Annotated in this window: 100 protein-coding genes and 1 pseudogene (1 of these 101 cut by a window edge); 57 read left to right on the forward strand and 44 right to left on the reverse strand. The window is 66.8% G+C overall.

All coding sequences use genetic code 11. The features are described from left to right. Nucleotides 1–132 precede the first annotated feature (132 nt). Entirely contained in the window at nt 133–546 is a 414-nt protein-coding gene (locus tag MMB92_RS05140; protein ID WP_062910226.1) for an SgcJ/EcaC family oxidoreductase, read from the forward strand. 26 nt (nt 547–572) lie between these two features. Here the strand turns inward: MMB92_RS05140 and MMB92_RS05145 are convergent, their stop codons facing one another. Further along, on the reverse strand, nt 573–1,412 hold the full coding sequence (locus tag MMB92_RS05145; RefSeq protein ID WP_230391033.1) for an alpha/beta fold hydrolase: 840 nt from the start codon (nt 1,410–1,412) through the stop codon (nt 573–575). A 577-nt stretch (nt 1,413–1,989) separates the two neighbouring features. Here MMB92_RS05145 and MMB92_RS05150 point away from each other — a divergent pair. After that, nucleotides 1,990–2,625 (forward strand): TetR/AcrR family transcriptional regulator, encoded by a 636-nt coding sequence (locus MMB92_RS05150; protein WP_062910228.1) that lies wholly within the window; start codon nt 1,990–1,992, stop codon nt 2,623–2,625. A 39-nt stretch (nt 2,626–2,664) separates the two neighbouring features. On the opposite strand, the gene MMB92_RS05155 is transcribed toward MMB92_RS05150, so the two are convergent. From MMB92_RS05155 to MMB92_RS05175, 5 genes are all read right to left on the reverse strand, one after another. After that, complete coding sequence (locus MMB92_RS05155) at nt 2,665–3,564, reverse strand: alpha/beta fold hydrolase (protein ID WP_063822425.1); 900 nt, start codon at nt 3,562–3,564, stop codon at nt 2,665–2,667. 264 nt (nt 3,565–3,828) lie between these two features. Continuing rightward, on the reverse strand, nt 3,829–4,938 hold the full coding sequence (locus MMB92_RS05160; protein ID WP_009692210.1) for a porin: 1,110 nt from the start codon (nt 4,936–4,938) through the stop codon (nt 3,829–3,831). Nucleotides 4,939–5,609: 671 nt separating this feature from the next. Beyond that, nucleotides 5,610–6,428, reverse strand: coding sequence for an SDR family NAD(P)-dependent oxidoreductase (locus MMB92_RS05165; protein ID WP_062910230.1), 819 nt, complete (start codon nt 6,426–6,428; stop codon nt 5,610–5,612). A 48-nt stretch (nt 6,429–6,476) separates the two neighbouring features. Beyond that, nucleotides 6,477–7,949 carry an aldehyde dehydrogenase gene (locus MMB92_RS05170; protein WP_277562575.1) on the reverse strand — a complete coding sequence of 491 codons (1,473 nt, stop codon included), beginning with the start codon at nt 7,947–7,949 and terminating at the stop codon, nt 6,477–6,479. A 29-nt stretch (nt 7,950–7,978) separates the two neighbouring features. Then, nucleotides 7,979–9,418 (reverse strand): MmgE/PrpD family protein, encoded by a 1,440-nt coding sequence (locus MMB92_RS05175; protein ID WP_062910232.1) that lies wholly within the window; start codon nt 9,416–9,418, stop codon nt 7,979–7,981. A 327-nt stretch (nt 9,419–9,745) separates the two neighbouring features. Between MMB92_RS05175 and MMB92_RS05180 the strand changes: the two genes are divergently transcribed. The 6 genes from MMB92_RS05180 (at nt 9,746) to MMB92_RS05205 (ending at nt 17,871) form a co-directional block, all read left to right on the forward strand. Next, entirely contained in the window at nt 9,746–10,558 is an 813-nt protein-coding gene (locus MMB92_RS05180) for an enoyl-CoA hydratase/isomerase family protein (protein WP_277562576.1), read from the forward strand. A gap of 212 nt (nt 10,559–10,770) precedes the next feature. Continuing rightward, nucleotides 10,771–12,261, forward strand: coding sequence for an aldehyde dehydrogenase family protein (locus tag MMB92_RS05185; RefSeq protein WP_062910234.1), 1,491 nt, complete (start codon nt 10,771–10,773; stop codon nt 12,259–12,261). A gap of 39 nt (nt 12,262–12,300) precedes the next feature. Beyond that, nucleotides 12,301–13,764, forward strand: coding sequence for an aldehyde dehydrogenase family protein (locus MMB92_RS05190; RefSeq protein ID WP_062910235.1), 1,464 nt, complete (start codon nt 12,301–12,303; stop codon nt 13,762–13,764). 55 nt (nt 13,765–13,819) lie between these two features. Then, on the forward strand, nt 13,820–14,890 hold the full coding sequence (locus MMB92_RS05195; RefSeq protein ID WP_062910236.1) for a zinc-binding dehydrogenase: 1,071 nt from the start codon (nt 13,820–13,822) through the stop codon (nt 14,888–14,890). Nucleotides 14,891–14,933: 43 nt separating this feature from the next. Beyond that, nucleotides 14,934–16,388 (forward strand): MmgE/PrpD family protein, encoded by a 1,455-nt coding sequence (locus tag MMB92_RS05200; RefSeq protein WP_062910237.1) that lies wholly within the window; start codon nt 14,934–14,936, stop codon nt 16,386–16,388. A gap of 58 nt (nt 16,389–16,446) precedes the next feature. After that, a complete protein-coding gene (locus tag MMB92_RS05205; RefSeq protein ID WP_062910238.1) occupies nt 16,447–17,871 on the forward strand; it encodes an MmgE/PrpD family protein in 1,425 nt (474 codons plus the stop codon). Nucleotides 17,872–18,025: 154 nt separating this feature from the next. Here the strand turns inward: MMB92_RS05205 and MMB92_RS05210 are convergent, their stop codons facing one another. From MMB92_RS05210 to MMB92_RS05235, 6 genes are all read right to left on the reverse strand, one after another. Continuing rightward, the gene (locus MMB92_RS05210) at nt 18,026–18,886 is read right to left on the reverse strand and encodes a CoA ester lyase (protein WP_062910239.1); all 861 of its coding nucleotides are present in this window, start codon (nt 18,884–18,886) and stop codon (nt 18,026–18,028) included. A gap of 3 nt (nt 18,887–18,889) precedes the next feature. Continuing rightward, complete coding sequence (locus MMB92_RS05215) at nt 18,890–20,089, reverse strand: CaiB/BaiF CoA-transferase family protein (RefSeq protein ID WP_059518701.1); 1,200 nt, start codon at nt 20,087–20,089, stop codon at nt 18,890–18,892. A 10-nt stretch (nt 20,090–20,099) separates the two neighbouring features. Next, the gene (locus MMB92_RS05220) at nt 20,100–20,957 is read right to left on the reverse strand and encodes a MaoC family dehydratase N-terminal domain-containing protein (RefSeq protein WP_062910240.1); all 858 of its coding nucleotides are present in this window, start codon (nt 20,955–20,957) and stop codon (nt 20,100–20,102) included. A gap of 79 nt (nt 20,958–21,036) precedes the next feature. Further along, on the reverse strand, nt 21,037–21,969 hold the full coding sequence (locus tag MMB92_RS05225) for an electron transfer flavoprotein subunit alpha/FixB family protein (RefSeq protein WP_277562577.1): 933 nt from the start codon (nt 21,967–21,969) through the stop codon (nt 21,037–21,039). A 16-nt stretch (nt 21,970–21,985) separates the two neighbouring features. Beyond that, a complete protein-coding gene (locus tag MMB92_RS05230; protein WP_059686368.1) occupies nt 21,986–22,735 on the reverse strand; it encodes an electron transfer flavoprotein subunit beta/FixA family protein in 750 nt (249 codons plus the stop codon). A gap of 20 nt (nt 22,736–22,755) precedes the next feature. Further along, nucleotides 22,756–23,928: an acyl-CoA dehydrogenase family protein gene (locus tag MMB92_RS05235; protein WP_048027101.1), complete on the reverse strand. Its 1,173-nt coding sequence runs from the start codon at nt 23,926–23,928 to the stop codon at nt 22,756–22,758. Nucleotides 23,929–24,040: 112 nt separating this feature from the next. On the opposite strand from MMB92_RS05235, the gene MMB92_RS05240 reads away from it, so the two are divergent. After that, on the forward strand, nt 24,041–24,970 hold the full coding sequence (locus tag MMB92_RS05240; protein ID WP_048027099.1) for a LysR substrate-binding domain-containing protein: 930 nt from the start codon (nt 24,041–24,043) through the stop codon (nt 24,968–24,970). Between the two features lie 42 nt (nt 24,971–25,012). Here the strand turns inward: MMB92_RS05240 and MMB92_RS05245 are convergent, their stop codons facing one another. The 8 genes from MMB92_RS05245 to MMB92_RS05280 form a co-directional block, all read right to left on the reverse strand. Further along, nucleotides 25,013–26,509: a class I adenylate-forming enzyme family protein gene (locus MMB92_RS05245; RefSeq protein WP_062910243.1), complete on the reverse strand. Its 1,497-nt coding sequence runs from the start codon at nt 26,507–26,509 to the stop codon at nt 25,013–25,015. A 51-nt stretch (nt 26,510–26,560) separates the two neighbouring features. After that, the gene (locus MMB92_RS05250) at nt 26,561–27,247 is read right to left on the reverse strand and encodes a nitroreductase family protein (RefSeq protein ID WP_062910244.1); all 687 of its coding nucleotides are present in this window, start codon (nt 27,245–27,247) and stop codon (nt 26,561–26,563) included. Between the two features lie 99 nt (nt 27,248–27,346). Further along, on the reverse strand, nt 27,347–28,513 hold the full coding sequence (locus MMB92_RS05255) for a CaiB/BaiF CoA-transferase family protein (protein WP_062910245.1): 1,167 nt from the start codon (nt 28,511–28,513) through the stop codon (nt 27,347–27,349). 2 nt (nt 28,514–28,515) lie between these two features. Continuing rightward, on the reverse strand, nt 28,516–29,754 hold the full coding sequence (locus MMB92_RS05260) for a CaiB/BaiF CoA-transferase family protein (protein WP_060297690.1): 1,239 nt from the start codon (nt 29,752–29,754) through the stop codon (nt 28,516–28,518). Nucleotides 29,755–29,866: 112 nt separating this feature from the next. Then, on the reverse strand, nt 29,867–31,033 hold the full coding sequence (locus MMB92_RS05265) for an acyl-CoA dehydrogenase family protein (RefSeq protein WP_009691437.1): 1,167 nt from the start codon (nt 31,031–31,033) through the stop codon (nt 29,867–29,869). Nucleotides 31,034–31,058: 25 nt separating this feature from the next. Then, nucleotides 31,059–31,523 (reverse strand): MaoC family dehydratase, encoded by a 465-nt coding sequence (locus MMB92_RS05270; protein WP_027785836.1) that lies wholly within the window; start codon nt 31,521–31,523, stop codon nt 31,059–31,061. 31 nt (nt 31,524–31,554) lie between these two features. Continuing rightward, nucleotides 31,555–32,442 carry a CoA ester lyase gene (locus tag MMB92_RS05275; protein ID WP_277562578.1) on the reverse strand — a complete coding sequence of 296 codons (888 nt, stop codon included), beginning with the start codon at nt 32,440–32,442 and terminating at the stop codon, nt 31,555–31,557. Between the two features lie 202 nt (nt 32,443–32,644). Continuing rightward, entirely contained in the window at nt 32,645–33,265 is a 621-nt protein-coding gene (locus tag MMB92_RS05280) for a TetR/AcrR family transcriptional regulator (RefSeq protein WP_062910247.1), read from the reverse strand. Between the two features lie 329 nt (nt 33,266–33,594). On the opposite strand from MMB92_RS05280, the gene MMB92_RS05285 reads away from it, so the two are divergent. The 9 genes from MMB92_RS05285 (at nt 33,595) to MMB92_RS05325 (ending at nt 43,314) form a co-directional block, all read left to right on the forward strand. Beyond that, nucleotides 33,595–33,816, forward strand: a complete 222-nt coding sequence (locus tag MMB92_RS05285) for a hypothetical protein (RefSeq protein ID WP_062910248.1) — start codon at nt 33,595–33,597, stop codon at nt 33,814–33,816. Between the two features lie 12 nt (nt 33,817–33,828). After that, nucleotides 33,829–35,874, forward strand: coding sequence for a hydantoinase/oxoprolinase family protein (locus tag MMB92_RS05290; RefSeq protein ID WP_062910249.1), 2,046 nt, complete (start codon nt 33,829–33,831; stop codon nt 35,872–35,874). 8 nt (nt 35,875–35,882) lie between these two features. Further along, entirely contained in the window at nt 35,883–37,853 is a 1,971-nt protein-coding gene (locus tag MMB92_RS05295; protein ID WP_062911384.1) for a hydantoinase B/oxoprolinase family protein, read from the forward strand. A gap of 203 nt (nt 37,854–38,056) precedes the next feature. Next, nucleotides 38,057–38,848: a helix-turn-helix transcriptional regulator gene (locus tag MMB92_RS05300; RefSeq protein WP_140402392.1), complete on the forward strand. Its 792-nt coding sequence runs from the start codon at nt 38,057–38,059 to the stop codon at nt 38,846–38,848. A 294-nt stretch (nt 38,849–39,142) separates the two neighbouring features. Further along, complete coding sequence (locus tag MMB92_RS05305; RefSeq protein ID WP_080466847.1) at nt 39,143–40,135, forward strand: AraC family transcriptional regulator; 993 nt, start codon at nt 39,143–39,145, stop codon at nt 40,133–40,135. 66 nt (nt 40,136–40,201) lie between these two features. Then, nucleotides 40,202–40,657 (forward strand): nuclear transport factor 2 family protein, encoded by a 456-nt coding sequence (locus MMB92_RS05310; RefSeq protein ID WP_059873519.1) that lies wholly within the window; start codon nt 40,202–40,204, stop codon nt 40,655–40,657. A 149-nt stretch (nt 40,658–40,806) separates the two neighbouring features. Continuing rightward, the gene (locus MMB92_RS05315) at nt 40,807–41,136 is read left to right on the forward strand and encodes a hypothetical protein (protein WP_277562579.1); all 330 of its coding nucleotides are present in this window, start codon (nt 40,807–40,809) and stop codon (nt 41,134–41,136) included. A gap of 56 nt (nt 41,137–41,192) precedes the next feature. Beyond that, nucleotides 41,193–42,437 (forward strand): aromatic ring-hydroxylating dioxygenase subunit alpha, encoded by a 1,245-nt coding sequence (locus tag MMB92_RS05320; RefSeq protein WP_060110966.1) that lies wholly within the window; start codon nt 41,193–41,195, stop codon nt 42,435–42,437. A 46-nt stretch (nt 42,438–42,483) separates the two neighbouring features. After that, the gene (locus tag MMB92_RS05325) at nt 42,484–43,314 is read left to right on the forward strand and encodes an aspartate/glutamate racemase family protein (protein ID WP_054315118.1); all 831 of its coding nucleotides are present in this window, start codon (nt 42,484–42,486) and stop codon (nt 43,312–43,314) included. Nucleotides 43,315–43,395: 81 nt separating this feature from the next. Here the strand turns inward: MMB92_RS05325 and MMB92_RS05330 are convergent, their stop codons facing one another. Both MMB92_RS05330 and MMB92_RS05335 read right to left on the reverse strand, forming a co-directional pair. Further along, nucleotides 43,396–44,910 carry an aldehyde dehydrogenase gene (locus tag MMB92_RS05330; RefSeq protein ID WP_062910251.1) on the reverse strand — a complete coding sequence of 505 codons (1,515 nt, stop codon included), beginning with the start codon at nt 44,908–44,910 and terminating at the stop codon, nt 43,396–43,398. Nucleotides 44,911–45,030: 120 nt separating this feature from the next. Continuing rightward, the gene (locus MMB92_RS05335) at nt 45,031–45,825 is read right to left on the reverse strand and encodes an SDR family oxidoreductase (RefSeq protein WP_039224002.1); all 795 of its coding nucleotides are present in this window, start codon (nt 45,823–45,825) and stop codon (nt 45,031–45,033) included. Nucleotides 45,826–46,201: 376 nt separating this feature from the next. Between MMB92_RS05335 and MMB92_RS05340 the strand changes: the two are divergent. Further along, a pseudogene (locus MMB92_RS05340) lies at nt 46,202–47,133 on the forward strand (PDR/VanB family oxidoreductase). Between the two features lie 144 nt (nt 47,134–47,277). Here MMB92_RS05340 and MMB92_RS05345 read toward each other — a convergent pair. Beyond that, the gene (locus tag MMB92_RS05345; protein ID WP_060110964.1) at nt 47,278–48,459 is read right to left on the reverse strand and encodes a porin; all 1,182 of its coding nucleotides are present in this window, start codon (nt 48,457–48,459) and stop codon (nt 47,278–47,280) included. A gap of 344 nt (nt 48,460–48,803) precedes the next feature. After that, nucleotides 48,804–49,118, reverse strand: coding sequence for a hypothetical protein (locus MMB92_RS05350; protein WP_230391034.1), 315 nt, complete (start codon nt 49,116–49,118; stop codon nt 48,804–48,806). Between the two features lie 199 nt (nt 49,119–49,317). Between MMB92_RS05350 and MMB92_RS05355 the strand changes: the two genes are divergently transcribed. The 11 genes from MMB92_RS05355 (at nt 49,318) to MMB92_RS05405 (ending at nt 59,587) form a co-directional block, all read left to right on the forward strand. Next, nucleotides 49,318–49,590 (forward strand): hypothetical protein, encoded by a 273-nt coding sequence (locus MMB92_RS05355; RefSeq protein ID WP_146125602.1) that lies wholly within the window; start codon nt 49,318–49,320, stop codon nt 49,588–49,590. Nucleotides 49,591–49,688: 98 nt separating this feature from the next. Continuing rightward, a complete protein-coding gene (locus MMB92_RS05360) occupies nt 49,689–50,879 on the forward strand; it encodes an acetyl-CoA hydrolase/transferase C-terminal domain-containing protein (protein WP_241265337.1) in 1,191 nt (396 codons plus the stop codon). Nucleotides 50,880–51,019: 140 nt separating this feature from the next. Further along, on the forward strand, nt 51,020–52,174 hold the full coding sequence (locus MMB92_RS05365) for a CaiB/BaiF CoA-transferase family protein (RefSeq protein ID WP_062910252.1): 1,155 nt from the start codon (nt 51,020–51,022) through the stop codon (nt 52,172–52,174). Between the two features lie 12 nt (nt 52,175–52,186). Beyond that, the gene (locus tag MMB92_RS05370; RefSeq protein ID WP_154817369.1) at nt 52,187–52,432 is read left to right on the forward strand and encodes a hypothetical protein; all 246 of its coding nucleotides are present in this window, start codon (nt 52,187–52,189) and stop codon (nt 52,430–52,432) included. 46 nt (nt 52,433–52,478) lie between these two features. After that, nucleotides 52,479–53,621 (forward strand): acyl-CoA dehydrogenase family protein, encoded by a 1,143-nt coding sequence (locus MMB92_RS05375; protein ID WP_062910253.1) that lies wholly within the window; start codon nt 52,479–52,481, stop codon nt 53,619–53,621. A 79-nt stretch (nt 53,622–53,700) separates the two neighbouring features. Further along, entirely contained in the window at nt 53,701–54,198 is a 498-nt protein-coding gene (locus MMB92_RS05380) for a MaoC/PaaZ C-terminal domain-containing protein (protein ID WP_009688658.1), read from the forward strand. An 11-nt stretch (nt 54,199–54,209) separates the two neighbouring features. Then, nucleotides 54,210–55,421: a thiolase family protein gene (locus tag MMB92_RS05385; protein ID WP_062910254.1), complete on the forward strand. Its 1,212-nt coding sequence runs from the start codon at nt 54,210–54,212 to the stop codon at nt 55,419–55,421. 19 nt (nt 55,422–55,440) lie between these two features. Continuing rightward, nucleotides 55,441–55,860, forward strand: coding sequence for an OB-fold domain-containing protein (locus tag MMB92_RS05390; protein WP_062910255.1), 420 nt, complete (start codon nt 55,441–55,443; stop codon nt 55,858–55,860). A 106-nt stretch (nt 55,861–55,966) separates the two neighbouring features. Beyond that, nucleotides 55,967–57,187 carry a CoA transferase gene (locus MMB92_RS05395; RefSeq protein WP_062910256.1) on the forward strand — a complete coding sequence of 407 codons (1,221 nt, stop codon included), beginning with the start codon at nt 55,967–55,969 and terminating at the stop codon, nt 57,185–57,187. Between the two features lie 21 nt (nt 57,188–57,208). Then, nucleotides 57,209–58,357, forward strand: coding sequence for a CoA transferase (locus tag MMB92_RS05400; RefSeq protein ID WP_060232693.1), 1,149 nt, complete (start codon nt 57,209–57,211; stop codon nt 58,355–58,357). Nucleotides 58,358–58,654: 297 nt separating this feature from the next. Continuing rightward, nucleotides 58,655–59,587, forward strand: coding sequence for a LysR family transcriptional regulator (locus MMB92_RS05405; protein WP_059881704.1), 933 nt, complete (start codon nt 58,655–58,657; stop codon nt 59,585–59,587). A gap of 15 nt (nt 59,588–59,602) precedes the next feature. On the opposite strand, the gene MMB92_RS05410 is transcribed toward MMB92_RS05405, so the two are convergent. Further along, nucleotides 59,603–60,499: a LysR family transcriptional regulator gene (locus MMB92_RS05410; protein ID WP_062910259.1), complete on the reverse strand. Its 897-nt coding sequence runs from the start codon at nt 60,497–60,499 to the stop codon at nt 59,603–59,605. Between the two features lie 109 nt (nt 60,500–60,608). Here MMB92_RS05410 and MMB92_RS05415 point away from each other — a divergent pair, with 109 nt between their 5' ends. The 5 genes from MMB92_RS05415 (at nt 60,609) to MMB92_RS05435 (ending at nt 65,417) form a co-directional block, all read left to right on the forward strand. After that, a complete protein-coding gene (locus MMB92_RS05415; RefSeq protein WP_062910260.1) occupies nt 60,609–61,544 on the forward strand; it encodes an alpha/beta hydrolase in 936 nt (311 codons plus the stop codon). Between the two features lie 151 nt (nt 61,545–61,695). Next, on the forward strand, nt 61,696–61,944 hold the full coding sequence (locus MMB92_RS05420) for a hypothetical protein (protein WP_062910261.1): 249 nt from the start codon (nt 61,696–61,698) through the stop codon (nt 61,942–61,944). Between the two features lie 243 nt (nt 61,945–62,187). Next, on the forward strand, nt 62,188–63,633 hold the full coding sequence (locus tag MMB92_RS05425) for an MmgE/PrpD family protein (protein WP_062910262.1): 1,446 nt from the start codon (nt 62,188–62,190) through the stop codon (nt 63,631–63,633). Then, a complete protein-coding gene (locus MMB92_RS05430) occupies nt 63,630–64,208 on the forward strand; it encodes a DUF2889 domain-containing protein (RefSeq protein WP_062910263.1) in 579 nt (192 codons plus the stop codon). The genes MMB92_RS05425 and MMB92_RS05430 overlap by 4 nt, the downstream gene beginning before the upstream one ends. A 303-nt stretch (nt 64,209–64,511) precedes the next feature. Beyond that, nucleotides 64,512–65,417, forward strand: coding sequence for an alpha/beta hydrolase (locus MMB92_RS05435; RefSeq protein WP_277562580.1), 906 nt, complete (start codon nt 64,512–64,514; stop codon nt 65,415–65,417). On the opposite strand, the gene MMB92_RS05440 is transcribed toward MMB92_RS05435, so the two are convergent. From MMB92_RS05440 to MMB92_RS05450, 3 genes are all read right to left on the reverse strand, one after another. Next, complete coding sequence (locus tag MMB92_RS05440; RefSeq protein WP_062910265.1) at nt 65,418–67,040, reverse strand: GMC family oxidoreductase N-terminal domain-containing protein; 1,623 nt, start codon at nt 67,038–67,040, stop codon at nt 65,418–65,420. A gap of 13 nt (nt 67,041–67,053) precedes the next feature. Next, nucleotides 67,054–68,541, reverse strand: coding sequence for an aromatic acid/H+ symport family MFS transporter (locus tag MMB92_RS05445; RefSeq protein ID WP_264839409.1), 1,488 nt, complete (start codon nt 68,539–68,541; stop codon nt 67,054–67,056). A gap of 386 nt (nt 68,542–68,927) precedes the next feature. Continuing rightward, complete coding sequence (locus MMB92_RS05450) at nt 68,928–69,668, reverse strand: carboxymuconolactone decarboxylase family protein (RefSeq protein ID WP_062910268.1); 741 nt, start codon at nt 69,666–69,668, stop codon at nt 68,928–68,930. 445 nt (nt 69,669–70,113) lie between these two features. Between MMB92_RS05450 and MMB92_RS05455 the strand changes: the two genes are divergently transcribed. Beyond that, a complete protein-coding gene (locus tag MMB92_RS05455) occupies nt 70,114–71,196 on the forward strand; it encodes an alpha/beta hydrolase (protein WP_277562581.1) in 1,083 nt (360 codons plus the stop codon). Between the two features lie 39 nt (nt 71,197–71,235). Next, nucleotides 71,236–72,141: an NAD(P)-dependent oxidoreductase gene (locus MMB92_RS05460; RefSeq protein ID WP_277562582.1), complete on the forward strand. Its 906-nt coding sequence runs from the start codon at nt 71,236–71,238 to the stop codon at nt 72,139–72,141. 45 nt (nt 72,142–72,186) lie between these two features. Here the strand turns inward: MMB92_RS05460 and MMB92_RS05465 are convergent, their stop codons facing one another. The 5 genes from MMB92_RS05465 to MMB92_RS05485 all read right to left on the reverse strand — a co-directional run bounded on the left by MMB92_RS05465 (nt 72,187) and on the right by MMB92_RS05485 (nt 75,943). Next, on the reverse strand, nt 72,187–72,966 hold the full coding sequence (locus tag MMB92_RS05465) for an IclR family transcriptional regulator (RefSeq protein WP_277562583.1): 780 nt from the start codon (nt 72,964–72,966) through the stop codon (nt 72,187–72,189). A gap of 48 nt (nt 72,967–73,014) precedes the next feature. Continuing rightward, nucleotides 73,015–73,950: an IclR family transcriptional regulator gene (locus MMB92_RS05470; RefSeq protein ID WP_230391036.1), complete on the reverse strand. Its 936-nt coding sequence runs from the start codon at nt 73,948–73,950 to the stop codon at nt 73,015–73,017. Nucleotides 73,951–74,027: 77 nt separating this feature from the next. Further along, a complete protein-coding gene (locus tag MMB92_RS05475; protein WP_059881723.1) occupies nt 74,028–74,966 on the reverse strand; it encodes an alpha/beta hydrolase in 939 nt (312 codons plus the stop codon). A 155-nt stretch (nt 74,967–75,121) separates the two neighbouring features. After that, nucleotides 75,122–75,694 carry a nuclear transport factor 2 family protein gene (locus tag MMB92_RS05480; protein ID WP_035956565.1) on the reverse strand — a complete coding sequence of 191 codons (573 nt, stop codon included), beginning with the start codon at nt 75,692–75,694 and terminating at the stop codon, nt 75,122–75,124. A 57-nt stretch (nt 75,695–75,751) separates the two neighbouring features. Further along, nucleotides 75,752–75,943 carry a hypothetical protein gene (locus MMB92_RS05485; RefSeq protein WP_062910273.1) on the reverse strand — a complete coding sequence of 64 codons (192 nt, stop codon included), beginning with the start codon at nt 75,941–75,943 and terminating at the stop codon, nt 75,752–75,754. A gap of 39 nt (nt 75,944–75,982) precedes the next feature. Between MMB92_RS05485 and MMB92_RS05490 the strand changes: the two genes are divergently transcribed. The 5 genes from MMB92_RS05490 to MMB92_RS05510 all read left to right on the forward strand — a co-directional run bounded on the left by MMB92_RS05490 (nt 75,983) and on the right by MMB92_RS05510 (nt 80,750). Then, nucleotides 75,983–77,641 (forward strand): NAD(P)/FAD-dependent oxidoreductase, encoded by a 1,659-nt coding sequence (locus tag MMB92_RS05490; protein WP_277562584.1) that lies wholly within the window; start codon nt 75,983–75,985, stop codon nt 77,639–77,641. A gap of 187 nt (nt 77,642–77,828) precedes the next feature. After that, entirely contained in the window at nt 77,829–78,581 is a 753-nt protein-coding gene (locus MMB92_RS05495) for an SDR family oxidoreductase (RefSeq protein ID WP_054315096.1), read from the forward strand. 145 nt (nt 78,582–78,726) lie between these two features. Then, on the forward strand, nt 78,727–79,473 hold the full coding sequence (locus MMB92_RS05500) for an SDR family oxidoreductase (protein ID WP_062911388.1): 747 nt from the start codon (nt 78,727–78,729) through the stop codon (nt 79,471–79,473). A 30-nt stretch (nt 79,474–79,503) separates the two neighbouring features. Continuing rightward, entirely contained in the window at nt 79,504–79,887 is a 384-nt protein-coding gene (locus MMB92_RS05505; protein WP_059881733.1) for a VOC family protein, read from the forward strand. A 107-nt stretch (nt 79,888–79,994) separates the two neighbouring features. Next, nucleotides 79,995–80,750, forward strand: coding sequence for a glucose 1-dehydrogenase (locus tag MMB92_RS05510; RefSeq protein WP_062910275.1), 756 nt, complete (start codon nt 79,995–79,997; stop codon nt 80,748–80,750). Nucleotides 80,751–80,869: 119 nt separating this feature from the next. Here MMB92_RS05510 and MMB92_RS05515 read toward each other — a convergent pair whose 3' ends face one another. Next, nucleotides 80,870–82,423, reverse strand: a complete 1,554-nt coding sequence (locus MMB92_RS05515) for an MFS transporter (RefSeq protein WP_062910276.1) — start codon at nt 82,421–82,423, stop codon at nt 80,870–80,872. Between the two features lie 863 nt (nt 82,424–83,286). On the opposite strand from MMB92_RS05515, the gene MMB92_RS05520 reads away from it, so the two are divergent. Next, complete coding sequence (locus MMB92_RS05520) at nt 83,287–84,477, forward strand: M20 aminoacylase family protein (RefSeq protein ID WP_062910277.1); 1,191 nt, start codon at nt 83,287–83,289, stop codon at nt 84,475–84,477. Nucleotides 84,478–84,533: 56 nt separating this feature from the next. Next, nucleotides 84,534–85,865, forward strand: coding sequence for an MFS transporter (locus MMB92_RS05525; RefSeq protein WP_062885007.1), 1,332 nt, complete (start codon nt 84,534–84,536; stop codon nt 85,863–85,865). A gap of 41 nt (nt 85,866–85,906) precedes the next feature. Here MMB92_RS05525 and MMB92_RS05530 read toward each other — a convergent pair whose 3' ends face one another. Next, nucleotides 85,907–86,827 (reverse strand): LysR family transcriptional regulator, encoded by a 921-nt coding sequence (locus tag MMB92_RS05530; RefSeq protein ID WP_006482592.1) that lies wholly within the window; start codon nt 86,825–86,827, stop codon nt 85,907–85,909. Between the two features lie 136 nt (nt 86,828–86,963). On the opposite strand from MMB92_RS05530, the gene MMB92_RS05535 reads away from it, so the two are divergent. Then, nucleotides 86,964–87,737, forward strand: coding sequence for a transporter substrate-binding domain-containing protein (locus MMB92_RS05535; protein ID WP_034203235.1), 774 nt, complete (start codon nt 86,964–86,966; stop codon nt 87,735–87,737). Nucleotides 87,738–87,792: 55 nt separating this feature from the next. Then, entirely contained in the window at nt 87,793–88,908 is a 1,116-nt protein-coding gene (locus tag MMB92_RS05540; RefSeq protein WP_277562585.1) for a succinylglutamate desuccinylase/aspartoacylase family protein, read from the forward strand. 211 nt (nt 88,909–89,119) lie between these two features. Here MMB92_RS05540 and MMB92_RS05545 read toward each other — a convergent pair whose 3' ends face one another. Beyond that, nucleotides 89,120–89,947, reverse strand: coding sequence for an IclR family transcriptional regulator (locus tag MMB92_RS05545; RefSeq protein WP_012493585.1), 828 nt, complete (start codon nt 89,945–89,947; stop codon nt 89,120–89,122). 188 nt (nt 89,948–90,135) lie between these two features. On the opposite strand from MMB92_RS05545, the gene pcaF reads away from it, so the two are divergent. Then, complete coding sequence (pcaF, locus tag MMB92_RS05550) at nt 90,136–91,338, forward strand: 3-oxoadipyl-CoA thiolase (protein WP_277562586.1); 1,203 nt, start codon at nt 90,136–90,138, stop codon at nt 91,336–91,338. Between the two features lie 111 nt (nt 91,339–91,449). Here the strand turns inward: pcaF and MMB92_RS05555 are convergent, their stop codons facing one another. The 3 genes from MMB92_RS05555 to MMB92_RS05565 form a co-directional block, all read right to left on the reverse strand. Next, the gene (locus tag MMB92_RS05555; protein WP_277562587.1) at nt 91,450–91,977 is read right to left on the reverse strand and encodes a DUF523 domain-containing protein; all 528 of its coding nucleotides are present in this window, start codon (nt 91,975–91,977) and stop codon (nt 91,450–91,452) included. 74 nt (nt 91,978–92,051) lie between these two features. Further along, nucleotides 92,052–92,612 (reverse strand): GNAT family N-acetyltransferase, encoded by a 561-nt coding sequence (locus tag MMB92_RS05560; protein WP_006482619.1) that lies wholly within the window; start codon nt 92,610–92,612, stop codon nt 92,052–92,054. Next, the gene (locus tag MMB92_RS05565) at nt 92,609–93,466 is read right to left on the reverse strand and encodes a class I SAM-dependent methyltransferase (RefSeq protein ID WP_277562588.1); all 858 of its coding nucleotides are present in this window, start codon (nt 93,464–93,466) and stop codon (nt 92,609–92,611) included. Before MMB92_RS05565 ends, MMB92_RS05560 begins: the two co-directional genes overlap by 4 nt. Before the next feature lie 311 nt (nt 93,467–93,777). Between MMB92_RS05565 and MMB92_RS05570 the strand changes: the two genes are divergently transcribed. Together MMB92_RS05570 and MMB92_RS05575 are read left to right on the forward strand one after the other, a co-directional pair. Then, on the forward strand, nt 93,778–95,322 hold the full coding sequence (locus MMB92_RS05570; RefSeq protein WP_034203239.1) for a PAS domain-containing methyl-accepting chemotaxis protein: 1,545 nt from the start codon (nt 93,778–93,780) through the stop codon (nt 95,320–95,322). Between the two features lie 411 nt (nt 95,323–95,733). Beyond that, nucleotides 95,734–97,278 (forward strand): PAS domain-containing methyl-accepting chemotaxis protein, encoded by a 1,545-nt coding sequence (locus MMB92_RS05575; protein WP_006494226.1) that lies wholly within the window; start codon nt 95,734–95,736, stop codon nt 97,276–97,278. Between the two features lie 116 nt (nt 97,279–97,394). Here the strand turns inward: MMB92_RS05575 and gabD are convergent, their stop codons facing one another. Both gabD and MMB92_RS05585 read right to left on the reverse strand, forming a co-directional pair. Beyond that, nucleotides 97,395–98,864, reverse strand: a complete 1,470-nt coding sequence (gene gabD / locus MMB92_RS05580; protein WP_012493582.1) for an NADP-dependent succinate-semialdehyde dehydrogenase — start codon at nt 98,862–98,864, stop codon at nt 97,395–97,397. A gap of 90 nt (nt 98,865–98,954) precedes the next feature. Continuing rightward, a complete protein-coding gene (locus tag MMB92_RS05585) occupies nt 98,955–100,244 on the reverse strand; it encodes a 4-aminobutyrate--2-oxoglutarate transaminase (protein ID WP_060263351.1) in 1,290 nt (429 codons plus the stop codon). Nucleotides 100,245–100,364: 120 nt separating this feature from the next. Between MMB92_RS05585 and MMB92_RS05590 the strand changes: the two genes are divergently transcribed. Further along, nucleotides 100,365–101,873: a PLP-dependent aminotransferase family protein gene (locus tag MMB92_RS05590; RefSeq protein WP_277562589.1), complete on the forward strand. Its 1,509-nt coding sequence runs from the start codon at nt 100,365–100,367 to the stop codon at nt 101,871–101,873. Between the two features lie 160 nt (nt 101,874–102,033). Here the strand turns inward: MMB92_RS05590 and MMB92_RS05595 are convergent, their stop codons facing one another. Continuing rightward, nucleotides 102,034–102,870, reverse strand: coding sequence for a DMT family transporter (locus tag MMB92_RS05595; RefSeq protein WP_006484481.1), 837 nt, complete (start codon nt 102,868–102,870; stop codon nt 102,034–102,036). Nucleotides 102,871–102,984: 114 nt separating this feature from the next. Here MMB92_RS05595 and selD point away from each other — a divergent pair, with 114 nt between their 5' ends. The 3 genes from selD to MMB92_RS05610 all read left to right on the forward strand — a co-directional run bounded on the left by selD (nt 102,985) and on the right by MMB92_RS05610 (nt 106,034). Further along, entirely contained in the window at nt 102,985–104,049 is a 1,065-nt protein-coding gene (gene selD, locus MMB92_RS05600) for a selenide, water dikinase SelD (RefSeq protein WP_077021868.1), read from the forward strand. 81 nt (nt 104,050–104,130) lie between these two features. After that, nucleotides 104,131–104,724, forward strand: a complete 594-nt coding sequence (locus tag MMB92_RS05605; protein ID WP_006484492.1) for a LysE family transporter — start codon at nt 104,131–104,133, stop codon at nt 104,722–104,724. Nucleotides 104,725–104,954: 230 nt separating this feature from the next. Beyond that, nucleotides 104,955–106,034 carry a purine nucleoside permease gene (locus tag MMB92_RS05610; protein WP_006494232.1) on the forward strand — a complete coding sequence of 360 codons (1,080 nt, stop codon included), beginning with the start codon at nt 104,955–104,957 and terminating at the stop codon, nt 106,032–106,034. A gap of 218 nt (nt 106,035–106,252) precedes the next feature. Here the strand turns inward: MMB92_RS05610 and MMB92_RS05615 are convergent, their stop codons facing one another. Continuing rightward, nucleotides 106,253–106,546 carry a DUF4148 domain-containing protein gene (locus tag MMB92_RS05615; RefSeq protein WP_006491979.1) on the reverse strand — a complete coding sequence of 98 codons (294 nt, stop codon included), beginning with the start codon at nt 106,544–106,546 and terminating at the stop codon, nt 106,253–106,255. A 416-nt stretch (nt 106,547–106,962) separates the two neighbouring features. Next, complete coding sequence (ceoR, locus tag MMB92_RS05620; RefSeq protein ID WP_006484497.1) at nt 106,963–107,967, reverse strand: putative multidrug efflux transcriptional regulator CeoR; 1,005 nt, start codon at nt 107,965–107,967, stop codon at nt 106,963–106,965. 174 nt (nt 107,968–108,141) lie between these two features. Between ceoR and MMB92_RS05625 the strand changes: the two genes are divergently transcribed. The 4 genes in view from MMB92_RS05625 to opcM are tightly spaced (at most 45 nt apart) and all read left to right on the forward strand, a layout consistent with a single transcriptional unit that may run on beyond the window. Next, nucleotides 108,142–109,002 carry an alpha/beta hydrolase gene (locus MMB92_RS05625; protein WP_006484499.1) on the forward strand — a complete coding sequence of 287 codons (861 nt, stop codon included), beginning with the start codon at nt 108,142–108,144 and terminating at the stop codon, nt 109,000–109,002. 32 nt (nt 109,003–109,034) lie between these two features. Continuing rightward, the gene (gene ceoA / locus MMB92_RS05630; RefSeq protein ID WP_277562590.1) at nt 109,035–110,252 is read left to right on the forward strand and encodes a multidrug efflux RND transporter periplasmic adaptor subunit CeoA; all 1,218 of its coding nucleotides are present in this window, start codon (nt 109,035–109,037) and stop codon (nt 110,250–110,252) included. Between the two features lie 45 nt (nt 110,253–110,297). After that, nucleotides 110,298–113,498, forward strand: coding sequence for a multidrug efflux RND transporter permease subunit CeoB (ceoB, locus tag MMB92_RS05635; protein ID WP_006484500.1), 3,201 nt, complete (start codon nt 110,298–110,300; stop codon nt 113,496–113,498). Nucleotides 113,499–113,508: 10 nt separating this feature from the next. Further along, nucleotides 113,509–114,583: the 5' portion of a multidrug efflux transporter outer membrane subunit OpcM gene (gene opcM, locus MMB92_RS05640; RefSeq protein WP_048985336.1), read on the forward strand. Its footprint extends 461 nt past the window's final position; 1,075 of the gene's 1,536 nt are visible here — the first part of the coding sequence; it begins with the start codon at nt 113,509–113,511; its stop codon lies beyond the right edge, outside the window.

A 114,583-nucleotide genomic window follows, 5' to 3' on the forward strand; every position in this document is an offset into this window, starting at 1 on the left:
AGCTGTGATTCGAGCTTAACGGCTCGCAGGAGACACAAGCTGTGCCGTAGCCGCCAACCGGCAAAGCAGCGCGCCAAACGGCGCGCCACCACTGAAGTTTGAAGCAAATCGAAGATATAAGGAGACAACACGATGACAGGAACGAAGCCCACGCCCGGCCCCGCGCTCGCGGTCGTGCAGGCCGCATGGAACGCGGCGGCGCGCGACTGGAATGCCGATGCGCTGACCGGCGTCTACACGGCCGATGCGCTGTTCTTCGGCGGCCGGCCCGGTCACGCGGCCGGGCACGACGCGATTCGCGCGTACTTCGCGTCGTACGAAGGCGTGATCCGGTCCGCGACGCTGGAACTGGTCGAGCAGCAGTTCATCCGGTTCGGCGACGACTGCTTTCTCGCGCAGGGCTACGGCGAATTCGCGTTCGTGCTCGGCGACGGCACGACGTCGCGCTCGCGTCTGCGCACGACGCTCGTGATCGCGGCGCAGCAGCACGAATGGAAGATCCGCCAGCATCACTTCTCGGCTTCGCCGGAAACGCCGCCGATCTGAGCGGGGCGAGTCGCCGGTGCGGGCGGTCAAGTCGTGCCGACGTGACGCGCGAGAAACTGCTCGGCGGCGCGGCCGAACACGTCGTTGCGATCGCCGGCGACCATGTGTCCCGCCGCGGCGACGTTCACGTATTCGGCGTGCGGGCACAGTTGGAGAAACTCGCGCACGCCCGCTTCGCTGACCACGTCGGAACTGCCGCCGCGCACCAGCAGCGTGGGCAGCGCGAGCTTGCGCGCGCACGCGCAGAAGCGGGCATGACGGGCGGCCAGGTCGGTCGTTCCCGACAGAAAGCGCGGATCCCAGTGCCAGTGATAGCGGCCGTCGTCGCCGAGCCGGACGTTCTTCGACAGGCCGGCATGATTGCCCGAGCGCGAACGGTGCGAGCGATAGCGGCCGATCGCGTCGGCGACTTCGTCGAGCGAGCCGAATCCGTCGGGGTTCTGCTGCATGAACGAACGGATGCGCGCAACGCCGGCCGGCTCCGTGTACGGCACGATGTCGACGAGGATCAGCGCACGCGCGTCGATCTTGCGTTCGCCGATCGCGACGAGGCTCGTGCCGCCGCCGAGCGATGCGCCGATCAGCACCGGCGGGCGACGCGCGCCGAGCACGTCGACGACGTGGCGCAGATCGCGCACGAATGCATCCTGACTGTAGTCGCCGTCGGCGCTCCAGTCCGAGTCGCCGTGCCCGCGCGCGTCGAAGGCCACCGCGAAATAGCCGGCGCTGCCGAGCAGCGCACCGGTGCCGCCCCACGCATGACGCGTCTGGCCGCCGCCATGCAGCAGCACGACGAGCGGGGCGTCGGGATGCCCCCATGTGTCGGCGGCGAGCCGCACGCCGTCGGCGGTACGCCACAGATGCATGGGTTCGGGGGTGCCGGGAAGGCGGCGTCCCGGCCTGGCCGGGGTGCGCGCGACGGATTCGCTGGATGGCGTCATGGCTGACCAATGATGGAGTGGCGGAGCAGGGCGGATGCGGCGCACGGTTCGCCGCGCCTTCAAACTTCGCCGGTGCGCGCATGCGTGTCAACGCGGCCGGCTGCGGCGTTCCGTACAGTGAGCGTGCCGGCGACGCGCGCCGTTGCGGCTGCGCGCGGCCAGTCGCGCGATGTCGGCCGGCAAGCGAGAGATTCAGGCAAGCCCGCGGCCGCCGCGCCGCGCGACGGGCGTCCCGCCAGGGTTGCGGTTCGCTGGCTCGCGCCATGAAAATACGCTACCCTGTCAAACATTAGTTTTGTGTCACAGGGCGGCAGGCGAGAGGATCAGGCAGTACCCGGGAGACGAAGACACGCCGCCGGCCGCCGTCGCGCGCCGGAACGGCAACGGGGCGATCGCTCGCGCGGCGTTTTTCACTTCATCGAGATTCTTGACAACAGCGGACGGCGGATACACGAACGTGCGAAAGCGAAATGTAAATCCCAGCGCGGATACCCGGGAAACCTTGCTGCGGCTGGCCGCGCGCTCTTTTGCGACGCAGGGCTATGCCGCGACCACGATGCGCTCGATCGCGGACCAGGCCGGGATCGAGGCGGCCAGCATCTACTATCACTTCTCGTCGAAGGAAGAACTGGTCGACGTCGTGATGGAGCACGGCGCGGACAGCATCGTGCAGCACATCAACGAGCATTTCGACGCACTGCCGCCCGATGCGACGGCCGAGGCGCGCTTCAAGGCGGCGCTGCTCGGGCAGATGAGCGCGCTGATCAAGTTCGGCGACTACGCGCTCGCGCACGGCCGCCTGCTGACCCAGTTGCCCGAGAAGGTGCGGGAGCGCCAAGTCAAGCGGCGCGAACGCCATCAGCAGCTGTGGATGGCAGTGTTCGACGGCTTGCGCGCCGAAGGCCTGCTGCGCGAGGACGTCGATATCGCGCTGTGCCGCGTGTTCGTGCTCGGCTGCATCAATTCCGTCCAGACCTGGTTCGACCCGAAGAAGGGCTCGCTGGAAAAGGTCGCCGATCAACTCAGCGCGATGTTCTTCGAAGGCGTGAAGCCCGCGGCAGGCGCGAAGCCATCGGCAGCCGCGAAGCCTGCCGCGAAAGCGAAGCGAAGCACCCGCAAGAGCGAACTGGCCGCCTGATCGGGCCGGCGATCCGGCGCGACGTGCCGGCTGGCACGCTCACGCGGCGGCGCGATGCCGCAGCGCCCGGTCGCGCGGCATCCGGCGCTCGAGAAAATCGAGCACGGCATGGCCGAACAGGTCGTTGTGTTCGCCTGCGCCCGTATGGCCGGCATTCCGCACGTCCGTGTGTTCCGCATGCGGGCACAGGCTCAGGAATTCGCGCGCGCCGGCCTCGCTGACGATGTCGGAGTCGGCACCGCGCACGAGCAGCGTCGGCAGTCTCAGGCGGCGCGCGGCGGCTGCAAAGCGCGCATGGCGGCGCGTCAGGTCGCGCGGCCACGCGAGAAAATGCGGATCCCAGTGCCAGCGATATTTCCCGTCGTCGTAGCGCAGGCTGCGCGCGAGGCTTTCCTCGCTGAGCGCTTGCGGCGGATGCGCGCGATAGTGGCGGATCGCGTCGGCCGCCTCGTCCGGCGAGCCGAAACCGTCCGGCTGCCGACGCATGAACGACTGCAGGCGCAGCGCGCCGGCCGGTTCGACGAAGGGTGCGATGTTGACGAGCACGAGCGCCGCCGCGTCGACATAGCTTTCGCCGACGGCAAGCAGGCTCGTTCCTCCACCGAGCCCGGCGCCGACGAGGATCGGACGTCGGCCGTCGAACATCGCGGCCACCCGCTCGAGGTCGCGGATCATCGCGCCCTGGCTGTAGTTGCAGGTCGGCGACCAGTCGGACTCGCCATGACCGCGCGCGTCGAACGCGACTGCATGAAAGCCCGCCGCGCCGAGCAGGCGGCCCATGCCGCTCCACGCGTGCCGCGTCTGCCCGCTGCCGTGCAACAGGATGACCGGCGCGCCGTCGGGGTCGCCCCATGATCGGCCGACGAGCCGGAGCCCGTCGGTGCTCGTCCACGTATGCCGGATGCCGGTCGGCCCGGCCGCATGCGTTCGCGTCGTCATTGCGTTCTTCATGATTCGATTGCATTCGCGTCGCGGGCCGCCCTTCGTCGAGCCGCAGCGCGGCGCCCGCGATCCGTGGTCCTTGTCCACCGGCGTTCGGCTGCGACGCCGGCATGCCGTCCGTGCCGGACAGGTCTGCGCACGGTTTCGCCTACGTTCGCCGCGGCGGGCAATCGAGTCAATCGCGGCGGCCGGAATGTTCCGTACTCCGGCCGGACCAGGGCGGTGACGCACCGCTTCGCGTCACCGTCGGCGGTCGCCAGGCTAGAACCGCTTGTTGATGCCGACGATTGCGCCGACCGTCGTACCCGACACGCCGTACAGCGCGTTGTCGATCGACAGCCCGAATCGCTCGCGGCCGTGATTGTTCACCGCGCCCACCTGCATATAGAGCGAGGTCGCCTTCGACAGGAAATAGCGCGTCGTCAGCGCGCCGAGCAGCGTGTGATTGTCCGAGTCGTGCGGGTCGCGGATGTACCACAGGCCGGCGTTGATATCGAGCTGCGGCAGCGCGTAGTAGTCGAAGCCGACGTTCCAGACGTTGTTGGTGCCGCCGTTCACGACGCCGCCGGCCACCGTCGTCGGCACCTTGTAGCTCGTGAACGACCCCTTCACCGTGAAGCGGTCGAAGTGGTAGCCCGCGCCGATCATGCGGCCGAAGAACGGCTGCTGGAAGGTCGTCAGCCCGGCGGAGCCGCGGCCTGAACTCGAGTCGTACATCGCGGCGTTCACGACCAGCCCGCGAAACTCGTAGCGCGCGCTGAGCGAGTACTGCTGCCCTGCGCGATAGTCGCCCGGCACGCCGCCGAACGCATACATCGCACTGCCGGAAAACCCGGCGAACTTCGGGCTCGTATAGGTGATCGCATTCGGATTGAAGGTGCCGACGAACGTGTTGTCCGCATAGACAGAGAATGCCGTGCCGAACTGGCCCGCGTTGCGCGGATCGGACTCGTAGATCGCCAGCACGAACGGCGAATACTGCACGCCCGCCTTCAGCTCGCCGAAGTTGCCGTTGAGCGCCAGCCATGCCTGGCGGCCGAACAGATTGCCGTTGCTGTTGTCGAAGCCGCCGTTGACGACGCTGACACCGCTTTCCAGCCTGAAGCTCGCTTTCAACCCGCCGCCGAGGTCTTCCTGTCCGAACAGGCCGAAATTCGACGGTTCCAGTCCGCCGTTGATCAGGCTGAACTGCTTGCCGCGATTGGCGCCGGTCGCCGAATTGAGCGTCTTGCTGGTGAACAGCATCCCCACGTCGAGCGTGCCGTATAGCGTGACGCTACTTTGCGCCCATGACGATGCGGGCAGCAGCGCAATGCCAAGCGCGATGACTGTCTTCTTCGTGCGCAGCCCTGATGATCGGCTTACATTCATTTCGATATCCGAATTTAACGAGAGGTGGAGGAACGGTGCATATCGGGCTGCTGAAGCCTTGCAGCGATATTCAGGGCCGTCGATCGGTTCGCGATGTCCGGCGGCGGACAGGCGGTTCCGGGCTCGGCATTAATCTAACGTTCGGTAGATTGCGGTGCACGACATCGAATCTCCATTGGGTATAACCCGAGGCGAATTCGTGCTTTCGCGCGATGATCCATTGGATGAATTTCGGCGTTCCGTACTTCAACGCGTTCAAGCGAATTTGAATTTGAAAAAATCGTCCGTTCTACGGAGTAAATCGCATGGAAGCGTTTCCAGGCGGCTAACCGAAGCCGTGTTTGCGCGAGTGAAACGGGATGCCTGTGTCACCAGGCGTTTTACCCGACGGAACGATTTTTTTTCGCGCGTCTGTCGGAAACCGCAGATTCGGCGACTTGAACGGACAGGCGAATGCGCGCTGCCGGAGCGCGCGGGAATGAGGCGGGAGAGGGAATGCGGTCGGAGGCGATCCGCGGCCAGCCTGACGAGGATCAAACCGGCGATGCCCGCAGCCCGATGGTTCGTGTCGGGCAATGCCGGCGACGCAGGCGAGCGCCCGCGACGACAGCCCGGGCGGGCCGTCATCGCGAGCAGCACGAACTGCACGAAAAGCGCTTCGCGCAGCGCGCCTACTTACCCATCGGTTTTGCGAACATCATGTGCGACATGCCGCCGTCGCACGCGATCGACTGCGCGGTGATATAGCCGGCGACCGGCGACGCGAGATACACGATCAGGTCGGCGACTTCCTCCGGCTTGCCGACGCGGCTCATCGGCAGCATCGTCGCGAGTTGATCGAGAATCTCCTGCGGCACCGAGCCGCGCGCCATCGGCGTGTCGATCACGCCCGGCAACACGACGTTGACTCGCACGCCGTAGGCCGCCCATTCGTGCGCCATCTGCCGGCTGAGCGTAATGAGCGCCGCCTTGCTCGGCCCATACGCGCCGCCCTGCGAATAGCCGTGGACGCCCGCGAGCGAAGCCGTATTGACGATGGCCGCATGCGGGCTCTTCTTCAGGTGCGGCAGCGCACTGCGCGCGAGCATCAATGCGCCGTCGACGTTCACCTGGAAGCCGGCGCGCCATTCGTCGATCGGCACGTCCTCAAGCATCCCCGAGCGCACCAGCGCGGCGGTGTTGATGACGACGTCGAGCCGTCCGAAGCGCTCGACCGTGGCGGCGATGGCCGCATCGATGTCCGGCTGTTTCGACACGTCGAGACCGAGCGCGATCGCCTCGCCGTCGCTGCGCACGATCTCGCCGGCGACGCGCTCGGCGTGGCCGGCGTTCAGGTCGGCCACCGCGACGGCGCCGCCGTTCGCCGCGAACGTCTTCGCGCTGGCCTCGCCCATGCCGCTGCCCGCGCCGACCACCAGCGCGACCAGCCCCTTGATACGTGAATGGATCATCCAGTCGCTCGATGCGTCATGGCTGGATTCGGTGTTCATCGGTTGCTCCTCGTGATGTCAGGTGATGGATGGTTCGTACGCCGGCACTCAGGCGGCCGGCTGGTCCAGGACCACGGTCTTGGATTCGAGGAACGCTTCGAGGCCGCCCGTGCCGCCTTCGCGCCCGATGCCCGATTGCTTGAAGCCGCCGAAGCCGATCGAGAAATCGGTGCGCGACGCGTTGTGGCCGACCGAGCCCGCGCGCAAGCGGCGCGCAACCTGCAGCGCCCGCTCGGTGTCGTGCGTGAACACCGCGGCATTCAGGCCGAAGATCGTGTCGTTGGCCATCTCGATCGCGTGTTGCTCGCTGTCGGCCGGGATGACGGACAGCACCGGGCCGAAGAACTCGTTCTGCGCGATGCGCGAGCGGTTGTCGACGTTCGCGAACACCGTCGGTTCGAAGAAGAAGCCGCGCGTCAGACGGGCGGGACGCTTGCCGCCGATCGCGAGCCGCGCACCGTCGGACACGCCTTGCGCGACCAGTCGCTCGACCACGTCGCGCTGCGCCGCGGTCGCGAGCGGGCCCATGCTCGTCGCGTCGTCGAGCGGGTCGCCGAGCACCATGCCGCGTGCGGCCTCGACGAGCGCATCGACCATCCGATCGTGCTTCGCGCGCGGCGCGATGATGCGCGTGAGGCTGTGACAGACCTGGCCCGACAGATAACTGAAATACGGTGCGCCGAGCACCTTCGCGGCCGTTTCGACGTCGTAGTCGTCGAGTACCACGGCAGGCGATTTGCCGCCGAGTTCGAGCGTGACGCGCGCGACGCGCTCGGCCGCCACCGCGCCGATGCGCCGGCCAGCGCCGGTGGAGCCGGTGAACGTGATCTTGTCCACGCCGGGATGGCGCACGAGCGATTCGGACACGGTCCGGTCGGCCGTCAGCATGTTGACCACGCCGGGCGGCAGGCCGACCTCGTCGCAGATCTGCGCGAACAGATGGCCCGAACTCGGCGTCTCGGGCGAATTCTTGATGACGACCGTGCAGCCCGCGAGCAGGGCCGGCGCGATCTTGTAGGCAAGCAGCCCGGCCGGCCCGTTCCACGGCACGATCACCGCCACCACGCCGACCGGCTCCTGCACGCGGTAGGCCTGATGGCCCGTCACGGCGCGCGCGGGCTCGACGAACGGATAGCTGTGCGCCATTGCCGCGTACTGGCGGAACGCGCCGCTCAGGAACAGGCCGATGCGCGGCTTGGCGATCCGGTACAGCACGCCGGATTCGATGCTCCAGCCGCGCGCGAAATCGTCGTTCAACGCTTCGAGGCGGGCGGCGATCTTCTCGAGGAAGGCGCCGCGCTCGGCCGGCGACAGGTGCGGCCACGGCCCGCGATCGAAAGCATCGCGCGCGGCGCGCACGGCAGCGTCGACGTCGGCTTCGTTGGCCATCGCCGCGTGCGCGACCACGTCCTCGGTCGCGCAGTTGAGCACCGCGCAGGTGTCGGTGGAAGCAGGCGCCACCCAGCGGCCGCCGATATAGAGGCGGTCCGCGTGCGGCATGTTCAGCGAAGGATGGTTCATCGTTGACGGTTCTCCGGTTGCGTGTCGGCTTATCGGCCGGCGGCCCGCACGAACTGGCGGATCACGGTGCCGAAGTCGTCCACGTGTTCGAGGTTCAGCACGCTGTCGACGACGCGATCGACGGTCGCGGCCGGCAGCAGGCCGTCGACGAAGGTGCGGAACTTGCCGACCAGTTCTTCCGTGGTCATGTAGGTCGACGGATCCGCCGACGGCGTGCCCTTCGGGAACATCTTCTCGCCGGCGAAGACCTGGCCGCGTGCGCGCACCTCGACGCGCGACGGGCGGCTCGAAATGTCGGCCGAGATCGACTGGAAATAGGTCGGATGCGTCTTCAGCGAAACGCGGTTCATCAGCGCCATCACGGACGGGTCGAACACGACGGCCGGATCCTGCCAGCGCGGGCCCGGCGGAATGCGGTGCGCCGCAACGGCGAGCCCGTGCGAGAAACAGAACTGCGCGTCGTGCACCTCGAGAATGTCGCGGTTCGTGAAGCAGGGCAGCACATAGGCCCAGCCTTCGCCGTACGACGTGATGCTCTCGATTTCGTCGGGCTTCAGGTCGTGCTGCGTGACGATGTCGATCAGCAGGTCGAGCGGCGCGTGCATCACGCGGCAGTGCGGATAGGGCTTGAACATCTGGAAGGCGGGGAAGCGCCACGTGTCGCCGAGGTCGGCCGTGATCAGCTCGGGCGTCCAGCGATCGGTGCCGATGAAGCTCGCGTAGCCGTTGATCTCGTCGTCGAGGATGCGCAGATCGCCGCGGTGCCCGAGTTCGCCCATGTCGGCGGCTGTCAGCGCGACGTTGGTCAGGCCGCCAGCCAGCTGATACTTGATGGTTGCGGTGGGCGCGTGCGTGAACCACGCGCGCTGCGCATTCACGGGTGCCGAAGCGGCGGCGAGACCGAGCGCGTTTGCCAGCTGCGCGGCCGACAGGCGCTTGAGCTTGCCGGCCGAGGCGGTCGCGCCGAACACGGTGCTGCTGTAGCCGACGACCGACGCGGGGTTGGCGGACTTGCCGTCCTTGGTGTCGCGGTAGCCGGCCATCGCGGCGCCGAAGCGGTACGAGATCTCGTGCGACACGGCCACCGCGGCGATCAGCTCCTTGCCGGAGCGCCGGTGCACCTCGGCGGTCGCAAAGGCGCCGGGCAGCACGTACGGGCTCACGTGGCCCGGCAGCAGCACCGAGTCCGCATCGAGCGCGTTCAGCAATTCGCTGTTGGCGAACGCGGCGCCGTAGACGGTGGTACGCTCGCCGGTACCGACGATGGTCGCCTCGCCTGCGGCGCCGCCGATGCGGCGGCCCATTTCGACACCGATGCGTCCACGCGGATGATCGATACCGGCCAGTGCGACGCCCAGCGAATCGAGGATGTCGCGCTTGCATTCCTGTACGACGATGTCCGGCAGCCGCGCGGTGTCGACGCCGGCCGCGAAATCGGCCAGCTGCTGGACGATGGTGGGGGAAGTCATGTGTCTCGCTCCTCGTTCGAATGCTGTTTATGTCAGGACAAATGCGACTAGCGTTGGCTCACGTGCCGTCATGTGCAATGGCTGCGATCGAAACGTTCCGTTCTTCGAAAGTCGCGCATGGCCGCGCACGCGAGCGAATCGCCGCATGCGGGGATACCCTGATGGGAAATCGACGCATGCAAAATAGAATAACAACTGTTAGTTAGATTTGCGCAAAGACTCGATGGTCGGTAGCGCTGTTCCATTGCAGCGCGAACCGACGCACGCTTGCTTTCCCGGCGGGTCCGATGCACGCCGCCCGCCGCTCTCCCACTTCCCGGACTACGCATGAAATACGAAGATTTCCAGTTCCTCCTGTTCGATCGTCAGCCGGACGGCGTCCTGCTCGTCACGCTCAATCGTCCGGAGGTCATGAACGCGACGAACAACCGCATGCACTGGGAATTGACCAAGGTGTGGGGCGTCGCCGCCGAAGACCCGAGCGTCAAGGTCATCGTCGTGACGGGCGCGGGCGATCGCGCGTTCTCGGCGGGCGGCGATCTCGCCGTCGTCGAGGAAATGGCGGCCAGCCAGGAGGCCACGCTACGGGTGATGAAGGAAGCGTCCGACATCGTCTACAACATGCTCGCGTGCGACAAGCCGATCGTCTCCGCCATCAACGGCACGGCCGTGGGCGCCGGTCTCGTCGTCGCGCTGCTGGCCGACGTGAGCGTGATGGCGGAGGACGCGAAGCTGACCGACGGGCATGCGCGCCTCGGCGTGTCGGCCGGCGATCATGCGGCGATCGTATGGCCGCTGCTGTGCGGGATGGCCAAGGCCAAGTACTATCTGATGACGGCGGATTTCGTCGACGGCAGGGAAGCCGAGCGGATCGGGCTGGTCAGCTTCTGCACGCCGCGCGCCGACGTGCTGCCGCGCTCGCTCGCGATTGCGGCGAACCTCGCGCGCGGCAGCCAGACCGCGATTCGCGCGACCAAGAAATCGCTGAACAACTGGATGCGGCTGGCGGGCCCCATCTTCGACAACTCGCTCGCGATGGAGATGCTGTGTTTCCTCGGCGCGGACGTGAAGGAAGGCGTTGCGGCATTGCGCGGCAAACGCCAGCCCGAGTTTCCGTCGGCGCGGCTGCCGCAGTCGTAGGCGATCGAATGCCCGGGCTGCTGCCCGGCTGCTGCAGCCCTTTATCTAACTAACGATAGGTAAAAATCGCGCAAGCCGCGACCGCTTCTCGACGGCATGGCGCATACCGAAGCCGCACGCTGTTCCTGCGCATGGTGCCCGGCATTTCGAATGCGGACGCGCGGCGACGTTCCGCTGGCCTGACGAACGCTGCGATATCAACTGGAGATTTCATGACGACCGTAACTGACGCTGCACAGGCCGCGCGCGCGAAAGCGCTCGCGTGGATCGGACAAGGCACGAAGCGTCTGCTGATCGGCGGGCGATGGGTCGACGCCGCATCGGGCAAGACCTTCGAGACGATCAACCCGGCCACCGAGCAGCCGCTCTGCCGCGTCGCCGAGGCCGACAGCGCCGACGTCGACGCCGCCGTGATCGCGGCGCGCAACGCGTTCGACGCGCCGTCGTGGTCGGCGGTGTCGCCGCATGCGCGCACGCGCGCGCTGCTGAAGATCGCCGACGCGATCGAGGCCCATGTCGACGAGCTGGCCGCGATCGAATCGCTCGACAACGGCATGCCGCTGTGGTTCGCGCAGGCCGCGGCGGGCGCCACCGTGGACATCGTCCGCTACTACGCGGGCTGGTGTTCGAAGGTACTCGGCACTACGATCCCGTCGGACGGCAGCACGCTGATCTACACGCTGCGCGAGCCGCTCGGCGTGTGCGGCCAGATCATCCCGTGGAACGTGCCGATCCTGATGGCCGCGATCAAGATCGCGAACGCGCTGTGCTGCGGCAATACGGTGATCCTGAAGCCGGCCGAGCTGGCCTGCCTGACGTCGATCCGGCTCGCGGAGCTGATTCAGGACACCGACCTGCCGCCGGGCGTCGTCAACGTGCTGCCGGGCTTCGGCGCGACGGCAGGCGCGGCGCTCGCGCAGCATCCGGGCGTCGACAAGATCGCGTTCACGGGCTCGACTGCGGTCGGCAAGCAGATCGCGCGCGACGCGACGCTGAACCTGAAGAAGGTGACGCTCGAACTCGGCGGGAAGGCGCCCAACGTGGTGTTCGCCGACGCCGACCTAGAAAAGGCCGTGCAGGCCGCGGTGAAGACGTTCTGCGGCAACTCGGGCCAGGTGTGCTCGGCCGGCACGCGCCTGTTCGTGCAGGAAAGCATCCATGAGCAGGTGGCGGAGCGCGTCGCGCAGCTGGCGGCCGGGTGGAAGGCCGGCGACCCGTTCGCGGCCGACACGAAGATCGGCCCGCTGATCTCGGCGACGCAGCGCGAGCGTGTCCGCTCGTACATCGGCGTGGGCCGCGAAGGCGGTGCGACCTTGCGGCTCGGCGGCGAGCCGTGGCGCGGCGCCGGCTATTTCGTCGAGCCGACGATCTTCGACAACGTGCGCAACGGCATGCGGATCGCGCAGGAGGAGATCTTCGGGCCGGTGCTGTCGATCATCCCGTTCCGCGACGAGGACGATGCGGTGCTGCAGGCCAACGACACGACCTACGGGCTCTCTGCCGCGGTCTGGACGCGCGACGTCGCGCGCGCGCACAAGGTGGTACGCGCGCTCAAGGCCGGGCGGCTGTGGATCAACACCTTCGGCGAGTCCGATCCGGCGATGGCGTTCGGCGGATACAAGCAATCGGGCTGGGGCCGCGAATTCGGCCAGGAATCGATCGACGCCTATACGCAGACGAAGTCGATCATGCTGCGCATGTGAACTTCGGCATCCGGAACATCTTCAGGAGACACCATCAACATGAACATTCCGCATTTCGTGTCGGGCACCAAGCAGCTGCTGATCGGCGGGCAGTGGGTCGAGCCGGCCGGCGGCGAGCGCGTCGAGGCCATCAACCCGGCCACCGGCGAGGTGCTGTGCCATATCGCGCAGGGCAGCGCGCAGGACGTCGATCGCGCGGTGGCCGCGGCGCGCCGCGCGTTCGAAGGACCGTGGAGCCGCTTCACGCCGCACGAGCGGCGCAAGCTGCTGCTGCGCGTGCACGACGCGATCCTCGATCACTTCGACGAGCTCGCGCTGATCGAGACGCTCGACATGGGCGCGCCGCTCGCGCGCACGCGCGGCTACAAGGAATGGCTGTCGCAGCTGCTGCAGTTCTACGCATCGCAAACGGGCGCGGGTGCGGTGGAAACGCCGCCGATGTCGATCGCGCCGAACTTCACCGCGCTCAAGCAGCTGATGCCGGTCGGCGTGGTCGGCGGCATCATCCCGTGGAACGGCCCGCTGATGGGGATGTGGTGGATCTACGGCCCCGCGCTGGCGACCGGCTGCACGGCCGTGCTGAAGCCGGCCGAGGATGCGTCGCTGTCGTCGCTGCGCGTGTCCGAGCTGATGATGGAAGCGGGCGTGCCCGACGGCGTGATCAACGTCGTGACCGGCTACGGCAAGGACGTCGGCCAGGCGCTGGCCGAGCATCCGGACGTCGATCGCGTCGCCTTCACGGGCTCGGTCGGCACCGCGCAGGCGATCGTGCGCGCGTCGGCCGGCAACCTGAAGCGGCTGCAGCTCGAACTCGGCGGCAAGTCGCCCGACATCGTGTTCGCCGATGCCGATCTCGACAAGGCCGTGCCCGGCGCGGCGATGGGCGTGTTCACGAATACCGGCCAGGTGTGCGTGGCCGGCACGCGGATCTTCGTGCAGCGCGCGATCCACGACGAATTCGTGCAGCGCATGGCCGCGTTCGCCGGCACGATCCGCATCGGCGACGGCCGCGATCCCGACACGCAGATCGGCCCGCTGATTTCCCAGCGCCAGCTCGAACGCGTGATGCATTACGTGGACGTCGGCGGCAAGGAGGCCCGGCTCGTGCACGGCGGCGGGCGTCCGGACGGCGCGCCGGCCGGCGGGTTCTTCATCGAGCCGACGGTGTTCGCCGACGTGCGCAACGACATGACGATCGCGCGCGAGGAGATCTTCGGGCCGGTCGCCTCGGTGATTCCGTTCGACACGATCGAGGACGCGCTGCGGCTCGCGAACGATACGCCGTACGGGCTCGCCGGCGGCGTATGGACCAGCAGCCTGTCGACCGCGCACCGCGTCTCGCAGGGGATTCGCTCGGGCACCGTGTGGGTCAACTGCTATGGCGTGATCGATCCGGCGGTGGGTTTCGGCGGCACGAAGATGAGCGGCTACGGCTGGAAGGGCGGCAAGGAGCACGTCGAGAGCTTCCTGTACCCGAAGGCCACCTATATCAATCTGGTCTGAGCCGGCACGGCGCCGCGTCACGACCGCATTCCCGCAGGCACAGGAGACACAAGACATGAAAGGCGTGGTTTTCAGAGGCGAACGCAGGCTGGAAATTCTCGATTTCGACGATCCGACGCCCGGCCCCGCCGATGCCGTGATCGAAATGAAGGCGTCGGGCATGTGCGGCAGCGACCTGCATTTCTACCGCAACAAGCCGGCCGACGTGATCCGCTCGCTGGGCTTCAAGGATCTCGCGTCGCGCGGCATGTCGGAGGACACGCCGATCATCGGCGGTCACGAGCCGTGCGGGCGGATCGTCGCGGTCGGTTCGGCCGTCGATCCGCGCGCATTCAAGGTCGGCGATCGCGTCGCGGTGTTCCACTACGAAGGCTGCATGCACTGCGATCACTGCCGTACCGGCTGGACGCAGATGTGCAGCCACGGCGCGGATATCCACGGCGTGATCAAGCACGGCGGCCACGCGCACTACATGAAGGTGCCCGCGACCTCGCTGGTCCATCTGCCCGACGAAGTGTCGTACGCCACCGGCGCCGCGATTTCCTGCGGCACCGGCACGGCGTGGGGCGCGCTGCTGCGCCTCGGCATCAGCGCGCGCGACACGCTCGCGGTGTTCGGGCTGGGCCCGGTCGGCCTGTCGGCCGTGCAGCTGGCCGCAGCGATGGGCGTCGAGGTGATCGGCGTCGATATCGCGGCCGATCGCGTCGCGCGCGCGAAGGATTTCGGCGCGGCCCACGCGATCGACGGCAGCCGGCAGGACCCGATCGAGGAGATCCAGAAGCTCACCGGCGGCCTCGGCGTGACCTGCGCGATGGATTGCGCGGGCGGCGACGTGCCGAAGCAGCAGGCGGTGCGCAGCACGCGCCCGTGGGGGCGGATCGCGCTGGTGGCCGTGGGCGGCAACCTCAACGTCGACGGGATGAAGGACGTGATCGGCAAGCAGCGCACGATCCTCGGCTCCTATACGTTCTCCGAGGTCGGGATGAAGGACTGCATCCACTTCGTCGCCGATCATGGCGTGGACGTCGACAAGCTGTTCACCGATCGCTGGCAGCTCGAGCAGGCCGACGAGGCCTACCGGCAATTCGACGCGCAGGCGGGCGGCAAGGGCGTGTTCGTGTTCTGAGCGCACCGTCGCGAGACACGTCGAGAGACGAGGAGACAGAAGCATGGCGAGATTCGAACGCCAGGGGATCGAGGATCCGATGGCCACGCTGTGCCGGATGGCACTGCAGACGCAGTACGACGACCTGCCGGCCGGCGTGGCGCGCCATGCGCGGCAGACGCTGCTCGACGCGATGGGCGTGACCATCGGCGGCTCGGCGATGGAGGGCATTCCGGAGATCGTGTCGCTCGTCAAGGAGCGCGGCGGCAATCCGCAGACGCCGCTGCCGTTCTACGGCGGCCGCGTGCCGGCGCACGAGGCGGCGCTCGCGATGGGCCCGATGCCGCGCGCGATGGATTGCGGCGATCTGCACGAGGAAGCCGGGCACGTGACCGAATACGTGGTACCGACGCTGCTGGCTGCCACCGGTCTGCGCGGCAAGGTATCGGGCAAGGAATTCCTCGCGGCGATGGCCGTCGGACAGGAGATCCTGGTGCGGCTCGGCACCGCGTACAAGGTGATCAACCGCGCGATCAAGCACCACGAATGCGGCGGCCATTACATCTTCGGCGCGGTGGCGGCCGTCGGCAAGCTGCTCGGGCTGACGCAGGATCAGCTCGAAAACGCGCAAGGCATCGCGCGGACCATGACGCAGCCCAATACGATGGGCATCTATTCGCCGGCCACGCTGATGGTGCGCATGCATCACGGGCTGGTCAGCCAGGCCGCCATCACGTGCTGCCAGCTGGCCCAGCGCGGCATCACCGGGCCGCGCGCCGAGGTGCTGACCGGGCCGAAAGGGTATCTGGGCACCGCGCGCTGGGAGACCGATCCCGACTTCATCCTGCATGCGCTCGGCGAGCACTGGGAGATGGAGAACATCATCACCAAGGGTTACAGCGCGTGCTACTTCTCGCATTCGTCGATCGACGCGATTCGCGAACTGATGCACGCGCACCGCTTCGGCGCGGCGGAGATCGCCGGCATCCATATCGAGACCTCGACGCCGGGCTGGCGCGCGGTGTGCGAGCCGCAGGACAAGAAGTGGCATCCGGTCACGGTGCCGGAGTGCCAGTTCAGCTTGCCGTACGTCGTGGCCATCGCCGCATTCGACGACAAGGTGTTCCTCGAGTCGTACAGCGAAGCCGCGCGCCGACGGCCCGAGGTGCGCGAGCTGATGACGCGCATCGCGGCCGCGGAAAACCCCGAGGTGTCCGACTGGGGCGCGCGCATGACCGTGACGCTGCATGACGGGCGCGCGCTCGCGAAAGAGTGCGTGTACGTGAAGGGCCATCCGCGCAATCCGTTCACGGAGCAGGACTTCATCGCCAAGTTCAGGCTGTGCGTGCCGTACTCGGCGATCGAGCTGCCGCAGCAGACGGTCGATCGGATGATCGACGACATCCTGCATCTCGACGAGGTGGACGACGTCGCGGCGGTGTTGCTCGATCCGCTCGTGCCGTCCGGGGAGGAATCGGCGGTCCGCCCGGCTTCGCCGGACCGCACCTGCCCCGCATGATTTTTCATGGCCCGCGCGAGAGCCGGGCCATTTACCATTCATCATCCAGGAGACTTTCATGACCTTCACCCGCGAGACCCGCTCAGTCGCGCCGGACAACTGCCCGCCGCTCGAGCAAGCGGTGGTGCGTTTCATCCAGGAACTGAAATACGAGCATCTCGACGCGCGCGCGCTGGCCGGCGTCAATCGCCTGATGCGCGACCAGATCGCATTGCAGGTCGGCATTTCGAAAATGCCGTGGTCCGAGCAGCTGCTCGCCTACGCGAAGGCCGGGCAGCGTCCGGGCAAAAGCCGCGTGAGTGCGTCGGCGCTGACGATGAGCGCGGCCGATGCCGCGTTCGTCAACGGTTCGTACGGGCACGGCTTCGAGTACGACGACGCGCACGGCCCGAGCTACAGCCATCCCGGCAGCTGCGTGATTCCGGCCGCGCTCGCGATCGGCGAGGAACTCGGCGCATCGCTCGAAGAGGTGATCGTCGCGATGGTGGCCGGCTACGAAGTCTATGCGCGCATCGGCCTGCTTGCCGCGCCCGAACTGCTGCAGCGCGGCTATCACCCGCACGCGACGCTGTCCAACTTCGGCGCGGCGGCCGTGGCGGCCAAGCTGCGCGGCTTCGACGCCGAGACGACGCTGCATGCGCTGGCGATCGCGCTGAGCCACGTGTCGGGCACGACCGAATACACGTCGACCGGCGGCTCCATCAAGCGCATCCACGCGGGCATCGGCACGCGCAACGGAATGGCGGCGGCCGACATGGCGCATGCCGGCATCACGGGCCCGCGTGCGTTCCTGAGCGGCAACAAGGGCTTTTTCCGGACCTTCCTGCAGCGCACGGCCGGCGACAACGCAGAGCGGCGCTTCGACCTGGACCGTCCGTTCGAGATCGGCACCGTGTGGCTCAAGGCGTATTGCGCGTGCTACTGCACGCACGCGTACATCGACGCGCTGCGGCCGTTCGCGGCGCGCCGCGACGAAATCGCCGACATCCACCTGAAAATCACGCCGCACTTCAACGTCGTCGTCGGCACGGCCAACGTCAATGCGTATACGCCGAAGAACATCGAGCACGTGCAGTTCAGCCTGCCGATCCAGGCGGCGTTCACGCTGCTCGGCAAGGGCAACGGCTATCCGGTCCATCGCGACTACCTGGTCGGCAAGATCGACATGGCACCCGTGATCGAGATCGCGCGCAGCATCCGCATCAGCGAGGCGCCCGAGCTGGAGAAACAGTATCCCGGCAAGTTCGTCGCCGACGTGAGCGTCACGTTCAAGGACGGGCGCACCGAGCATGTGTTCGTCGGCGATCCGATCGGCACCGACACGAACCCGATGCCGGAGCACGAGCAGGATGCGAAGTTCATGGACCTGACGACCGACGTGCTGGGCGTCGAACGCGCGCGTGCGCTGCTGGCCGCGCTCCGTGAGCTGAATCCGGCGACGAAGGCGGCGGAGCTGACTGCCATGTGGGCGGTGGAAGGCTGAGCGGGGCGGTCGTCCGGAGCGGTGTGTGCGTTCCGGGCGGCCGCTGTCGTGATTCGATACGATGCAAGACAACGGGCGGCGCCGGAATACCGGACGCCGCCCGTTTTTTTCATCGGCCTGCGGATTCGAGGCCGACGCCAGCGAGCCGCTAAGCCTATCGCGCCGGCTTCCGCTCGCTTGCGACGATCGCCTCGGCCGCGCGGATCACGGGGAGGTCGACCATGCGGCCGTCGAGGCTGAACGCCGCGCCGCCGTGCTTCGCGGCTTCGTCGAGCACGCGGCGCGCCCACGCATGCTCTTCGTCCGAATAACCCATCGCATCGTTCACGCCGCCGACCTGCGCGGGGTGGATGCACAGCTTGCCGCCGAAGCCGAACGCGCGTGCACGCTGCGCGTCCGCGGCCAGCCGTTGCGCGTCGTCGGTGCCTGTCGTCACGCCGTCGATCGGCGCGGGCAGCTGCGCGCGACGCGACGCGGCCACGAGCGCGTTGCGCGCGAACGCCAGCTCCGGCTCGTCGGGCGATGCACGCATGCCGAGATCGAGCTGGAAGTCGAGATGGCCGAACGCGAGACGCACGACCTGCGGATCGCGCGCGAGCGCATCGGCCGCATCGAGCCCGGCCAGCGACTCGATCAGCGCGACGAGGCGCGCCGCCTCGCCGAGTTGCTGCGCGACGCGGCGCAGCGCTTGCGCGTCTTCCGATTTCGGCAGCATCACGGCGACGCCTTGTGCGGTCCAGTCGCGCAGCAACGCGAGATCCGCGTCGTGCCACGGCGTGCCGACGGCGTTCACGCGCACCACGGTGCGCGCGCGCTGCTCGGGCGTGAACTGCGGCAGATGCTGCGCGAGCTGCGCGCGCGCGTTGTCCTTGCTGCCTTCGGGCACCGCGTCCTCGAGGTCGATGACGATGCAGTCGGCGGCCGTATCGAACGCCTTCGCAAAGCGCTCGGGACGCGTGGCGGGCACGAACAGCAGGCTGCGCGCATGCAGCACGGGGGAAGGGGAAGTCGTCATGGCTCAGATCACGCCGTCGGCGCGCAGTTGTTCGATATCGGCGTCGCTGCGCCCCAGTTCGCGCAGGATCGCCGTGCTGTGTTCGCCGAGCGCGGGCACCGGATCCATGCGCACGTCGAAGCTGTCGATCGTGGCGGGCGGCAGCAGCGCCTGCAGTTCGCCGGCCGGCGAACCGACGGTGCGAAAGCGGCCGCGCGCATGCAGTTGCGGGTGCGTCCACAGATCGCCGACCTGGTTGACCGCGGCATTCGCGATCTGCGCTTCGTCGAGCCGCGCGATCACGTCCTGCGCGGTGAGATCGGCAAACACCTGCTCGATCACGGCCTTCAGGCTCGCGCGGTTCTCCGAGCGGCGCACGTTCGCGTCGAAGCGCGGGTCGGTCGCGAGGTCGGGGCGGCGCAGCACGATATCGCAGAACACCTTCCACTCGCGCTCGTTCTGCAGGCCCAGCATCACGACGCGGCCGTCGCCGGCCGTAAACGGCCCGTACGGGTAGATGGTCGCGTGCGCCGCGCCGTTGCGGCCGGGCGGCTGCTGGCCGTCGTACGCGTAGTACATCGGAAAACCCATCCACTCGGCGAGCGCCTCGAGCATCGAGATTTCCACGTGCGAGCCTTTGCCCGTGACGCCGCGCTGCAGCAGCGCACTGAGGATGCCCGTGTACGCGTACATGCCGGCCGCGATGTCGGCGATCGAATTGCCGGCCTTGCAGGGTTCGTCGGGCGTGCCGGTGATCGACAGGAACGCGGCCTCGCTCTGGATCAGCAGGTCGTAGGCTTTCTTGTCGCGATACGGGCCGTCGCCGCCGTAGCCCGAGATGTCGCAGACGATCAGGCGCGGATATTTGGCATGCAGCGCGTCGAACGACAGCCCCATGCGCGCGGCGGCGCCCGGTGCGAGGTTCTGCACGAGCACGTCGGCCTGGGCGACGAGCTCGCCGAGCACGTCCTGCGCAGCGGCTTGCTTCAGGTCCAGCGTGAGGCTTTCCTTCGAGCGGTTGGTCCAGACGAAGTGCGACGCGAGGCCGCGCGTGCGGTGATCGTAGGCGCGCGCGAAATCGCCGACGCCGGGCCGCTCCACCTTGATCACGCGCGCGCCGAGATCGGCGAGCTGGCGCGTGCAGAACGGCGCGGCGATCGCGTGTTCGAGCGTGACGACGGTCATCCCGCTCAGCGGGCCGGGTTGTGCTTGGCGAGCTTGCATGGTCGGGTCGCTATTCCAGTTCGATGCTGGCCTGCATGGCCAGCTGTCCTTGCGGGCCGCGCGCCCACACGCGCGCGGTATGGCCTTCGAGCTTGCCGTTCACCGTGAACGGCGCGGTGTCGAACAGCGGGCTGACCGCCTTGAAGTCGAAGGCGCGGATCGTCTTGCCGGGGTGCCTGCGGCGCAGTTCCTCCATCAACAGCATCGCGATCAGCGGGCCGTGCACCACCAGGCCCGGATAGCCTTCTTCGTGCATCGCGTACGGCCGGTCGTAGTGGATCCGGTGGCCGTTGAAGGTGAGCGCGGAAAAGCGCATCAGCAGCACCGGATCGGGGATGACGATGCGCGAATACTGTTCGTCGGTCGGCGCCGGCTGCGGGGCAGGCGTCGGCGTGCCGGCCGCGGCGGGCGGCGGCGCGTCGCGATAGACGATGTCCTGTTCTTCGCGGATCGCCACGCCTTGCGCGTCGCCGATCTCGTGCAGCACGGTCACGAACACGAGCTGGCCGCTGCGGCCGGATTTGCTCTGCACGTTCGCGATCGTGGAGCGGCGCTGTATCGGCGTATCCACGGCAAGCGGACGCAGGAACTGCAGCCGTCCGCCGGCCCACATGCGGCGCGGCAGCGCGACCGGCGGCAGGAAGCCGCCGCGCCGCGGATGACCGTCGATGCCGATGTTCGACTGCCGCTCGCCGGGCAGGAAGTACAGCCAGTGCCACAGCGGCGGCAGGGCATCCGGCAGCGCGGACGCATCCGAGTAGTCCAGCGTAGCTTGCAGGAGCCGGATCGGCGCCTGGGTAATCCGGTCCGCGCTTTCTTCGCTGCGGCCGACCCACGCGTCGAATGATTCGGGTTGTTCGACACTCATGTCGTTTCGCGCTCTTGAAATGTGAAGTGTCGTGAAGGCTGCAAGGGCTCGCGCAAGCGTGCCGTTGCAGCCGTTCCCGTCAGAGTTCGCCGACCAGTTCCGGCACGAGCGTGAACAGGTCGCCGACGAGGCCATAGTCGGCCACGCTGAAGATCGGCGCTTCCGGATCCTTGTTGATCGCGACGATCACCTTCGAATCCTTCATGCCGGCCAGATGCTGGATCGCACCCGAGATGCCCACCGCGATGTACAACTGCGGTGCGACGATCTTGCCGGTCTGGCCGACCTGGTAGTCGTTCGGCACGTAGCCGGCGTCGACTGCCGCGCGCGATGCGCCGAGCGCTGCGCTCAACTTGTCAGCCAGCGGCTCCAGCACCTTCGTGTAGTTCTCGCCGCTGCCCAGACCGCGGCCGCCCGACACGATGATCTTCGCGCTGGTGAGCTCCGGACGGTCCAGCTTCGTCACTTCACGGCTCACGAACTGCGACTTGCCGGCGTCTGCCGCCGCTTCGATCTTCTCGACCGCCGCGCTGCCGCCTTCCGCTGCAACCGGATCGAAACCCGTCGCACGCACCGTGATGACCTTGATCGGGTCGCTCGACTGCACCGTCGCGATCGCGTTGCCCGCGTAGATCGGGCGCTCGAACGTGTCGGCACTGTCAACCGCCGTGATGTCCGAAATCTGCGCAACGTCCAGCTTCGCGGCGATACGCGGCGCGATGTTCTTGCCGTACGCAGTCGCCGGCGCGAGGATGTGCGAGTAGTCCTTCGCAATGTTCAGCGCAGTCGCTTCGACGTTTTCCGCGAGGCCTGCTTCGAGCTGCGGCGCATCGGCCAGCAACACCTTCGACACACCTGCGATCTTCGCTGCGGCATCGGCCGCCGCTTGCGCGTTGTGGCCCGCGACCAGCACGTGAATGTCACCGCCGATCTTCGCGGCCGCCGCCACCGTGTTCAGCGTCGCGGCCTTGATCGACGCGTTGTCGTGTTCTGCGATCACCAGAATCGTCATTTCTTTCCGCTCCCTCTTACAGCACCTTGGCTTCGGTCTTCAGCTTCTCGACCAGCGTCTTCACGTCCGGCACCTTCACGCCGGCCGCGCGCTTCGGCGGCTCGGCCACCTTCAGCGTCTTCAGACGCGGCGCGACGTCCACACCGAGGTCTTCCGGCTTCACGGTTTCCAGCGGCTTCTTCTTCGCCTTCATGATGTTCGGCAGCGTCACGTAGCGCGGCTCGTTCAGGCGCAGGTCGGTCGTCACGACCGCCGGCAGCGTCAGCGACAGCGTTTCCGCGCCGCCGTCGACTTCACGTGCGACCGTTGCCTTGCCGTCCGCGATCGTGACCTTCGACGCGAACGTCGCTTGCGGCAGGCCCGCCAGCGCGGCCAGCATCTGGCCCGTCTGGTTCGAATCGTCGTCGATTGCCTGCTTGCCGAGGATCACCAGTTGCGGCTGTTCCTTGTCGACCAGCGCCTTCAGGATCTTCGCGACGGCCAGCGGCTCGACGCTGTCGTTCGACTCGACGAGGATCGCGCGATCCGCGCCGATCGCCAGCGCCGTGCGCAGCGTTTCCTGCGCTTGCGTCACGCCCACCGACACCGCGATCACTTCGGTCGCGACGCCCGCTTCCTTCAGGCGCACCGCTTCTTCCACCGCGATTTCGTCGAACGGGTTCATCGACATTTTCACGTTCGCGATATCGACACCGGATTGATCGGACTTCACGCCGACCTTCACGTTTGCGTCGACCACGCGCTTGACGGGTACGAGAATCTTCATGAAAAGGTTTCCTTCGGAAATCAGTAGGAACGGGGCAGTTGCAGCACGTGCTCGGCTACGTGGCCCAGAATCATGTTGGTGGAGATCGGCGCGACCTGGTACAGGCGCGTTTCTCGGAATTTGCGCTCGACGTCGTATTCGCAGGCGAAACCGAACCCGCCGTGCGTCTGCAGGCAGGCATTCGCCGCTTCCCAGCTCGCCTTCGCGGCCAGGTACTTGGCCATGTTGGCCTCGACACCCGCGTTCTGGCGCGCGTCGATCTTCTCGCACGCGCGCCAGCGCATCAGGTTCGCGGCTTCCAGCTCGATGAACGATTCGGCCAGCGGAAACTGGATCCCCTGGTTCTGCCCGATCGGGCGGCCGAACACCTTGCGCTCGATCGCATAGTCGCGCGCCTTCTCCAGGAACCAGTAACCGTCGCCGATGCACTCGGCGGCGATCAGCGTGCGTTCGGCGTTCAGGCCGTCGAAGATCACCTTCAGCCCCTTGCCCTCGGTGCCCAGCAGCGCGTCTTCCGGCAGTTCGAGATTGTCGAAGAACAGTTCGTTGGTCTCGTGATTGACCATGTTGAGAATCGGGCGCACGGTGAGGCCGTTGCCGATCGCCTTGTCCAGCTCGACGATGAAGCACGACAGGCCGTCGCTCTTCTTCTGCACCTGGTCCAGCGGCGTGGTGCGCGCGAGCAGGATCAGCAGGTCGCTGTGCTGCACGCGCGAGATCCAGACCTTCTGGCCGTTGATGACCCAGCGGCCGTCCTTCTTCACGGCAGTGGTCTTGAGCTTGGTGGTATCGCTGCCGGTGGTGGGCTCGGTCACGCCCATCGACTGCACACGCAGTTCGCCCGACGCGATGCGCGGCAGGTAACGCCGCTTCTGCGCTTCGGTGCCGCTGAACACGATGGTGTTCATCACGTACATCTGGCCGTGGCAGGCGCCGGAATTGCCGCCGGAACGGTTGATCTCTTCCATGATGACCGACGCTTCCGCCATCGACAGGCCAGGGCCGTCGTATTCCTGCGGGATCAGCGCGGCCAGCCAGCCGGCCTGCGTAAGCGCGGTGACGAACGCCTCGGGATACCCGCGCTCCTCGTCGATCTTGCGGTGGTATTCGGCCGGAAACTGGCTGCACAGGCCGCGCACCGCGTCGCGGATTTCCTGGTATTGGTCGGGGGCGGAAAAAATGGAGGCGCTCATGAATCCTGTCTCGTTTTTGGCTTGAGTTAGGTCCATAATAAGTTTTGATGGATTCGTTAAAAAATAGAATTTTTTGATCGATGTATCAGTTTTCGGTATCGAGGACTCTGCGATGGATCTCAAGCAACTGCGCGCCTTCGTCACCGTGGCCGAGACCGGCAACGTCACGCGTGCGTCGACCCTGCTGAATCTCGTGCAGCCGGCCGTATCGCGCCAGCTGCGCCTGCTCGAGGAGGACATGGGCACCGAGCTGTTCGAGCGCGGCCGTCACGGCATGCAGCTCACGCCGTCGGGCAAGACGATGCTCGAGTACGCGCGGCGTATCCTCAACGAGGTGGCTCGCGCCAAGGCCGAGATTCAGCCTACCGACGGGCCGGTTGCCGGCATCGTCAGCATCGGCCTGCTGGCCAGCACGTCGGACCTGCTGGCCACGCGGCTGGCGAGCGAGGTGGCGCGGCGTTACCCGCACATCCGCCTGCGGCTCACGATCGGTTACGCGGGGCACCTGCAAGACTGGCTCGAAGCTGGCGACGTGGACGCCGCGCTGTTGTACGGGCAGAAGGAAACGCCCGCGCTGCACGTCAAGGCGCTGATCGAGGAAAACCTGTGGGCGGTAGCGGCGCCATCCGCCGGGCTGTCGCGCAAGCGGCCGCTCGCGTTGTCGCTCGTGGCGAGCGAGCCGTTCATCCTGCCGTCCGCGCCGCAGGGCCTGCGCGCGGCGATCGAGCACGCGGCGGCCGAGGCCGACGTGACGCTGCGGGTCGTCACCGAAACCAATGCGCTGAGCGTGCAGAAGGACCTGGTCGCGCAAGGCCACGGCTGGACGATCCTGCCGGCCGTCGGCGTCACGCGGGAAGTCGAGCAGGGCACGCTGTGCGCGGCGCCGCTCGCGGCCCCGGGCATCAAGCGCACGATCGTGCTGGCCGCGCCCAGCAGCCGGCAGGCCACGGCGCCGGTGCGGTGTGTGGTGGGTGTGCTGCTCGACTGCGTGAAGGCCACGTTCGACGAGGGCCACTGGCCCGATGCGCGCTGGCTGGGCTAGGGCCCGCGCAAGCCCGTCATTGGCGTGAACGGGCCCGGGGAACTAGAGCCGTTCCAGCAATTGCCGCCTCATGAGCTTGCCGTTGCTATTGAACGGCAGTTTGTCGACGGGGATGATGCGCGCCGGATGCTTGTACGGCGCGAGTTGTTCGCGCAAGTACCGGCGCAACGCGCTTTCGTCCAGCGGATGCGCGGCATCGAGCTCGACGAATGCGATGACGGCCTCGTTGCCGTCCGTCTCTTTCTGCCCGACGACGGCCGAGTTCAGGATGCCCGGGAAGCGGTTGAGCGCCTGTTCCACTTCGCCCGGATACACGTTGAACCCGGAGCGGATGATCATCTCCTTGAGTCGCCCGACGATGAACAGCGCGCCGTCGTCGTGCAGTTCGCCCAGATCGCCCGATGCGTACCAGCCGCCATCGCGCATCACGTCGGCGGTGGCCTGCGGGTCGCGGAAATAGCCGGGCATCAGGCCCGTGCCGCGCAGCCAGATTTCACCGCGCGCGCCGGCGGGCAACGTCCGGCCGGTGGCGGGATCGACAATGCGCAACTCCGCGCCCGGGAAGGCGTAGCCCGCGCTGGTGTCGCCGCGCGTTTCGCCGAGGCGGGTGGCGTGCAGCGAACCCGCGTATTCCGACAGGCCATAACCGTGATGCAGCGTCTGCGCGAACAACGCCTCGACCTGCTGCTTGAGCGCCAGGTCGAGCGGCCCGGCGCCGGCGTAGAGATAGCGCAGGCAGGGCGCCTCGGGTCGGACGATGCCTTGCTCCGCGCAATATCGCAGCAGCCGGGAGAACAGCATCGGCGGCCCCTGTACCTGGCTCACGCGCCGGTGTGCCAGCGCGTCGAACAACTCCGCCGGTTCGAACTGCGGCCGCATTTCCAGTGCCGCGCCCGCGTGCAGCGATGCCAGCAGCACCGTGCCGAGGCCGAAGATGTGCGTCATCGGCGCATACGCGTAGACGCGGTCGTCGGGGCCGAGCGCGCGCGATTCGGCCGATACACGTGCGAAATGCAGCACACCGCGGTGGGTCATCATCACACCCTTGGGCGCGCCGGCGGTCCCGGACGTGAAGATGACGGCCGCCACGTCGCTCGCCAGCGGTTCCGGCTCGATGCGCGCCGCCACGTGCACGGCACTGCGCGCGAGGCCGTTCACGCACGACGGGCGGGCTTCGTGCCGCGCCGCATGCGCGCCGGCCGCCGGCGAAACGCCTGACGTGAAGTACAGCACGCGCGCATCGGCCTTGCCCGCGAACGCGTCGACTTCGCCCGGCGCCATGCGCGCATTGACGCCGCACGACCACGCGCCGACGCGGCTGCACGCGATCAGCAGCGCGGCATGTTCGGCGCAGTTCTCGGCCACGACCAGCACGCGGTCGCCGCTGCGTACGCCGTCGTCCCGCAGTTCGCGTTCGAGCGCATCGGCCAGCGCGCCGACGTCCGCATAGCTCAGGCTGCGGTCGGGGAGATGGATGAACGGGCGCGCGGGGGCCTCGGACAGCCAGCGATCCAGCAGTTCATGAATGCGTGCGGTCATGCTCGATGCTCCTCGTCCCTTACTGCGATACGCATGCGACGGCTGGCCGGCTCAGGCGAAGCGCATCAGGTCGTCCACGTCGGCACGCGTGGTGCGGAACTGGTTGACCGGATGCGCGTCTTCCGCGTAGCCAAACGAGATGCCGCAAATCATGTGCTGCGTATCGGGAATGTCGAAATACTCGCGCACGAACCGGGCATGACGCGCCAGCGCGCCCTGCGGCGTAGTCGCCACGCCGTGCGCATAGGCCGCGATCAGGAACGACGACACGAAGCCGCCGGCATCGACGAGCGCATAGGGGCCCAGTTCCGCCGGCACCGTGATGATCGCCACGTGCGGCGCATCGAACATGCGGAAGTTGCGGAACGCCTGCTCGGCGCTGCGCTCGGTGTCCTTCGGGCCGATACCCAGCGACGAATACAGCGCAATGCCCGCGCCGCGCCGGCGTTCGCGGTAAATGCCTTCATAGCTCGGCGGGAAGGGCAGGTCCGATTCGTTTTCCGGATGATCGTTGACCCGCTGCATCAGCGCCTGCCGAAAACGTTCGGTGCTCTCGGGCGTTTCGGTGATGACCAGTTGCCACGGTTGCACGTTGCACCACGAAGCCGAGCGGCCAGCCATGCCGACGATGCTGCGGATCAGTTCGAGGTCCAGCGCCTGGTGCAGGTACGCGCGGCAGGTCGAGCGGCCGCTCGTCAGGCGATCCAGCGCCGCGAGTTCGGGAGAGGGCGATGTCATATGTACAGTCCTTGCCAGTGCCCGGCCCGCGCGCTGCGAGGCGCGACGGGCGCGGGCGGAAAACGGCGGCGAGCAGCGCGCCGGCGCTGCTCGTCCACGTCAGATGAACGTCTGCTGCACGCGCAACGCATCGATACGCGCGTCGGGCAGCCAGTCGCGCAGCGCGGCGATCGCGTTGTCGGTCGTCGGCGCCGCGGGCGGTTCGGGTTGGGCCGCGGGCGTACGCGAAAAGCGCGGGCCGGGCGCCGGATGCGTGACGCCGTTCAGGTCGACGAAGGTGCCGCGCGCCTTCACGTGCGGATGGTCGGGCGCTTCGTCGAAGTCGAGCACGGGCGCCACGCACACGTCGAGATGGCCGAGCAACTGCGCCCACTCGTCGCGCGTGCGCTCGCGGAATTTCGCGGCGAGTACCTGCTTTGCTTCCGGCCATTGCGCGCGGTCCATCTGCGCCTGCAGCGCCGGATGGTCCTGCAGCCCGAGCTGTTCGAGCAGCAGCCGGTAGAACTTGCCCTCGATGGGCCCGACGCTCACGTACTTGCCGTCGGCGCACGCATATACCTCATAGAACGGCGCGCCGGAGTCGAGCAGGTTCGTGCCGCGCGCCTTGTCGAGCATGCCGGCCGCATGCAGGCCCATCGTCACCGTCATGATCGACGCGACGCCGTCGACCATCGCCGCATCCACGACCTGGCCGCGCCCGGAGCCGCGCGCTTCGAGGATGCCGGCGAGCAGCCCGAAGGCGAGGTAGAGCGAGCCGCCCGCATAGTCGCCGAGCACGTTCAGCGGCGGCGTCGGCGCTTGCCCGGCGCGGCCCATCGCATGCAGCGCGCCGGTGACCGAAATGTAGTTCAGGTCGTGCCCGGCCACCTGCGACAGCGGGCCGTCCTGCCCCCATCCGGTCACGCGTCCGTACACGAGGCGCGGATTGCGCGCGAGGCAGGGCTCGGGCCCGAGGCCGAGGCGCTCCATCACGCCGGGGCGAAAGCCCTCGATCAGGCCGTCTGCTTGCTCGACCAGTTCGAGCACCATCTCGACGGCGGCGGGATCCTTCAGGTCGATGCGCACCGACTTGCGATTGCGCAGGCCGAGGTCGAATTCGACGGGGCGCGGCGCGCCGAGCCCCGACGGTTCCTTGCGGTCCACGCGGATCACGGTTGCGCCAAGATCGGCGAGGAACATCGCGGCCAGCGGGCCGGGGCCGATGCCCGCGATCTCGACGATCCGGACGCCGGCGAGCGGGCCATGACGGGTTGGCGCAGCGGACATGGTCAGATCACTCCCTCGTCGCGCAGTTGTTGCAGGCGATCCTCGGGCAGCTTCAGCAGCCCGCGATAGATCTCGTCGTTGGCGGCGCCGAGTTCCTGCGCCGGCTGGTCGAACTGCACGGGCGTCTGCGACAGCTTGATCGGCAGGCCCATGCCCATCGCGTCGACGTCGGCGAGGCCCGGGTGCTCGAGCCGCACCACCGCGCCGCGTTCCTGCAGCACCGGGTCCTTCAGCACGTCGAGCGGCGAGCGCACGGGCGCGGCCGGCACGCCGCGCCGAACCTGCAGTTCCTCGACGACTTCTGCGGTGCTGTGCCGGCTCGTCCACGCCTCGATGATCGCGTTGATCTCGGCCGCATGCTTCATGCGCGGGCCGCGCGTCGCGTAGCGCGGGTCCGTGACCATCTCGGGGCGGCCCACGGCTTCCATCAGGTTGCGGAACCAGTCCGGCTGGAACGCCACCATCGCGACGTGGCCGTCGCGCGTGCCGTAGACGCCGAACGGCACCAGCCGGTCCTGGAAATTGCCCGAGCGCTTCGAGTAGCCGTGCTTGAGGAACACGTCGAAGTGCTCTTCGGCGACCAGCGACGACAGGCAGTCGAGCATCGATACCTGCACGCACTGGCCGACGCCGGTGCGGCCGCGGTGGATCAGCGCGGCGAGGATGCCGTTGACGGCGTACAGCGGCGCGATCAGGTCGGCGATCGGCAGGCCGGAGCGCGTCGGCGGGCCGTCGGCGAAGCCCGTCACGTCCATGATTCCCGACAGCGCCTGGACGATGATGTCCATGCCCTTCAGGTTCTTGTACGGGCTCGGTTCGCCGAACGCCTTGATCGACGCGTAGACGATCTTCGGATTGACCTCGCGCACGCTGTCGTAGTCCACACCCAGTCGCGCGGTGACGCCTTCGCTCGCGTTCTCGATGACGACGTCCGATTCCTTGACCAGTTCCATGAACAGCGCCTTGCCCTGCGCCGATTTCAGGTCGAGCGTGATGCTTTTCTTGTTGCGCGCGCGATTGAGGACGGTCAGCGACACCTCGTCGTCGCCCTTGACGCCGAAGTGGACACCGTCCTTGCCGACGTACGGCGGATTATTGCGCGCGATGTCGCCCCCGCCGGGCGATTCGATCCGGATGACTTCCGCACCCATGCCGCCCAGCAGCAGCGATCCATAGGGTCCGGCCAGGGCCACGGTCAGATCGAGTACGCGGATCCCTTCCAACGGTCTTGCAGCTGACATGCTTGTCTCCTGAAGCGGGCGCGCGACCGGGGCGCAGCCCGCAGACATTGCTTTTATGCCGGTTCGACAGCCGGCGCCTCCCGTTTCGGGAAACGCCGGCGCATGGCCGGCTTCAGTACGATTTCGGCAAGCCGAGCTTGCGCTCGGCAATGTTCGACAGAATGAGTTGCGGGGTGACAGGGGCAATGTAGCCGATCCACGCCTCGCGCATGAAGCGCTCGACGTGATACTCCTTCGCATAGCCGAAGCCGCCGTGCGTGAGGATCGACGTCTGGCACGCGTTCATGCAGGCCTCGGACGCCAGCAGCTTCGCCGCATTCGCTTCCGAGCCGCACGGCAGCCCCTTGTCGTAGAGGTCCGCGGCCGCGAAGATCATGTGGTTCGCCGCTTCGAGTTCCGCCCAGTTGCGTGCGAGCGGATGCTGCACGCCCTGGTTCTGGCCGATCGGGCGGCCGAACACGACGCGCTCCTTCGCATACTGCGTCGCGAGCTTGAGCACCGCGCGGCCGATGCCGATCTGCTCGGCCGCCACCAGCACGCGCTCCGCGTTCATGCCGTGGAAGATATAGCTCAGACCCTTGCCTTCCTCGCCGATCAGCGCGTCCTTCGACACCGGCATGTCGTCGATGAAGAGCTCGTTGGTATCGACGGCCGCGCGGCCGAGCTTGTCGATCTCGCGAATCTCGACGTACTTGCGGTCGAGCTTCGTGTAGAACAGGCTCAGGCCCTCGCTGTGCTTCTTCACTTCCTCGATCGGCGTCGTGCGCGCGAGGATCAGCATGTGATCGGCCACCTGCGCGGTCGAGATGAAGACCTTCTTGCCCGACAGCAGGTAGTTGCCGTCGGGCTGCTTTTTCGCGACGACCTTCAGCTTGGTCGTGTCGAGGCCGGTGTCCGGCTCGGTGACCGCGAAGCAGGCCTTGTGCTCGCCGCGCGCGAACGGCGGCAGCCACGCCTTCTTCTGCGCGTCCGTGCCGAAGTGCACGACCGGCTGCAGCCCGAAGATGTTCATATGAATGGTCGATGCGGCCGCCTGCCCGCCGCATTCGGCGACCGTGCGCATGAACAGCGCCGCCTCCGTCACGCCGAGGTTGGCGCCGCCGACGTCCTCCGGCATGCAGATGCCGAGCCAGCCGCCGCTCGCGACGGCCGCGAAGAACTCGTGCGGGAATTCGTGGTTCTTGTCCTTGTTGCGCCAGTATTCGAGCGGGAAGTCCGCGCAGATCTTCTGCGCCGCATCGACGATCGCGACCTGGTCGGCGCTCAGTTGGTAGTCCATTTCCGGATCTCCTGCGGGAACGAGGTCAAGCCTGGGCGGCGGCGGGGCGCAGCATCATCAGGCCCGTGCGCACGGCGGTGCAGACGATCTCGTCGCGCTGATTGCGCGCGACGTGCTTGAACGTGACGATGCCCGAATCCTTGCGGCTCTTCGACAGGCGCGTGTCGACGATCTCCGTCTCGACGCGGATCGTGTCGCCGTGGAAGGTCGGCTTCGGGAACGCGATCTCGCCGAAGCCGAGATTGCCGAGCGTCGTGCCGAGCGTGGTCTCGTACACGGTGATGCCGGCCACCAGCGCGAGCAGGAACATGCTGTTCACGAGACGCTGGCCATACATCGTGTTCTTGCTGTATTCGGCGTCGATGTGCAGCGGCGCGCAGTTGTAGGTCATTGCCGAGAACAGCACGTTGTCGGTCTCGGTCACCGTGCGGCGGATCGCATGCTCGATCACCATGCCGGGCTTGAATTCTTCGAAGTAAAGGCCTGCCATTTTCTGTCTCCTGGGGGATTGGGGTGGGCGATCAGCGGTTGAACGACTGCGCGAGCGCGATGATTTCGCGCGCCGTCTTCGCGTGCGCGATGTCGATGTGTTCGCCGTCGTAGATGCACGATGCGCGGCCTTCGGCCTGGGCCTTGTCGAGTGCGTCGATCATGCCCTGGTAGAACGTGACTTCCTCTTCGGTCGGGCTGTAGGTGCGGTTGACGATCTCGACGTTCGACGGATGCAGCACCAGCTCGCCGCTCATGCCGAGCTGGCGGTCGTTTGCCGACGAGACCTTGAGCCCGTCGAGGTCGTGCACCTGCTGCCAGACGCCGCCGATCGGCAACTTGCCGGCCGCGCGCGCGGCCATCACGATGCGCGACTTCAGGAACTGGGTTTCGCGGCCCTCGAGCGACCAGACGGTCTTGAGCGCGCGCGCCACGTCGGCGTTCTTGGCCGTCGCACCGACGATCGCCGGCACGCGTTCGTGCTGCGCGATTTCATACGCAAGCTGTAGCGAGCGGGCGGTTTCCAGCAGCGGAATTACCTTCGTGTGACCGACGTCGATGCCGGCGCGGTACTCGGCTTCAGCCAGCATCGACGCGACGGTATGGATGTCCTCCGGCCCGCACGGCTTCGAGATCACGATGCCCTCGACCACCGGGTTCACGATCGCGAGAATGTCGTCGAAGTCGTACAGGTGCGCGCTGCGGTTGATGCGCACCCAGATGCGCTGCTGCTGCTCGGCCAGCCAGGCCAGCTTGGAGCGGACGATCTCGCGCGCCTCGACTTTCTGGGCCGGCGGCACGCTGTCCTCGAGATCGAGGATCAGCGCGTCGGCCCCGGACTGGATGGACTTCTCGATCCAGGTCGGCTTGTTGCCCGGAACGAAAAGGAAGGAACGGATCGGTTTCATCTGCGTCGTCATGGCTGTCTCGGCCTCTTGATGGGATTGGCTGCTTTACCGTTAGGTGTTATCTAACTATTGGTAGTTAGTTTGATGCGCAAATGCTGGGACCGTCATTGGGGTTTATACCGAGATCGGATCGCTGTGATGCGTCGCGGGACACGCCGGCCGCAGGCGCGAGGGCGGCGTGTGGCGTTGTCCGGTGCGGTGCAGTGCGGCGAAATCAGGGCCGCGACGACGGTCCCACGCCGTAGAGGAACATCGTGCAGAGTTGGTCGGCGATCCGTTCCAGCGAGCCTTTTTGCGGGTTGAACCACGACTGGATCGAATTGATGCTGCCGAGGATGTGGATCCGCGCCAGCGCGATGTCCACGTCTTCGCACAGGCGGCCTTCGGCGCGCAGGTCTTCCAGCAGCCCGTTCCAGAGCGTCTGGTGATGCTCGCGCCTGATGACCTGCCGCTCGCGGATCGTGTCGGGCAACTGGCCGAGCAGACGACCGTGTGCGACGGCGAAATCGCCATGCATGACGAGGCCTCGCATCTGGCCGAGCACGGCGGCGCGGAACCGTTGTTCGGCCGTTGCATCTGGGCCGAGCGCGTCGAGGCGCTCGTTCAGGTGATGGACGATGTGCGCCGCGCCTTGCTCCATTACCGCCTCGACCAGTTCTTCCTTCGACGAAAAGTGGTAGTAGATGCTCGCGGCCTCGATACCGGCCTGGTCGGCGATATTGCGCATCGTCGTGGCCGAATAGCCCTGCATCCCGAACGTACGCGCGGCAAAACGGATCAGCGATTCGCGTGTCTCGCACGGATTGACGGAGTTCGACTTCGGTCGTTTTGCCATGCCCCTGGAGCCTGCCGATGGTGAGTCATGTCGACATTCTAACAGTGGTTAGGTTGAAATGGGGTGCCCCGGTATTGTACGAACGGCTCGCCGCTTGTGATGCGCGGGCCGGTTACTACACGTGTAACCCTGGCTTGACAATGAACGGCAGTCTGTCCCCTCGGAAGGTGATGCCCGGCGGCGCGCGCCGTTCCTATCATCGGTTCCGTCGCACATTCAAAGAGCGCGACGAAATGGATCACAACCGATAGGAGACAGCCCATGACATCCAGCATGTCGTGCCACCCCCGGCATGGAGCCCGCATCGCCGGCCAACCGGCGAGGACCTCATGACTTCAACGCGAGTGACAAGCCCTGCGCTGCATCTCGAACGCACGCCGGTGGACGGTAACTGTCCCGCGTGCGAATCGACGCTGCTCGCGCGCTATCCCGTGCATTCGGAAGGCGGCTGGTTCGACGTCGTGAAGTGCCAGGCCTGCCTGCATTCGATGCGGCGCGAGCCGGCGTCGCGGCTCGGCCCCGTGCTGCGCCTGCTGTCCGACACCTTGTAGGAGCGAACCCGGATGATTGCCATCGACGTAGGCGGTACCTTTACCGACGTGGTTTCGCTGCGGGACGGCCGCATCGAGACCGCGAAAATTTCGACGGACTACGACGACGTGACGAAGCCGATTCTGGCCGGCGCGCGGGAACTGAACGTGGCCGACGCCCGGGCCTTCAACCACGCGAGCACGCACGGCCTGAACGCCGTCATCACGCGCCGGCTGCCGAAGATCGGATTCCTGACCACCGAAGGCCATCGCGACATACTCGACATGGGGCGCGTCTGGCGTCCCGCATCGGCGATTCTCGATCCGCGCTGGCGCCGCAGTTTCGGCGACGCGACGCGCCCGCTGGTGCCGCGTTATCTGCGTCGCGGCATCCGCGAGCGGATCCTCGCCGACGGCTCGGTGCTGTTTCCGCTCGACGAAGCGCAGGCACGCGAGGAGCTCGAGGTGCTCAAGCGTTGCGGCGTCGCGGGCGTGTCGATCTGCCTGCTCAACTCATACCTGAATCCCGCCCATGAAGTCCGTCTGAAGGCGCTCGTGCGCGAAGTCCTCGGCGACGTCGCCTGCTCGATCTCGAGCGAGGTATCGCCGCTCGCGCGCGAGTATCCACGCGCGTCGACGACCGTGATCGACACCTTCATGAAGATCATCTATGCGGACTACACCGGGCGGCTCGAGCACGGCCTGAAGGCGGCCGGCTTCAGCGGCGAGCTGAATTTCGCCGACTGCGCGGCGACGCTCGTGCCGGTGCGGCGCGCGATGGAGCAGCCGTACCGCATCGTGTTTTCCGGGCCGTCGGCCGGCGCGATCGGCAGCGCGCACTTCGGTGCGATGATCGGCGAGCCGAATCTGCTGTGCGCCGACGTCGGCGGCACGTCGCTCGACATCAGCGTGGTCACGGGCGGCGCACCGTTCGTCAACACCTCGTTCGAGCTCGAACACGACCTGGTGGTGAACGCGCTCGCGATCGACGTCACGGCGATCGGCGCGGGCGGCGGCAGCATCGTCGCAATCGGGCCGGCGGGCGAGATCCAGGTCGGGCCGGCCAGCGCCGGTTCGACGCCGGGGCCGGCCTGCTACGGGCGCGGCGGCACGCAGCCAACCACCACCGATACCTTCCTGATGATCGGCGTGATCGACGAGCAGAGCTTCGCGAACGGCGCGATCCGGCTCGACCGCGCGTTGTCGCGCCAGGCGTTCGAGCGCCTCGACACGACGTTCACGCTCGCACAGCGCGTGCGTTACGCCTACGAGATCGCGATCCACAACATCGCCGAAGGCCTGCTCAACGTGGCGATCAAGAACGGCATCGACCCGCGCGACTATAGCTTGATGGCGTACGGTGCGGCCGGGCCGATGCTGTTGCCGGGCGTGCTCGACACGCTCCGGTGCAAGCAGGTGATCGTGCCGCCGAATCCGGGACTGTTCTCGGCGCTCGGGCTGCTGTCGGCCGACCAGGTGTTCACGGCCAGCCGCAGCCTCTACGCGATCCTCACGGCCGAACTCGCGCCGCAGGTCGACGCGCTCTACGCGACGATGGAAGCCCAATTGCGCGAAGGGCTCGACGCCGATGCGCGCGTTACTTTCGAGCGCAGCTTCGATGCACGGCTGGCCGGCCAGAGCTGGGAGACGCCGTTCGTGCCTGCGCCGAACGGCACGATCGACGCGGCTGCGATCGAGACCATGATCGCCGCGTTCCATCGCAGCTACGAGACGCGCTCGGGCAACCGCTTCGAGTCCTTCCCGGTGCAGGGCGTGACGTTCCGCGTGCGCGCGGTGCTCGAGACGCCGAAGGTCGCCTATCCGGAACTGCCCGCGCGCGGCGCCGAACCGCTGCGCCCGAGCGGCCGCACGACGCTGCGCTACCTCGGAGACCTGTCGGATGCGAGCGGCGAAGGGCGTCAGGACGCGGACGTCTATCGACGCGATGCGCTGCGTCGCGGCGACGTGATCGATGGACCTGCCGTCATCAATGAAGGCTTGTCGACCACGCATATCGGCGCACGTCAGTATGCGACCGTGGGCCGCTTCGGCGAAATGCTGATCCGCAACAAGGAATGAGCGCAACCATGAATCTCCAGACCGATATCGCCGCCGCTGCGCGCGACGGCGACACCCGCGAGCGGATCCGCGCGCTGTCCGATGCGCAATTCCACGCGCGCTACGCGTGCGAGCGCTTCACCGCGACCGTGCTGATCAACCGGCTGCGCTACGCGGTCGAGCATATGTCGACCGGCTTCATGCGCGAAGCGTTTTCGCCGATCATCCGCGACTGGTATGACTTCGCATGCATGATCAGCGGGCCGCCGGAGATGGACTATCCGATGCCGGTCGTCAGCAACAGCCTCGTCGTGTTCCTCGGCACGATGGGCGACGCAGTGCGCAACGCGGTGCAGGAATACGGGCCGCACAATCTCGCGCCCGGCGACGTGCTGATCTGCAACGACCCATACCGCGTCGGCACGCACGTCAACGACGTCTGCTTCATCCGCCCGGTGTTCGTCGACGGCCGGCTCGTGTCGTTCGTCAACATGCGCGCGCACCAGCTCGACATCGGCGGCGTCGTGCCGGGCGGCTTTTCGGCGACCAAGCGCAACGTCTACGAGAACGGACTCGTGATCCCGCCGATGCTGCTGTGGTCGAAGGGCAAGCCGGTGCGTTCGACGTTCAGCCTGATCTTCGACAACTCGCGCTTCGGCGGCCTGCTGCTGCCCGACTTCCACAGCATCGCGCATCAGCTCGAACTGGGCGAACGGCTCGTGCAGGAAAACATCGCCCGCTACGGCCTCGACGCCTATCTCGGCAGCCTCGCCTACGCGTGCGACGTCTCGGCCGAACGCATGCGCGACGCGATCGCGCGCATTCCCGACGGCGACTACACGGGTTCCGCGCTGATCGATGCGGACGGCGTCGACGACAGCCTCGACTATCGCGTCAACATCACTCTGCGCAAGCGCGGCCACCGGATCGAGGCCGATCTGTCGGGCAGCTCGGCACAGGCGCGTTCGTCGATCAACTGCGGGATTCTCGATGCAAAAACAGCACTCGGCGTCGCGCTGACGCTGCTGCTCGACCCCGAAGCGCCGTTCACGTCCGGCACCTGGCGCGACATCGACCTGGCCGCGCCGGCCGGCACGCTGCTGACGTCGCTGCCGCCCGACGGCGCGATCATGATGTTCTGGGAAAGCAGCGGCGCGCTGGTGGCGGCGATCCTGAAAGCGCTCAACCCGGTGCTCGGCCCGAACGCAGTGGCGGGAGACTACGGCTCGACCAGCACCCATAATGCGTATGGCGTGACGTCGGCCGGCACGCCGTGGGCCAACGTCTGCCAGTGCGGCGGCGAGCACGGCCCGTGGGGCGCGACGAAGGAGGCCGACGGCGACAGCTATACGGTACTGCTGACGCTGAACAACCTCGATCCGGCGACGGAATCGATCGAGGCCGATTCGCCGGTCGTGCTGCTGCGCAAGGAGCACGCGATCGACGGCGGCGGGCCCGGCACGCATCGCGGCGGTGCCGCGCACCTGAAGGACACGCTGTGGCTGACGGCCGCCGAGCACCACAGCGCGCCGTTCCGCACGCGCGAGCCGAGCGGCGTCGGTGCGAACGGCGGCAGCGCGGGGCCGTGCGGCGGCGTCTGGTTCTTTCCGCCTGCACCGGGCGAGAACGGCCGCCCCGACGCGCTGCTCGGCACGGAGCCGGACGTCTATGCGGCCAGCACGCCGGTCGCGGGCGTGCTGGACCCGGATCGCAAGGTGCTCGATCCGCAGCGCGGACGCTACCACTACTATGCGAGCCAGCCGGTGTGGCGCACAGCACCGGGCGCGATATCGCGCTACATCACGAACGGCGGCGGCGGCTGGGGCGACCCGTTCGCGCGCGATCCGGCGAAGGTGCTGGCCGACGTGCGCGACGAGTACGTCAGCGTAGCGGGTGCGGCGCGCGACTACGGCGTCGTGGTGACGGGCGATCCGCGCCGCGACCCGGAAGGGCTGCGCATCGACGAAGCGGCGACACGGCGCCTGCGCTCAGCGCGTTGACGGCGTCTGCATGTTGCGACGGCCGGATCCGGCGATCCGGCCGTGCACGTACCTTGGCAAGCGACGTAGAGGAAAACACCAGCTATCGAACGCCGATCCGAATACCTAACATTCGATAGGTCCGGCTTCCGTCCCGTGTGCGATCTGCGGGGGCGGAGCCGGATCGCGTTGAATCCATCTTGTTGGGACAGACGGAGGCGAGCGTGTCCGCTGCGGCAATCGAATCGACCCATCCGCTCGACAGCCTGATCGGCGCGATCGGCAGCGCAGCGTTTCCCGAGCGGGCCGGCGCGTCGCTGCGCGCGCTGTGCGGCGCGGAGCTCGCGTTCATTTTCCGTATCGTCGATGCGCGTCCGGTCGAGTTCGTGTCGATCGGCTGCGACGGTTCCGATCGTGTCGAGCACGTGCGCAATACCTATCTCGGCGGCCGCTGGTGGCAGTTCGACGACGAGATCAACGAACTCGGCTCGAGCAGCGGCGATGCCTGCCGGTTGCTGAAGACCGACTTCAAGCTGTCGGCGCCGCCGCGCCTGCGTCAGACGCTTTACGGGCAGTTGAACATCCGCGATCGGGTGCTGATGTGCGGCCGCGTCGGCGGCGACCCGCTGGTGCTCGGCATCACACGCTCGGAGCAGCTCGGCCCGTTCGAGACGCGGCAGGTGGATGCGCTCGGCGAGCGCGCCGCTACGCTGCTGTCGATCGTCGCCCGGCATTACGACCTCACGATGCGCGCGCGCCGGCTGCCGGGCCTGTTGACCGACCTCGCCGAAATCGAACGGCAGGTCGCGCTGTCGGGCGAGCGGCTGACAGCGCGCGAGACCGAGGTGTGCGCGCGCTATCTGTACGGCTTGCCGACGGCCGGAATTGCCGCCGATCTCGGCATCGGCACGGAGACCGTCGTCACATACCGGAAGCGTCTGTACGAGCGACTGTCGATCGGCAGCCACCGCGAATTGCTGCTTTGGTATCTGAACGTCTGCGGTCGTTTGCAGTAAAGGCGCGCGCGTTTCGGCCTTTCACGGTTCGCGCACGGCATCCATAGTACGGAACGAATTCGCCGCACGAATTGACTTGCTTTCGGGGCCGAACGACGCTGACTCAGCTCGCGTCCGGCCGCCCGCGCGACGCCGTTGCCGGCTTCGCCGCCGCGCCGCGACGGCCGCCGGACACCAGAACATATTCAGCGTCGCAACGGCCAGGACCGGGCCGTTTGACCAGGAGACAGACGATGCGGGTCCGCCGTGGTCCGATGGACGGTGCGCCGGGCATCGTTCACGGATGGATGGCCTATGGACTCGCTCTCGGATGTGCTTGCGCGGCTCAAGCCGCACAGCCAGTTCTATGCGGGACTCGACGCGGCGGGCGAGTGGTCGTTCGCGTTTCCCGAATATGAGGGAATCAAGTTCGCCGCCGTGCTGCACGGCGCATGCTGGGCCGTGATCGAAGGGGTGGCCCAGCCGGTCCGCTTCGAGAAGGGCGATTGTTTCCTGCTGAACAGCCGGCGCGGCATCGTATTGTCGACCGACCTCGCGCTCGAACCGCAGGATTCGACGGCGATCATGGATGCGGTCGCGCGTGACGGCATCGCGGTGCACGGCGGCGGCGGCGACGTGTTGCTGATCAGCGGCTTCTTCGCATTCTCGGGCGACCATGCCGCACTGCCGTTCGACGCGCTGCCGCCGCTCGTCAGCGTGCCGCGCGCATCGAGCCAGGCCGAGGTGCTGCGCTGGTCGCTCGACCAGTTGACCGCCGAGCTGCGCGACCCGCAGCCGGGCGGCGCACTGGTGTCGAATCATCTGCTGCACCTGATGCTCGTGCAGGTGCTGCGCCTTCATCTGGCGGCCACGCCCGCCGGCTGGTTCATGGCGCTGTCCGACCGGCGGATCGGCGCGGCCATCAGTGCGATCCACGCGGAGCCCGCGCGCCACTGGACGCTCGACGAACTGGCGCGCATTGCCGGGCTGTCCCGAACCGTCTTCGCACAGCGTTTCAAGCGCCTCGTCGGCGCGACCACGATCCACTACCTGACGCGCTGGCGAATGCTAATCGCGGCCGACCGGCTGCGCGCCGGGCACGAGACCATCGCGTCGATCGCGTTCTCGCTCGGCTACGAATCGGAAAGCGCGTTTTGCACGGCCTTCAAGCGAACCATGTGTTGCTCGCCGACGCAGTATCGCCGCCAGGCGCGCGCGGCAGATCCGTACGATCTCGAAACAGAAGCGCACGGCGGCGATAGGTCCGAGCGGCCGGGCAAAAATAACATGACGCTGTGTCCGATGTAGATGGCCGCGCTTCGCTGCGCTGCTTCTGTCCAGGCACGCATCAACCTATAACGGGAGACAACCGGCATGACCTCCAGCGATTCCAGCCTCGACGCCGCACTGCGGCGACTCGTCGATACCGACGCGATCCGCACGCTGATGTCGAAGTACTGTCACGGCATCGACAAGCACGACGAGGCCCTATTCATGAGCATCTGGGCCGACGACGGCATCTACGAGCTGCCGCGCGGGCAGACGGCCGGCATCGACGGAATCCGGCAGCTCGTTCACAAGGTCTGGCGCGAGGTGCCGAAGTGCCACCATCACATCACCAATCCGCTGATCGAGATCGATGGCGACCGCGCGACGGCGGCCACCGACGTGATCTATTACCGGCAGACCGACGACGGCGTGCTGCAGCTGCTTTCGGGAACCTATGCCTTCCGATTCGCGAGGGTCGCCGGAGTATGGAAAACGACGTATCTGAAGTTCTCGAGCTTCGGCACGGTCAGCCCGGTCTTCAAGGAAAACATCGGCGGGTGAGGCTGTAGTCCGCCGCAGAAGCGGGCGGTCGTGACGGATTGCCTCGCTCGAGAGAAGCAACATGCCTAATGATTCGGATACCGATTCAATTCTCAAAATGAACAAGGAGACACCGAATGACCGATCGTGCAACCGATGAATCGCAATGTTTGCCGGAAGGCTTCGAGGAACTCGCCCCGTTCCTCGCCGACTGGAACGCGCCCACCTCGCACGAGCGATGGATCCGGCGCGCGGCGATGCCTTACGCCGAGATTGTCCGCTTCTACGATGCGATGTTCGCGCGCGCGGAAGAGGCGACACGCTATCTTGAGCAGTTCCCGCTCGACGACATGCCGGCACCGGCGAACAACCTGTTTCGGTTGTTGCTGTCGCTGTGCCATGCGTCCGTCGCTGTCGAAATGCATGAGGCGCCGAGTATTCGCCACGCGCCGGCCGAGCATGCGCTGCGGATCGTAACGGGCTTTCAGCCGCACGGTTGAGAAACAGCCGATCGTCCGTCGCAGTGGACGGCCTTCATTCATCAGCAGGAGTCAGCATGAATCATCCGACCGATTTCAATCCGGGCCTGACGCGTGCCGTCGGCCTCGGCACCGACGCGATGCCCACCTCGCTCTATACCGACGCGGCGCAGTTCGAGCTCGAACGCAAGCAGATTTTCCGACGCGCATGGCTCATGGTCGGGCGCGTCGAACGCATTCCGAATCCCGGCGATTTCTTCGTGAAGGACCTCGCGGTCGTCGATGCGTCGATCATCGTCGCGCGCGCGTCGGACGGCAAAGTCCGGGCGTTCCACAATGTCTGCGCGCATCGCGCGAACATCGTCGAACATCGCGCGTCCGGCAACGCGAAGCGCTTCGTCTGCCGTTACCACAGCTGGAGCTACGACAATGCCGGCGCGCTCGCGAACGTTCCCGACGAAGCCGGCTTCTTCGGCCTCGACCGGAAAAAATGCGGCTTGACGCCGGTCGCGCTGGAGATCTGGGAAGGCTGGATCTTCATCAACGTGGCGCCGGAGCCGGAAGTCACGCTGCGGGAGTTCCTCGGGCCGGTGGCCGACGCGCTGGCCGGCATCGCATACCAGCATCCCGATCATCCGATCGTGCTGCGCGGCGAGTTCAAGGCGAACTGGAAGGCCGTCGCCGAGAACTTCAGCGAGGCCTATCACGTCGCGTCGATTCACCCCCGAACACTGGCGCCGTTCTACACCGGGCCGGCCAATCCGTTCGGGCGCCCGATCAGCGTGCGGCTTCATGGCCCGCACCGCTCGATGTCGTGGTGGCTGAACCCGCTCGCGCAGCCGTTCGCCGATTCGAAGGTCGCGAAGTGGCTGTTCTCGGCCGATCACTCGGTGACGGGCACGCGCAAGGCCGGGCAGACCAACGCGGTCGTCGAGCACAAGCATGTGAACCCGACCAAGGATGCGAACTGGGCGAGCGACGTCAACTGGTTCTTTCCGAACTGGCATCTGCAGATTTCGGCGAACCAGTTCTGGACACACGAATTCTGGCCGACCTCGGCATCGACGACCGTCTGGGAAGCACGCTTCTATTACAAGAAGGCCGCGACCGTGCGCGATCGGCTGCAGCTCGAGCACTTCACGTCGCAGATCACCGATTCGATGCTCGAGGATCTCGGCAACATCGAGAGCATGCAGGTCGGGATGGCGTCGGGTGCGAAGCCCTTCGTTCATTTCAACGAGAGCGAGGTCCTGTGCCGGCATTCGCTCGAACAGGTCGTCAAGTGGTCGAACGCCGCGACGATGAAGGATGCGCTCGCGTAGGCCGGCCCGATTTCAGCTATCCAGTGCGGTGAAAAGGAGGAGAACGATGGGAACGAGAATTCTGTGGCAGGCCGAAAACCGCTCGAACGATGCGGACTTCGAGGGCGTCACCGAAACCTATGCGGCGATGCTGAAGTTCGCGCATCAGGTGGCGAGGCCCGATACCGAGATCACGCTGCGCTACATGGAGGAAGCGCCGCGTTCGTTTGCGAATAATCTGATCTACCCGCGCGCGGTGACGAAGGTGCAGGTCGTCAACCGCGTCGTCGAGGCCGAGCGCGAAGGATTCGATGCGGCGCTGGCCGGCGTCTGCATCATCGACGCGTATTCGCAGGAATGTCGGCAGACGGTCAGAATGCCGGTACTCGGCGGTGCGGAATCGACGATGCTGATGGCGCAGCTGGTCGGCAAGCGCTTCGCCTGGGTCACGATCGCGCCGTCGTTCATCGAGCCGTTCGAAGCCCATATCCGTCAGCACGGCTGGGCGGATCGCGCGATTCGCGACCGGCCGGTGCGCGCGCTCGACCCGTCGTGCTGGCTGGCGATCGTCGACGCGGCACGAGGCCGGCCCGAACGCTGGATCGAGATGTTCGACGAGGCGGCCCAGGCTTGCGTGCGCGACGGCGCCGATACCGTGCTGTGCGGCTGCAATCCCGGCGGCGCATTGCTGGGGCTGGCCGGCTACCGCGAGGTGCGCGACACGGGCGTGCCGGTCATCATGGGGCCGGCGGCGATGGTGAAGCTGGCCGAAGCGATGGTCGATCTGCGCAGAAGCCTCGGCCTGACCAAATCGGAGGCCGTGACCGGCGCGTATCGGACGACGCCGGCTCACATCCTCGAAGAGCTTCAGGCGATGGGGAAGAAACTCGTCGCTTGAAGCAGGGGCGGTGATACGCGCGGGTCGGGCCCCGGTGATGCGCGGATGGCGAGTCCGCGCATCGCCGACACGTCAGCCCGTTCAGTCTGCATACAGGTTCGGAAACTGCCCGGTCGTGCTGATCACCGTCGTGCGGGTTTCCAGATACGGCGCAAGCGCGTCGATGCCGTTTTCGCGTCCCCAGCCGCTGGCCTTGAAACCGCCATACGGCGTCGACCAGCGCAGGAACGAGTAGGTATTGACCCACACCATGCCCGCGTCGATACGGCTCGACACGCGATGCGCGCGGCCGGCGTCGCGCGTCCACAGGCCTGCCGTCAACCCGTAGGGCGTGTCGTTTGCGATCGCGATGGCCTCGTCCTCGCCGTCGAACGGAATCAGCGACGCCACCGGACCGAAGATCTCGTCGCGCGCGACGCGCATCCGGTTCGTGACGCCGGCGAACACGGTCGGCTCGACGAAATAGCCGGCCGCGAGTTCGGGCGTCGCGATACGATGGCCGCCGGCGACGAGTTCCGCGCCGTCCTGCTTGCCGATCTCGATGTACGACAGCGTCTTGTCGAGCTGCGCCTGATGCGACTGCGGGCCCATGTGATTCGTGTCGATCGACGGCATGCCGACGCGCACCGACTTTGCGCGCGCACGGAACGCGTCGACCACGCGTTCGTAGATCGGCCGCTCGACGAGCACGCGCGAGCCGAGCGCGCAGCTCTGCCCGGTCAGCCGCCATGCGGATGCGGTGGCGGCGTTGATCGCGTTGTCGAGGTCGGCGTCCGCGAACAGGATATGCGGCGCCTTGCCGCCGAGTTCGAACGTGAAGCGCTTCAGGTTGTCGGCGCCGTCGCGCACCATCTGTTTGGCGGTCTGGCTCGCGCCCGTAAACGAGATCTTGTCGACGTCCGGATGCTTGACCAGATGCGCGCCGGCCGTGCGCCCGTAACCGGGCACGACGTTGAACACGCCCGGCGGAAAGCCCGCTTCGTGGACGAGGCGCGCAAGCTCGAGCGCCGATACGGGCGTTTGCTCGGCCGGCTTGACGACGACCGTGCAGCCGGCCGCGAGTGCGGCGCCGATCTTCAGGCAGGTGGCGAGCAGCGGCGCATTCCACGGGATGATCGCGCCCACCACGCCGATCGGCACGCGCGTCGTAAACGCGTGCACGCTGTCGTCGATCGGAATCGTCGTGCCTTGTGCCTTGTCGGCCAGCGACGCGAACCACTGATACCACTGCACCTGCGCTGTCAGGCTCGCGCGATGCTCGCGCACGAGATTACCGTTGTCGCGCGACTCGATGATCGCCAGCTCGGGAACCGCGGCGCTGAAGCGCTCCGCGAGGCGGCGCAGCAGCGCCGCGCGCTCGTGTCCCGGCGTGCGGCGCCACGGACCGTTGAAGGCGGCGCGCGCCGCGGCCACCGCGCGATCGATGTCCTGCGGGCCGCCCATCGGCGCGATCGCCCAAGCGCGGCCGGTGGCCGGATCGATGCTTTCGACCAGCTCGCCGTCGACCGGCTTCACCCAGGCGCCGTCGATATAGAGGTGCTCGTAGCGGCGCAAGGAGGTGTCATCCGTCGTCGTGTGTTGTGAGGCGTTCGACATTCGGTACTCCGGTCAGGTCAGACGGTGATGCGTGTAAACGCGCGAGGCGTGCGGCGCGACGGCGTCGCGGTCGCGCGCGTGTCGCGCCGATTCGTCAGCAGCCGCGGCGGCTCCCGCTGCTCAGATCGGCGTGTCGGCGACACCGCCGTCCGCCCGCAGCGCGGCGCCCGTCGTTGCCGACGCGAGCGGCGAGCACGTGTAGAGCACGAGGTTCGCCACTTCGTCGACCGACGCGAAGCGCCGCGTGATCGACGACGGACGCAGCGCCTTGACGAGTTCCGCGCCTTGTTCCTCGATCGTCTTGCCGGTCCGGCGAATTTCGGCTTCGAGGAAATCCACGACGCCTTCGCTGAGCGTCGGGCCCGGCAGGACCGCGTTCACCGTGACGCCGGTGCCCGACATCCGTTTCGCGAGGCCGCGCGACAGGCCGAGCAGTGCCGTCTTGGTCACGGCGTAATGCAGCATGTCGGGCGGCGTGCTGATCCCGCACTCGGAGCTGATGAAGACGACGCGCCCCCAGTCGCGCGCGCCCATGTTCGGCAGGTAGGCCCGCGACAACCGGACACCCGACAGGATGTTGAGCTCGAAATACTTCTGCCACGTCGCATCCGGGATCTCGAAGAAATCGGCGGTCTCGTAGATGGCCGCGTTGTTCACGAGGATGTCGCAGTGGGGCACCTGTTCGACGAGCCGGTTGCAGCCGGCAGCCGACGACAGGTCGGCCGCCGCGCCGCGCACCGCTGCGCCGGGAATCGCAGCGCGGATCGCATCGACGGCGGTTGCAATCCGCCGCTCGTCGAGATCGTTGACGACGACCTCGGCGCCGCACTGCGCGAGCCGCTTCGCGATCGCATGGCCGATGCCCTGCGCGGCGCCCGTTACGACGGCAAGCTTGCCGTCCAGCGTGATCTGCATGATGTCTCCTTGCCTTGTTGGGTCGATTCTGTCGGCGCGTCGCGGTCGTCGTCCCGTGCAGCGAGCCGCAAACGGCAAGCGGCCGATGCTGCGCCGACGGAGAGTGTCGCGTGCCGATCTTAAGCAGCCGCGGTCGCACGGACCATGCTGCGGCGTTCGCATTTCTTGCGCGATCGTACGGAATCGCGTTGTCTGCAGATGATGCGGGCGCGCGTAGGAACCGGCACATACGTGGATGCGTATACGTTCGGGCGCATCGCTTGTCACCGGCAACCAGGCAGATCCCCGAAGTACGGAACGTCGAAACGCGCCGAATTGACACACGTCCGCCTCGCCCCCGTAATCGCCCCCATCGAGGAGGGAGGAGGTGACGAACATGATCGACGGACTGACGGTCCGCGTCGCGGCGAGACAGGACGAAGCCGCCGACATCTGCAGTTTCGAGCTGGTTCGCGCGGACGGCCGGTCGCTGCCGCCGTTCTCGGCCGGCGCGCATATCGACGTGGCCGTGCCCGGCGGCCCGACGCGCCAGTACTCGCTGTGCAATGCACCGGACGAAAGCCACCGATACCGGATTGCCGTGCTGCGCGATCCGAACTCGCGCGGCGGCTCGGCCGGCATGCACGACCGCGTGAAGATCGGCGACACGCTGGCGATCAGCGCGCCGAAGAATCATTTCCCGCTCGCGCATGACGCGAAGCACAGCCTGCTGCTCGCAGGCGGCATCGGCGTGACACCGATCCTCTGCATGGCGGAACGCCTCGCGCGCATCGACGCGTCGTTCGACATGCATTACTGCACGCGGTCGCGCGCGCGCCCTATGCGGGCCGTGTGCAGCTTCATTTCGACGACGAAGCCGCCGAGCAGCGTTTCGATATCGCGGCGCGGCTCGCGGTTCCCGAACCCGGCACGCATCTATACGTCTGCGGACCGAAGGGCTTCATGGATGCCGTATTGACGACCGCGCGTGCGAACGGATGGCCGGAAGCGCAACTGCATTACGAATTTTTTGCGGCCGAAGCGCGGCAGACGGAAGAGGATGGCCGCTTCGAAGTGCAGATCGCGAGTTCGGGCCGCGTGATCGTCGTCGAGAAACACGAATCGGTCGTGCGGGCGCTCGCGAAAGCCGGCATCGAGATCGAGACCTCGTGCGAGCAGGGTCTGTGCGGAACCTGCGCGACGCGCGTGCTCGCGGGTGAGCCCGAGCATTTCGATCATTGCCTCACAGCCGAGGAACGCGCGGCGAACGATCAGTTCATGCCGTGCTGTTCTCGCTCGAAATCGGCGCGGCTGGTGCTGGATCTGTAGCGGGAGGGGCCGCTGCGACGGCCGGTGGCGACAGCCGTCGCCGTAAAAGAAAAGACGGACGCGCCGCACGCATCCATCGCGAGGTCTCCGGTGGTTGCATGCGGCGCGGCGCTTCGATACGACGACCGAAATCGTCGCGGCGCGTCAGAACTTGTGCCGCATCGCGACGCGCAGCGCGATCTGGTGATTGGACGTCGACGGCGTCAGCTGATTGATCGACGCGACCGCGCGGCGTCCGGTCGAATCGGTTCCGCTCGCGCGCTGATAGGTGCCGACGAAGTAGACGTCCGTGCGTTTCGACAGGAAGTAGTCGGCGCCGAACGATGCCTGGTTGTAGTGCCCGCCGCCCGTCGCATCGGCACCGCTGTTCTTCGTGTACACGTAGTTCGCGCCCACGACGAAGGCCGGCGTGATCTGGTATTTCACGTTCAGTTCGGCGTTGTTCAACTTTGCGGTGCCGCTGATGCCGCCGGCCGGCACGGGGCCCGACGTCGTATCGCCGAGATGGCGGAACTGCGTGTTCGAATAGGTCGCGCCGAGCGTCAGCGAGCCGATCGTGTAGGCCGCGCCCGTACCGATCACCTGCAACGTATGCGCCGACGCGTAGCCCGAAATCACCGGCGACGCGCCGAAGTTCGAGCCCGGCACGCCGTTGACGGTCGCGGCGACGGTGCCGCCCGCGCCATAGAACGACGTGTTCGGGTTGCGCACGTTGAGGTAGCCCGCGCCCATCGACAGCGGGCCGTTCGTATAGCTGGCGCCGGCCGACCAGATCTGGTTGCGACCCGTATGGCCGGACACGCCGCCGAGCGAATACAGCGCGGTCGCCGTCAGGCCGTGAAAGACGGGGCTCGTGTACTTGATCGCATTGTTGACGCGATTGGTGTTGTTGAAGTTGTCGTTGTCGGACGGGTGAGCGGCGAGATAGCCGCCCCACTGATCGCCCGCTTCGAGCAGGCCGACCGAATCGACGACGGAATCGTATTGACGCCCGAGCGTGACGGTGCCGTACGGGCCGGACAGGCCGACATACGCTTGCCGGCCGAATTCGAGGCCGCCCTGGCCGAGCTTGCCAGTATTGACGTCGAAGCCGTTTTCCAGCACCGCGAGCGCGCCGTAGCCGCCGCCGAGGTCCTCCTTCACGCGCAGCCCCCAGCGGCTGCCGTTCAGCACGCCGCTCGCGAGGCTATACAAATGATGGCCGGACGCGTTGCTCACGTAGTTGACGCCTTCGTCGATAATCCCGTACAACTGCACGCTGTTCTGCGCATGTGCCGTACCGCCGACGCAACCCACCGCTGCGCAAAGCGCAATCGTCCTTTTCATTGACTGTCTCCAAAGTTTCTTCTGAATGGTCGTATCGTGACGTCGCGGCCGGCGTGGGCAGACAATTAATCCGGAAAACTAATTGACTGAACAACGAAGGCCCGCTTGCCGCAACGTTCGGTCGATTAGATGCGTGGCCGATATCACCGTCAATCGGTCGGGCGATCCGATTCCGTGCAGTGAAAGAGGGGTTGCGCGATGTGTCGCGAACAGCGTGGAGACCCTTAAGGGTAAAGCCGCAGAGCGATGGTTCGATCGCGACGACGGTCGCGATCGATCGCATCAAGGTGGGGTGTGAGTGCGGATTCGTGGTGCGACGATGCGCCGGCAGGATCGAAGCGCCGTTACTTCACGAGATGCATCTTTCTTCCCGATCCGTCGGACTTCGGTGCTGCATCGATGCGGCGCGTGCCGCTGCTCTCGACGTTTTCCTTGGCGATGCGCATCGCCTGATCGAACTGCGTGCCGGTGGCGACGTGACGATGGTCGACGCTCACGAGCCATCCGCGCCCGCTATGACACCAGCGGATCCGCCGCTCGTCGAGCAAGGCGGCGAACCATCGCCACAGCGCGGCATCCTCCGCGTTGGCGTTTTCTCTCGCGCGGGCACGCGCGACCGTCATGCTCGATCCGTGATCCTCGATTCGTTGCTTCTGCATGGTCTGAGTCCTGCAATGAGCCGCGTCGGCCCGTTCGTTCCGGCACCGCGCGGTCTCGGTCGAACAGGGCAGTGCCTTCTACTGCGACACGCCGCGCGGTAGCGTCAACAGTGTCGGCTCGACCGCCGCAGCGTCAATAGCGCGCGCGCGACGATTCCGTACTTCGGAAGCCGGTGCCGCCACGCCGGGCGCCCGCCGCATGACGCGCGCCGCTTACTGGAGCAAAACGCGCGATGCAGACGTTCCGACGTACGGAACAGGCCGCGCGTGCGCATTGACGCTCCCCGGTGAGCGAATCACGATGGGCAGCGATGCCTGTCGCATCGTCCGTCGAGCTTCGTCGCTTCGGACAGACGCCCGTCCGGGGCGCTATCGCGACGCGCGCGAACTTCAACCCGTCATGACGACGATTCCGGACGGCGCATACGACGCCGGAGCGCTCGACGTGACCTTCGACCTCGTCCATCCATGAACCATCCCGCATGCGCGCCCGCGCACGTATCGGCCGATGCCCGTCAGGCCGGCGACTGCGATGCGCTTTCCTCGCTGATTCGTCCCGGCGACACCGTGATGTGGGGCCAGTCGCACGCCGAGCCCGTGACGCTGATGCGCGCGCTGGTTGCGCAACGCCACAGCTTCAAGCGCATTCGCGTCTTTCTCGGCATCGGCCTCGCCGACGTCCTGACGCCCGAGCATGCCGACGCCATCGATTTCCTCGCCTACTGCGGCAGCGGCGCCAACCGCAAGCTGGCGCGCGCAAACGTGCTCGACATCCTGCCCGCGCACTATTCGCAACTGCCGGAACTGATCCGCAGCGGCGCGTTGCGGATCGACGTCGTGATGCTGCAGGTCTCGCCGCCGGACGAGCACGGCCGCTACAGCCTCGGGCTTGCGCGCGAGTATCTGGTGGAAGCGCTCAAGCATGCCCGGGCGATCGTCGCCGAAGTGCATCCCGACGTGCCGTGGACCTACGGCGGCCCGTTCCTGCGCGCCGCCGACATCGATTTGCTGGTCGCGTCGGACACGCCGTTCCCGGATGCCGCCGAGACGACGCCCGGGCCCGTGGAGCAGGCGATCGGACAGCATGTCGCGTCGCTCGTCGAAGACGGCGCGACGCTGCAGACGGGCATCGGCGCGATTCCGGATGCGGTGATGGCCGCGCTACACGACAAGCGCGACCTCGGCGTGCACACCGGCAGCATCGGCGACGGCATCGCGGCGCTGTGCGAAGCCGGCGTCGTGACGAATGCGCGCAAGACGATCGACGCGGGCATCACCGTCGGCGGCGTCATCATCGGCTCCGCGCGCGCGCGCCACTTTGCCCATCGCAATCCCGCGCTTGAACTGCGCGGCACCGAATACACGCACAACCCGCACGTGCTGCGCCGGATCGAACGCTTCACCGCGATCAATTCCGCGGTGGAGGTCGATCTGACGGGGCAGGTCAATGCGGAAGTCGTCGGCGGCACGTATGTCGGCGCGGTCGGCGGCGTCGGCGATTTTCTGCGGGCCGCGCAAGCCAGCCGCGGCGGCGTGCCGATCGTGGCATTGCCGTCTACCGCGGGCGCGCACAGTCGCATCGTGACGAAACTGTCGGGCCCGGTGACGGTGCCGCGCAGCGACGCGTGCGTGATCGTCACCGAATACGGGATCGCCGATCTGCGCGGCCTGTCGCTCGCGCAGCGCGTGCCGAAGATGATTGCGATCGCGCATCCCGATCATCGCGAACGGCTCGCGCGCGAGGCCGGCCTGTCGGGCTGACGCAGCCACGTCGGTCATTCACCGCGCGTATCCGGCCGGTTCGATCCGGCCGAAGCGACGCTTCGATTAATCGGAATTGGCCTGTCGGCGCGACCCGCGTAAGCTGGATCGAAAACAGTCATCACCTGGAGACAATCGGAATGGGCAATGCAAAGGGGCCGCTGGCCGGCGTCAGGATCGTGGAACTGGGCGGCGTCGGGCCGGTGCCGTTCTGCTGCATGCTGTTGTCGGACCTGGGCGCGGACATCATCCGCATCGATCGCCCGCCCGGCTACGACGGCGGCCAGCCGGGCGATCCGCGCTTCAATCTGCTGAATCGCGGCCGGCGCAGCGCCGCGTTCGACCTGAAGAAGCCGCAAGCGACCGACGCGGTGCTCAAGCTCGTCGCGCAAGCCGATGCGCTCGTCGAAGGATTCCGTCCCGGCGTCGCGGAAAAGCTCGGCCTCGGGCCCGACGCGTGCCTCGCGATCAATCCCGCGCTCGTCTACGGCCGCATGACGGGCTGGGGGCAGGACGGGCCGCTTGCGCAGGCGCCGGGCCACGACGTCAACTACATCTCGCTGACCGGCGTGCTGCACGCGGTCGGCGCGGCCGGCGGGCCGCCCGTGATTCCGCTGAACCTGGCCGGCGATTTCGGCGGCGGCTCGCTTTATCTCGCGCTCGGCGTCGTGTCGGCGCTGCTCGAAAGCCGGCGCTCGGGGCAGGGACAAGTCGTCGACGCCGCGATGGTCGACGGCTCGGCATCGCTGATGACGCTGTTCTACGGCATGTTCGCGAGCGGCTACTGGAAGGACGAGCGCGGCAGCAATCGTCTCGACTCGGGCGCGCCCTGGTACAACGTCTACGAGACGAAGGACGGCCGCTGGGTCAGCGTCGGCTCGAACGAAACACGCTTCTGGCGCAATACGCTGGCGCTGCTCGGCCTGCGCGAAGAAGACATGCCGGATCAGCACGACCGATCGCGATGGCCGGAAGTGCATGCGAAATTCACCGAGCTGTTCCGCACGCGCACGCGCGACGAATGGTGTGCGCTCGCCGAAGGCCGCGAGGTCTGCATCGCACCCGTGATGTCGCTGACCGAAGCGCCCACCCATCCGCACCTGCGCGCGCGGCAGACCTTCGTCGAACGCGACGGCGTCGTGCAGCCCGCACCGGCACCGCGCTTCAGCCGGACGCCCGGCGCGATCCAGTCGTCGCCGGCGCGTCCCGGCGAACATACCGACGCGGTGCTCGGCGACTGGGGATTCACCGCAGCGGAACTCGCGACGCTCCGCGAGGCCGGCGCGATCGCGTGACGCGAACGCTGCATGCATGACGCGCCCGCACCGCACGCGGGCGCGTTGCTGCCGTTCTTCGACCTGCACGTTCCTTCTTCCCCGCGCATCGCGCAAACGTCGCGCGGCGCGGCGGCACGCCTGTCGCCTCCCTGCCTTCGCCACGCGCTGACACCGCTTGTGCACCGCACCCAAGCGCTTCGACATTTTCGAATCGCCGCTTCAAAAATGGCCAGTTGGTTCGCGACGCTGCAAGCCCTAAGCTCGATTCCACGATGAACAGCGCGGCTGCCCGAGCAGACGCCGATAACTGGAGCGAAGACAAATGGCTAACTTTCTCGACGAATCGCAAAGCATGTGGCTCGACACCGTGAACAAGTTCATGGACAACGAGATCACGGTCGAATACGTGCGCAAGTGCGACATGAATCGCGATTACCCGTACGAGGCCTACGAGAAGATCGCGAAGCAAGGCTGGCTCGGGATCCTGATTCCCGAGGAAGAGGGCGGTTCGGGCGGCGACATCTTCGACTATTCGCTGATGGCAGAAGGCCTCGGCAAGTTCGGCTTCGACTTCGCGTGCTCGGTGCTGGTGCCGACGTTTACCGCGATGAACATCATCAAGTTCGGCACGCCCGAGCAGAAGAAAAAATACGTGCAGCCGTTCATCGACGGCAAGATCCGTTTCTCGGTGTCGATCTCGGAACCCGACGCGGGCTCCGACGCCGCGAACACGAAGACGCGTGCGCGTCGCGACACCAACGGCGACTGGGTCGTCAGCGGCCAGAAGCTCTGGTGCAGCGGCGCGGCCGCGAAGGACACCGTGATCGCGATGCTCGTGCGCACGAGCACGGACGACAAGCATAAGGGCCTGTCGGTGCTGCTGATCCCGAACGACACGCCGGGCATGGTCATCAACAAGCTGCCGACGCTGTCGCGCCACGCGACCGGCACGACCGAGATCTTCCTCGACGAGGTGCGCGTGCCGGCCGACGCGCTGCTCGGCGAAGAGGGTCAGGGCTGGCGCATCATCACCGAGCACCTCGAGCTCGAGCGCTGCGCGGTCGCGGCCGCCTATACGGGCAATGCGCAGCAGGCCGTGAATACGGCGACGCGCTATGCACACGACCGCATCCAGTTCGATCACCAGCTTTACGACTTCCAGGTGATTCGCCACATGCTCGCCGACTGTCAGACCAAGGTCGACGCCGCGCGCCTGCTCTGCTACCGCGCCGCACGCATGGCAGCCGATCACGTGCCGTGCAGCCGCGAGGTGTCGATGGCAAAGCTGTACGGCTCGGAGACGCTGAAGGAATGCGCGCTGGCCGGCATGCAGATCCTCGGCGGCTACGCGAACTTGCCCGAAGCCGACATGGAGCGCTACCTGCGCGAGAGTATCCAGTCGACGATCGGCGGCGGCACGTCGCAGATCCAGCGCACGATCATCGCGAAGTCGATGCGCCAGTAACGGCCACAGCGATTTTCATCGGCGCGGCACGCATGCGGCCGCGCCACACCCCGCCATTCCATCATCAGGAGACACCGCCATGAGCGGCATCAACAACAGCATCAACATTCCGCTCGACGAGCTCGAAGTCGGCCAGAAATTCCGTTCGCCGGGCCGCACCGTGACCGAGAGCGACGTCGTGATGTTCTGCATGTTCACCGGCAACTGGATCGAGATCCACTCGAACAAGCAATATGCGGAGAAGACGCGCTGGGGCGAGCGCATCGTGCAGGGCATGCTGACGTTCTCGCTGATTTCGGGCCTGCTGCAGTTCGGTCCGGCGATCCAGGCGAACTACGGCGTCGACAAGATGCGCTTCCTGAACCCGGTGAAGATCGGCGACACGGTCTATGCGACGGCCGAAGTCATCGCGAAGAAGGACAAGGACGACAAGTTCGGCGTCGGCACGATGCTGATCCAGGCGTACAACCAGCGCGGCGAAGTCGTGCAGCGCAGCGAATGGAGCCTGCTGATGCTGCGCAAGCGCGCCGACCTCGACGCGCTGATCGCCGAAGCGCAGCCCGATTTCAAGGTCTGAGGAGCGCAGCCATGACTCCTCGTCCGGTTGCGGCGATCGTCGGCATGGGCGACGCCTACGCGTCGCGCGCGAATCGCAAGGACCCGCTGCAGTTGGCCGCCGAGGCGACGCTCAACGCGCTCGCCGACGCGGGCATCGGCAAGGACCAGGTCGACGCCGTGTTCACGGGGCGCTCGCCGTGGGCCGACAAGCGTTCGCAGTGGAGCAACATCTTCATCTCGCATATGCAGATACCGGTGACGATCACGAGCGAGCTGACGATGCACGGCGCGGGCCTGACGTCGACGCTCGCGATCGCGTCGCAGATGATCGCGGCCGGCCGCGCCGAGTACGTGCTGTGCCTGCAGAGCGACGCGACCGAGCTGTTCGTCGACGCGGTCGCGATGGGCGCGGAAGCCGACGCGGATCCGCAGTTCGAGATTCCGTACGGCCCGACGATTCCGGCGCTCTATGCGCAGGCCGCGCAGCGCTACTTTCACGAGTTCGGCATCACCGAGGACGATCTCGCCGATGTCGCGATCGCGAACCAGCGCTGGGGACGTCACCATCCGCATGCGGCGAAGGCGAAGTTCGGCGAGATCGATCGCGCGGCGGTGCTGTCCTCGCCGTACGTCGCGACGCCGCTGCGCCGCTGGATGTGCTCGACCTGGGGCGGCGGCACGGGCGGGGCGCTGATCGTCACGTCGCCGGAGAACGCGCGTCACGCGCGCGATCCGGTCTACCTGCTCGGCTACGGATCGGCGACCACGCACGAGTACCTGACCGATCGCATGAACCTGCGTCGCTGCCGTTTCGACAGTCTCGGCGCGTTGCCGAACCTGACGACTACCGCGACGGCCGAAGCGGCGCGCCAGGCCTATGCGATGTCGGGGCTGACGCCCGCCGACATCGACATGGCACAGATCTCGGTGAACTTTGCGCATATGGGGCCGATCGTGATGGAGGATCTCGGCTTCGCGAAGAAGGGGCGCGGCATCGATCTCTATCGCGAAGGCCGCACCGGCGTCGACGGCGACCTGCCGACCGACACCAACGGCGGCTGGCTGTCGTTCGGGCAGCCCGGCATCTCGTGCAACATGGACAGCATGATCGAGGCCGTCCGGCAGTTGCGCGGGACGGCACTCGGGCTCGCGCCGTCGCGCCGCCCGCAAACCGTGCTCGTGCAGGGCGCGGGCGGCATGCTGGCTGCCGGCGCCGTGCTGCTGCTGTCGTCCGCAACGTGATATCCGACCGGAGCATTCCATGACCGAAACGCATTCCCCGAATGCCTGGCCGCAACCCTACCGGCTGCTCGACGCGCAACCGTACTGGGACGCGCTGGCCGAAGACAAGCTGACGTACCAGCGCTGCACGTCCTGCCACGAAGCCGTGTGGCCGGCGCACTCGTTCTGCACGCATTGCGGCGAGAAGTCGCTCGACTGGACCGAATCGTCGGGCCGTGGCGAAATCTATTCGCACAGCACGATCATGCGCGGGCCGACGCCGGTGTGGGCCGGCATCGTGCCGTACACGGTCGGCTTCATCCGCATCGACGAAGGCTATTACCTGTTCGCGCAGATCGATGCGCCGGCCGAGACGATTGCGATCGGCCAGCGCGTCGAGGTCCGCTTCGTGCAGCGCGGCGCACAAAAGTTGCCGGTATTCGTGCCGTCGACAACCTGAGGGCCGCACGCGGCGCGCCGGCCCACCGGCGCCCGCGCGGCGTGCCCCGCTCACGGAGGAGACATCGTGAAGCCCTTTGATTTTCATCGCGTCGACGGAGGCTGAGATGGCCGGACCGCTCGACGGAGTACGCATCCTCGACCTGACGTCGAACTTCATGGGCCCGTACGCGTCGCTGCTGCTCGCCGACATGGGCGCCGACGTCTGCAAGATCGAATCGCGCGACGGCGACACGACGCGCCATATCGGCCCGAGCCGCCATCCGGGCATGGGCCCGATCTTCCTGCACCTGAATCGCAACAAGCGCAGCCTCGTGCTCGACCTCAAGCATCCGGACGGGATCGGCGCGCTGAAACGCATGGCCGAAGCGGCCGACGTACTGCTGTACAGCATGCGGCCGCACACGATGGCGAAGCTCGGCGTCGCGTACGAGGACGTACGCAAGCTCAATCCACGCATCATCTACTGCGGCGCGTTCGGCTTCGGTCAGAACGGCCCGTATGCGTCGCGCCCGGCATACGACGACCTGATCCAGGCTGCGGTCGGGATGCCGGTGCTGCAGAGCCGCAAGGCCGGACCGCCGACCTATGTCGCGACGGCGATCGCCGATCGCGTCGTCGGCATGGCGACCAGCAACGCGGTGGCGATGGCGCTCTACCGGCGCGAGAAGACCGGTGTCGGGCAGCAGGTGTTCGTGCCGATGCTCGAGACCTTCGCGCACTTCGTGCTTGGCGACCATCTGTACGGGCACACGTTCGTGCCGCCGCTCGGCGACTGGGGCTATGCGCGGATGATGAATCCCGACCGCCGCCCGTATCGCACGCGCGACGGCTATATAGGCGTGAATGTCTATGCGGACCATCACTGGCAGCGTTTCTTCGTGCTGTGCGGGCATCCGGAGATGGCCGACGATCCGCGCTTCAACAACATCGGTGGGCGCACCGAGCATATCGCGCAGCTGTACGCGTTCCTCGCGAGCGTGTTCGAGACGCGGACCACGGCCGAATGGGTGAACGCGCTGACCGAAGCCGACATTCCGGTGATCGAGATGAATACGCCGGAAACGCTGATCGACGATCCACACATGAAGGCGGTCGGCTTCTTCGCCGAGCTGGATCACCCGTCCGAAGGCCGGATCCGGACGCTAGGCATCCCCCAGCAATGGAGCGAAAGCGCGCCGGCGTTGCGCTATCCGGCGCCGCGCCTCGGCGAGCATTCCGCGGCGTTGCTGGCCGAGTACGGCTTTGGTGCAGAGGAAATCGACCGGATGCTGCGCTCCGGCGGCGCGTATGCGCCGGACGCGAGCGGCTCGCCGCAATCGCAGTAAGACGAAATCAGGAGAAGCGACATGTTGCGTGACCTGCCGCTGTCGGGTGTTGTGGTGGTCGAACTGAGCGATAGTGCGTCAGCGCCGTTCGCCGGAAAAATCCTGGCGTCGCTCGGCGCCGAAGTCTGGAAGATCGAGCGCCCGACCGGGGACTCGGCGCGCGGCTGGGGGCCGAGCGAATGGAAGGGCAGCGGCGCGGCGTATCACGCGCTGAACCGCGGCAAGCGTTCCGCCTGTATCGACATCAAGGACCGCGAGCAACTGGCGACGCTGCACCGGCTGATCGCCGAGCACGCGGACGTGTTCATCCATAACCTGCGGCCGGGCTCCAGCGCACAATACGGGCTCGATGCCGACAGCCTGCGTGTAACCAAGCCGGAACTGATCTACTGCGAGATCGGCGCGTTCGGCCATCTCGGGCCGCTGAACACGCTGCCCGGCTACGATCCGCTGATGCAGGCGTTCTCGGGGATCATGAGCATCACGGGCGAGGAAGGGCAGGCGCCGGTTCGCGCCGGCGTGTCGATCGTCGACTTCGGCGCGGGGCTTTGGGCCGTGATCGGCATCCTGTCAGCGCTGTATCGCCGCCAGATCAAGCACTGCGGCGCGACCATCAACGGCTCGCTGCTGGAAACGGCGATCGGCTGGATGACCGTGGCGATCGCGAACTACAGCGCCGACGGCGATACCGGCGGCCGGCACGGATCGGGGGTCGCGTTCATCGTCCCGCATCGCGCGTATTCGACGGCCGACGGCTATCTAATCGTCAGCGCCGCGAACGACGCGTTGTTCGCCAAGCTGTGCGCGGCGCTCGAGCGCCCCGAATGGGCGCGCGACGAGCGCTTCGCGACCAATGCGGCGCGCCTGCGCAATCGCACGGAGATCGACCGCCTGATCGGCGAGCGGCTCGCGACGGACAATCGCGCCGCGTGGCAGACGCGCTTGCAGGCGGCGGGCATTCCCGTCGCGCCGATCCAGACTACCGCCGAGGTGGTCGCGCACGCGCAGACGCACGCGCTCGGCATCATCGAAAAACCGTCCGACGACGAGATCGGCCTGGTCGGACTGCCGCTGTCGTTCGACGGCAAGCGCCCGCCGCCGCTGCACGCCGCGCACGACATCGGCGCCGACAACGCGTCGCTCGACGCGCTGCTGCGCACCGGCCGCTAGGCGCGTCGTGGCAACAGTCTGACGATTGGCGGCGCAGCGCGCCGGGCAACCGTTGCGGATGCGCTGCCGCGCCACGGAAACCGCCGCACGCGCGCAGCCGTGCGCGATCGCGCGGCCGCGTCCCGCCGCGCCGCTCGCGTCGATCCGGTGTACGATCGGCGTCGAACGCCGCGATCCTTCACGCGCCGCGCGCGCCGCCACGCCTCGTTTCCCGCACGACGCTCCCGGCACGACGACGATGGCGCGCGAGCGGCCGCGACGCGCGACAACGTCATCGAGACGTGCATGAGGGGAGACATGAGTACATTCAATCGCCTGCACCTGATCCGGCAGGTCGATCTGTTTACGCTGAAGCTGTTTCTGTCGGCGGTCGAGGAGCAGCAGATCGGGCTTGCGGCCATCCGCGAGAACGTCGCCGCGTCGACCGCGACCAAGCGCATCCAGGACCTCGAGGACATCGCCGGCATCAAGCTGCTCGAACGCAGCCCGAAAGGCGTGGCGCCTAGCCCGGCCGGCGAGGTGCTGGTCCGCTACATTCGCCGCATCTTCGACGACCTCGATGACATGCGTTCCGAGATTTCGTCGTTCACCGACGGCATGCGCGGAGAACTCTCCGTCGCGTCGGCGCGCTCGATCATCGTGCCGTTTCTCGCGCGTGAGATCGGCGAGTTTCAGCGCGAGTATCCGCTCGTCGATCTGGTCGTGAACGAACTCGAGAACGTCGAGATCGTGCAGGCCGTCGCGCGCGGCGATGCGGACGTCGGCGTGTTCGCGGCCGCGCACGAACTCGATCTCGGCGGCGTCGACGTGACGCCTTACCGCGAGGATCGCCTCATCGCGGTCGTCCCGCTGGGCCACCCGCTCACGGCGCGCGCCAGCCTGACTACCCAGGATCTGCTGTCGGAAAACCTGATCGTGGTCGGCGCGATGCTCGGCGCAATCCGCGCGGCCGCGCGCCGTATCGGTGTCGATTTCGAGCCGCGGTACGGCGTCAGGAGCGCGGGCGTCGCCGTCAGCCTCGTGCAGGCCGGACTCGGCGTGACGGTGCAGCCGGAGTGCCTCGTCAGTCACGAACTGTTCAGCCGCGTCGCCGTGATGGAGCTGGCGGAGCCGTGGGCCGTGCGCCGCATCCATATCGCGACCGCGCGGGGCCGCGAGCAGGGCCCGATCGCGCGCGCGCTGATCCGGCAACTGCTGGACCGCCCCCCAGGCGACGCGCCGGCGGCGTGACGAACCGCGCGGCCGTCAGGGCTTGCGGTATTTCAGTGCGTCGACCAGCAGCGAGAACGCGGAGGTCTCGTTCCGCCGGTTCGCGTAATAGAGGTGGTAGCCCTCGAAGGTCTTGCGCCATGCGCTCAACACCTCGAGGAGTTGCCCGGACGCAAGCGCCGTGCGCACGTATTCGACGGGCAGATAGGCAAGCCCGAGGCCGGCGAGCGCCGCGTCCCGCACGGGTGCGATGCTCGTGTACACCAGCGGGCCGTCCACCTTGATGCGTTGCTCGTTGCCGGCCCTCGTGAAAATCCACGGGAGAAATTCGCCGTGCGTCGGCAGGCGCAGGTTGATGCAGGCATGCGACACGAGATCGGCCGGGCGCTTGGGCGCCGGGTGCCGGTCGAGATACGACGGCGCACAGACGACGGCCATCGGCACATCGGGACCGATCCGCACCGCGATCATGTCCTTCGCGACGAGACGCCCGCGCCGCACGCCCGCGTCGAAGCGGCCGTCGACGATATCGGCCAGACCGTAGTCGGTCGTGATCTCGATCCGGATGCCCGGATGATCGGGCAGGAAACGCGCGATGGCCGGCTGCAGCACGCTTTGCACTGCGAATTCGTCGGCCGTCAGCCGGATCACGCCGGTCGGCTTGCCGATCAGTTCGCCGATCTCCTCAAGGCCGGCATCGATTTCGCTCATCGCTGGGCCGACGCGGTTCAGCAGCCGTTCGCCGGCCTCGGTCAGCGACACGCTGCGCGTCGTGCGCATGAACAGCCGCAGGTCGAGCCGCGCTTCCAGCCCGCGGATCGTCTGGCTCAGCGCCGATTGCGATACGCCGAGCCGTGCAGCCGCACGCGTAAAGCTACGCTCTTCCGCCACCATTACGAACGCGGATAGATCCTTGAGGTTATTGCCGGCCATTGAGAACCCCTGCTTATGACTTTAAGCAGATTTTGCAGGATTATCACTCGACGGGCCAGCGTCTAACATAGGTGCAGTTTCCAATTTTCACCGCAGCGAGGACAACGCCATGCCGCAATCCGTCACGTTCCCCAACCGCTCGGCAAACATTGCCGCCGATCTCTACGTCCCGCCGAACTTCGATGCCGGCACGAAGTATCCGGCCATCATCTGCGGCCACCCGATCAGCAGCTGCAAGGAGCAGACTGCGTCGATCTACGCGCAGAAGCTGGCCGCGCTCGGCTTCGTGACGCTCGCGTTCGACGCATCCCATCAGGGCGCGAGCGGCGGCGAGCCGCGCTACATCGAGGATCCGGCGTCACGCGTCGAGGACTTCCGTTGCGCGGTCGATTATCTGGTGACGCTCGATTACGTCGACGACGAGCGTATCGGCGTGCTCGGCATCTGCGGCGGCGGCGGCTATGCAGTCAACGCGGCGATGACGGAGCGCCGGATCAAGGCGGTGGGTACCGTCGTCGCGGCGAACTACGGCCGCATCATGCGCGAAGGCGACCTGTCGGCCGACGCGGCGCTCGCGACGCTCGACGCGATCGGCAAGCAGCGTACCGCCGAGGCGCGCGGCGCCGACCCGCTGATCGTCACCTACATTCCCGCGTCGGAAGCCGCGCGCAAACAGGCCGGGGTCAACGATATCGACATCGTCGAAGCCGTCGACTACTACACGACGCCGCGGGGACAACAGCCTGGCTCGCCGAACAAGCTGCGCTTCTCCCGCCTGCAGGCGGCGGTGGGCTTCGACGCGTTTCACCTCGCGGAGCAGCTGCTGACTCAGCCGCTGCAGATCGTCATCGGCAGCAGGCCCGGCGCGTTCGGGTCGTACCGCGACGGCTACGAACTATTCGAACGCGCGCGTTCGAGCCGGAAGAACCTGTTTGTCGTCGAGGGCGCAAGCCACTACGATCTGTACGACAAACCCGAATACGTCGAGCAGGCCATGTCGAAGCTCGGGCCGTTCTTTCAGGACAATCTCGGGGCCGCGCGTTGACGCCGGCGGAGCATTCCCGCGCACACATTTCAATTTTTCATCGGTCCGGTGTTCATGCCCGTGCCGCGCCGCTGAGGCGCTGGCGTGACGACGTCGACCTATCCAGAAAGCGTTTCATGGCAAAGATCTGGTTTATCACCGGCGCCTCGTCATGCTCGACTATTTGGAACGCGAGGTCGGCAAGCAGGCAGGCGATCCCGCGAAGGCCGCGCGCGTGATGGTCGATGCCGTCAATAGCGACGTGCCGCCGTTGCGGCTGATGCTGGGCAAGGACGCGTATCGCGCCTGGGACGCGGCCATCGCCGCGCGTCAGGCCGATCTGGCCGCATGGCGCGATCGCGGCGAAGCCACGGCCTACGATGGCGTCGAAGTGACGTCGATCGAGTCCCTTTCCGCGTAGGTCGAGGCATACCGCGCGTTCGCGCCGACTGTTAGTGCCGCGCCCGATCCGTCCGCTCGACGATCGGGTGCGCGCATTGCCGCCACCGGCATTTCAAAGTACGGAAGGACGCCCGGCGCGAATTGACCGCTGCGGCGCTGCCCGCGCATCGTGACGATATGTGCACCGCGTGCCCGCATATCGCGGCCGCACGCGCGATGCCGCAGCGCGCGCCGCCCTGGCCGCGTCACGACAGGAGACAGCATGCAATCCCCCAACGGCACCGGCGAGCCGGCATCTGCACCGACGGACGTCACCGCGGCCATCGCCGCGCATGTCGCGTCCATCGCGAACCGGTCCGCGACCGATGCCGATACCGCGGCACTGCGCCGGCTTTTCCTCGACAACTTCATCGTCTCGCTGTGGGGCGCGACGCGGCCGTGGACGGCCCAGATCGCACGCTGGTCGCGTCGTTTCGCCGGTACGGGGGCGAGCCCGGTGCTCGGCGCCGACTGGGCGGCCGACGCATCGCTTGCCGCGCTGGTACACGGCACGGCCTCGCACAGCTACGAACTCGACGACACGCATAACGAGACGCTGAGCCATCCCGGCGCGGTCGTCATTCCCGCCGCGTTGGCCGTCGCGGCGAACACGGGCGCGTCGCGGGCCATGCTGTTCCGGGCCGTGGCGGCCGGATACGAAGCGATGGCGCTGGTCGGCGCCGCAGCGGGCGGGATGGAAACCGTGCATCGCGGCTTTCATCCGACGGCGATTTTCGGCACGTTCGGTGCGGCCACGGCCTGCGTGGCGCTACACGCCTACCGCGACGACACGCCCGTCACGCCGGAATCGCTGATCCGTGCGTGGGGGCATGCGCTGTCGCAGGCAAGCGGCGCGATGCAGTTCTCGGCGGAAGCGTCGGGCGGGGAGGTCAAGCGCGTTCATGCGGGCATCGCGGCACGCAACGGCGTGCTCGCTGCGGAATTCGCGCGAATGGACGCCGTAACGGCGCCGCGGCGCGTCGTCGAAGGCACCTACGGGCTCGCCGCGCTGTTCGGCGGCCCGCTGCGCGCGGTCGAATTGGGCGGCCCGCTGCAGATCCATTCGATCAGCCTCAAGCCGTACGCGTGCTGTCGCCTGTTCCATTCGACGATCGACGCGCTCGCCGAACTGACTGCCGACTTCACGATGCGGACCGACGACATCCGCGAGATCGTGATCAGCGGCCCGCAGCTCATCGCCGATCAGCACATGCTCGCGCAGCCCGAATCGACGATGGCAGCCCAATACAGTTGCCCCTATATCGTCGGCGCGACGCTGAGCTACGGCCCGACCCGCTATGACGCCTATGACGACGCGTTCCTCGGCGATCCGCAGATCCGGCGCATTGCGGAGCGCGTACGTTTCGAGGCGAGCGACGCGTTGACGCAGTATTACCCGACCCGCTTCGCGACGGGCGTACGGATCGTGCGCGACGACGGCAGCGCCCAGTCGAGCGTCGTGATCGACAGCGTCGGTACGCCTGCGAGACCGCTGACGCTCGAGCAGATCGTCGCGAAGGGCGCAGGACTGGCGTCGCATGGCGTGCGCGCATCGGCCGGCAGGGAATTCGCTGCGCTCGTTCAAGACGCACGCAGCGATGGCCGGATGCTCGCGCAGGCGCTGGCCACCGCGTCGTGCGAGATTCATGCAAACGGGAGTGAGGAATGAGTGTTCATGACCATGCCGCGGCAACGGAACGCGTCACGCGCGAGCCGCTGCACACGAGGCAGATCACGTTCGAGGGGTTCAAACGAAGCGACGGTCTCTTTGAAATCGAAGGCTATCTGACCGACCGAAAACCGCACGATTTCGCGCCGCCGAGCAGCCCGCGCGTGGTGCCGGCGCACGAGCCGATCCACGATCTCGGCTTGCGCGTGGTGTTCGATCTCGACATGATCGTCCACGAGGTCGAAACGTTCATCCGCGCGTATCCGTACCGCGAATGCCCGGGCGGCGGCGCGACGCTGCAAGCGCTGGTGGGGCTGCGCATCGGTGCGGGCTGGAGCGGCGAGGTACGCAAGCGGCTGCCGTCCGGCGACACCTGTACGCATTTGCGCGAAATCCTGATCCCGCTCGCCACCGCGGCCATTCAGACCGTCAATCCGCTGCGTTCGCAAACCTTGCTCGACGCGACCGACGCCAGCGGAAAACCGCTCAAGATCGACAGTTGCTTCGCATACGGCGCGTCGCGCGAGCTCGTCCTGCAGCGCTGGCCGGCGTTTCATCGCCCGGATCGAAGCTGAGCAGCGGGCGCGGCCAAGCGCTCGCTGCGCGCCTTCATCGCGTCACCGGCCGTTGCCTGGCACGCCCGGTGACGTTCGTTTTTTTCCATGCCTTTCCCTACGCGTCGACCTGCCCGGATCGACCGTCGGGGCGGCATTCCGAGGCGCGTGTCCGATCGCGAAAGTTCGACCGCGATTGATAAGCCCGGCTTATTATCGTAAGTGCTTTAAGCAGTCTAGTTGCTGACGATATCGATCGCTATATTTGAACCGTCCGGGATGCAAACCTCGAATCGCCCCGGCAAGACATCTAGCGGAGAACCCATGAAATCAGTCAAATTCAGCAACGGCTCGCTCGAAATGGCCGGTAACCTCTATTTCCCCGAAGGCTTCGATGCGTCGCGCCGGTACGCGGCGATCGTCTGCGTTCATCCGGGCGGCGGCGTCAAGGAGCAAACGGCCGGCCGTTATGCGGAACAGCTCGCGCGCGAGGGATTCGTCACGCTCGCGTTCGACGCGTCGTTCCAGGGAGAGAGCGGCGGCATGCCGCGGTTTCTCGAGGATCCCTATGCGCGCGTCAACGACGTGCGTAGCGCGGTCGATTTTCTGGCGACGCAAGACTTCGTCGATCGCGACCGGATCGGCGCGCTCGGCGTATGCGCAGGCGGCGGCTATGCGGTCCACGCGACGATGACCGACCGGCGCATCAAGGCGGTCGGCGCCGTCAGCGCGGTCAATATCGGCAGCATGTTCCGCGTCGGCTGGCATGGCAACGAGGCGCCGGAGAAATCGATCGCATTGCTCGAACTCGGTGCCGCAGCGCGCACGCGCGAAGCCGCCGGCGAGCCGCTCTCCTATATCCCGTTCTCGCCGACGAGCCTCGAGGGTGTCGAGGATCGCGACATGCGCGAAGCGTACGACTACTACCGTACGCCGCGTGCGCAGCACCGGAACACGCCGAGCCAGTTCACGACGAGCAGCCTGCCGCAGCTCGTGACCTACGACGCCTTCGCATTGGCCGACTTGCTGCTGACGCAACCGCTGCAGTTGGTCGCCGGCAGCGAAGCGGGCTCGCTGTGGCATAGCCAGAACCTGCTGGAAAAAGCGGCCAGCACCGACAAGCACCTTCATGTAATCCAGGGTGGCACGCACATGTCGCTGTACGACACGCCGGAGCAGATGCGTGAAGCGGTGTCGACGCTGGCGCCGTTCTTCGGCAAGCACCTGTAATCATGCGGGTACCGCGCGGGCCGGTGTCGCGTCCGCGCGGATCAGGTCCGCGGCTTTTTCGCCGATCATGATGCAGGCCGCGTTGGTATTGCCGGCGACGATCTTCGGCATGATCGACGCATCGGCGACGCGCAACCGCGCGACGCCACGCACGCGCAGCCGCGGATCGACGACGGCCTGCGCATCGACACCCATCCGGCAGGTGCCGACCTGGTGCCAGCCGCTGTTGCCGTAGGTCTTGAGATGGGCGAGCCACTGTTCGTCCGTCGTGACGGCCGCGCCCGGCACGCGTTCCTCGACGATCCGCGACGCGAGCGGGGCAGTGTTCGCGATGCGCCGCATCAGCCGCAAGCCCGCGATCGAACGCCGGATGTCGCCGGGATCGCTCAGGTAATTCGGATGAAACGCGGGCGCATCCAGAGGGTTCGGCGACTTCAGCGTCATATGACCGCGCGAGTCGGGCGTCAACAGGACGACCGCCGCACCGATGGCCGGGAAATCGTCGACGACCGGCTCGCCGGATGCCGAGAATTTGAACGTCATCGGGCTCACCGTCAGTTGCAGGTCGGCTTCCGGGCGCCCCGGCTCGCTGCGCGCATAAGCCGTCACGGGTGCCGCACCGAGCGCGAGATACCCGCGGCGAGTGAGCAGATAGCGCACGCCTTCGAGATACTTGCGTAGCCCGCGCAGCCGGTGGTTATAGGAGCTGTCCGGCGTGACGCGCCATGCCAACGAGCCGAACCAGTGATCCTGCAGGTTGCGGCCCACCTCGGGCGAGTCGACCGTCGCCGCGATCCCGTGGCGATGCAGGGCCGCCGCGTCGCCGATGCCCGATAGCATCAGCAATTGCGGCGAAGCCAGTGCGCCGCCCGACAGGATCACTTCGCGCGCGGCAGCGATGTGCCGCCGCACGCCGCGATCCAGCACCTCGATGCCGGTCGCATGGCCGGCTTCGAGCACGACGCGCATCACGCGCACACCGGTGCGCACGGTCAGGTTGCGGCGATGACGTACCGGTTCGATGAACGCGTCATAGGACGAATGGCGGCGCCCGTCGCGGATCGTATATTGCCGATAGGCGACGCCTTCGTACGGCGGCCCGTTCAGATCGGCACTGCGGGCAATGCCGGCCTGCTCGGCCGCGGCGATGAAATTGTCGGCGCTCGGGTGCGAGATGGCCGCGTCGCTGACGTGCAGCGGGCCCTGTGCACCATGATGGTCGCTCGCGCCGCGCTGGTTCGTTTCCGACCGGATGAAATAGGGCAGCACGTCGGCCCAGCTCCATCCGTCGTTGCCGAGCGCGGCCCAATGGTCGAAATCGCTCGGCTGGCCGCGCATGTAGATCATGCCGTTGATCGCGCTGCTGCCCCCGAGGCCTTTGCCGCGCGGCCAGTAGACGGTGCGGCCGCCGAGCGTCGGCACGGGCTCGGTATCGAACGCCCAGTTGAACCGTTTGTCCATGAAGAGCTTGCCCGCGCCGGCCGGCGTGCGCACCCAGAAGTTGTTCATGTCCGCGCCCGCTTCGACGAGCAGCACGCGCACCGTGGGGTCCTCGGACAGGCGGCTCGCCACCACACAGCCCGATGAGCCTGCTCCTACTACGATGTAGTCGTATGTTTCCATCGCGTGTGGCACCTCATGCCGATCTCGGGATCAGCGGCACGACCGTCGCCGCGACGATCGCGGGGATCGCAAACGCATAGAAATTCCAGTGCAGGCCGAGATTGGCGCCGACGATCCAGCCGCCGATCATCGGCCCGAGGATCGAGCCGAAACGCCCGACGGCCTGTGCGCCGCCCAGCGCCGACCCGCGGCACGAAGTCGGGAAGTGTGAGGCGATATACCCGTAGATCAGGCTGCTGGTGCCGATCGAGCTGAGCCCCGCGCCGAATACGGCGAGCATCAGCCAGCTGGAATCGAGCTTCTGGCTCAGCACGATCAGCGACAAGCCGCCGAGCACGAGAAACGCAAACATGACGCGTCGCGTGCCGACGCGATCGGCGAGCCATGCGCCGCCGAGCATGCCCACGACCGCCCCGAACTGCATCACGAGCAGGAACTGCAGCGACGAGCCAAGCGGATAGCCGGCCGCTCGCATCAGCTGCGGCAGCCACGCATTGAGCCCATAAATGATCAGCTGCACGCAGAAGGTCATGAACGCGAGCAGCAGTGCCGTGGCGCGGAACGGGCGCGACAGCACCAGCCGGTAGCCGCCTGCCGCCCGCGCGGCGCCATGCGAAACGCGTTGGGCATCCTTGTCGCGCAGGATCTGGTCGAGATCGAGCGAATAGCGGGCCGCGAGCGTGCGCGCCTCGTCCATACGGCCGCGATTGACGAGGAAATCCGCCGACTCGGGCAGTAGGAAGTACATGACCGGCAGGATCAGCGCATACAGTGCGCCGAGCGCGTACAACGTGCGCCAGCCGTGCTCGTGAAGCAGCGCGATGGCCAGCAGCGCGCTGACGATGCCGCCTACCGAGTAGCCGGTCAGCGTGAGCGCGTTGTAGAACTGGCGGCGGCCTTTGGGTGCGTACTCCACCGCCAGCGCCACGGCGGACGGCACCACGCCGCCCATGCCGATTCCCGTGACGAAGCGGGCTGTGCCGAGGAACGTTGGGGAGGTCGCAAACGCGCAGACGAACGACCCGACCGAGAACCAGAGCACGCCCACCATGAGCAGGCGGCGTCGGCCGATACGATCGGTCAGCGGGCCGGCCACCGCGAGGCCGACCATCAGCCCGACCAGCGTCCAACTGCCGATCATGCCGGCGGCGGCAGGCGTCAGATGCCAGCCGGGCTCGGCGAGCAGATGCGGAACGGTGGCGCCGTAGACGATGAGATCGTAGCCGTCCGCCACGATCGTGAGGAAGCATAGAAGCACGACGAATAGACTGCTGCGGACCGGCGGCGTTGCTTGATTCATGTTGTCTCCATACCTTTGTTGTAAATGTATTGCCTGAAGAATCCTTCCGGATTCCCAACCATGGCGATCCTCCTTGCACGCAATCAATGCCGAAGGATCTATTCCGGAAACGTCCCGGATTTTTCTTATGCGTCGAGTCGGATCCCGCTCGAACGTCGCAATGGGCGTGTGCGTGCACGCCTTGCCGGTGATGACGGACACCGCCTTCGGGTCGCCGGGATGGCCGGCCGGCGAGCGCGATGTCTGCCGTGCAGTTCGATGCTGCTGCAGCCTCGTGCCGATGCGCGCGTATCGCGTTCATCACGGCTGCAATCCGCGATGGGCAGCGTAAGAGCATGCCGCCGGCGAACCAATTGAGTTTTCATGAAGCCGCGATTCGACGGGATCGAATTCGGCAGCCGTGTACCGGCAATCGATCCGCAGGTGCAGGCCGCGCGCCGCGCCTCGGCGTTTCCGGCCCTGCGCATGTGCCCATTCGAAAACCGGAGCGAGGGTTTTGGCGAAAATCTCACGACGTGTCGAACGAGTAAGGAGCGACGCTGCGCCGAAGCAGGGAAGCGGCCGTGCATACGGCCATGAACGCGCGGTCAGGCCATCGCCGATCTCAAATGCGGTGCGCCGAGCAGAAAGCTCTGCATCCCGACACAGCTGACGATTTGCATGACCTGCAGCACTTGTGCCGGCGTCGCACCGTAGCGAAGCGCGTTACGCATATGAATGCGGACGCCCGGTTCGAACAGATGCGTCGTCGATACGTCGATTGCCACATACAACAGCTCCTTGACGACGGGCGGTAGCGCCGCGGTCTGCCAGGGCGCCGACGAAAAGGCCGTATAGCCGTCGAAGAATGCGGGCGAGCTGCGTACCATGCCTTGCAGTTCGTCGCTCCAGTAGCCACGACGCTCGCAGAACTCGGTGCATACCTTGTCGAACGCGCGGTCGAGCGGGAACGCGGCATCGACCGATTCACCGGCGGCGGCAAGCTCCTCGAGCAGGATCGGCACACCGACCATGTACGCATGGATTCCGAGCACGGAGGCGATCTGTAGCACCTCGCGCAGTTCGGCTCGGGTGGCGCCATGTTTGACGGCAGCGTCGATGTGCTGTCCGACGGCTTCGGCATTCAGATGCGTCACGCTTGCGTTCGCGGCAATCAGGACGAAATGCCGGATCTTCGGCTCCAGGTGCGGCGAGCCGAGCGCGACTTCCGCCATGGACAGGTAACGGTCGAAGAACGCGGGATCCTCGTTCAGACCGATATCGAGGGCGTCGTTCCAGAAGCCGTGAAGTCGTTCGAACCGGGCCTTGAGTGAGACGGGATCGCTCATGATGGTCGTCTACCTGAGATTCGGCGCCGAGGATGGGCCGCGATAGCAGGATAAGGGCCGACTTGCCGCGCGCGAATCCGTTTCGTTCGAGCCTTCCGTACGTTGAAAATCTTCCTGTATCGATTGACCGGCTGGCTTTCCGCGATCGCCGATGCGGCGGGGCGCGTGGACCTTGTTCCTTGTATCCGCATGGTCGGTTCGAGACGACGTGCTGTCGCCACCGCGATTTAGCCGCGAGCCGAGTATGTGGATGCGTCGGTTGCCGGGGCGCGGGCGAGCGGAGCTGCGGCGTCCGTTGCGCGCCCGATCTCGCTCGGAAGTCGGGTTCCGTTGTACGGAAATGACCGCTCGCCAAAATTGACCGTCCCCCGACACGGCGGCACGCTTTACACGCACCTGTCGGCGTCGTTCCGATCGGCACGGTCGGCGCAATCTCAATCGTTCCATGCCGCACGATCGACGCCCGACAGAGACCACTACGGAGACAAGTCATGCCCCTTTTCAACAGCTTGCGATCGAATCGTCGAGACGATGCCGATACACCGGCGACGTCCCGGGCCACACGGGGCGCTGCAACGGCCTCGCGCGTCGCGGAGTAACGCACATGGTGCTGGATTCCGACATTGCCACGATACTGAAAAGCCTCGAATCCGCGCCGCCGATGGAGAGCCTGTCCGTCGAGGCACTCCGCGAGGGGCTGGCGTATCCGCCGCTCGACCGGCGCACGGTCGTGGGCGAAACCGTCGATTTCGACATACCGCTCGACGGGCGCGTGCTCGCGGCGCGCCTGTACCGGCCGGTAGAGCGAAAAAGTGAAGGCGTGACCGTGTTCTTTCACGGCGGCGGTTTCGTGATCGGCAATCTCGACACGCACGATCACGTGTGTCGCGACCTCTGCGCGGGAAGCGGCGCCGCCGTGATTGCTGTGGACTACCGGCTTGCGCCCGAACATCGCTTTCCCGCCGCGGTCAACGATTGCTTCGATGCGGTGTGCTGGATCGGGCAGCACGCCCACCTGCTGTCGCTCGACGCGTCGCGCCTGGTCGTGGCCGGCGACAGCGCGGGCGGCAACCTCGCCGCCGTGACGGCGCTGCGAATCCGCGACGAAGGCGGCCCTCCACTATGCGCGCAGGTGCTGGTCTACCCGGTGACCGACTATCACACGCCGCCTACGCGTTCCTACGTCGAGAACCAGTCCGGCTATCTGCTCACGCGCGGGGCGATGGTGCGGTTCTGGCGCCACTACGTCGAAAACGAGCAGGACGCGTTTCATCCGCATGCGTGCCCGCTGCGCGCGAAGTCGCTGGCGGGATTGCCGCGTGCACTCGTGGTGACGGCCGGTTTCGATCCGCTGCGCGACGAAGGCGACGCCTACGCGAATCGCCTGTTCGACGCCGGCGTGCCCGTCACGTTGCGGCACTACGAGGGCATGATCCACGGCTTCTTTCGGATGGGCCTCGCATGCGCGGCCGCACAGGAAGCGCTGATGGCGGCTGCGGCCTGGATAAGCGATGCGATGGCGCGTTGACACGTCTAGCCTGTTTGATGAACCGATCCGGAATTTCGAATGGAAACCTTGAAACATATCGGCTTTTTGGGCCTCGGACAGATGGGCGGCCCGATGGCCGAGCGCTTGCTCGGGCAATCGTTCCGCCTGCATGTCTACGATCCGTCGCCTGCGGCCCTCGAGCCCTTTATCGAAGGCGGCGCGGTCATCCATGATTCGCCGCGCGAGGTCGCCGATGCGGCCAGCATCGTCTTTGCCTGCTTGCCGAATCGCGATGTGTCGCTCGCGGTCGGCCTCGGCCCGGACGGCGTCGTGCATGGCAAAGCGATTCGCGTGTACGCGGAGATGTCGACGATCGGTCAGGACATGATCGAGCGAATCGGCGCCGGGCTGGCCGAGAAAGGAATCGACATCGTCGATGCGCCGATCTCGGGAGGCGCGCCCGCTGCGCGGGCCGGCACGCTCGCGATGCTCGCCGCCGGCACGCCGGCCGCGGTCGAGCAGCTCATGCCGCTGCTGTCGCTGATCGGCAAAGCGGTACTCGTGATGGGCGAGCGCGCCGGCATGGCGCAGATCATGAAGATCGTCAACAACATCATCATGGCGACCAATCTCGTCGTCTGCTCGGAAGGGCTCGCGATGGGCGCGAAGGCCGGTCTGGACCCGGACATGATGATGCGGCTGCTCGACGCCGGTACGGCACAGAGCTTTGCGGGCTCGAAGATGCTGAGCCGCGCCGTGTCGGGCCGATTCGACTATGGCGCGGCGCTGGCCATCATCGAAAAAGATATGTCGCTCGGGTTCGACGAAGCGCGTCTGCTGAATATCGCGACGCCGACCATCGACCGCGCGCGCTACGTCTGGCACGCGGCCTACGAAGCGGGGCGCGGGGCGCAGGACTTTACTTCGATTCTGACGTTCGTCGCGGAGCAGGGCGGCACGCGCGTGCGAGGGCGGACCGCCTGAGTTTGCGTTAGCGCGACGCGCTGCCGCCAATCCGCCTGCATGCCGTCACGGTTCGAAGCGAACGTCGCGAAGCGCGACCTCGAGTTCGTGTGCGGCTTGTTTGAGCGCCGGCACGATGCGCTCCCTGACGGCGCCGATATCCGATTCGAACCGGATCGCGCCGCAACTGAGCGACATCGGTGTGGCGGCGCGGCCGACGCTGATCGGCCGCGCGATGCCATAGGCGTGACGCTGGTACTCGCCGAACGACATGCATACGCCGTTCGTGTCGAGATCGTCGAAGGCCTTCTCGATGCCGGTTCGCATCGCTTCGCGCTGTGGGCCGGCCGCTTCCAGCAACCGCGCGACGTATTGTTGCCGCTCCGGCTGCGGCAGCGTCCAGAGCCATGCACGCCCGATCGCCGTGCAGCCCATCGGCAGCAACGAACCGACGCCGAGCCGCAGCGTGGCGATGCCTGCGCTTGTCCGATGGGCGATATAGAGCATGTCGAGCCCGTCGGGCGCTGCGAGGGCGACCGACACGTTCAACTGATCGGCAAGCCGCTGCATCAGCGGGTTCGCGAGTCGCGTGACAGGATTGGTTTCGAGGTAGGCATAACCGATGCCGAACACGCCCGTCGCGAGCTCGAAGCGCGCGCCGCCCGCGACGCGGTGGATGTAGCCGAGATGGATCAGCGTAGAGGTCAAACGCGAGACGGCCGACCGCGACATGCCCGTGCGCTGCGCCAGTTCGCCGTTGGTCAGCGGTGCCCGCTCCGCGTGAAACGCGCGCAAGATCTGCAGGCCGCGATCGAGCGTCAGCGTGACATGAGTGGCTTCGGGCATTGCGGCTCCTGAACGATCGGGTTGCATGGCCATCGCGGTCCCTTGTTGTCAGACACCGTGCGGCGCGCGCTCGCGAAGCGTCTGCGCGATCGCGACGAGCCGCGGGCCGAGTTCGCGCTCGAGCCTCGCCTGCGCAAGGCGCGCCGTGCGTCCGACGCAGCCGAGCACCAGCGGCGGGCGATGGGGAAGCGATACGGGCGCGGCGACACACGCGAGTTCCGGTTCCCAGTCGCCGTGCAACATGCCGAACCCCAGTTCGCGCACCTGCGCGACTTTTTCGACCATGCGACGTCCGATGGTGGGCCAGTTGTCGTCCGCACGCTGCTCGAGCTCGCGCTGCAAGTAGCGGCATTCCGCTTCGGGCAACGCGGCCAGCAATGCCCATCCCATCAGCGAATACGCAATATGCATGCGCATGCCGGGCCGCAGCCGCAGATCGAGCACGGTGCGGCTCCCGATCTGCGTATCGAGAATCAGGATGTCGAGACGGTCGCGCGTGCCGAGCAGCACGTAGGTATCGGTCGCCTCGGCCAGTTTCCGCATTTCGCTGCTGGCGAGGCGCTGAAGGTTCGGGTCGACGACGGCCGCGTAGCCGAGCGCGAGCGACGCGGGCGCGAGCGCGTATTTCCGGCTGCTCTTGTCGTGGTGCAGGTAGCCCAGTGCGACGAGCGAGCGGAGCAGGCGCAGCGCCGTCGGCGGGGGAATGCCGGTTGCTTGCGCGATCTCCAGATTGCGGAGCCAGGCCTTGTCCGGGCCGAACGCCGACAGGATCGCCAGCCCGCGCGCGAGCGGCGTCACCATCGCGCTGCTCGGCGCGCGTTCACCGCGCGGCAGTTTCGGCCACGCGGTGTCGACGCCATGCGGGCCATTGCCGGACCTCGCATCGACGTGCGTCGGCAAGGATCTACCGGGTTGCATGCGTGTCTCCGTCTGTTTCTTCGATGGCGGACCGTATTTGGGTCCGACGCGCGTGCGCGCGTCCATGCGGATCGTACTACCTTCGCGCGAACCATGGAGTCGGGACGTGCCCGAGATCGAGACGGAGGGTGCGATGTCGCAGGTCAGTGCGACGCGCGCGCGACGACGCGGCGCAGCCGGTCGCAGATGAATTCCAGCCCGGTACGGCTCCCGGGCAGAATGCCAATCATCATGAGAAAGCCGTGCATCTGCTCGGCGGCGCGAAGATGCTGAACCGGCACGCCGGCCTCCTCGAGACGCCGCGCGTAAGCCTCGCCTTCGTCGCGCAACACGTCGTGCTCGGCGGTGACGACGATCGCCTCCGGTAGGCCCGACAGATCGGCTTCCCGAAGCGGCGACGCGAGACTCGACTGCCGGGCGTCGTCGGTCGGCGCATAGTGCGTCCAGTACCACATCATCGCGTCGCGATTGGTCAGCAGCTGATTGTCGGGCGAGACGTATGAAGGCCGATCGAATACGCAGTCGGTCACGGGATAGACGAGCAGCTGCCCGGCGAACGATACCGCTCGTTCGCGTCGCGCGAGCAGCGTCACCGCAATCGCGAGGTTCGCCCCCGCACTATCCCCGCCGACGAGCACCGGCAGCGTCGTCCCGAGCAGGGCGCGCTGCTCGGCGACGAGCCACTGCGCGGCCTGCCACGCATCGAGCACCGGCCGCGGAAACGGATGTTCCGGCGCCTTCCGGTATTCGACGAGCGCGACCGCAACACCTGCGCCGACCGCGATTTCGCGGCAAAGCGGCGTGAATTCTTCGATGCCGCCGACGACCCAGCCGCCGCCGTGAAAATACACGAGCAGCGCTTGCGGACGTTCATGCGGCACGAACAGGCGCGCGCGCAGCGTGCCGCCGTCGACCGGGATGTCGAGCGCAATGGTGGCACGCACGTCGGCGCCCGCGGACAGGATCGTGCTGATGCGCGCAAACGCGGCGCGCGCCTCGTCCGGCGTCATCAAATGACGCGGTTTCGACGCCGTCGCGGCGAGCTTGTCCATGAAGGCGCGGGTTTCGGTATCGAGGCTCATGATGGCGACTTTTCAGTAGCGCGATGCAGCGTGGCGCCGTTACGAGTAAGCGGTCGACTCCTTGACGCAGTCGAGCAGTGCATGCGATGTCTCAGTGAGCGCGTTTGCCGATGCTTTGCCTGCCAGCGAAAGCGCTCGGCAGCGCGCCCTGCGCGTCAGTTCAAGCCGACTTCGGCCCGCAGCGCGAACACCGGATCGTGCTGATCTCGGCGGCCGAGCATCCATGCCGGATTGAGCTTGGCGTCGGCTGCATCGACGAGGTGCGACTCGATCGCATCGAACACCGTTCGGCGACGCGCGATGCGCCATTCGTCGTTGCGCTTCTCGAAGCGGTCGACATAGCGGCCGAATACCTGGACGCGGCTGTTGTGCGTGCTGTCGGCATGTTTCGCGTCGAGCATCGACCGATGTTCGCTCGCCTGCGGCGCGAGCTCCAGCCGCGCGACGAAATAGGTTTCGACGGCGGCGACGCTATCGGACGCGAATTCCACGAGACAGTTGCCGAGGAAGTGCGTGGACGTCAGCAGGCTGGGCGCATCGTGCCGCTCCCTGACCCACGCAATGAACGCGTCGCGCGTGCCCTTGAAGTCGGCATGGTCGTCGTGGCAATCCTCGAAGAATGCGGAACGGACGCGTTCCCAGTCGCGACGATCGACGCCGCGCGCGTAACGAAGCATCACGTCCCGGATCTGGTCCTTGTCGATCAGGCGTTGCATGGCGGCAGACATGGCGTCGCGCTCCTTTCGTTTCCCTGCCGCAACGATGAAGAGCCGGGCTGGCTCGCGTCAATTCGCGCGATGCGCGTCTGCCGTACTTTGAAATCGCCGACGATCGTGCGGCGCGACATGCCAATCTGCCGGCATGCCTGGCGCGTCGGTCCCGCCCTCGGCATGCACGACCGCGACGTCGGCGCCGATTTCAATGTACGGGAAGGCGTCGCTGTCGGAATTGATGCCGACCGGCGTGCGGTCATTCAATAGGTTCCTGACAAGCACCAATCTTCAGGAGACAACGCAATGAACCAGACCTCGGACGTACTGGACGCCGTCATCGTCGGCGCCGGCTTTGGCGGACTGTATGCGATCAAGCGGCTGACCGATGCCGGCTTTCGCATCCAGGCATTCGAATCGGGCGACGGCGTCGGCGGAACGTGGTACTGGAATCGCTATCCCGGCGCGCGCGTCGACCTCGAGTGCTGGGACTACTCCTATTCGTTTTCTGCGGAGCTTCAGGACGAGTGGGACTGGCCCGAGCGCTATCCGACCGCGGCGGAGCTCATGCGATACCTGAATCACGTGGCCGATCGCTTCGATCTGCGCCGGCACATACGCTTCAATACGCGCGTCGAGTCCGCCGTATTCGATGAAAAGCGGAATCTCTGGAACGTGACGACATCCGATGGAAAAGTCACGCGCGCACGTTTCTTCGTGCCGGCGACCGGCGTGCTGTCGGTGCCGAAGCCGCCCGAGATTGCGGGAATCGAGACGTTCGCGGGCGAAAGTCATCACACCGGCCGCTGGCCGCACCACGAAGTCGATTTCAGCAACAAGCGGGTCGGCGTCATCGGCACCGGCTCGTCGGGTATCCAGGTGATTCAGGCACTTGCCGGCAAGTGCAAACACCTGACCGTGTTCCAGCGCACGGCCGTCTATGTCGTGCCGGCGAAGAATCATCCGCTGACGCCTGAAATGCATGCGCGCGTGCGGGCGACTTACGCGGAACGGCGCGAGATCAGCCGCCTCACGCGCTTCGGCATCGCCGTGCCGTTCCCGGTCGAGTCCGCGCTCGACGCCACGCCCGAAGAGCGCAAGCGCAAATATGAGAACGCGTGGGAAAACAGCCAGCTGCTCGGCTTTCGCATGTGCTACGGCGACATTCTGTCGAACGAGGCCGCCAACGAGACCGTCGCCGAGTTCATTCGCGGCAAGATCCGCGAGACGGTGAAGGACCCGGCGACGGCCGAGACACTGATGCCGCGCGGGTTCCCGTTCGGCACGAAGCGCCCGTGTCTCGGCGATACCTACTACAGCGTCTACAACCGCGACGATGTGACGCTCGTCGACCTGAAGGCGACGCCGATCGAGCGCGTGGTGCCGGAGGGCATCGTGACGAGCGACGGGCTGCACGAGCTCGATGTGCTGATCTACGCGACCGGTTACGACGCGCTGACGGGCGCGCTCACGCATATCGACGTGCGCGGCGTGGGCGGCGTCAGGCTCAACGACAAGTGGGCGGCCGGCGCGAAGACCTACCTTGGCCTGATGACGAGCGGCTTTCCGAACCTGTTCACGGTGACGGGGCCCGGCAGCCCGGGGCCGCTTGCGAACATGTCGATGAGCATCGAGCAGCACGTCGACTGGATCGCGCGCTGCATGGTCGATTTGTGCGAGGCGGGCGTCGTGCGGATCGACGCGGAGCCGAAGGCGGAAGAGGACTGGATGCAGCACGTCCAGGACGTCGTGTCGAAGACGCTCTATCTGAAAGCGAATTCCTGGTATGTCGGCGCCAACGTGCCGGGCAAGCCGCAGGTGTTCCTGCCGTATCTGGGCGGGCACGGCACCTACCGGAAAAAATGCGATGCGGTCGCGGCATCCGGTTACACAGGTTTTGTGCTGACGGGCGCCGAAGAGCGCAAGACCGAGTCGCGCGATACAGCGGTCGAACAGCAGGCGTAACGAACTCATCGCTGAGCGTGCTCGAGGGCTGCCCTGGTGTCACAAGCGCAAGGGCTGCCTGTCGAGCATCCCGGACTCGACGACATCGTGGTGCTGCACACGTTACAGACGTGCGCGTGCAAGCGAATCGGCGATGGGGATCGATGCTCGGACGGGAATCGTTCGAACAACATGAAGGAGACGTGAAATGGGCAGGCTTGACGGCAAGGTTGCATTCGTGACCGGTGCGGGCGGCGGCATCGGCGCTGCGATCTGCAAGCAGTTCATCGCCGAAGGTGCACGCGTGCTGGCCGGCGATATTCATCTGGATCTCGCGGAAGCGGCAGCCGAAGCGAGCGGTGGCGCGGAACGGATCGTCCCGCTGAGGCTCGACGTCACCGACAAGGAGAGCGTCTGCGCCGGTTTGGCGCGCGCCGCAGAGGCGTTCGGAAAGATCGACGTGCTCTGCAATACCGCCGGCGGATCGACGCCGCATGATGCGCGCGTGACCGACGCACCCGAAGAAGAGTTCTGGCGGGCGATCAAACTCGATCTCTTCGGTACGTTCCTGGTCTGCAAATACGGCATTCCTTATCTGCAACGAGCGGGTGGCGGTTCGGTCATCAACTTCTCATCGATGGTCGCGCTGATGGCGCTCACCGATCGCGATTGCTATACGGCGGCGAAGGGCGGCGTTCATGCGCTGACGCGTTCGATGGCGCCCGAGTATGCGCGCGACCGCATCCGCGTGAATGCGATTGCGCCGGGACTGACGCTGTCGGAGCGCGTGCGTCATCTGGTGGACGAGCGCGAGGAGCTGCGCAAGCTGGCCGACCAGTGCCTGCTGGGGCCGTGCGAGCCCGTCGATATGGCGCATGTGGCGGTCTATCTGGCGTCTGACGAATCGCGACATACGACCGGGCAGGTCATTCCCGTGGATAGCGGCGTCACGATTTATTGAGCGGCGCGCCCTGCTTGCCCGACACCCCGCGCAGACCGGGAATCGCGGCGGCAGCGGATAACGGCCATTGTCATGCACGGGCATAGATGCCGCTCGCCCGGCGAACATGACTGGCTCGAGATACGCATTCTCTGAAGAGCAGACCATGAGCAAAGGAACTGCAATCGTGACCGGCGGCGCCGGCGTCCTCGGCCAGGCAATTTCCAAAAGTCTCAGGAACGACGGATGGAGCGTGCTCATCCTCGATCGGCAAGAGGCGCTCGAGGGCTTCGTCCCGCCCGAAGGGATACGGACCGATGCGCTGGACGTGACGGATTTCGCGGCCTGTCGCGCCTATTTTGCCGGGCTGACCGAACTGTCGGTGCTGGTCAACAATGCTGGCATGGCCAAGCTGTCTCTCGTTCGCGAAATGCAGCTGGAAGACTGGAACCGGACGCTGAAAGTCAATCTGACCGCACCGCTGGTTTTGACGCAACTCGCAACCGATCTTCTGGTGCGCAGCGGCCATGGCGCCATCGTCAACATTGCCTCGATCGCGGGAATCCGGGCAGGTTTCGGCCGGGTCGCCTACGGCGCGTCGAAGGCGGGCCTCATTCAGCTCACGCGACAGACGGCGTTGGAATATGCGCCGTTGGGCGTGCGTTGCAACGCGGTCGCGCCGGGGCCGGTCGATAGCGACATGGTGCGCAAACAGCTGTCGACGGACGACTTCGAAGCGTACCTCGAGGACATTCCGTTCAATCGCATGGCCGAACCCGACGAAGTGGCCAATGCAGTCGCGTATCTCGCCTCTGAAAAATCGCTTTACATCACCGGGCAATGCCTGGCTGTCGATGGTGGGTTCCTTGCTGCCGGGGCGGGCATCAAGAAGGCCCATCAGATGGCCTCTTGAGCCTGGCCCGTCGATACCGAGGAAACCGAAATGTTCAGTCATGTGAATCTGGGCAGCAACGATCTGGAGCGGTCGAAGAAATTCTACGATGCCGTGATGGGCGTGCTCGGCATTGGACCCGCGATATCGGTCAATTTCAATTCGCCGCGCATCTTCTATACGCACGGCGATACGTTACTGACCATTGCCATACCGCTGAATGGCAAACCGGCGCATGGCGCTAATGGCGGAACGATCGGATTTCGTATCGACAGTCCGGACAAGGTCGATGCATGGCATGCCGCAGGCATGGCCAACGGCGGAACGACCTGCGAGGATCCCCCGGGCGTCCGCGACACGCCGGTAGGACACCTTTATCTGGCATATATGCGCGATCCGGACGGCAACAAGCTGTGCGGATTTCATTCGCTGTGACGGACGAAGTGGGTCGCTGCCCCGAACCATCGAATGACGATGAGCGATCCCATGCAAGAACACCATCCACGTCAAGACGGCCCGGTTTCAACGGAGGAGCAGAAACAATGCTGATCAGCAACAAAACGGCAGTGGTAACCGGCGCGGCGGCCGGGATCGGCGCGGCCATCGCCGAACGTCTGGCCGAAGAGGGCGCTCATGTGATTCTGACCGACGTCGACGACGCGCGCGGCAACGAACTTGCAACGCGACTGGTCGACCGCGGCCGGAAGGCGAGCTACCTCCATTGCGACAGCGGCGACCTCGAATCGATCGCCGCGACGACGGCAAGAGCCGTTGCAGAAAACGGCCGCGTCGATGTGCTCGTGAACAACGCGGGCGTGACGCGGAAGATCAAACTGCTCGACTTGACGCCGGCGGATTGGGACTGGATCCAGAACGTCAATACGCGGGGACTGTTCTTCACGATGCAGGGTTTCGCGCGTCACATGGCCGAGGCGGGCGGCGGCGTGATTGTCAACATCGCATCGATTGCGGGCAAGGGCGCGAAGGCCACCTCGAACGCGTCCTATGCGGCTTCCAAGGCCGCGGCGATCGTGATGTCGCGTGTGGCCGCGAACGAACTCGGCGGCAGCGGCATACGGGTGAACGCGGTTTGCCCCGGCGCCACGCGTACCGCGTTGCTCGACGATCTGGAAAAAGCCAATCCGGTCGGTTTTCGCAAGATGCTGGACGACACCGCGCTCGGCCGGTTCGCCAGCCCGCGCGACATAGCCGACGCAGTCCTGTTTCTGGCATCCGATTTGTCGAGCAGCATTACCGGTCAGTCGATCAACGTCGACAACGGCTTGATGTGGGATTAAGCGGCAAGCCGTCATAGGCCGGGCGGCGTGCGATGCTGATTGCGCCGTCGCGCGCCGGCCGGTTCAGATGCTTCGGGATTGAGACTGCGTCGGCCCCGTGTATAAGCCATCTGCATCGCTCACCTGATCTGCCGCTGCACCAACGCGATTGCGCCGCCTACGAGCGCGAGACCGACTATCATCTCGAAGCCGTCCAGCACGCTCAGGAAGCTTGCCTGATGAGCGATCATCGTCGCCAGTCGGCCCAGCGACAGGCCTCGCGCCGCGTTCGGGTCCAGGCCTTGTGCTTCTAGCGCATGCGTCATCGTTTCAAGCGCGTTCTGGAACGTCGGGTTATACGGGTTGGCGAATTCGACGAGACGCGTGTGATGCACGGCCGTGCGATGCTGATCGACGATGATGAACGTCGCGGTCGACATCGAGTAGGCCATCTGCTTGACGACATTCTTGAAGCGGTACCCGTGCGTGAATTCGTCGTTCGAGAAAATCTGAAATGCGGCGCTCGCCGTCGGCAGCGCGATGAACATCAGCAGGAATCCGCGCAAGACCAATGGCGGCAGAAGCCAACTCGTGCTGACGTCGGGCGGCAGGTTGAGCATCCAGATGCCGATCACGGCCGCCATGATGAAACCCGGGACGATCAGCCATTTGCGCTTGATGAGACGCGAGTACCGGAAATACGCGATCGCCATCGGAATCGCCGCGAGCGACGTAATCCCGACGAGACGGCCGGCATTTTCGACCGGGTAGCCGAGCCCGCCTTGCAACAACCGCGAAACCAGGAAGCCGATCGCATTGCTGATGAAGTAGTAGAAGGCATAGAGCACCATACCTTGCCGGAAGGGCCCCTCACGCAGCGCGTTCAGGCGCACCAGCGGACGCGGATGATGCCACTGTTGCCACGCGAACCAGCCGATCGCCGTCACGCCCGCGACGGTGACCAGCGGCATCAGCGGTGTCGTGCTGAACACTTCGAAGCGCAGTTGCTGCACGACGATCTGCAGCGCGCCCAGTGCAACGGCAAAGACGAGATACGGCCACAGATGCGCGGCGCTGCGCCGCTCGAGCGGACGCCTGCCGATGTGCGGCACGACCAGGAAGGCAAATACCGCGAGCACGGCGCCGCCGACGGTCGAGCACGTGTACAATGCGCGCCAATCGAAGTACGCCACGAGATAACCGCCGGCCATCGGCGCAAGCGCGCTTCCGAGCAGGATCATGATCAAGAAAATGCGCGTCGCGCCGGCGCGATCCTTCGGCGTAAAACCCGTCTGCAACATGATGCGGCAGGTGCCGAGCATCGGTCCGATGAAGTAACCCTGAAAGCCGCGCGCCATTGCGAGCGAAAGCGACGATTCGCTGAGCGAGGCGGCCAGCGATCCCGCCGCGAACATCAGCAGGCAGCCGCTCAGGTAGCGCCGGAAGCCGAGACGCTCGATCAGCCACTGCTGTTGCACGATGCCGAGCACGGAAGCGGTCGCATAGGCCGTCGACGACCACACCAATTCGTCCGGCGACGCGTTGATGCCGCCCGCGATATAGCTCGTAAAGAACGAAAAGATCGTGTTGTCGAAGTAGTCGATACCGACCGACAGCGCGATCGCCCAGGGCAGTAGGTCGCTGCGCAAATGTCTGAGCGTGAAGAGGCGGGCGCGGGCGGGTGTGAATTTCATGGCGCGGCGGCCTCGGGCGTCGGCTTAGGAGGCATTTGCCTGTGCACCGATACGGCGGGCGGGAAGGGCAGCGCATGGGGCGCGGTGCCGGTACAAACGTGAGGAGACACCTGAACTCCGGAATGAATCGGATGAAACGCGGGCTGGAAATCAGACGGAACCCATCTTTGATGACGCCACCGGTTGAAGGTCCAGGTGGCGATTTTCATGACGATTGCGCGCATGGCTGCGAGAAGCGGCGGCGTGGTGCCCTCGGTTGCTTTCCGGAAGTTATGACCGGCGTGCCGCAGCGCTACGTGGACAAGGTTCAGGTTGGCGCGACACGGTAGCTGGGCGGCTGGCTGTCGCGGACGCTGACGCTTCGGCGAAATTGGCCGCGGCGGAAATGGCGGCTGCGAAGTGTCATCGACTATCGTTCGGCGCGCCTTCGTCCAGAGACAACGGCGGCGCCCAACGTGCATGTCGAACGATTGCAGCCGTCGCAGATCATCGCCGAGGGACCGTCACGGCGGATTATTCCGGGCGTCACCGGTCGATATCAATGGATTGCGCTTATGTATTCCGTACTTTGGAATTCATGCGCAAGTCCGCCGACGACGCCGACGGGGCAGCCCGGTAGACCAGAACCGTGCCGGAGGCGCGAAACGATGCAATGCGTGTGCGCTATCCGCATCTAATCGAAAGTTGTATCCATATCTAATCGAAAACGACAAGCCGGACCGAAGCCCCGTATTAACCCTGATTAAAAACACTTATCACGGTGAAAAATTCCGCATCTTATTGAACCGATATCGGCTCGCTATAGTGGCTCGCTTTCCCGCACGCATCCGCGGCGTGCGCAGACAAACGGCAGGAGCCCCTTGATGACCACCGCTAGCCGCTTCACCGAAGTCGAGGATCTGATGCCCGCCGCCGGCGGGCTGCGCGAGATCCGTCACCACATCCATCACCATCCCGAACTCGCGTACGAAGAGCACGACACGGCCGCGCTCGTCGCGGACAAGCTCGAGCAGTGGGGCTGGCAGGTGACGCGCGGGGTCGGCAAGACGGGCGTCGTCGGTACGCTGCGGGTGGGCGACGGCGCGCGCAGCATCGGCATTCGTGCGGACATGGACGCGCTGCCGATCGTCGAGGCGACCGGCCTGCCGTATGCGAGCGGCACGCACGGCAAGATGCACGCATGCGGCCACGACGGCCACACGACGATGCTGCTCGGCGCCGCCCAGCATCTCGCGAAGACGCGCAACTTCTCGGGCACCGTGCACCTGTATTTCCAGCCGGCGGAAGAGCACGGCGTCGACAGCGGCGCGAAGAAGATGATCGACGACGGCCTGTTCGAGCGCTTCCCGTGCGACGCCGTGTTCGGCATGCACAACCATCCGGGCGCGGCGCCCGGCGTGTTCCTCACGCGGCGCGGCCCGTTCATGTCGGCGGGCGACAAGGCGATCATCACGATCGAAGGCGTCGGCGGCCACGCGGCGCGGCCGCACCTCACGGTCGATCCGGTCGTCGTCGCGGCGAGCATCGTGATGGCGCTGCAGACGATCGTCGCGCGCAACGTCGACCCGTCGCAGCCGGCGGTCGTCACGGTCGGCTCGATGCACGCGGGCACCGCGAACAACGTGATTCCGAACGGTGCGCGCCTCGAGCTCAGCGTGCGTTCGTTCAGCCCCGACGTGCGCGCGCTGCTCAAGCGCCGCATCACCGAGCTGGCCGAAACGCAGGCCGCGAGCTACGGTGCGACTGCCAACGTCGAGTACATCGAAGGCTATCCGGTCGTCGTCAATACGGATGCCGAAACGGATTTCGCCGCGCAGGTCGCGCGCGAACTCGTCGGCGATGCGCACGTGGTCGAGCAGGCCGACCTGCTGATGGGCAGCGAGGATTTCGCGTTCATGCTGCAGCAGCGGCCGGGCTCGTTCGTGCGGCTCGGCAACGGCGAAGGCGAGGACGGCTGCATGGTGCACAACCCGAAATACGACTTCAACGATCGCAACCTGCCGATCGGCGCGGCGTTCTGGACGCGCCTCGTCGAGCGTTACCTCGGACAGTGATCGCGGCGGCGGCGCGCGGCCGGCGCTTCCGGCCGCATTGACAGGAGAGGATAGCGATGCAGAAGGACCATCTCGCGCTGCACCCCGCGTCGACGGGCGCTGCCGAAGCCGGTGCGCCCGGCGCGCCTGCCGTCACGCGGCGCGGCGCGATCGCCGCGGCCGTGATCGGCAACTGGCTGGAATTCTTCGATTTCACCGTGTACGGCTTCTTCGCGGTGCTGATCGGCAAGCTGTTCTTCCCGTCGAGCGACCCGACCACGTCGCTGCTGCTGTCGGTCGCGACGTTCGCCGCCGGCTTCTTCACGCGGCCGCTCGGCAGCGTCGTGCTCGGCGTCTACGCGGACCGCAAGGGGCGCAAGGCCGCGCTGAACCTGACGATCATGCTGATGGCGCTCGGCACCGGCCTGATCGCGATCGCGCCGACCTATGCGCAGGTGGGCGTCGCCGCGCCGCTGCTCGTCGTGTTCGCGCGCTTGCTGCAGGGTTTCTCACAGGGCGGCGAATTCGGCGCGGCGACGTCGACGCTGCTCGAACAGGGCGGCACGTCGCGTCGCGGGTTCCGCGCGAGCTGGCAGCTCGCGACGCAGGGCGGCGCCGCGCTGATGGGCTCGGGCTTCGCAGCGCTGCTGTCGAACACGATGACGAAGGATGCGCTGGAAGGTTGGGGCTGGCGGCTGCCGTTTCTCGTCGGCGTGCTGATCGCGCCGGTCGGGATGTTTTTGCGCCGCCGGCTCGCGGACGATGCGCCCGGCGACCGCCATCACGGCATCGAGCGCGGCGTGCTGCACGAACTGTTCTCGAAGCACACGCGCACGGTGTTGCTGCTGATGCTCACGGTGATGGGCGGCACGGTGTCGACCTACATCCTGACCTTCTACATGCCGACCTACGCGATCCATACGCTCGGCCTGCCGATGAAGCTGTCGATGTTCGTCGGCGTCGCGTCGGGCTGCGTGATGCTGGTCACGTGCCCGCTGTTCGGCTGGCTGTCGGACCGGCTCGGCAGCCGCCGCCTGCCGATCTTCGTCGGCCGCGGCGTGCTGGTCGCGCTGCTGTTTCCGGCGTTCTGGCTGATGAACCATCATCCGACGCTGTCGGTGATCCTGCCGCTGACCGCGCTGATGCTGCTGTTCTATTCGCTCGGCTCCGCATCGGAAATGGCGCTGATGTGCGAGTCGCTGCCGCGCCACGTGCGCGCGACGGGGATCTCGATCGCGTATGCGCTCGCGGTGACGATCTTCGGCGGCACCGCGCAGCTGATCGCGACCTGGCTCGTGAAGACGACCGGCAGCAAGCTCGCGCCGGCCGGCTACGTGGCCGCGTGCGTGGTGCTGTCGCTGGTCGCGGTCGCGATGCTGCGCGAGACGGCGCGGGAATCGCTGGACTGACGTGCGAGGCGCGATGCGGGCCGCGACGCGGCCCGATGCGCTTACCGCCCGCGCACGACCCTCAGATACGACGCGAGCATCGTCGCGAGTTCCTGCGCGGCCGGCGTCAGCGGCACGGCCGCGCGCTGCAGCAGGCACACGTCCTGCGCGTCGGCCCGTTCGCGCACCGATATCTTCGCGAGCGCGCCGGCGAACGGCCCGTGCCGCGTGATCGCTTCGGTTTCGAGCGCGAGCGAATCGGTCTGCGTGACAATCTGCAGCGTCTCGAACATCCCCTCGACGGTCGCGAGAATCTTCGGCGGCGGCTGGCCGTGCGCGTCGAAGTACGCAAGCAGCCGGTTGACGACCGGGTCGGCGCTCAGGTTCGGCGAGCGCGTGGACACCCATCCATAGGCGGCCAGCTCGGCGAGCGATTGCGCATGCATCGCCGGGTGCCCGTTGCGGCACACGACCACCGGCGCCGACGTGCGCAGCGGCGTGACCGCGAGATCGGTCGTGTCGGTCTGCTTCGCGACTAGCGCGATCGCGAAATCGACCGCGCTTTCGCGCAGCCAGCCGATCATCATCCGCGACGTGCCGGTGCGCAGGTGCACGTCCACCTTGTCGAAGCGCGCGCGGAACGCGGTCAGCACCGGCGCGAACGCGTCGATCAGCGGCTCGGTCACGAGGCCGAGCGTGACCGTGCCTTCGTAGGCGCCGCTCAACTGACGGATTTCCCGCTCGACCTGCTCGCATTCGCCGAGGATCGCACCGGACCGCGCGAGCAGCCGCTGGCCGACGGCCGTCGGCACGATCCCGCGGTTGGTACGCGTGAACAGCGTCGCGCCGAGCGTCGCCTCGAGGCCCTGCAGTTGCTGCGTGACGCCGCTTTGCGCGAGATCGAGCGCGCGGGCGGCCGCGCGCAGGCTGCCGTGCTCGACGACGGCCTGGAAGATGCGGAGCTGGGACAGCGTGAACGCCATGGGAAGCAGCGAGGCCGGTGATCGGAAATACCGATCATGATAAGTCAGCCGATGGTTCCGGCGGCGGCCGCGGGCTTCTACGATCGCAGGCAGTCCGGCTCATGCCGTTCGTTCCTTTTCCTGCCTATCGTCGACCATGAAACGTTTCCTTGCCCCGCTCGTTTCCCTGTGCATTGGCCTGGCCGCCACGTCCGCGTCCGCGCTCGACGCGCCCGTGGTGCGACTCGGCATCGACCCGACGTATCCGCCGATGGACGCGAAGGCGCCCGACGGCAGCCTGAAGGGCTTCGACGTCGATCTCGGCAACGAAATCTGCCGCCGCGCGCAGTTGCGCTGCCAGTGGGTCGAGCTCGAATTCTCCGGGATGATCCCCGCGCTGCAGGCGCGCAAGATCGACGCGATCCTGTCGTCGATGGCGATCACCGCGAAGCGCGAGAAGCAGATCCTGTTCTCGTCGAAGCTGTTCCGCTTCAAGTCGCGGCTCGTCGCGCGGCCCGGCAGCGGGCTCGACGGCACGGCGGCGTCGCTGGCCGGCAAGCGCGTCGGCGTGCAGTCGGGCACGCAGTTCGAATCGTGGGCGCTCGCGCACTGGGCGCCGGCCGGCGTCGGCGTGGTGCCGTACAAGAGCCAGGACGACGTGTTCGCCGATCTCGTCAACGGCCGCCTCGACGCGGCGCTGCTCGGCACCGTGGAAGCCGATTACGGGTTCCTGCGCCAGCCGCGCGGCAAGGGTTTCGCATTCGTCGGCGCGCCGCTCGACATGGGCGATCGCGGCGTCGGCATCGGCATGCGGCAGTCGGATACCGCGCTGAAGGCGTCGATCGACGGCGCGATCGCGTCGATGCTGAAGGACGGCACGTACGACCGGATCGCGAAGCAGTATTTCGATTTCAACCCGTACGGCGACTGAGCGCCGTGCCGGCCCGTTGCCCCGATTCCCTGCTTTCATCCATTCGAGACCCTCGATGCAGATTCGCACCACGCCGCTCCTGTCGCCGTCGATCGGCACGCAACGCACGCTGACGAGCTTTCATTTCGGGCCGGCCGACAGCGGCCGCAAGATCTACCTGCAGGCCGCGCTGCACGCGGACGAGACACCCGCGATGCTTGCGGCGGTCGTGCTCAAGCAGCGCCTCGCGCAGCTCGACGCCGAAGGGCGGCTCGCGGCCGAAATCGTGCTCGTGCCGGTGTCGAACCCGGTCGGCCTCAATCATCATCTGCTCGGGCAGTTCATCGGCCGGTTCGATCTCGCGAGCGGCCGCAACTTCAATCGCGGCTTCCTGCCGCTCGCGGAGATCGCCGCGCGTGCGCGCGACCGGCTGGGCGACGACGGCGCGCGCAATCGCGCGATCGTGCGCGAATGCGTCGGCGCGGCGCTCGACGAAATCGCGCCGCGCACCGAATTCGATGCGCTGCAACTGGCGCTGCTGAAGCTGTCGCACGACGCCGACGTCGTGATCGACCTGCATTGCTCGCTCGAAGCGGTGATGCACGTCTACACGAGCGATACCGCGTGGCCGGAGGTCGAGCCGCTCGCGCGTTATCTCGGCACCGAGGTGTCGCTGCTCGCCGAGGATTCGGGCGGCCATGCGTTCGACGATGCCCATCATCTGCTGTGGTCACGGTTGCGCGCGTATTTGCCGGACGGCACGCCGATGGCGGCCGGCACCGTGGCCGTGACGGTCGAGTGCCGCGGCCAGCGCGACGTGACGTACGAATACGCGCAACGCGACGCCGGCGCGCTCGTCGACTATCTCGTGTGGTGCGCCGCGGTGCGCGGCGAACGCGCGCCGCTGCCGCCGCTGGCCGCGCCGGCCACGCCGCTCGCGGGCAGCGAGCAGTTTTATGCGCCGGTGAGCGGGATCCTCGTGCACCGCGCGGCGATCGGCGCGACGATCCGTGCGGGCGATCCGCTGTTCGACATCGTCGATCCGCTGACGGATGCGGTCACGACGATCTCGAGCGCGACCGATGGCGTGTTCTACATGCGCCGCGCGATCCGCTTCGTGACGGCCGGCGCGCCGCTCGGCCGCGTGACGGGCACGGTGCCGGTGCGAAAGGGGATGCTGCTGGGCGCGTGAACGAGGCGGCGGCCTGCCGACGCGATGCAATTTCGTTCTCGTCAGATTGACCGTGTTCGAGCGCGTTACTAAATTGTGCGACGCGGAGTGCGCTCCGTGTTCCGTGAGAAGAACGTTGCAGAGATCAGAGTTTGAGCGGGCGGCCTGTGCCGCCCGTCTTTTTTTGTTCGGTGACTTGTCGTGTCACGGATACGACGATCGGGCAGGGTGCTCAGCCACGTCGCGCCACCAGCTCCGATACCGTCTGCGCGGCCTGCTGCAGCGGCCCGAGAAACTCCTTCACCATCTGCTTCGCGGTATGCCGCTGCGCGTTGCCGCTGATGTTCATCGCGGCGATGACCTGCCCGCGCCGGTTGCGGATCGGCGCGGACAGCGACATCAGCCCCACTTCGAGTTCCTGGTCGACCACGGCCCAGCCCTGCTGGCGCACCTGCGCGATCGCCGCCTTCAGTTCGCCGATGTCGGTGATCGTGCGCGGCGTGTGCGCGCGGATGGCGCTCTGCGCGAGCGTGTCGTCGAGCGTCGCATCGTCGAGCGCGGACAGCAGCACGCGGCCCATCGACGTGCAGTATGCAGGCAGCCGGCTACCGATCGACAGGTTGATCGTCATGATCTTGCGGGTCGGCACGCGCAGTACGTAGACGATCTCGGTGCGGTCGAGCACCGCGGCCGAGCAGCTTTCGTGGATCTGCGCGGACAGTTGCTCCATCACCGGATCGGCGAGATTCCAGAACGGCATCGACGTGAGATACGCGAAGCCGAGCTCGAGGATCTTCGGCGTGAGCCGGAACAGCCGGCCGTCGGCCTCGACGTAGCCGAGCGTCTGCAGCGTGAGCAGGATCCGGCGCGCGCCCGCGCGCGTGAGGCCGGTGGCCGATGCGACCTCGGTGAGCGTCTGTTCCGGGCGTGCCGCGTCGAACGCGCGGATCACCGCGAGGCCGCGCGCGAACGACTGCACATAGGAGTCGCCGGGTTTCGTCTGAATATCGTCGGTTGTCATGAGCGCCTGGAATGTCGTGCAGCCGAGAAGATAGCGCATGGGGCCCGACACGCCAACCGCCTGGCCGACCGTGCCCTTGACAGGTCGTCCCCGCACTCCCTATGATGCGTTGAACGTTCGATACACGATCTTATGTTCGTATGTAGAACATTTAAGCGCATCCCGGCGGGCAATGCAAGGGGCGCGCCCTGTTCATTTCCCAGCCTTTCACGGGACCGGAGACACTGATGACCGAAGCTTTTCTGTGTGATGCGATCCGTACGCCGATCGGGCGTTACGGTGGTGCACTGTCCGGCGTGCGCGCCGACGATCTGGGCGCGGTGCCGCTCAAGGCGCTCGTTGAGCGCAACCGCGACGTCGACTGGACGGCGATCGACGACGTGATCTACGGCTGCGCGAACCAGGCCGGCGAGGACAACCGTAACGTGGCACGCATGTCGGCGCTGCTGGCGGGCTTGCCGGAGGGCGTGCCGGGTTCGACGATCAACCGCCTGTGCGGTTCCGGGATGGACGCGGTCGGCGTGGCCGCGCGCGCGATCAAGTCGGGCGAAGCCGCGCTGATGGTCGCGGGCGGCGTCGAGAGCATGACGCGCGCGCCGTTCGTGATGGGCAAGGCTGCGAGCGCGTTCGCGCGCCAGGCCGACATCTACGACACGACGATCGGCTGGCGCTTCGTCAATCCGTTGATGAAACAGCTGCACGGCGTCGATTCGATGCCGGAAACCGCCGAGAACGTCGCGGTCGACTACAACGTCAGCCGCGCGGATCAGGACCTGTTCGCGCTGCGCAGCCAGCAGAAGGCCGCGCGGGCGCAGCAGGACGGCACGCTGGCCGAAGAAATCGTGTCGGTCACGATTGCTCAGAAGAAGGGCGATCCGGTGATCGTGTCGCGCGACGAGCATCCGCGCGAGACGTCGCTCGAAGCGCTCGCGAAGCTGAAGGGCGTCGTGCTCCCGGACGGCTCGGTGACGGCCGGCAACGCGTCGGGCGTCAATGACGGCGCCGCCGCGCTGCTGCTGGCGAACGAGGCAACCGCGAAGCGCTTCGGCCTGACGCCGCGCGCCCGCGTGCTGGGGATCGCGACGGCCGGCGTCGCGCCGCGCGTGATGGGCATCGGCCCGGCGCCGGCTACGCAGAAGCTGCTCGCGCGGCTCGGGATGACGATCGACCAGTTCGACGTGATCGAGCTGAACGAAGCGTTCGCGTCGCAAGGTCTCGCGGTGCTGCGCATGCTCGGCGTCGCCGATGACGATCCGCGCGTGAATCCGAACGGCGGCGCGATCGCGCTCGGCCACCCGCTCGGCGCATCGGGCGCGCGCCTCGTGACGACCGCGATGTACCAGTTGCATCGCACGAACGGCCGCTTCGCGCTGTGCACGATGTGCATCGGCGTCGGCCAGGGCATCGCGATCGCGATCGAACGCGTCTGAGCGGCGTAATGCGGTGATGCGGGCGGTGCGCGGCCGGATCCGCGCCGCTTGACCGCTGCGCCGTTTCCGCCACGATGGGCGGCACGAGGTGTCTCGTGCCGCCCATCGTCGTTAACCGGCCTGCGACGCTTGCCTGAGCCGCGCGTCGAGGGCGTCGATCTCGGTGTCCGCGAACACCTCGATGCCATGCGCGCGCAGCAGCGCCGCCGTGACGCCGGCGCCCGCGTGGCGCCGGCTCTCGAAACTTCCGTCGTAAATGAACGTGCTGCCGCACGACGGGCTGCCGTCGGCGAGGATCGCGAAGCGGCAATCGTATGCCAGCGCGAGGGCCAGCGCGGTCTGCGCGCCGGCAACGAACGGGGGCGTCACGTCGGTGCCGTTCACGTCGACGATATGTGCGTGGCCCGACAGCACCTGCTGCCCCGATGCGCCGCCGGCGATCTCGGCAGGCGGGCGCGGCACGCCGAGGCCGCCCGCAAGTTCGGGGCAGACGGCCACGAGCCGCCCTTCGCGTTGCCAGCGTTCGAGCGCTTCGTGCGCGGCGGTCTTCGCCGCGCCGTTGTAACGCACCGGATGGCCGACCACGCACATGCTGACGAGGATCTTCGGCGGGGCGGGCGGTGGCGGCTCGTGGTTCAATGTCGCGCTCCGTGACGGTCGATGGCGGTTGTGGCAGAGCGAAAAATTCTACGCGCCATCCGCGTGCCGGGCCGTCAGGCCGTCGGCCCTTCGAGGTGAATGTCCTCGGGCTCGAGCGCATAAAGCTCGGGATCGGGCGCCATGCTGACCGTGAAGCCGAGCCGCAGGTAGAAGTCGATCGTGTGCCGCGACGGCGTGGCCGACACATACAGGCGCTCGGCGCCCATTGCACGTGCCTGCACCTGCGCCGCGCGATAGAGCTGTACGCCGAGCCCGCAGCCGCGCCAGTCGTGGCTCACATGCAGGAATTTCAGTTGCAGCATGTCGCGCCGCGGGCCGAGCGGCCGGCTGTCGACGACGACGGCCGCGACGAGCCGCGTGCCGTCGAACCGGCCGAGAAACCAGCCGCCGCGGTCGTGGCAGTCGAGCAGGATCGGCGTGTAGTGATCGGCTTCGCCGTCGGGCCAGCCGGCCACGTCGTAGAACTCGGGCACGAGATGCAGCGCGCCGTCGCGCAGCACGTACAGGTGCTCGATGATTTCGCGGCGGTCGATGGTCCACACGAGCGGCACGTCGTCGCGGGCCAGCAGGCGGGCCGACAGCGCGTCGCGTTCGGCGGCGGTGCGGCGCGTCATGCGGCCGCCCGCTGCGCGGCGATTGCGTACATCAACGGCAGGCGCGGCATGCCTTCGGGCGGCACCATCCGGCGGCCCTCCAGCTCGCGCATGCCGTCGAAGCCCTTCCAGCCGTTCGCGTACGGATATTCGTTCAGGCGGTCGATCGCGAGCCCGGCCGAGATCAGCGCATTCACCACGTCGCCGATGCCCCACATGAACTCGTAGCTCGGATGCGGGTTCGCGAAACCGACGATGCCCGGATGATCGTGCTGCTCGCCGAGCCCCGTGCCGGACGCCGCGACGTAATCGCTGACGCCCGCGGGTTCCTCGGTCGCGTCGCTCTTGAAGTAGTCGTAGCGCGGTTGCCACTGTTCGTCGAAATACAGTGAGAACGGGTGGAACTCGATCATCGCGAAGCGGCCACCCGATGCGAGCAGCGAGGCGATCCCGCGCGCCCATGCGGTCAGGTCGGACAGCCAGCAGATCGCGCCGTACGACGTGAACACGCGATCGAAGCGCTCGCCGCGCGCGGCGGCTTCGGGCATCCAGTCGAGTACGTCGGCGCGCTCGAACCGCGCGGGCAGGCCCGCGTCGGCCGACAGTCGCCGCGCGAAGTCGATCGCCTCGTCGGAGATGTCGACGCCGGTTGCATCCGCGCCGTCGCGCACGAGGCTCAGCGTGTCCTGCCCCGCGTTGCATTGCAGGTGCAAGAGCCGCAGACCGGTGAGATCGCCGAGCAGTTCGCGTTCTTCCGGAAACAGCGTCGAGCCGCCATTGCGGAAAAATGCAGCCTGATCGCCTTTATGGCTGTTATGCGCGACCGTCGCCGTATTCCAGGACAGCCGATTCAGTTCGTGCAATGCCTTTTTCATCGGATTCGAATTCAGGTCGAATGCGGCAGGATAAGCGAATCGTTTCGCCGCACGCAACGGCTGCGGGCATTGTCAATGCCGCGTGGCGCTTCGTGACAGCCAGATAAACGCGCATGGTGATTATCGCTGGATTATTTGATCGAAATCATGGTAATGGCCGAATTGCCTGTTTTGTGCGCAACGGAATTAAGGTTTTCCGATGAATTGCCGACAGTAAGGACGAGAGTGTCGTAAAGCGATCAACCGTTTTTCGGCTACTGAGCGCGACTTCAGCGCGGCGCGGACGACAGATCCGCCTTTCGGAGCCTTGCATGCGCAACAACCAGCCCGTTACCCAACAGGAATTCGATTTTCCCGACGACGTCACGCTGATGTCGACCACCGATGCCGACAGCATCATCACCTACGCAAACACGACGTTCGCGCAGGTAAGCGGGTTCTCGAACGAAGAGCTCGTCGGCCAGCCGCACAACGTGGTGCGTCACCCGGACATGCCGAAGGAGGCGTTCGCCGACATGTGGGCGACGCTCAGGCGCGGTGAGCCCTGGACCGCGCTCGTGAAGAACCGCCGCAAGAACGGCGATCACTACTGGGTGCGCGCGAACGCGATTCCGGTGATGCGCAACGGCGCGCCGCAAGGCTACATGTCGGTGCGCACGAAGGCGCCGCACGACGAGACCCAGGCCGCGGACGCGCTGTATCGCGCGTTTCGCGAAGGCAAGGCCGGCCGGCGCCGGTTCCACAAGGGGCTCGTCATCCGTACCGGGCTGCTGCGGCTCGCATCGCTGTCGCAGACGATGTCGGTGCGCGCACGCGTGCATTCGGCGCTGTGCGTGCTGGCGCCGGCGGTCGTCGGCGCGGGCTGGGCCTGCGGGCTGGCCGGCGGCGGGCTCGCGGCGTTTGCCGGCGTGACGGTCGGCGTGGCGGCGGCCGCCGGCTGGTGGCTCGACGCGCAGATCGTGCAACCGCTGAAGCGGCTGCACGAGCAGGCGCTGAACGTCGCGACCGGCGAGAGCCGGCGCGGCGTGCGGATGAATCGCGTCGACGAGATCGGCATGACATTGCGCACGATCAACCAGCTCGGGCTGATGTTCCGCTGGCTCGTCGACGACGTCAGCGAGCAGGTGCACAACGTGCAGCGCGCGAGCAACGAGATCGCGCAGGGCAACAACGACCTGAGCGCGCGCACCGAGCAGGCCGCGTCGAGCGTGCAGGAAACGGCCGCGTCGATGGCCGAGATGACGGCCACCGTGTCGAGCAATGCGGAGACGGCGCTGCAGGCGAATCAGTTGTCCGTGTCCGCGAGCGAGGCGGCCGAGCGCGGCGGGCAGGCGGTCAGCGAGGTCGTCACGACGATGAGCGAGATCACCGACAGCTCGCGCAGGATTGCCGACATCATCGGCGTGATCGACGGCATCGCGTTCCAGACCAACATCCTCGCGCTGAACGCGGCGGTCGAGGCGGCGCGTGCGGGCGAACAGGGTCGTGGTTTCGCGGTGGTCGCCGGCGAGGTGCGCGCGCTCGCGCAGCGCAGCGCGAACGCGGCGAAGGAAATCAAGACGCTGATCGGCGCGAGTGTCGAGCGGGTCGAGTCGGGTGCGCGGCGCGTGGACGAGGCGGGCCGGACGATGGAGGACATCGTCACGCAGGTGAAGCGCGTGTCGGATCTGATTGCGGAGATCAGCTCGTCGACGGCCGAGCAAAGTACGGGTGTCGCGCAGGTCGACCAGGCGGTCGTGCACCTGGACAACATCACGCAGCAGAACGCGGCGCTCGTCGAACAGAGCACGGCGGCGTCGGAGAGCCTGAAGCAGCAGGCGACGCGGCTCGTGGATGCGGTGAACGTATTCAGATGATGCCGAAAGGGGGCGCGACGTGCGGGTTCGATCGATGAATGCCGGATGTCGCGCCCAGCGCTTATCCAGGGTTGAGGATTGGGTCGAACGGCGAAAAATGAGAAATATTCTTATTTCCAATTGACTGTTCGTGTATTCAATCACGCCGAGATCACGACGGGCAATAATCAGACGAATGGCCGGAAAACCTTTGTCGGACAAGGCGTTGCGTTTTATCCGTGAACAAATTATTCGGTAAAAACAAGTTGATTCATATTTAATGCATATTTACCCGAATACGGCATAATGTTTTCGTCGAATGTGCCGAAAGTGCAGGAGCCCGACTCACACGCATGCGAATCGATCGCCATGCGCGGAGTCTCGAATCAATCGACGAGCGGACGCAAGATCCGCCACCCGGAGCTCCACACCATGCGCAACAACCAGCCCGTCACGCAACGCGAATTCGAATTTGCCGATGATGCGACGCTGATGTCGACGACCGATGCCGACAGCTACATCACGTACGCGAACGCGGCGTTCATCCAGGTCAGCGGCTTTTCTCCCGAGGAAATCGAAGGCCAGCCGCACAACGTGGTGCGTCACCCGGATATGCCGAAGGAGGCGTTCGCCGACATGTGGGCGACGCTCAAGGGCGGCGAGCCGTGGACCGCGCTCGTGAAGAACCGCCGCAAGAACGGCGATCACTACTGGGTGCGCGCGAACGCGATTCCGGTGATGCGTAACGGGCAGCCGAAAGGCTACATGTCGGTGCGCACGAAGGCGACGCGCGACGAGATCGCGGCCGCCGAGGCGCTGTATCGCGATTTCCGCGAAGGCAAGGCCGGCAGCCGCCGGTTCCACAAGGGATTGATCGTGCGCACGGGCGCGATGCGCGTCGCGTCGCTGTTCCAGACGATGTCGGTGCGCGCCCGGCTGGTGTCGACGCTATGCGTGCTCGCGCCGGCGGTCATCGGCGCGGGCTGGGCGGGCGGGTTGACCGGCGGCGGGCTCGCGGCGTTCGCCGGCGCGGCGATCGGCGTGACGGCGGCGGCCGGGCTGTGGCTCGACGCGCAGATCGTGCGGCCGCTTCGACAGTTGCGCGACGAGGCGTTGCGCGTGGCGACCGGCGAGAGCCGCAGCGGCGTGCGGATGAACCGGGTCGACGAGATCGGCATGACGCTGCGCACGATCAACCAGCTCGGGCTGATGTTCCGCTGGCTCGTCGACGACGTCAGCGAACAGGTGCTGAACGTGCAACGCGCGAGCAACGAGATCGCGCAAGGCAACAACGACCTGAGCGCACGCACCGAGCAGGCGTCGACCAGCGTGCAGCAGACGGCCGCGTCGATGGCCGAGATGACGGCGACCGTGTCGAGCAATGCGGAGACGGCGTTGCAGGCGAATCAGTTGTCCGTGTCCGCGAGCGAGGCGGCCGGGCGCGGCGGGCAGGCGGTGAACGAAGTCGTCGCGACGATGAACGACATCACCGACAGCTCGCGCAAGATCGCGGACATCATCGGCGTGATCGACGGCATCGCGTTCCAGACCAACATCCTCGCGTTGAATGCGGCGGTCGAGGCGGCGCGCGCGGGCGATCAGGGGCGCGGTTTCGCGGTGGTCGCCGGCGAGGTGCGGGCGCTCGCGCAGCGCAGCGCGAACGCGGCGAAGGAGATCAAGACGCTGATCGGCGCCAGTGTCGAGCGGGTCGAGTCGGGTGCGCGGATCGTCGATGGCGCGGGCAAGACGATGGAGGACATCGTCACGCAGGTGAAGCGCGTGTCGGATCTGATCGCGGAGATCAGCTCGTCGACGGCCGAGCAGAGCACGGGTGTCGCGCAGGTCGACCAGGCGGTCGTGCACCTGGACAACATCACGCAGCAGAACGCGGCGCTCGTCGAACAGAGCACGGCGGCGTCGGAAAGCCTGAAGCAGCAGGCGACGCGGCTGGTCGAGGCGGTGAACGTATTCCGCTGATCGCGGGGAAGGGAGGGTGACGCGGGCGCGACGGAGAGGCGCCGGCCCGCGTCGGGCCGCCCGGTTCCGGCCGGGCGGCGAGGGCCTGTCGCCGGGAAGCGACCGGCCCCGAACCGTCAGACGGCCAGGCAGAGGTACTTGATCACGACGTAGTCGTCGATGCCGTAGTGCGAGCCTTCGCGGCCGAGGCCCGACTGCTTGACGCCGCCGAACGGCGCGACTTCGTTCGAGATCAGGCCCGTGTTCACGCCGACCATCCCGTATTCGAGCGCTTCGGCCACCTTCCACACGCGACCGATGTCGCGGCTGTAGAAGTACGCGGCGAGGCCGAACTCGGTGTCGTTCGCGAGGCGGATCACTTCGTCGTCGCTGCCGAACTTGAACAGCGGCGCGAGCGGCCCGAACGTTTCTTCCTTCGCGACCTTCATCGCCGGTGTGACGCCCGTCAGCACGGTCGGCTCGAAGAAGCCGTGGCCGAGCGCATGGCGCTTGCCGCCCGTCACGACGGTCGCGCCCTTCGCGAGCGCGTCCTCGATGTGCGCCTCGACCTTCAGCACGGCCGCTTCGTTGATCAGCGGGCCCTGCGTGACGCCCGGCTCCGTGCCGCGGCCGACCTTCAGCTGGCCGACGGCCGCCGCGAGCTTCTGCGCGAACTGGTCGTATACGGCTTCGTGCACGTAGAAGCGGTTCGTGCACACGCACGTCTGGCCGCTGTTGCGGTACTTCGACGCGATCGCGCCCTGCACGGCCGCATCGAGATCGGCGTCGTCGAACACGATGAACGGCGCGTTGCCGCCGAGCTCCAGCGACACCTTCTTGACCGTCGCCGCGCATTGCGCCATCAGCAGGCGGCCGACCGGCGTCGAGCCCGTGAACGACAGCTTGCGCACGATCGGGTTCGACGTCAGCTCGCCGCCGATCGCCTTCGGGTCGCCCGTGACGACGCTGAACACGCCGGCCGGCACGCCCGCGCGCTCGGCGAGCACCGCCATCGCGAGCGCGGAGAACGGCGTGGCCTCGGCCGGCTTCACGACGATCGGGCAGCCGGCCGCGAGCGCCGGGCCGACCTTGCGCGTGATCATCGCCGCCGGGAAGTTCCACGGCGTGATCGCCGCGCATACGCCGATCGCTTCCTTCGTCACGACGATGCGCTTGTCGCTCGCCGGCGTCGGGATCGTGTCGCCGTACACGCGCTTGCCTTCCTCGGCGAACCATTCGAGGAACGACGCCGCGTAGCCGATCTCGCCCTTCGCTTCGGCCAGCGACTTGCCTTGCTCGGTCGTCAGGATCAGCGCGAGGTCGTCGGCGTTTTCCATCATCAGGTCGTGCCACTTGCGCAGGATGACCGCACGCTCCTTCGCGGTCTTCTTGCGCCATGCCGGCCAGGCGGCGTTCGCGGCGTCGATCGCGTGACGTGTCTCGGCCGCGCCCATCGCCGGCACGGTGCCGAGCAGGCCGCCGGTGGCCGGGTTGCGGACGTCGAACGTCTCGCCGTTCGTCGCGCCTTGCCATTCGCCGTTGACGTACGCCTGCTGGCGGAACAGCGACGGATCTTTCAGTGCCAGGGTTTCCTGAACAGTGCTCATATGAATCACCTGCTTCGAAAAGGACGGATGAAAACGGCCGCCGCCGTCTTCACGACGGCGGCGGCGCATTCAGTTGCAACGGACGGGAACTCAGGCCGGCACGCCGACCGTTTCCTTCAGCACTTCCTCGAGGATCACGAGCGCTTCGTCGAACACGGCTTGCGGGATCGTCAGCGGGAACAGGAAGCGCACGACGTTCGAGTACACGCCGCACACGAGCAGCAGCAGGCCGCGCTCGAGCGCACGCGCCTGCACGCGCTTCGTGAATTCGGCATCCGGCTCGCCCGAACCCGGCTTCAGGAATTCGACCGCGATCATCGCGCCCGGGCCGCGCACGTCGGCGATCTGCGGCACGTCGGCCTGCAGCGCGTTCAGCTTCGCCTTCAGCACGTCGCCGAGTTGCGTCGCGCGCTCGCACAGCTTCTCTTCGTCGATGATCTCGAGCACCGCGTGCGCCGACGCGACCGCCAGCGGGTTGCCCGCGTAGGTGCCGCCGAGGCCGCCCGGGGCGGCTGCGTCCATCACGTCCGCACGGCCGACGACGCCCGACAGCGGCATGCCGCCCGCGAGGCTCTTCGCCATCGTGATCAGGTCGGCCAGCACGTCGTAGTGCTGCATCGCGAACAGCTTGCCGGTACGCGCGAAGCCCGTCTGCACTTCGTCGGCGATCAGCAGGATGCCGTGTTCGTTACAGATCTTGCGCAGCGCGCGCACGAATTCGGCCGGCGCCGGGTTGAAGCCGCCTTCGCCCTGGACCGGTTCGAAGATGATCGCGGCGACGCGCTTCGGATCGATGTCGGCCTTGAACAGCATCTCGATCGCCTTGATCGAGTCGGCCGTCGTCACGCCGTGCAGTGCGTTCGGGTACGGCGCGTGGAACACGTCGCCCGGGAACGGGCCGAAGTTCAGCTTGTACGGGGCGACCTTGCCGGTCAGCGCCATGCCCATCATCGTGCGGCCGTGGAAGCCGCCCGAGAATGCGATCACGCCCGGACGGCCGGTCGCCGCGCGCGCGATCTTGATCGCGTTCTCGACGGCTTCGGCGCCGGTCGTGAAGAACGCGGTCTTCTTCGGGAAGTCGCCCGGCGCGCGTTCGTTGATCTTTTCCGCCAGCTCGACGTACGACGCGTACGGGACGATCTGGTAAGCGGTGTGCGTGAAGCTGTTCAGTTGATCCGCGATCGCCTTGACGATCTTCGGGTGGCGGTGGCCCGTGTTCAGCACCGCGATGCCGGCGGCGAAATCGATGAAGCGGCGGCCTTCGACATCCCACAGCTCCGCGTTCTCGGCGCGGGCGGCGTAGAAATCGCACATCACGCCGACGCCGCGCGGGGTGGCGGCGTTCTTGCGGGCCTGCAGGTCGGCATTCTTCACGGTCATCTCCTTGATGTTCTGTCCGGTGGGTAGGAAATCGGGCGCCTTGGCAGCCCATGGAGGCGACTATAATCACATTTGGCTCTGGCAATCAGAGCCATTTCGATAAATATTCAGGAGCCAATCATGCGCGCGAGCGTGTTGTCGGACTGGCTGGCGCAGCGCCTCGTGCGCGGCGGCGAACAGCCGATCTACCGGCAGCTTCACCGGCTGCTGCAACAGGCGATCCTGTCGCGCGAACTGCCGGCCGGCACGCGTGTGCCGTCGTCGCGGCTGCTGGCCGCCGAGCTCGGGATCGCGCGTAACACGGTCACGCAGGTTTACGAACAGCTGGCGCTCGAAGGCTATGTGAACTCGGCGACGGGGCGCGGCACGTTCGTCGCCGACAGCGCGCCGGACGAGATCGTCGGCGCGCCGCCCGACGCGAGCGCCGGCCCGGCCGTCGTGACGCCGTCCGTACGGCGGCTGTCCGCGCGCGGCACGCGGCTCGTCGAAGGCGCCGGCGTGTCGAAGCGCCAGGGCGGCGCGTTCATGCCGGGCGTGCCCGATGTGTCGCGATTTCCGGCGCGTGTGTGGACGCGGCTGCACAACAAGTACTGGCGGCGCCTGCGCCCCGACCTGCTGACCTACGCGCCCGGCGGCGGGCTCGCGCTGCTGCGCGAGGCGCTGGCCGACTACCTGCGCACGTCGCGCTCGGTGCGCTGCACGCCCGAGCAGATCGTGATCACGACCGGCATCCACCAGTCGATCGACCTCGCGGTGCGGCTGCTAACCGACCCGGGCGACGCGATCTGGACCGAAGATCCGTGCTACTGGGGCGTGCGCAGCGTGCTGAACGTGTCGGGGCTGACCACGCGGCCGATTCCGGTCGACGACGAAGGCATCGCGCCGTCGGCCGCCGATCTCGCCGAGCCGCCGAAGCTGATGCTCGTCACGCCGTCGCACCAGTATCCGCTCGGGATGGTGATGAGCCTCGCGCGGCGGCGGATGCTGCTCGAATACGCGCGCCAGCACGGCTGCTGGATCATCGAGGACGACTACGACAGCGAATTCCGCTACGGCAGCCGGCCGCTCGCGTCGCTGCAGGGGCTCGATACGGCCGGACAGGTGATCTACGTCGGCAGTTTCGGCAAGACGCTGTTCCCGGGGCTGCGGGTCGGCTATCTGGTCGCGCCGGAGCCGCTCGCGGAAAGTTTCGCGACCGCGAGCGCCGAGCTGTATCGCGAAGGGCAGCTGCTGCAGCAGGCCGTGCTCGCCGAATTCATCGCGGAAGGGCACTTCGTGTCGCACATCCGCAAGATGCGCACGCTGTACGGACAACGCCGCGAGGTGCTGCTCGACGCGGTCGCGCGGCGCTACGGCGATACGCTGCACGCGCTCGGCAGCGACGCCGGGCTGCATCTCGTCACGCAATTGCCGGCCGGCGTCGACGATCGCGCGGTCGCGCAGGCCGCGCTCGAACGCAACATCGTGGTGCGGCCGCTGTCCGGGTACTACGCGGATCGCGAGCGTGCCGCATCGGGTTTGCTGCTCGGCTATGCGTGCGTGCCGGAAGACGAGATCGCGACCGCGTTCGCGACGCTTGCCGAGGCGATCGACGAGCGGGCGTTCGACAAGGTGCCGGCGGCGGTGTGAGGCGGACGGACAGCCGCGCCGCCGGCGGGCCGAATCGTGCTGCCCGCGGTGCGGGGAACAGGCGTGTGCCGCGACGCGCGAGACGTTCGCCGATGCGCGGATTCGCGTGGAGCCGGTTCGACGCGTCCGGCAGCGTCAGCGGCGGCCGCTGGCCCGCTGTTTAAAGCCGGATCAACGCCGCGCCCGCGACCACCAGCGCGCAGGCGGCGAGCCGCTGCGCACCGGGCCGCTCGCGCATCACGAACCAGCCGATCGCGACCGCGAAGATCGAGCTCGTTTCGCGCAGCGCCGACACGGTCGCGACCGGCAGGTGCCGATACGCGAGGATCACGATCCCGTATGCGGCGAGCGAGATCGTGCCGGCGATCGCGCCCTGCGTGAGCGCGGTGCGCGAGCCGAGCACCGCGCGCGGGCCGCCGCGCACCGCGCAGACGAGCACGAGCTGCGGCACGCTCCACAGCAGATACACCCACGCGATATAGCCGAGCGCGCTGCCGGACACGCGCGAGCCGATCCCGTCGCAGATCGAATACGCGGCGATGAACACGCCGGTGAGCAGCGCATACGGCACGCCTTCGCCGGAGAACCGCAAGCCGCGCCGCAGCGCGAGCGACATGATGCCGAACGACACGAGCGCGATGCCCGCGAAGCCGAACGGCGTCGGCCGTTCGTGCAGCATCGCGAGCGCGAGGACCGATACGAGCAGCGGCGATATCCCGCGCGCGATCGGATAGATCTGCCCGAATTCGCCGTTGCGGTACGCGCGCGCCAGCGTGAAACAGTACGCGACCTCGAGCACGGCGGACGCGACGACGTACGGCCACGCGGCGGGCGCCGGCGCGGGCAGCAGCACGGCGCCGGCGATGCCGAACGCGAGATACGGCAGCGACATCGTGCCGAGCTGGACCAGCCGGTCTTCGCTGACGTGGAGGAACGCGTTCCAGATGGCGTGCAGCAGCGCGGAGCACAGCACGAGGCCGATGAAGAAGTGATCCATGAACGAACGGGCGGACGAAGGCGGGAGCGGGCAGCGCCGTCAATTATGTGGGTATCGGGCGCGCTCGCGCGGAATTGTCGATAATAGAACGTTGTTATTCACCGGATGCCGACGATGACCGAAGCCACCCAAGCCCAGCCTGCCGTTCCGCGCCTCACGAGCCTGTCGCACGGGGGCGGCTGCGGCTGCAAGATCGCGCCGGGCGTGCTGTCCGAGCTGCTCAAGCGCGCGACGCCGCCCGCGCTGTTCCCGGATCTGCTGGTCGGCACCGAGACGTCCGACGACGCGGCGGTCTACCGGCTCAACGACGAGCAGGCGATCGTCGCGACCACCGATTTCTTCATGCCGATCGTCGACGATCCGTTCGACTTCGGCCGCATCGCGGCCACCAACGCGCTGTCCGACGTCTATGCGATGGGCGGCAAGCCGATCCTCGCGCTCGCGCTGGTCGGCATGCCGATCAACGTGCTGCCGCACGAGACGATCGCGGCCGTGCTGCGCGGCGGCGAATCGGTGTGCGCGGATGCCGGCATTCCGGTCGCAGGCGGTCATTCGATCGATTCGGTCGAGCCGATCTACGGGCTCGCGGCGATCGGCGTCGTGCATCCGTCGCGCGTGAAGCGCAACGCGGCCGCGCGCGCGGGCGACGTGCTCGTGCTCGGCAAGCCGCTCGGCGTCGGCGTGCTGTCGGCCGCGCTGAAGAAGAACCAGCTCGACGCCGACGGCTACGCGCAGATGGTCGCGACGACCACCAAGCTGAACCGGCCGGGCGCCGAGCTCGCCGCGCTGCCGGGCGTGCATGCGCTGACCGACGTCACCGGCTTCGGGCTGCTCGGCCATACGCTCGAACTGGCGCGCGGCGCGCAGCTCACCGCGCGCGTGCACTATGCGTCGCTGCCGTGGCTCGCGGGCGTCGAGACGTTCGTTGCCGATGGTGTGTTCACCGGCGCATCGGGCCGCAACTGGGCCGCGTACGGCACCGACGTACGGCTCGCCGACGGGCTGCCGCCCGTCGCGCAGGCGCTGCTGACCGATCCGCAGACGTCGGGCGGGCTGCTGGTCGCGTGCGCGCCGGAGGCGGTCGACGACGTGCTCGCGTGCTTCCGTGCCGACGGCTTCGACCGCGCGGCCGTGATCGGCGAGATGGCGGACGGGCCCGCACGCGTCGACGTCGCCTGACGCCGGATTCATACCGCGTATCGTTTCGACGTCGCTGGAATCGATGCCTTCCATCGACGGTATTGATGCCATCGACGACCGATGAACGACTTCCTGTTCGGGCTGATGATCGCGCTGTCGGTCGGGCCCGTCGCGCTGATGATCGCGAACTACGGCATGCGCGCCGGCACGGCGACCGGCGTGCGCGCGGCGATCGGAGTGGCCGCTGCCGACGGCTGTTATGCGGTCGTCGCGTTCACCATCGGCGCGCTGCTCGCGGGCACGCTCGCGTCGCATCTGTCGCTGTTCCGCATGGTCGGTGCGTGCGTGCTGCTCGCGATGGGCGCGCGGATGCTGTGGCAGGCGCTGCGTGACCGGCGCCGCACGCTCGATGGCGACGTCCCGCCGCCGCCGGGCAATCGCCCGTTCATGTCGATGTTCTTCGTCACGCTCGCGAACCCGCTGACCATCCTGCTGTTCTACGGCTATGCGACCGCTGCCGCGGGCGCGCATCGGCACTGGCTGCTCGGCGCCGCGTGCGTGTTCGCGGGCAGTCTCGCCGGGCAGCTCGTGTTCGCGTTCGGCGGCAGCGCGATCGGGCGTTTCGTGAAATCGCCAGCGTGGCTCGCGGCGAGCCATGGGGTCGCCGCACTCGTCGTGCTCGGCTACGGCGTCGCGGGGCTGATGCGCGTGTAGCGCGGCGCGAAGCGGCCGACGTCGCGCACGGCGACGAACCCGATAGCATTCCTGATGTTTGCAAGGCCGCGACGAATGCGCGATTTTCCGTCGCGCAACACGCCTCCGTTCGCACGAAACACCGCCAGCCGTTTCGTAGTCGGGTTCCGCATCGCGTACGCCCGTTCTATACTCGTCGCGCAGTCTCCGAGAGCCGTTCTCACCCAACATCACCGAAACAAGGAACGCCGATGCTGACTCGCTCCATCCTTTCCGCCGCCGCATTCTCGCTTGCCGCCTGTGCGACCGCGCCGTCGATCGCGCAGGACAACCAGGGCAACGATGCAGGCAATGCAGCATTCGCCGAGACCGGCTCGCATGGCCGCCCGGTCAAGGTCATGATCATCACGATGTTCGGCCCGGAAGGCCAGGCATGGCTCGACCGGCTCGGCCCGTGGCGCGACATCACCGTGCCGGGCCTGTCGCCCGACTATCCGGCTGTCCACTGCAACAAGCAGGACGTGTGCGTGGTCACGACCGGGATGGGCTATGCGAACGCGTCGGCGACGATCATGGCGCTCACGTTCTCGCCACGCTTCGATCTGCGCCGCACCTATTTCCTGATCTCGGGCATCGCGGGTGTCGACCCCGCACAGGGCACGGTCGGATCGGCCGCGTGGTCGAAATACCTCGTCGATTTCAGCCTGCAGTGGGAGCTCGATGCGCGCGAGATTCCGGCCGGGTGGAACACCGGCTTTCTCGGCATCAACACGAAGAGCCCGAACGACAAGCCGCCGCTCGACTATCGCACCGAAGTGTTCCAGCTCAACCCGCAGCTGACCGACGCCGCGTACGCGCTGTCGCGCAACGTCGTGCTCGCCGATAGCGCCCAGGCGCAGGCTGCGCGCGCGAAGTTCACGTATGCGCCGGCGAACCGGCCGCCGACGGTGATCCAGTGCGATACGTCATCGGGCAACACGTGGTTCTCGGGCACGCTGATCGGCGAGCGCGCGCGTCAGTGGACCAAGATCCTGACGGACGGCAAGGGCACCTACTGCATGACCGCGCAGGAGGACAACGCGACGTATGAAGCGCTCAAGCGCGCGGCGAGCGTGAAGCGGGTCGACCTGTCGCGTGTGGCCGTGCTGCGCACCGGGTCCGATTTCGATCGGCCGTACGCGGGGCAGACGAGCGCCGACAACCTGCTGAACTACGCGGACCAGGGCGGCTTCGCCCCGGCGACCGAAAACCTGTACCGCGCGGGCAATCCGCTGGTGCAGGACATCGTCACGCACTGGGGCGAATGGCGCGACGGCGTGCCGCGTCGTTGACGGCCGGACGATGACTCAGCCGGCGGTCAACGCAGTCAATGCGATTGCGGGGCCGAACGGAACGGCGTCCAGACCGGCGTGGTGTCGTCCCAGTGATCGAGCGGCGAAGGAAGTTGATCGTTCATCATGTGCTCCTGCAACTAACTGACTCGGCGAGTCGTCGACAAAGTCGTTCGAAACGCCGCGCGCGGGGCAACCCGCCGCGCGGCGTCGCGCGTTTACCGGCCCCCGCCGGCGAGCTGGTTGCCTTCCGGCGTCGAGCGATACGGGCTTTGTGCGAGTTCGAGCCCTTGCGGATACGAAGTCGCCTTGCGCAGGTATGCGAGCGTGCCGTCCTTGCGGGCCTGCACGACTTCCGCGCTCACTTCGGCGCGCGTCCGCGGGCCGTTGTGTTGCGAGTACCACGACGTGTTGCCGTAGTCGCCGGCATGCGGGGTACCCGAATCGGCGAAGGCCGGTGCGGACACCGCAAGCGCGAGAGCAAGGGCCGAGAGAAGATGGCGGCGGTTCATGGCGTCACTCCTAGAGATGTCGGAGCTGGCGCTCGAGCGCTGACTCCGGTCCCGCCAGGCGGGATCTGTTCGATGCGCAACGAGGTGCGCGACAGGGTTTACTCTAGGTATCTGTTCCGGTGCGATAAATGCGGCAGACGCGAATTGAATTGTCGTGTCAGTGGAACAATCGTCATCCGCACCGCCGGCAGGGTTATGCGGAAATGGCCGGGAGCCCCGCGGCGCGGGCTTCGCCGGGATGCGCGACGGCGACGCGCAACGACCCGCGACGACGCACGCGGCCGATTGCCGCGGGTCGCGCAAAGGTTTACTGCGGATTCGGGAAGGATCGGGGCACCGCGCTTGACAGACGTGCCGGGCGGCGCTCAGGCGGGATGACGCGCGGGCCGTCCGGCCCGCGCGCGGAGGTCAGGCGATTACGCGACCCACTCGTTGATGACCGGCGTATCGAGCACCGGCGCGCGTTCGGCTTCCTCGAACGTGCGCTTGCTGCACGTCGCGTCGAGGCTGCCCTTGCCGCTCAGCAGCGGGCAACGGTCGAACACTTCGGCCACCCAGTCGACGAACACGCGCACCTTCGGCGACAGATGGCGGCTGTGCGGATACACGACCGAAATCGGCATCGGCAACGGCTTGACGCCGGGCAGCACTTCCTTGAGCCGGCCTTCGCGCAGGTGCGGCAGCACCATGAACAGCGGCGGCTGGATCAGCCCGAAGCCTTCGATTCCGCACGTCACGTACGCATCCGCGTCGTTTACCGACACGATGCCCTCCATCTTCATCTCGACTTCCTTGCCGTCGATCAGGAAGGTCCAGTCGATCGTGCGGCCCGTGCGGCTCGAGAAGTAGTTGACGGCCTTGTGCTGGTTCAGGTCGTCGATCGTCTGCGGCTCGCCGTGGCGCTCGAGATAATCGGGCGACGCGACGGTCACGCATTCGAACAGGCCGACGCGGCGTGCGACGAGCGACGAGTCCTGCAGCGCACCGACGCGGATCACGCAGTCGACGCCTTCCTGCAGCAGGTCGACCGGCCGATCGGACAGGCCGAGTTGCAGGTCGATGTCCGGGTAGCGCGTATGGAATTCGCACAGCGACGGAATCACGAGCAGCCGCCCGATCGAGCCCGGCATGTCGATACGCAACTTTCCGTGCGGCTTCCGGTTGTTGGCCTGGAAGCTTGCTTCGGTTTCCTCGACGTCCGCGAGGATCCGCACGCATCGTTCGTAGTACGCGGCGCCGTCCGGCGTGAGCGAGAGCCGGCGCGTGGTCCGGTGCATCAGCCGCACGCCGAGGAATGCTTCGAGATTCTGGATGATCGTCGTGACGGACGCTCGCGGCAAGCTGAGCGTTTCTGCTGCCTTGGTGAAGCTGCTTGTATCGACGACGCGAGTAAACACCTGCATGGCCTGAAGCCGGTCCATCACAACCTCCGCAATTTAATTTGCCGCCGGAACAAGAAGGCTGCGCTACCTCGTGGGTAAACGCAGCCTCGGATTGTTCGGGGGCGTTGAATTGTGTTGCCGGATTATAGGCATTTATCCCAATGTCTGCCGGACCCAGAATTCGTTCCATCTCGAAATGGATGCTGCATCGTCATGGACGCTTCTGAATTCAGCAAATTCCTGAAAGCCGCGCTGCCCGCGCAAGCCATAGCGGGCGCGGCGCTGACGGTTGCCGAAGTGGAAATTCCCGGCTACGCGCAGGACATCGTGCTGCGTCTCTACCGCCGCCCGGACAAGACCGGGTTGCCAGTAGTGCTTTATTTCCACGGCGGCGGCTTCGTCCGCGGTTCGCTCGAAGACGCGGATTTCGCCGCGCGTTTTTTAGCAGAACGCTTACCAGCTCTCGTAGTATCGGTCGATTATTCGCTCGCGCCGGCCTTTCCTTTTCCGGCCGCGCCGGAGGATGCGTATCGCGCCGCCGTGTGGGCCGCGACGCGCGCCCGCGCGTTCGGCGGCAACCCGAAGAAGATCGGGGTCGCGGGGCACGACGCGGGCGGCCAGCTCGCGAACTGCCTCGCCTTCATCGCACGTGACCGCGGCGAAGTGTCGATCGCCGCGCAGGCGCTGTTCGGGCCGATGCTCGACCCGAGCATGACGCGCATCGGCGACGCCGAGCGCCTCGCGTCCGACATCACCGCGCGCGAATGCGCGGCCTGTTATCGCGCGTATCTGCCGCAGGCCGCGCAGCGCATGCACCCGTACGCGGCGCCGATCGAATCGGTGCGCCTCGCGGGGCTGCCGCCGACGCTCGTCGTCACCGCGCAGAACGACGTGCTGCACGTCGAAGCGGAGAACTATGCGGGCTGCCTGATCTCGTCGGGCGTGCTCACGCAGGTGATCCGCTACCCGGACATCACGCACGCCGCGCTCGCCACGCACGAAGCCGCATTCGAGGAAGCCGTGCGCTTCTTCCAGTGCCGCTTCCAGGCCCGCCAGCCGAACCGTCCCGAATAACCAGAACCAATCCACGCTTACTGGAGATCCACATGGCCATCCTACGCACCTCCCGTTCCCGAATCGCGACCGCGGCGATCGTCACGCTCGCCGTCGTCGGCCTCGGCACGTTCGGCGCGATGCGCGTGAGCGCGAACGCCCCCGAGAAAGCGGCGGCGCCGCTGCCCGAAGTCGACGTCGCGACCGTCGTGCCGCAGACCGTGACCGACTGGCAAAGCTATTCGGGCCGCCTCGAGGCGGTCGAGAAAATCGACGTGCGCCCGCAGGTGTCGGGCACGATCGTCGCGGTGAACTTCAAGGACGGCGCGCTCGTGAAGAAGGGCGACGTGCTGTTCGTGATCGACCCGCGCCCGTACCAGGCGGAAGTCGATCGCGCCGCCGCGCAGCTCGCGGCCGCGCAGGCCCGCAACGGCTACGCGCAGACCGACTGGCAGCGCGCGCAGCGGTTGATCGGCGACAACGCGATCGCGAAGCGCGACTACGACGAGAAGCAGAACGCGGCGCGCGAAGCGAACGCGAACCTGAAGGCCGCCGAAGCCGCGCTGGAAACGGCGCGCATCAATCTCGGCTATACGCGCATCACCGCGCCGGTGTCGGGCCGCGTGTCGCGCGCGGAAATCACGCTCGGCAACGTCGTGTCGGCCGGCGCGTCGGCCGCGCCGCTGACGACGCTGGTGTCGGTGTCGCCGATCTACGCGTCGTTCGACGCGGACGAGCAGACCTACCTGCAATACATCAACGGCGCGCGCAGCGGCCGCAAGGTGCCGGTCGAGCTCGGCCTCGCGAACGAAACCGGCTACTCGCGCAGCGGCGAGATCGATTCGGTCGACAACCGGCTCGACACGTCGTCCGGCACGATCCGCGTGCGCGCACGCTTCGACAACGCGGACGGCACCCTGGTCCCGGGCCTCTACGCACGCGTGAAGGTGGGTGGCAGCGCGCCGCACGAGGCGCTGCTCGTCGACGACGCGGCGATCAACACCGACCAGGACAAGAAGTTCGTGTTCGTCGTCGACCAGCAGGGCCGCGTGTCGTATCGCGAAGTGCAGCAAGGGATGCAGCACGGCAACCGGCGCGTGATCGTGAGCGGGCTGTCGGCCGGCGACCGCGTGGTCGTGAACGGCACGCAGCGCGTGCGTCCGGGCGAGCAGGTGAAGCCGCACATGGTCCCGATGACGGGCGGCGATGCGCCGTCCGCGCCGCTCGCGAGCACCGCGAAGCCGGCCGCACCGGCGAAGGCGGATTCGTAAGCGGCGCGCCGCTTCGCATCCGCGTTCAACCAGACAGAGCAACCCATGAACATTTCCAAATTCTTTATCGACCGGCCGATCTTTGCAGGAGTCCTATCGGTGATCATCCTGCTCGGCGGGGTGATCGCGATGTTCCTGCTGCCGATTTCGGAATATCCGGAAGTCGTGCCGCCTTCGGTGATCGTGAAGGCGCAGTACCCGGGCGCGAACCCGAAAGTGATCGCCGAGACGGTCGCGTCGCCACTTGAAGAGCAGATCAACGGCGTCGAGGACATGCTCTACATGCAGTCGCAGGCGAACAGCGACGGCAACATGACGATCACCGTCACGTTCAAGCTGGGCACCGATCCGGACAAGGCCACGCAGCTCGTGCAGAACCGCGTGAACCAGGCGCTGCCGCGCTTGCCGGAAGACGTGCAGCGGCTCGGCATCACCACGGTGAAGAGCTCGCCGACGCTGACGATGGTGGTCCACCTGATCTCGCCGGACAACCGCTACGACATGACCTACCTGCGCAACTACGCGCTGATCAACGTGAAGGATCGCCTGTCGCGGATCCAGGGCGTCGGCCAGGTGCAGCTGTGGGGTTCGGGCGACTACGCGATGCGCGTGTGGCTCGATCCGCAGAAGGTCGCGCAGCGCGGGCTGTCGGCCGAGGACGTCGTGCAGGCGATCCGCGAGCAGAACGTGCAGGTCGCGGCCGGCGTGATCGGCGCATCGCCGTCGCTGCCCGGCACGCCGCTGCAGCTGTCGGTGAACGCGCGCGGCCGTCTGCAGACGGAAGACGAATTCGGCGACATCGTCGTGAAGACGACGCCGGACGGCGGCGTCACGCACCTGCGCGACATCGCGCGGATCCAGCTCGACGCGTCCGAGTACGGGCTGCGCTCGCTGCTCGACAACAAGCCGGCCGTCGCGATGGCGATCAACCAGTCGCCGGGCGCGAACTCGCTGCAGATCTCGGACGAGGTGCGCAAGACGATGGCCGAGCTGAAGCAGGACATGCCGGCGGGCGTCGACTACAAGATCGTCTATGACCCGACGCAGTTCGTGCGCTCGTCGATCAAGGCCGTCGTGCACACGCTGCTCGAAGCGATCGCGCTGGTCGTGATCGTCGTGATCGTGTTCCTGCAGACCTGGCGCGCGTCGCTGATTCCGCTGATCGCGGTGCCGGTGTCGATCATCGGCACGTTCTCGCTGCTGCTCGCGTTCGGGTATTCGATCAACGCGTTGTCGTTGTTCGGGATGGTGCTCGCGATCGGGATCGTGGTCGACGATGCGATCGTCGTCGTCGAGAACGTCGAGCGCAACATCGAGAACGGGATGAACGCGCGGCAGGCGACCTACAAGGCGATGCAGGAAGTGAGCGGGCCGATCATCGCGATCGCGCTGACGCTGGTCGCCGTGTTCGTGCCGCTCGCGTTCATGTCGGGCCTGACCGGCCAGTTCTACAAGCAGTTCGCGATGACCATCGCGATCTCGACGGTGATCTCGGCGTTCAACTCGCTGACGCTGTCGCCGGCGCTGTCCGCGATCCTGCTGAAGGGGCACGGCGACAAGGAAGACTGGCTCACGCGTGTGATGAACCGCGTGCTCGGCGGCTTCTTCCGCGGCTTCAACAAGGTGTTCCATCGCGGGGCGGAGAACTACGGCCGCGGCGTGCGCGGCGTGCTGTCGCGCAAGACGCTGATGCTCGGCGTGTATCTCGTGCTGGTGGGCGCGACGGTGCTCGTGTCGAAGGTCGTGCCGGGCGGCTTCGTGCCCGCGCAGGACAAGGAATACCTGATCGCGTTCGCGCAGCTGCCGAACGGTGCGTCGCTCGACCGCACCGAGAAGGTGATCCGCGACATGGGTTCGATCGCGCTGAAGCAGCCGGGCGTCGAGAGCGCGGTCGCGTTCCCGGGGCTGTCGGTGAACGGCTTCACCAACAGCTCGAGCGCGGGCATCGTGTTCGTCACGCTCAAGCCGTTCGCGGAACGGCACGGCAAGGCGCTGTCGGCCGGCGCCATCGCGGGTGCGCTGAACCAGAAGTACGGCGCGATGAAGGATTCGTTCGTCGCGGTGTTCCCGCCGCCGCCGGTGCTCGGCCTCGGTACGCTCGGCGGATTCAAGATGCAGATCGAGGATCGCGGCGCGGTCGGCTACGCGAAGCTGTCGGATGCGACCAACGACTTCATCAAGCGCGCGCAGCAGGCGCCTGAACTCGGCCCGCTGTTCACGAGCTACCAGATCAACGTGCCGCAGCTCAACGTCGATCTCGATCGCGTGAAGGCGAAGCAGCTCGGCGTGCCGGTGACCGACGTGTTCAACACGATGCAGGTGTATCTGGGTTCGCTGTACGTGAACGACTTCAACCGCTTCGGACGCGTGTACCAGGTGCGCGTGCAGGCCGATGCGCCGTTCCGCCAGCGCGCGGACGACATCCTGCAACTGAAGACGCGCAACGACAAGGGCGAGATGGTGCCGCTGTCGTCGCTGGTCACCGTGACGCCGACGTTCGGCCCGGAAATGGTCGTGCGCTACAACGGCTACACGGCGGCCGACATCAACGGCGGCCCGGCGCCCGGCTTCTCGTCGGGGCAGGCGCAGGCCGCGGTCGAGCGCATCGCGCACGAGACGCTGCCGCGCGGCGTGCGCTTCGAGTGGACCGACCTCACGTACCAGCAGATCCTCGCGGGCGATTCGGCGATGTGGGTGTTTCCGATCAGCGTGCTGCTCGTGTTCCTCGTGCTCGCCGCGCTGTATGAAAGCCTGACGCTGCCGCTCGCGGTGATCCTGATCGTGCCGATGAGCATTCTGTCGGCGCTGACGGGCGTGTGGCTCACGCAGGGCGACAACAACATCTTCACGCAGATCGGCCTGATGGTGCTGGTGGGGCTGTCGGCGAAGAACGCGATCCTGATCGTCGAATTCGCGCGCGAGCTCGAACACGACGGCAGGACGCCGCTCGAGGCCGCGATCGAGGCGAGCCGGCTGCGGCTGCGCCCGATCCTGATGACGTCGATCGCTTTCATCATGGGCGTGGTGCCGCTCGTCACGTCGACCGGCGCGGGTTCGGAAATGCGTCATGCGATGGGGGTCGCGGTGTTCTTCGGGATGCTCGGCGTGACGCTGTTCGGGCTGATGCTGACGCCGGTGTTCTACGTCGTGCTGCGCACGCTCGCGGGCGGCAAGATTCACGTCGCCGGCAAGGACTCGGCGGGTTATGGCGTGTCGCCGTCGGGTGCGTCGGCTTCCGATGCTTGAGGATAGAAAGATGGACAACATGCACAACACGAACGGCCTGATGCGCTTCGCGAAGGTGGCGGCCGCGAGCACCCTGCTCGCGACGCTGCTCGCCGCGTGTGCGGTCGGCCCCGACTACCAGCGTCCCGACGCGGCGGCGCCCGCCGCGTTCAAGGAAGCGCCGACCCTCGCCGCCGGCGAGCAGGCCGGCACGTGGAAGACGGCCGAGCCGTCGGATGGCGAACACCGCGGCGAATGGTGGAAGGTGTTCGGCGACCCGGTGCTCGATTCGCTCGAGACGCAGGCGCTCGCCGCGAACCAGAACCTGAAGGCCGCGGCCGCGCGGGTCGAGGAAGCGCGGGCGGCGACGCGTTCGGCGCGCTCGCAATGGTTCCCGCAGGTCGGCGCCGGTTTCGGGCCGACGCGCGAGGGGCTGTCGTCGGCGTCGCAGTTCCAGCCGCAGGGCACCGGCCCGACCAACGCGACGCTGTGGCGCGCGCAGGGCACGGTGTCGTACGAAGCCGATCTGTTCGGCCGCGTCGGCCGCAACGTCGAGGCGTCGCGTGCCGACCAGGCGCAGAGCGAAGCGCTGTTCCGTTCGGTGCAGCTCGCGCTGCAGGCCGACGTCGCGCAGAACTACTTCGAACTGCGTCAGCTCGATTCGGACCAGGACCTGTACCGCCGCACGGTCGAGTTGCGCGAGCAGGCACTGAAGCTCGTGCAGCGCCGCTTCAACGAAGGCGACATCAGCGAGCTCGACGTGTCGCGCGCGAAGAACGAACTGGCGAGCGCGCAGGCCGATGCGGTCGGCGTCGCGCGCCGGCGCGCGGCGTCCGAGCATGCGCTCGCCATCCTGCTCGGCAAGGCGCCCGCGGATTTCGCGTTCAAGGAAACGCCGATCGTGCCGGTCGCGGTGAAGATTCCGCCGGGCCTGCCGTCCGCGCTGCTCGAACGCCGCCCGGACGTGTCGGCGGCCGAACGCGCGATGGCGGCCGCGAACGCGCGGATCGGGCTCGCGAAGTCGGCGTACTTCCCGAAGCTCGATATCACCGGGTCGTTCGGCTATGAAGCGTCGACGCTCGGCAACCTGTTCCTGTGGTCGAGCC

It is taken from the genome of Burkholderia sp. IO2 (genome assembly GCF_029522185.1).
GTDB classification, from domain to species: Bacteria; Pseudomonadota; Gammaproteobacteria; order Burkholderiales; family Burkholderiaceae; genus Burkholderia; species Burkholderia cenocepacia.

What these genes read in the sequence shown, in the direction of transcription:
- MMB92_RS05200 (WP_062910237.1), top strand. Translation starts at nt 14,934, where the DNA reads ATGGCGAGATTCGAACGCCAGGGGATCGAGGATCCGATGGCCACGCTG.
- MMB92_RS05305 (WP_080466847.1), top strand. Translation starts at nt 39,143, where the DNA reads ATGGACTCGCTCTCGGATGTGCTTGCGCGGCTCAAGCCGCACAGCCAG.
- MMB92_RS05595 (WP_006484481.1), bottom strand. Translation starts at nt 102,870, where the DNA reads ATGGATCACTTCTTCATCGGCCTCGTGCTGTGCTCCGCGCTGCTGCAC.
- MMB92_RS05560 (WP_006482619.1), bottom strand. Translation starts at nt 92,612, where the DNA reads ATGACGCGCCGCACCGCCGCCGAACGCGACGCGCTGTCGGCCCGCCTG.
- MMB92_RS05425 (WP_062910262.1), top strand. Translation starts at nt 62,188, where the DNA reads ATGCAATCCCCCAACGGCACCGGCGAGCCGGCATCTGCACCGACGGAC.
- MMB92_RS05500 (WP_062911388.1), top strand. Translation starts at nt 78,727, where the DNA reads ATGAGCAAAGGAACTGCAATCGTGACCGGCGGCGCCGGCGTCCTCGGC.
- selD (WP_077021868.1), top strand. Translation starts at nt 102,985, where the DNA reads ATGACCGAAGCCACCCAAGCCCAGCCTGCCGTTCCGCGCCTCACGAGC.
- MMB92_RS05625 (WP_006484499.1), top strand. Translation starts at nt 108,142, where the DNA reads ATGGACGCTTCTGAATTCAGCAAATTCCTGAAAGCCGCGCTGCCCGCG.
- MMB92_RS05220 (WP_062910240.1), bottom strand. Translation starts at nt 20,957, where the DNA reads ATGAGTGTCGAACAACCCGAATCATTCGACGCGTGGGTCGGCCGCAGC.
- MMB92_RS05185 (WP_062910234.1), top strand. Translation starts at nt 10,771, where the DNA reads ATGACGACCGTAACTGACGCTGCACAGGCCGCGCGCGCGAAAGCGCTC.
- MMB92_RS05175 (WP_062910232.1), bottom strand. Translation starts at nt 9,418, where the DNA reads ATGACTTCCCCCACCATCGTCCAGCAGCTGGCCGATTTCGCGGCCGGC.
- MMB92_RS05210 (WP_062910239.1), bottom strand. Translation starts at nt 18,886, where the DNA reads ATGACGACTTCCCCTTCCCCCGTGCTGCATGCGCGCAGCCTGCTGTTC.
- MMB92_RS05170 (WP_277562575.1), bottom strand. Translation starts at nt 7,949, where the DNA reads ATGAACCATCCTTCGCTGAACATGCCGCACGCGGACCGCCTCTATATC.
- MMB92_RS05365 (WP_062910252.1), top strand. Translation starts at nt 51,020, where the DNA reads ATGGGCAATGCAAAGGGGCCGCTGGCCGGCGTCAGGATCGTGGAACTG.
- MMB92_RS05180 (WP_277562576.1), top strand. Translation starts at nt 9,746, where the DNA reads ATGAAATACGAAGATTTCCAGTTCCTCCTGTTCGATCGTCAGCCGGAC.
- MMB92_RS05470 (WP_230391036.1), bottom strand. Translation starts at nt 73,950, where the DNA reads ATGGACGCGCGCACGCGCGTCGGACCCAAATACGGTCCGCCATCGAAG.
- pcaF (WP_277562586.1), top strand. Translation starts at nt 90,136, where the DNA reads ATGACCGAAGCTTTTCTGTGTGATGCGATCCGTACGCCGATCGGGCGT.
- MMB92_RS05475 (WP_059881723.1), bottom strand. Translation starts at nt 74,966, where the DNA reads ATGAGCCTCGATACCGAAACCCGCGCCTTCATGGACAAGCTCGCCGCG.
- MMB92_RS05165 (WP_062910230.1), bottom strand. Translation starts at nt 6,428, where the DNA reads ATGAACACCGAATCCAGCCATGACGCATCGAGCGACTGGATGATCCAT.
- MMB92_RS05450 (WP_062910268.1), bottom strand. Translation starts at nt 69,668, where the DNA reads ATGAGCGATCCCGTCTCACTCAAGGCCCGGTTCGAACGACTTCACGGC.
- MMB92_RS05295 (WP_062911384.1), top strand. Translation starts at nt 35,883, where the DNA reads ATGAATCTCCAGACCGATATCGCCGCCGCTGCGCGCGACGGCGACACC.
- MMB92_RS05605 (WP_006484492.1), top strand. Translation starts at nt 104,131, where the DNA reads ATGAACGACTTCCTGTTCGGGCTGATGATCGCGCTGTCGGTCGGGCCC.
- MMB92_RS05195 (WP_062910236.1), top strand. Translation starts at nt 13,820, where the DNA reads ATGAAAGGCGTGGTTTTCAGAGGCGAACGCAGGCTGGAAATTCTCGAT.
- MMB92_RS05590 (WP_277562589.1), top strand. Translation starts at nt 100,365, where the DNA reads ATGCGCGCGAGCGTGTTGTCGGACTGGCTGGCGCAGCGCCTCGTGCGC.
- MMB92_RS05405 (WP_059881704.1), top strand. Translation starts at nt 58,655, where the DNA reads ATGAGTACATTCAATCGCCTGCACCTGATCCGGCAGGTCGATCTGTTT.
- MMB92_RS05520 (WP_062910277.1), top strand. Translation starts at nt 83,287, where the DNA reads ATGACCACCGCTAGCCGCTTCACCGAAGTCGAGGATCTGATGCCCGCC.
- MMB92_RS05575 (WP_006494226.1), top strand. Translation starts at nt 95,734, where the DNA reads ATGCGCAACAACCAGCCCGTCACGCAACGCGAATTCGAATTTGCCGAT.
- MMB92_RS05255 (WP_062910245.1), bottom strand. Translation starts at nt 28,513, where the DNA reads ATGTCCGCTGCGCCAACCCGTCATGGCCCGCTCGCCGGCGTCCGGATC.
- MMB92_RS05145 (WP_230391033.1), bottom strand. Translation starts at nt 1,412, where the DNA reads ATGCATCTGTGGCGTACCGCCGACGGCGTGCGGCTCGCCGCCGACACA.
- MMB92_RS05190 (WP_062910235.1), top strand. Translation starts at nt 12,301, where the DNA reads ATGAACATTCCGCATTTCGTGTCGGGCACCAAGCAGCTGCTGATCGGC.
- MMB92_RS05395 (WP_062910256.1), top strand. Translation starts at nt 55,967, where the DNA reads ATGGCCGGACCGCTCGACGGAGTACGCATCCTCGACCTGACGTCGAAC.
- MMB92_RS05205 (WP_062910238.1), top strand. Translation starts at nt 16,447, where the DNA reads ATGACCTTCACCCGCGAGACCCGCTCAGTCGCGCCGGACAACTGCCCG.
- MMB92_RS05465 (WP_277562583.1), bottom strand. Translation starts at nt 72,966, where the DNA reads ATGCCCGAAGCCACTCATGTCACGCTGACGCTCGATCGCGGCCTGCAG.
- MMB92_RS05440 (WP_062910265.1), bottom strand. Translation starts at nt 67,040, where the DNA reads ATGGAAACATACGACTACATCGTAGTAGGAGCAGGCTCATCGGGCTGT.
- MMB92_RS05495 (WP_054315096.1), top strand. Translation starts at nt 77,829, where the DNA reads ATGGGCAGGCTTGACGGCAAGGTTGCATTCGTGACCGGTGCGGGCGGC.
- MMB92_RS05270 (WP_027785836.1), bottom strand. Translation starts at nt 31,523, where the DNA reads ATGGCAGGCCTTTACTTCGAAGAATTCAAGCCCGGCATGGTGATCGAG.
- MMB92_RS05335 (WP_039224002.1), bottom strand. Translation starts at nt 45,825, where the DNA reads ATGCAGATCACGCTGGACGGCAAGCTTGCCGTCGTAACGGGCGCCGCG.
- MMB92_RS05535 (WP_034203235.1), top strand. Translation starts at nt 86,964, where the DNA reads ATGAAACGTTTCCTTGCCCCGCTCGTTTCCCTGTGCATTGGCCTGGCC.
- MMB92_RS05610 (WP_006494232.1), top strand. Translation starts at nt 104,955, where the DNA reads ATGCTGACTCGCTCCATCCTTTCCGCCGCCGCATTCTCGCTTGCCGCC.
- MMB92_RS05390 (WP_062910255.1), top strand. Translation starts at nt 55,441, where the DNA reads ATGACCGAAACGCATTCCCCGAATGCCTGGCCGCAACCCTACCGGCTG.
- MMB92_RS05225 (WP_277562577.1), bottom strand. Translation starts at nt 21,969, where the DNA reads ATGACGATTCTGGTGATCGCAGAACACGACAACGCGTCGATCAAGGCC.
- MMB92_RS05530 (WP_006482592.1), bottom strand. Translation starts at nt 86,827, where the DNA reads ATGGCGTTCACGCTGTCCCAGCTCCGCATCTTCCAGGCCGTCGTCGAG.
- MMB92_RS05460 (WP_277562582.1), top strand. Translation starts at nt 71,236, where the DNA reads ATGGAAACCTTGAAACATATCGGCTTTTTGGGCCTCGGACAGATGGGC.
- MMB92_RS05420 (WP_062910261.1), top strand. Translation starts at nt 61,696, where the DNA reads ATGCTCGACTATTTGGAACGCGAGGTCGGCAAGCAGGCAGGCGATCCC.
- MMB92_RS05415 (WP_062910260.1), top strand. Translation starts at nt 60,609, where the DNA reads ATGCCGCAATCCGTCACGTTCCCCAACCGCTCGGCAAACATTGCCGCC.
- ceoA (WP_277562590.1), top strand. Translation starts at nt 109,035, where the DNA reads ATGGCCATCCTACGCACCTCCCGTTCCCGAATCGCGACCGCGGCGATC.
- MMB92_RS05345 (WP_060110964.1), bottom strand. Translation starts at nt 48,459, where the DNA reads ATGAAAAGGACGATTGCGCTTTGCGCAGCGGTGGGTTGCGTCGGCGGT.
- MMB92_RS05400 (WP_060232693.1), top strand. Translation starts at nt 57,209, where the DNA reads ATGTTGCGTGACCTGCCGCTGTCGGGTGTTGTGGTGGTCGAACTGAGC.
- MMB92_RS05245 (WP_062910243.1), bottom strand. Translation starts at nt 26,509, where the DNA reads ATGACCGCACGCATTCATGAACTGCTGGATCGCTGGCTGTCCGAGGCC.
- gabD (WP_012493582.1), bottom strand. Translation starts at nt 98,864, where the DNA reads ATGAGCACTGTTCAGGAAACCCTGGCACTGAAAGATCCGTCGCTGTTC.
- MMB92_RS05260 (WP_060297690.1), bottom strand. Translation starts at nt 29,754, where the DNA reads ATGTCAGCTGCAAGACCGTTGGAAGGGATCCGCGTACTCGATCTGACC.
- MMB92_RS05525 (WP_062885007.1), top strand. Translation starts at nt 84,534, where the DNA reads ATGCAGAAGGACCATCTCGCGCTGCACCCCGCGTCGACGGGCGCTGCC.
- MMB92_RS05545 (WP_012493585.1), bottom strand. Translation starts at nt 89,947, where the DNA reads ATGCGCTATCTTCTCGGCTGCACGACATTCCAGGCGCTCATGACAACC.
- MMB92_RS05275 (WP_277562578.1), bottom strand. Translation starts at nt 32,442, where the DNA reads ATGACGACGCAGATGAAACCGATCCGTTCCTTCCTTTTCGTTCCGGGC.
- MMB92_RS05290 (WP_062910249.1), top strand. Translation starts at nt 33,829, where the DNA reads ATGATTGCCATCGACGTAGGCGGTACCTTTACCGACGTGGTTTCGCTG.
- MMB92_RS05585 (WP_060263351.1), bottom strand. Translation starts at nt 100,244, where the DNA reads ATGACCGTGAAGAATGCCGACCTGCAGGCCCGCAAGAACGCCGCCACC.
- MMB92_RS05240 (WP_048027099.1), top strand. Translation starts at nt 24,041, where the DNA reads ATGGATCTCAAGCAACTGCGCGCCTTCGTCACCGTGGCCGAGACCGGC.
- MMB92_RS05285 (WP_062910248.1), top strand. Translation starts at nt 33,595, where the DNA reads ATGACTTCAACGCGAGTGACAAGCCCTGCGCTGCATCTCGAACGCACG.
- MMB92_RS05355 (WP_146125602.1), top strand. Translation starts at nt 49,318, where the DNA reads ATGACGCGCGCCGCTTACTGGAGCAAAACGCGCGATGCAGACGTTCCG.
- MMB92_RS05155 (WP_063822425.1), bottom strand. Translation starts at nt 3,564, where the DNA reads ATGACGACGCGAACGCATGCGGCCGGGCCGACCGGCATCCGGCATACG.
- MMB92_RS05330 (WP_062910251.1), bottom strand. Translation starts at nt 44,910, where the DNA reads ATGTCGAACGCCTCACAACACACGACGACGGATGACACCTCCTTGCGC.
- MMB92_RS05435 (WP_277562580.1), top strand. Translation starts at nt 64,512, where the DNA reads ATGAAATCAGTCAAATTCAGCAACGGCTCGCTCGAAATGGCCGGTAAC.
- MMB92_RS05230 (WP_059686368.1), bottom strand. Translation starts at nt 22,735, where the DNA reads ATGAAGATTCTCGTACCCGTCAAGCGCGTGGTCGACGCAAACGTGAAG.
- MMB92_RS05615 (WP_006491979.1), bottom strand. Translation starts at nt 106,546, where the DNA reads ATGAACCGCCGCCATCTTCTCTCGGCCCTTGCTCTCGCGCTTGCGGTG.
- MMB92_RS05375 (WP_062910253.1), top strand. Translation starts at nt 52,479, where the DNA reads ATGGCTAACTTTCTCGACGAATCGCAAAGCATGTGGCTCGACACCGTG.
- MMB92_RS05160 (WP_009692210.1), bottom strand. Translation starts at nt 4,938, where the DNA reads ATGAATGTAAGCCGATCATCAGGGCTGCGCACGAAGAAGACAGTCATC.
- MMB92_RS05430 (WP_062910263.1), top strand. Translation starts at nt 63,630, where the DNA reads ATGAGTGTTCATGACCATGCCGCGGCAACGGAACGCGTCACGCGCGAG.
- MMB92_RS05265 (WP_009691437.1), bottom strand. Translation starts at nt 31,033, where the DNA reads ATGGACTACCAACTGAGCGCCGACCAGGTCGCGATCGTCGATGCGGCG.
- MMB92_RS05455 (WP_277562581.1), top strand. Translation starts at nt 70,114, where the DNA reads ATGCCGCACGATCGACGCCCGACAGAGACCACTACGGAGACAAGTCAT.
- MMB92_RS05140 (WP_062910226.1), top strand. Translation starts at nt 133, where the DNA reads ATGACAGGAACGAAGCCCACGCCCGGCCCCGCGCTCGCGGTCGTGCAG.
- MMB92_RS05515 (WP_062910276.1), bottom strand. Translation starts at nt 82,423, where the DNA reads ATGAAATTCACACCCGCCCGCGCCCGCCTCTTCACGCTCAGACATTTG.
- ceoB (WP_006484500.1), top strand. Translation starts at nt 110,298, where the DNA reads ATGAACATTTCCAAATTCTTTATCGACCGGCCGATCTTTGCAGGAGTC.
- MMB92_RS05320 (WP_060110966.1), top strand. Translation starts at nt 41,193, where the DNA reads ATGAATCATCCGACCGATTTCAATCCGGGCCTGACGCGTGCCGTCGGC.
- MMB92_RS05510 (WP_062910275.1), top strand. Translation starts at nt 79,995, where the DNA reads ATGCTGATCAGCAACAAAACGGCAGTGGTAACCGGCGCGGCGGCCGGG.
- MMB92_RS05565 (WP_277562588.1), bottom strand. Translation starts at nt 93,466, where the DNA reads ATGAAAAAGGCATTGCACGAACTGAATCGGCTGTCCTGGAATACGGCG.
- MMB92_RS05385 (WP_062910254.1), top strand. Translation starts at nt 54,210, where the DNA reads ATGACTCCTCGTCCGGTTGCGGCGATCGTCGGCATGGGCGACGCCTAC.
- MMB92_RS05380 (WP_009688658.1), top strand. Translation starts at nt 53,701, where the DNA reads ATGAGCGGCATCAACAACAGCATCAACATTCCGCTCGACGAGCTCGAA.
- MMB92_RS05215 (WP_059518701.1), bottom strand. Translation starts at nt 20,089, where the DNA reads ATGCAAGCTCGCCAAGCACAACCCGGCCCGCTGAGCGGGATGACCGTC.
- MMB92_RS05350 (WP_230391034.1), bottom strand. Translation starts at nt 49,118, where the DNA reads ATGCAGAAGCAACGAATCGAGGATCACGGATCGAGCATGACGGTCGCG.
- MMB92_RS05570 (WP_034203239.1), top strand. Translation starts at nt 93,778, where the DNA reads ATGCGCAACAACCAGCCCGTTACCCAACAGGAATTCGATTTTCCCGAC.
- MMB92_RS05310 (WP_059873519.1), top strand. Translation starts at nt 40,202, where the DNA reads ATGACCTCCAGCGATTCCAGCCTCGACGCCGCACTGCGGCGACTCGTC.
- MMB92_RS05250 (WP_062910244.1), bottom strand. Translation starts at nt 27,247, where the DNA reads ATGACATCGCCCTCTCCCGAACTCGCGGCGCTGGATCGCCTGACGAGC.
- MMB92_RS05410 (WP_062910259.1), bottom strand. Translation starts at nt 60,499, where the DNA reads ATGGCCGGCAATAACCTCAAGGATCTATCCGCGTTCGTAATGGTGGCG.
- MMB92_RS05540 (WP_277562585.1), top strand. Translation starts at nt 87,793, where the DNA reads ATGCAGATTCGCACCACGCCGCTCCTGTCGCCGTCGATCGGCACGCAA.
- MMB92_RS05235 (WP_048027101.1), bottom strand. Translation starts at nt 23,928, where the DNA reads ATGAGCGCCTCCATTTTTTCCGCCCCCGACCAATACCAGGAAATCCGC.
- MMB92_RS05370 (WP_154817369.1), top strand. Translation starts at nt 52,187, where the DNA reads ATGCATGACGCGCCCGCACCGCACGCGGGCGCGTTGCTGCCGTTCTTC.
- MMB92_RS05505 (WP_059881733.1), top strand. Translation starts at nt 79,504, where the DNA reads ATGTTCAGTCATGTGAATCTGGGCAGCAACGATCTGGAGCGGTCGAAG.
- MMB92_RS05360 (WP_241265337.1), top strand. Translation starts at nt 49,689, where the DNA reads ATGTGGGGCCAGTCGCACGCCGAGCCCGTGACGCTGATGCGCGCGCTG.
- MMB92_RS05280 (WP_062910247.1), bottom strand. Translation starts at nt 33,265, where the DNA reads ATGGCAAAACGACCGAAGTCGAACTCCGTCAATCCGTGCGAGACACGC.
- MMB92_RS05490 (WP_277562584.1), top strand. Translation starts at nt 75,983, where the DNA reads ATGAACCAGACCTCGGACGTACTGGACGCCGTCATCGTCGGCGCCGGC.
- ceoR (WP_006484497.1), bottom strand. Translation starts at nt 107,967, where the DNA reads ATGGACCGGCTTCAGGCCATGCAGGTGTTTACTCGCGTCGTCGATACA.
- MMB92_RS05480 (WP_035956565.1), bottom strand. Translation starts at nt 75,694, where the DNA reads ATGTCTGCCGCCATGCAACGCCTGATCGACAAGGACCAGATCCGGGAC.
- MMB92_RS05325 (WP_054315118.1), top strand. Translation starts at nt 42,484, where the DNA reads ATGGGAACGAGAATTCTGTGGCAGGCCGAAAACCGCTCGAACGATGCG.